General features: G+C 39.8%; 108 protein-coding genes, 6 tRNA genes, 1 other RNA gene, 7 pseudogenes and 1 riboswitch (2 of these 123 running past the window's edge). Of the genes and pseudogenes, 67 read left to right on the forward strand and 55 right to left on the reverse strand.

From position 1 onward, the window contains the following. Nucleotides 1-74 carry the 5' portion of an isovaleryl-CoA dehydrogenase gene (locus tag ACZ8ZH_RS05425; protein WP_119063208.1) on the reverse strand. The gene continues 1,099 nt to the left of window position 1, outside the view, so the window shows 74 of its 1,173 coding nt (coding positions 1-74); the start codon lies at nt 72-74; the stop codon falls past the left edge of the window. Nucleotides 75-222: 148 nt separating this feature from the next. Between ACZ8ZH_RS05425 and ACZ8ZH_RS05430 the strand changes: the two genes are divergently transcribed. The 7 genes from ACZ8ZH_RS05430 to ACZ8ZH_RS05460 all read left to right on the forward strand — a co-directional run bounded on the left by ACZ8ZH_RS05430 (nt 223) and on the right by ACZ8ZH_RS05460 (nt 7,081). Then, nucleotides 223-852 carry a TetR/AcrR family transcriptional regulator gene (locus ACZ8ZH_RS05430; RefSeq protein WP_086207833.1) on the forward strand — a complete coding sequence of 210 codons (630 nt, stop codon included), beginning with the start codon at nt 223-225 and terminating at the stop codon, nt 850-852. A gap of 101 nt (nt 853-953) precedes the next feature. Next, the gene (locus ACZ8ZH_RS05435; protein ID WP_119063020.1) at nt 954-2,642 is read left to right on the forward strand and encodes an AMP-binding protein; all 1,689 of its coding nucleotides are present in this window, start codon (nt 954-956) and stop codon (nt 2,640-2,642) included. Between the two features lie 74 nt (nt 2,643-2,716). Then, the gene (bioB, locus tag ACZ8ZH_RS05440; protein WP_119063019.1) at nt 2,717-3,709 is read left to right on the forward strand and encodes a biotin synthase BioB; all 993 of its coding nucleotides are present in this window, start codon (nt 2,717-2,719) and stop codon (nt 3,707-3,709) included. 70 nt (nt 3,710-3,779) lie between these two features. Further along, nucleotides 3,780-4,454: a class I SAM-dependent methyltransferase gene (locus ACZ8ZH_RS05445; RefSeq protein WP_119063018.1), complete on the forward strand. Its 675-nt coding sequence runs from the start codon at nt 3,780-3,782 to the stop codon at nt 4,452-4,454. Nucleotides 4,455-4,507: 53 nt separating this feature from the next. Continuing rightward, on the forward strand, nt 4,508-5,305 hold the full coding sequence (locus ACZ8ZH_RS05450; protein WP_119063017.1) for a thioesterase family protein: 798 nt from the start codon (nt 4,508-4,510) through the stop codon (nt 5,303-5,305). A gap of 89 nt (nt 5,306-5,394) precedes the next feature. Then, complete coding sequence (locus tag ACZ8ZH_RS05455; protein WP_119063016.1) at nt 5,395-6,168, forward strand: Rossmann-like and DUF2520 domain-containing protein; 774 nt, start codon at nt 5,395-5,397, stop codon at nt 6,166-6,168. A 127-nt stretch (nt 6,169-6,295) separates the two neighbouring features. After that, a complete protein-coding gene (locus tag ACZ8ZH_RS05460; RefSeq protein ID WP_119063015.1) occupies nt 6,296-7,081 on the forward strand; it encodes a fatty acid desaturase family protein in 786 nt (261 codons plus the stop codon). 376 nt (nt 7,082-7,457) lie between these two features. Here the strand turns inward: ACZ8ZH_RS05460 and ssrS are convergent. From ssrS to ACZ8ZH_RS05475, 3 genes are all read right to left on the reverse strand, one after another. Beyond that, nucleotides 7,458-7,642: non-coding RNA, 6S RNA (gene ssrS, locus ACZ8ZH_RS05465), on the reverse strand. 100 nt (nt 7,643-7,742) lie between these two features. Then, nucleotides 7,743-8,027, reverse strand: coding sequence for a cell division protein ZapA (locus tag ACZ8ZH_RS05470; protein WP_086207826.1), 285 nt, complete (start codon nt 8,025-8,027; stop codon nt 7,743-7,745). Nucleotides 8,028-8,029: 2 nt separating this feature from the next. Beyond that, a complete protein-coding gene (locus ACZ8ZH_RS05475; RefSeq protein ID WP_086207825.1) occupies nt 8,030-8,581 on the reverse strand; it encodes a hypothetical protein in 552 nt (183 codons plus the stop codon). Nucleotides 8,582-8,645: 64 nt separating this feature from the next. Between ACZ8ZH_RS05475 and ACZ8ZH_RS05480 the strand changes: the two genes are divergently transcribed. From ACZ8ZH_RS05480 to ACZ8ZH_RS05510, 7 genes are all read left to right on the forward strand, one after another. Next, the gene (locus tag ACZ8ZH_RS05480; RefSeq protein ID WP_086207824.1) at nt 8,646-9,278 is read left to right on the forward strand and encodes a UPF0149 family protein; all 633 of its coding nucleotides are present in this window, start codon (nt 8,646-8,648) and stop codon (nt 9,276-9,278) included. A gap of 80 nt (nt 9,279-9,358) precedes the next feature. After that, nucleotides 9,359-10,681, forward strand: coding sequence for a Xaa-Pro aminopeptidase (gene pepP, locus ACZ8ZH_RS05485; RefSeq protein WP_119063014.1), 1,323 nt, complete (start codon nt 9,359-9,361; stop codon nt 10,679-10,681). A 144-nt stretch (nt 10,682-10,825) separates the two neighbouring features. After that, nucleotides 10,826-11,752, forward strand: coding sequence for a phosphotransferase family protein (locus ACZ8ZH_RS05490; RefSeq protein ID WP_119063013.1), 927 nt, complete (start codon nt 10,826-10,828; stop codon nt 11,750-11,752). A gap of 128 nt (nt 11,753-11,880) precedes the next feature. Next, nucleotides 11,881-12,327 carry a hypothetical protein gene (locus tag ACZ8ZH_RS05495; RefSeq protein WP_119063012.1) on the forward strand — a complete coding sequence of 149 codons (447 nt, stop codon included), beginning with the start codon at nt 11,881-11,883 and terminating at the stop codon, nt 12,325-12,327. Nucleotides 12,328-12,718: 391 nt separating this feature from the next. After that, entirely contained in the window at nt 12,719-13,927 is a 1,209-nt protein-coding gene (ubiH, locus tag ACZ8ZH_RS05500) for a 2-octaprenyl-6-methoxyphenyl hydroxylase (protein WP_086207820.1), read from the forward strand. Then, nucleotides 13,924-15,168, forward strand: coding sequence for an FAD-dependent monooxygenase (locus tag ACZ8ZH_RS05505; RefSeq protein ID WP_119063011.1), 1,245 nt, complete (start codon nt 13,924-13,926; stop codon nt 15,166-15,168). The genes ubiH and ACZ8ZH_RS05505 overlap by 4 nt, the downstream gene beginning before the upstream one ends. A gap of 175 nt (nt 15,169-15,343) precedes the next feature. After that, a complete protein-coding gene (locus tag ACZ8ZH_RS05510; RefSeq protein ID WP_086207818.1) occupies nt 15,344-15,595 on the forward strand; it encodes a hypothetical protein in 252 nt (83 codons plus the stop codon). 123 nt (nt 15,596-15,718) lie between these two features. Here the strand turns inward: ACZ8ZH_RS05510 and ACZ8ZH_RS05515 are convergent, their stop codons facing one another. The 5 genes from ACZ8ZH_RS05515 to ACZ8ZH_RS05535 all read right to left on the reverse strand — a co-directional run bounded on the left by ACZ8ZH_RS05515 (nt 15,719) and on the right by ACZ8ZH_RS05535 (nt 20,285). Next, complete coding sequence (locus ACZ8ZH_RS05515) at nt 15,719-16,375, reverse strand: DUF2238 domain-containing protein (protein ID WP_119063010.1); 657 nt, start codon at nt 16,373-16,375, stop codon at nt 15,719-15,721. A gap of 95 nt (nt 16,376-16,470) precedes the next feature. Then, on the reverse strand, nt 16,471-17,859 hold the full coding sequence (gene purB, locus ACZ8ZH_RS05520) for an adenylosuccinate lyase (RefSeq protein WP_119063009.1): 1,389 nt from the start codon (nt 17,857-17,859) through the stop codon (nt 16,471-16,473). Between the two features lie 57 nt (nt 17,860-17,916). Next, nucleotides 17,917-18,648: a high frequency lysogenization protein HflD gene (hflD, locus tag ACZ8ZH_RS05525; RefSeq protein ID WP_086207815.1), complete on the reverse strand. Its 732-nt coding sequence runs from the start codon at nt 18,646-18,648 to the stop codon at nt 17,917-17,919. Between the two features lie 13 nt (nt 18,649-18,661). Continuing rightward, nucleotides 18,662-19,795 (reverse strand): tRNA 2-thiouridine(34) synthase MnmA, encoded by a 1,134-nt coding sequence (mnmA, locus tag ACZ8ZH_RS05530; RefSeq protein ID WP_086207814.1) that lies wholly within the window; start codon nt 19,793-19,795, stop codon nt 18,662-18,664. Between the two features lie 4 nt (nt 19,796-19,799). Further along, nucleotides 19,800-20,285, reverse strand: coding sequence for an NUDIX hydrolase (locus ACZ8ZH_RS05535; protein WP_086207813.1), 486 nt, complete (start codon nt 20,283-20,285; stop codon nt 19,800-19,802). Nucleotides 20,286-20,475: 190 nt separating this feature from the next. On the opposite strand from ACZ8ZH_RS05535, the gene ACZ8ZH_RS05540 reads away from it, so the two are divergent. Beyond that, nucleotides 20,476-21,387, forward strand: coding sequence for a LysR family transcriptional regulator (locus ACZ8ZH_RS05540; protein ID WP_119063008.1), 912 nt, complete (start codon nt 20,476-20,478; stop codon nt 21,385-21,387). 7 nt (nt 21,388-21,394) lie between these two features. On the opposite strand, the gene ACZ8ZH_RS05545 is transcribed toward ACZ8ZH_RS05540, so the two are convergent. Then, nucleotides 21,395-21,904: an SRPBCC family protein gene (locus ACZ8ZH_RS05545; protein ID WP_119063007.1), complete on the reverse strand. Its 510-nt coding sequence runs from the start codon at nt 21,902-21,904 to the stop codon at nt 21,395-21,397. Between the two features lie 288 nt (nt 21,905-22,192). Then, nucleotides 22,193-22,870 (reverse strand): hydrolase, encoded by a 678-nt coding sequence (locus ACZ8ZH_RS05550; RefSeq protein WP_119063006.1) that lies wholly within the window; start codon nt 22,868-22,870, stop codon nt 22,193-22,195. Between the two features lie 125 nt (nt 22,871-22,995). On the opposite strand from ACZ8ZH_RS05550, the gene ACZ8ZH_RS05555 reads away from it, so the two are divergent. After that, on the forward strand, nt 22,996-23,892 hold the full coding sequence (locus ACZ8ZH_RS05555; protein WP_119063005.1) for a LysR substrate-binding domain-containing protein: 897 nt from the start codon (nt 22,996-22,998) through the stop codon (nt 23,890-23,892). Between the two features lie 34 nt (nt 23,893-23,926). Here the strand turns inward: ACZ8ZH_RS05555 and ACZ8ZH_RS05560 are convergent, their stop codons facing one another. From ACZ8ZH_RS05560 to ACZ8ZH_RS05575, 4 genes are all read right to left on the reverse strand, one after another. After that, complete coding sequence (locus tag ACZ8ZH_RS05560) at nt 23,927-24,463, reverse strand: gamma carbonic anhydrase family protein (RefSeq protein WP_086207808.1); 537 nt, start codon at nt 24,461-24,463, stop codon at nt 23,927-23,929. Between the two features lie 92 nt (nt 24,464-24,555). Continuing rightward, nucleotides 24,556-25,704 (reverse strand): D-alanyl-D-alanine carboxypeptidase PBP5/6, encoded by a 1,149-nt coding sequence (gene dacC, locus ACZ8ZH_RS05565; RefSeq protein WP_086207807.1) that lies wholly within the window; start codon nt 25,702-25,704, stop codon nt 24,556-24,558. Between the two features lie 117 nt (nt 25,705-25,821). Beyond that, on the reverse strand, nt 25,822-26,208 hold the full coding sequence (locus tag ACZ8ZH_RS05570; RefSeq protein ID WP_086207806.1) for an MCR_0457 family protein: 387 nt from the start codon (nt 26,206-26,208) through the stop codon (nt 25,822-25,824). Nucleotides 26,209-26,395: 187 nt separating this feature from the next. After that, a complete protein-coding gene (locus tag ACZ8ZH_RS05575; RefSeq protein WP_119063004.1) occupies nt 26,396-26,770 on the reverse strand; it encodes an MCR_0457 family protein in 375 nt (124 codons plus the stop codon). A 778-nt stretch (nt 26,771-27,548) separates the two neighbouring features. Between ACZ8ZH_RS05575 and ACZ8ZH_RS05580 the strand changes: the two genes are divergently transcribed. Then, nucleotides 27,549-27,923 (forward strand): hypothetical protein, encoded by a 375-nt coding sequence (locus ACZ8ZH_RS05580; protein ID WP_119063003.1) that lies wholly within the window; start codon nt 27,549-27,551, stop codon nt 27,921-27,923. A 348-nt stretch (nt 27,924-28,271) separates the two neighbouring features. Here the strand turns inward: ACZ8ZH_RS05580 and ACZ8ZH_RS05585 are convergent, their stop codons facing one another. After that, nucleotides 28,272-29,426 carry a catalase family protein gene (locus tag ACZ8ZH_RS05585; protein ID WP_086207804.1) on the reverse strand — a complete coding sequence of 385 codons (1,155 nt, stop codon included), beginning with the start codon at nt 29,424-29,426 and terminating at the stop codon, nt 28,272-28,274. A gap of 246 nt (nt 29,427-29,672) precedes the next feature. On the opposite strand from ACZ8ZH_RS05585, the gene ACZ8ZH_RS05590 reads away from it, so the two are divergent. Together ACZ8ZH_RS05590 and ACZ8ZH_RS05595 are read left to right on the forward strand one after the other, a co-directional pair. Next, a complete protein-coding gene (locus tag ACZ8ZH_RS05590; protein ID WP_119063002.1) occupies nt 29,673-30,377 on the forward strand; it encodes a DUF1003 domain-containing protein in 705 nt (234 codons plus the stop codon). A 944-nt stretch (nt 30,378-31,321) separates the two neighbouring features. After that, the gene (locus tag ACZ8ZH_RS05595; protein ID WP_470247873.1) at nt 31,322-31,852 is read left to right on the forward strand and encodes a hypothetical protein; all 531 of its coding nucleotides are present in this window, start codon (nt 31,322-31,324) and stop codon (nt 31,850-31,852) included. A gap of 40 nt (nt 31,853-31,892) precedes the next feature. Here ACZ8ZH_RS05595 and ACZ8ZH_RS05600 read toward each other — a convergent pair whose 3' ends face one another. Continuing rightward, nucleotides 31,893-32,921: an IS701 family transposase gene (locus ACZ8ZH_RS05600; protein ID WP_086197162.1), complete on the reverse strand. Its 1,029-nt coding sequence runs from the start codon at nt 32,919-32,921 to the stop codon at nt 31,893-31,895. 289 nt (nt 32,922-33,210) lie between these two features. Here ACZ8ZH_RS05600 and ACZ8ZH_RS05605 point away from each other — a divergent pair. Next, nucleotides 33,211-33,611 (forward strand): annotated as a pseudogene (locus tag ACZ8ZH_RS05605) (IS5 family transposase); the annotation flags it as partial. A gap of 52 nt (nt 33,612-33,663) precedes the next feature. Here ACZ8ZH_RS05605 and ACZ8ZH_RS05610 read toward each other — a convergent pair. Further along, nucleotides 33,664-33,962 (reverse strand): annotated as a pseudogene (locus ACZ8ZH_RS05610) (Arm DNA-binding domain-containing protein); the annotation flags it as partial. Nucleotides 33,963-34,109: 147 nt separating this feature from the next. Between ACZ8ZH_RS05610 and surE the strand changes: the two are divergent. The 3 genes from surE to ACZ8ZH_RS05625 all read left to right on the forward strand — a co-directional run bounded on the left by surE (nt 34,110) and on the right by ACZ8ZH_RS05625 (nt 36,877). Then, a complete protein-coding gene (surE, locus tag ACZ8ZH_RS05615; protein WP_086207801.1) occupies nt 34,110-34,880 on the forward strand; it encodes a 5'/3'-nucleotidase SurE in 771 nt (256 codons plus the stop codon). Nucleotides 34,881-35,033: 153 nt separating this feature from the next. Next, nucleotides 35,034-35,852, forward strand: coding sequence for a peptidoglycan DD-metalloendopeptidase family protein (locus ACZ8ZH_RS05620; protein ID WP_086207800.1), 819 nt, complete (start codon nt 35,034-35,036; stop codon nt 35,850-35,852). A 95-nt stretch (nt 35,853-35,947) separates the two neighbouring features. Further along, nucleotides 35,948-36,877 (forward strand): LysR family transcriptional regulator, encoded by a 930-nt coding sequence (locus tag ACZ8ZH_RS05625; protein ID WP_086207799.1) that lies wholly within the window; start codon nt 35,948-35,950, stop codon nt 36,875-36,877. Between the two features lie 174 nt (nt 36,878-37,051). Here ACZ8ZH_RS05625 and rsmI read toward each other — a convergent pair whose 3' ends face one another. After that, nucleotides 37,052-37,894: a 16S rRNA (cytidine(1402)-2'-O)-methyltransferase gene (gene rsmI, locus ACZ8ZH_RS05630; protein ID WP_119063000.1), complete on the reverse strand. Its 843-nt coding sequence runs from the start codon at nt 37,892-37,894 to the stop codon at nt 37,052-37,054. Between the two features lie 363 nt (nt 37,895-38,257). Between rsmI and ACZ8ZH_RS05635 the strand changes: the two genes are divergently transcribed. From ACZ8ZH_RS05635 to ACZ8ZH_RS05645, 3 genes are all read left to right on the forward strand, one after another. Further along, a complete protein-coding gene (locus tag ACZ8ZH_RS05635; protein WP_086207797.1) occupies nt 38,258-38,665 on the forward strand; it encodes a YraN family protein in 408 nt (135 codons plus the stop codon). 61 nt (nt 38,666-38,726) lie between these two features. Beyond that, nucleotides 38,727-39,410 carry a BON domain-containing protein gene (locus tag ACZ8ZH_RS05640; protein WP_086207796.1) on the forward strand — a complete coding sequence of 228 codons (684 nt, stop codon included), beginning with the start codon at nt 38,727-38,729 and terminating at the stop codon, nt 39,408-39,410. Then, nucleotides 39,400-40,284 carry an alpha/beta hydrolase gene (locus ACZ8ZH_RS05645; protein ID WP_086207795.1) on the forward strand — a complete coding sequence of 295 codons (885 nt, stop codon included), beginning with the start codon at nt 39,400-39,402 and terminating at the stop codon, nt 40,282-40,284. The genes ACZ8ZH_RS05640 and ACZ8ZH_RS05645 overlap by 11 nt, the downstream gene beginning before the upstream one ends. A 35-nt stretch (nt 40,285-40,319) precedes the next feature. Here the strand turns inward: ACZ8ZH_RS05645 and nudC are convergent, their stop codons facing one another. The 3 genes and pseudogenes from nudC to dnaQ form a co-directional block, all read right to left on the reverse strand. Next, nucleotides 40,320-41,096 (reverse strand): NAD(+) diphosphatase, encoded by a 777-nt coding sequence (gene nudC / locus ACZ8ZH_RS05650; RefSeq protein ID WP_110975304.1) that lies wholly within the window; start codon nt 41,094-41,096, stop codon nt 40,320-40,322. Beyond that, the gene (locus ACZ8ZH_RS05655; protein ID WP_119062999.1) at nt 41,096-42,739 is read right to left on the reverse strand and encodes a chemotaxis protein; all 1,644 of its coding nucleotides are present in this window, start codon (nt 42,737-42,739) and stop codon (nt 41,096-41,098) included. The genes nudC and ACZ8ZH_RS05655 overlap by 1 nt, the downstream gene beginning before the upstream one ends. 126 nt (nt 42,740-42,865) lie before the next feature. Continuing rightward, nucleotides 42,866-44,286, reverse strand: a pseudogene (dnaQ, locus tag ACZ8ZH_RS05660) (DNA polymerase III subunit epsilon). A 209-nt stretch (nt 44,287-44,495) separates the two neighbouring features. Here dnaQ and ACZ8ZH_RS05665 point away from each other — a divergent pair. The 6 genes from ACZ8ZH_RS05665 to ACZ8ZH_RS05690 all read left to right on the forward strand — a co-directional run bounded on the left by ACZ8ZH_RS05665 (nt 44,496) and on the right by ACZ8ZH_RS05690 (nt 54,676). Continuing rightward, on the forward strand, nt 44,496-47,774 hold the full coding sequence (locus tag ACZ8ZH_RS05665; protein ID WP_119062997.1) for a LysM peptidoglycan-binding domain-containing protein: 3,279 nt from the start codon (nt 44,496-44,498) through the stop codon (nt 47,772-47,774). Between the two features lie 36 nt (nt 47,775-47,810). Then, complete coding sequence (locus tag ACZ8ZH_RS05670) at nt 47,811-49,652, forward strand: extracellular solute-binding protein (protein ID WP_119063207.1); 1,842 nt, start codon at nt 47,811-47,813, stop codon at nt 49,650-49,652. 21 nt (nt 49,653-49,673) lie between these two features. Next, nucleotides 49,674-50,735 carry a microcin C ABC transporter permease YejB gene (gene yejB, locus ACZ8ZH_RS05675; protein WP_470247874.1) on the forward strand — a complete coding sequence of 354 codons (1,062 nt, stop codon included), beginning with the start codon at nt 49,674-49,676 and terminating at the stop codon, nt 50,733-50,735. Continuing rightward, complete coding sequence (locus ACZ8ZH_RS05680) at nt 50,735-51,748, forward strand: ABC transporter permease (RefSeq protein ID WP_119062995.1); 1,014 nt, start codon at nt 50,735-50,737, stop codon at nt 51,746-51,748. The genes yejB and ACZ8ZH_RS05680 overlap by 1 nt, the downstream gene beginning before the upstream one ends. Continuing rightward, entirely contained in the window at nt 51,723-53,312 is a 1,590-nt protein-coding gene (locus ACZ8ZH_RS05685) for an ABC transporter ATP-binding protein (protein ID WP_119062994.1), read from the forward strand. Before ACZ8ZH_RS05680 ends, ACZ8ZH_RS05685 begins: the two co-directional genes overlap by 26 nt. A 119-nt stretch (nt 53,313-53,431) precedes the next feature. Next, nucleotides 53,432-54,676, forward strand: a complete 1,245-nt coding sequence (locus tag ACZ8ZH_RS05690; protein WP_119062993.1) for an NADH:flavin oxidoreductase/NADH oxidase family protein — start codon at nt 53,432-53,434, stop codon at nt 54,674-54,676. Between the two features lie 7 nt (nt 54,677-54,683). On the opposite strand, the gene ACZ8ZH_RS05695 is transcribed toward ACZ8ZH_RS05690, so the two are convergent. Further along, entirely contained in the window at nt 54,684-55,349 is a 666-nt protein-coding gene (locus ACZ8ZH_RS05695) for a glutathione binding-like protein (protein WP_119062992.1), read from the reverse strand. Nucleotides 55,350-55,414: 65 nt separating this feature from the next. Here ACZ8ZH_RS05695 and ACZ8ZH_RS05700 point away from each other — a divergent pair, with 65 nt between their 5' ends. Further along, nucleotides 55,415-56,023 (forward strand): YiiX family permuted papain-like enzyme, encoded by a 609-nt coding sequence (locus ACZ8ZH_RS05700; RefSeq protein ID WP_119062991.1) that lies wholly within the window; start codon nt 55,415-55,417, stop codon nt 56,021-56,023. A 77-nt stretch (nt 56,024-56,100) separates the two neighbouring features. Here ACZ8ZH_RS05700 and ACZ8ZH_RS05705 read toward each other — a convergent pair. The 10 genes from ACZ8ZH_RS05705 to pyrC form a co-directional block, all read right to left on the reverse strand. Then, a tRNA-Glu gene (locus ACZ8ZH_RS05705) sits at nt 56,101-56,176 on the reverse strand. A 47-nt stretch (nt 56,177-56,223) separates the two neighbouring features. After that, nucleotides 56,224-56,299: transfer RNA gene (locus ACZ8ZH_RS05710), tRNA-Glu, on the reverse strand. Between the two features lie 24 nt (nt 56,300-56,323). Then, nucleotides 56,324-56,399: transfer RNA gene (locus tag ACZ8ZH_RS05715), tRNA-Glu, on the reverse strand. A gap of 132 nt (nt 56,400-56,531) precedes the next feature. Next, on the reverse strand, nt 56,532-57,437 hold the full coding sequence (locus ACZ8ZH_RS05720) for an alpha/beta hydrolase (protein WP_119063206.1): 906 nt from the start codon (nt 57,435-57,437) through the stop codon (nt 56,532-56,534). 81 nt (nt 57,438-57,518) lie between these two features. Beyond that, entirely contained in the window at nt 57,519-58,931 is a 1,413-nt protein-coding gene (locus tag ACZ8ZH_RS05725; protein ID WP_086207782.1) for an amino acid permease, read from the reverse strand. A 108-nt stretch (nt 58,932-59,039) separates the two neighbouring features. After that, nucleotides 59,040-59,115: transfer RNA gene (locus ACZ8ZH_RS05730), tRNA-Glu, on the reverse strand. 179 nt (nt 59,116-59,294) lie between these two features. Beyond that, nucleotides 59,295-60,656, reverse strand: a complete 1,362-nt coding sequence (locus ACZ8ZH_RS05735) for an amino acid permease (RefSeq protein WP_228199375.1) — start codon at nt 60,654-60,656, stop codon at nt 59,295-59,297. Nucleotides 60,657-61,131: 475 nt separating this feature from the next. Continuing rightward, nucleotides 61,132-61,207, reverse strand: a tRNA-Glu gene (locus ACZ8ZH_RS05740). A gap of 20 nt (nt 61,208-61,227) precedes the next feature. Beyond that, entirely contained in the window at nt 61,228-61,887 is a 660-nt protein-coding gene (rnt, locus tag ACZ8ZH_RS05745; RefSeq protein WP_086207780.1) for a ribonuclease T, read from the reverse strand. Then, nucleotides 61,872-62,906: a dihydroorotase gene (gene pyrC / locus ACZ8ZH_RS05750; protein WP_086207779.1), complete on the reverse strand. Its 1,035-nt coding sequence runs from the start codon at nt 62,904-62,906 to the stop codon at nt 61,872-61,874. The genes rnt and pyrC overlap by 16 nt, the downstream gene beginning before the upstream one ends. Nucleotides 62,907-63,057: 151 nt before the next feature. Here pyrC and ACZ8ZH_RS05755 point away from each other — a divergent pair, with 151 nt between their 5' ends. After that, nucleotides 63,058-64,320, forward strand: a complete 1,263-nt coding sequence (locus tag ACZ8ZH_RS05755; RefSeq protein ID WP_110975316.1) for a GGDEF domain-containing protein — start codon at nt 63,058-63,060, stop codon at nt 64,318-64,320. Between the two features lie 48 nt (nt 64,321-64,368). Here ACZ8ZH_RS05755 and argG read toward each other — a convergent pair whose 3' ends face one another. Further along, nucleotides 64,369-65,712 carry an argininosuccinate synthase gene (gene argG, locus ACZ8ZH_RS05760; RefSeq protein WP_004694013.1) on the reverse strand — a complete coding sequence of 448 codons (1,344 nt, stop codon included), beginning with the start codon at nt 65,710-65,712 and terminating at the stop codon, nt 64,369-64,371. 634 nt (nt 65,713-66,346) lie between these two features. Between argG and lldP the strand changes: the two genes are divergently transcribed. The 8 genes and pseudogenes from lldP (at nt 66,347) to ACZ8ZH_RS05800 (ending at nt 76,058) form a co-directional block, all read left to right on the forward strand. Next, a complete protein-coding gene (gene lldP, locus ACZ8ZH_RS05765; RefSeq protein ID WP_171405780.1) occupies nt 66,347-68,014 on the forward strand; it encodes an L-lactate permease in 1,668 nt (555 codons plus the stop codon). Nucleotides 68,015-68,046: 32 nt separating this feature from the next. Beyond that, nucleotides 68,047-68,790, forward strand: a complete 744-nt coding sequence (lldR, locus tag ACZ8ZH_RS05770) for a transcriptional regulator LldR (protein ID WP_086207776.1) — start codon at nt 68,047-68,049, stop codon at nt 68,788-68,790. Between the two features lie 2 nt (nt 68,791-68,792). Continuing rightward, nucleotides 68,793-69,946, forward strand: a pseudogene (gene lldD, locus ACZ8ZH_RS05775) (FMN-dependent L-lactate dehydrogenase LldD). 252 nt (nt 69,947-70,198) lie between these two features. After that, on the forward strand, nt 70,199-71,893 hold the full coding sequence (gene dld, locus ACZ8ZH_RS05780) for a D-lactate dehydrogenase (protein WP_119062989.1): 1,695 nt from the start codon (nt 70,199-70,201) through the stop codon (nt 71,891-71,893). Nucleotides 71,894-72,074: 181 nt separating this feature from the next. After that, nucleotides 72,075-74,111 (forward strand): NADPH-dependent 2,4-dienoyl-CoA reductase, encoded by a 2,037-nt coding sequence (locus tag ACZ8ZH_RS05785; protein ID WP_119062988.1) that lies wholly within the window; start codon nt 72,075-72,077, stop codon nt 74,109-74,111. An 87-nt stretch (nt 74,112-74,198) separates the two neighbouring features. Next, a tRNA-Ser gene (locus ACZ8ZH_RS05790) sits at nt 74,199-74,288 on the forward strand. Between the two features lie 169 nt (nt 74,289-74,457). Beyond that, a pseudogene (locus ACZ8ZH_RS05795) lies at nt 74,458-75,683 on the forward strand (tyrosine-type recombinase/integrase). Between the two features lie 195 nt (nt 75,684-75,878). Beyond that, nucleotides 75,879-76,058, forward strand: coding sequence for a hypothetical protein (locus tag ACZ8ZH_RS05800; RefSeq protein WP_213069983.1), 180 nt, complete (start codon nt 75,879-75,881; stop codon nt 76,056-76,058). 449 nt (nt 76,059-76,507) lie between these two features. Here ACZ8ZH_RS05800 and ACZ8ZH_RS05805 read toward each other — a convergent pair whose 3' ends face one another. Further along, nucleotides 76,508-77,209: a hypothetical protein gene (locus ACZ8ZH_RS05805; RefSeq protein WP_470247875.1), complete on the reverse strand. Its 702-nt coding sequence runs from the start codon at nt 77,207-77,209 to the stop codon at nt 76,508-76,510. A 363-nt stretch (nt 77,210-77,572) separates the two neighbouring features. Continuing rightward, on the reverse strand, nt 77,573-78,286 hold the full coding sequence (locus ACZ8ZH_RS05810; RefSeq protein WP_470247876.1) for a hypothetical protein: 714 nt from the start codon (nt 78,284-78,286) through the stop codon (nt 77,573-77,575). A 312-nt stretch (nt 78,287-78,598) separates the two neighbouring features. On the opposite strand from ACZ8ZH_RS05810, the gene ACZ8ZH_RS05815 reads away from it, so the two are divergent. The 3 genes from ACZ8ZH_RS05815 (at nt 78,599) to ACZ8ZH_RS05825 (ending at nt 81,288) form a co-directional block, all read left to right on the forward strand. After that, on the forward strand, nt 78,599-78,856 hold the full coding sequence (locus ACZ8ZH_RS05815) for a helix-turn-helix transcriptional regulator (protein WP_119062984.1): 258 nt from the start codon (nt 78,599-78,601) through the stop codon (nt 78,854-78,856). 204 nt (nt 78,857-79,060) lie between these two features. Next, nucleotides 79,061-80,356 (forward strand): YagK/YfjJ domain-containing protein, encoded by a 1,296-nt coding sequence (locus ACZ8ZH_RS05820; RefSeq protein ID WP_119062983.1) that lies wholly within the window; start codon nt 79,061-79,063, stop codon nt 80,354-80,356. Further along, entirely contained in the window at nt 80,353-81,288 is a 936-nt protein-coding gene (locus tag ACZ8ZH_RS05825; RefSeq protein WP_119062982.1) for a hypothetical protein, read from the forward strand. Before ACZ8ZH_RS05820 ends, ACZ8ZH_RS05825 begins: the two co-directional genes overlap by 4 nt. 63 nt (nt 81,289-81,351) lie before the next feature. Here the strand turns inward: ACZ8ZH_RS05825 and ACZ8ZH_RS05830 are convergent. Further along, nucleotides 81,352-81,741 (reverse strand): annotated as a pseudogene (locus tag ACZ8ZH_RS05830) (hypothetical protein); the annotation flags it as partial. Between the two features lie 411 nt (nt 81,742-82,152). Between ACZ8ZH_RS05830 and ACZ8ZH_RS05835 the strand changes: the two are divergent. Further along, complete coding sequence (locus ACZ8ZH_RS05835) at nt 82,153-84,306, forward strand: TonB-dependent siderophore receptor (RefSeq protein ID WP_470247877.1); 2,154 nt, start codon at nt 82,153-82,155, stop codon at nt 84,304-84,306. A 104-nt stretch (nt 84,307-84,410) separates the two neighbouring features. On the opposite strand, the gene ACZ8ZH_RS05840 is transcribed toward ACZ8ZH_RS05835, so the two are convergent. After that, the gene (locus ACZ8ZH_RS05840) at nt 84,411-84,605 is read right to left on the reverse strand and encodes an SIP domain-containing protein (protein ID WP_470247878.1); all 195 of its coding nucleotides are present in this window, start codon (nt 84,603-84,605) and stop codon (nt 84,411-84,413) included. A gap of 20 nt (nt 84,606-84,625) precedes the next feature. Here ACZ8ZH_RS05840 and ACZ8ZH_RS05845 point away from each other — a divergent pair, with 20 nt between their 5' ends. Next, nucleotides 84,626-85,651: an IS30-like element ISAba125 family transposase gene (locus tag ACZ8ZH_RS05845; protein WP_001988464.1), complete on the forward strand. Its 1,026-nt coding sequence runs from the start codon at nt 84,626-84,628 to the stop codon at nt 85,649-85,651. Between the two features lie 87 nt (nt 85,652-85,738). On the opposite strand, the gene ACZ8ZH_RS05850 is transcribed toward ACZ8ZH_RS05845, so the two are convergent. Both ACZ8ZH_RS05850 and ACZ8ZH_RS05855 read right to left on the reverse strand, forming a co-directional pair. Next, on the reverse strand, nt 85,739-86,212 hold the full coding sequence (locus tag ACZ8ZH_RS05850; protein ID WP_470247879.1) for a siderophore-interacting protein: 474 nt from the start codon (nt 86,210-86,212) through the stop codon (nt 85,739-85,741). 245 nt (nt 86,213-86,457) lie between these two features. Continuing rightward, complete coding sequence (locus ACZ8ZH_RS05855) at nt 86,458-87,630, reverse strand: MFS transporter (RefSeq protein WP_119062979.1); 1,173 nt, start codon at nt 87,628-87,630, stop codon at nt 86,458-86,460. Between the two features lie 103 nt (nt 87,631-87,733). On the opposite strand from ACZ8ZH_RS05855, the gene ACZ8ZH_RS05860 reads away from it, so the two are divergent. Together ACZ8ZH_RS05860 and ACZ8ZH_RS05865 are read left to right on the forward strand one after the other, a co-directional pair. Further along, nucleotides 87,734-88,534 carry an AraC family transcriptional regulator gene (locus ACZ8ZH_RS05860; protein WP_119062978.1) on the forward strand — a complete coding sequence of 267 codons (801 nt, stop codon included), beginning with the start codon at nt 87,734-87,736 and terminating at the stop codon, nt 88,532-88,534. Between the two features lie 162 nt (nt 88,535-88,696). Continuing rightward, nucleotides 88,697-89,872 (forward strand): MFS transporter, encoded by a 1,176-nt coding sequence (locus tag ACZ8ZH_RS05865; protein WP_119062977.1) that lies wholly within the window; start codon nt 88,697-88,699, stop codon nt 89,870-89,872. Here ACZ8ZH_RS05865 and ACZ8ZH_RS05870 read toward each other — a convergent pair. The 7 genes from ACZ8ZH_RS05870 to ACZ8ZH_RS05900 form a co-directional block, all read right to left on the reverse strand. Next, nucleotides 89,869-90,654, reverse strand: a complete 786-nt coding sequence (locus tag ACZ8ZH_RS05870) for an AraC family transcriptional regulator (RefSeq protein WP_119062976.1) — start codon at nt 90,652-90,654, stop codon at nt 89,869-89,871. The genes ACZ8ZH_RS05865 and ACZ8ZH_RS05870 overlap by 4 nt on opposite strands. Nucleotides 90,655-90,935: 281 nt before the next feature. Beyond that, the gene (locus tag ACZ8ZH_RS05875) at nt 90,936-92,135 is read right to left on the reverse strand and encodes an MFS transporter (RefSeq protein WP_119062975.1); all 1,200 of its coding nucleotides are present in this window, start codon (nt 92,133-92,135) and stop codon (nt 90,936-90,938) included. Nucleotides 92,136-92,176: 41 nt separating this feature from the next. Continuing rightward, on the reverse strand, nt 92,177-93,202 hold the full coding sequence (locus ACZ8ZH_RS05880) for an alcohol dehydrogenase catalytic domain-containing protein (protein WP_119062974.1): 1,026 nt from the start codon (nt 93,200-93,202) through the stop codon (nt 92,177-92,179). Nucleotides 93,203-93,211: 9 nt separating this feature from the next. Continuing rightward, nucleotides 93,212-94,306: a flavin monoamine oxidase family protein gene (locus ACZ8ZH_RS05885; protein WP_119062973.1), complete on the reverse strand. Its 1,095-nt coding sequence runs from the start codon at nt 94,304-94,306 to the stop codon at nt 93,212-93,214. Next, the gene (locus ACZ8ZH_RS05890) at nt 94,306-94,986 is read right to left on the reverse strand and encodes a cupin domain-containing protein (protein WP_119062972.1); all 681 of its coding nucleotides are present in this window, start codon (nt 94,984-94,986) and stop codon (nt 94,306-94,308) included. The genes ACZ8ZH_RS05885 and ACZ8ZH_RS05890 overlap by 1 nt, the downstream gene beginning before the upstream one ends. A 68-nt stretch (nt 94,987-95,054) precedes the next feature. Beyond that, nucleotides 95,055-95,396: a carboxymuconolactone decarboxylase family protein gene (locus ACZ8ZH_RS05895; protein WP_119062971.1), complete on the reverse strand. Its 342-nt coding sequence runs from the start codon at nt 95,394-95,396 to the stop codon at nt 95,055-95,057. Nucleotides 95,397-95,439: 43 nt separating this feature from the next. Further along, a complete protein-coding gene (locus tag ACZ8ZH_RS05900) occupies nt 95,440-96,210 on the reverse strand; it encodes an SDR family NAD(P)-dependent oxidoreductase (protein ID WP_119062970.1) in 771 nt (256 codons plus the stop codon). 135 nt (nt 96,211-96,345) lie between these two features. On the opposite strand from ACZ8ZH_RS05900, the gene gcvA reads away from it, so the two are divergent. Next, the gene (gcvA, locus tag ACZ8ZH_RS05905; RefSeq protein WP_119062969.1) at nt 96,346-97,260 is read left to right on the forward strand and encodes a transcriptional regulator GcvA; all 915 of its coding nucleotides are present in this window, start codon (nt 96,346-96,348) and stop codon (nt 97,258-97,260) included. Nucleotides 97,261-97,369: 109 nt separating this feature from the next. Here the strand turns inward: gcvA and ACZ8ZH_RS05910 are convergent, their stop codons facing one another. The 4 genes from ACZ8ZH_RS05910 to ACZ8ZH_RS05925 all read right to left on the reverse strand — a co-directional run bounded on the left by ACZ8ZH_RS05910 (nt 97,370) and on the right by ACZ8ZH_RS05925 (nt 98,734). After that, on the reverse strand, nt 97,370-97,903 hold the full coding sequence (locus ACZ8ZH_RS05910) for a hypothetical protein (protein WP_119062968.1): 534 nt from the start codon (nt 97,901-97,903) through the stop codon (nt 97,370-97,372). Nucleotides 97,904-97,966: 63 nt separating this feature from the next. Beyond that, a complete protein-coding gene (locus ACZ8ZH_RS05915) occupies nt 97,967-98,272 on the reverse strand; it encodes a hypothetical protein (protein WP_119062967.1) in 306 nt (101 codons plus the stop codon). 17 nt (nt 98,273-98,289) lie between these two features. Continuing rightward, the gene (locus tag ACZ8ZH_RS05920) at nt 98,290-98,436 is read right to left on the reverse strand and encodes a hypothetical protein (protein ID WP_004984451.1); all 147 of its coding nucleotides are present in this window, start codon (nt 98,434-98,436) and stop codon (nt 98,290-98,292) included. Nucleotides 98,437-98,458: 22 nt separating this feature from the next. Further along, complete coding sequence (locus ACZ8ZH_RS05925) at nt 98,459-98,734, reverse strand: hypothetical protein (RefSeq protein WP_119062966.1); 276 nt, start codon at nt 98,732-98,734, stop codon at nt 98,459-98,461. Nucleotides 98,735-99,561: 827 nt separating this feature from the next. Here ACZ8ZH_RS05925 and ACZ8ZH_RS05930 point away from each other — a divergent pair. From ACZ8ZH_RS05930 to ACZ8ZH_RS05960, 7 genes are all read left to right on the forward strand, one after another. After that, complete coding sequence (locus ACZ8ZH_RS05930) at nt 99,562-99,879, forward strand: hypothetical protein (protein ID WP_119062965.1); 318 nt, start codon at nt 99,562-99,564, stop codon at nt 99,877-99,879. A 63-nt stretch (nt 99,880-99,942) separates the two neighbouring features. Continuing rightward, entirely contained in the window at nt 99,943-100,989 is a 1,047-nt protein-coding gene (locus ACZ8ZH_RS05935) for a DUF932 domain-containing protein (protein WP_119062964.1), read from the forward strand. Nucleotides 100,990-101,138: 149 nt separating this feature from the next. After that, a complete protein-coding gene (locus tag ACZ8ZH_RS05940) occupies nt 101,139-102,182 on the forward strand; it encodes a YqaJ viral recombinase family nuclease (RefSeq protein WP_119062963.1) in 1,044 nt (347 codons plus the stop codon). A 117-nt stretch (nt 102,183-102,299) separates the two neighbouring features. Next, nucleotides 102,300-103,232, forward strand: coding sequence for a recombination directionality factor (locus ACZ8ZH_RS05945; protein ID WP_119062962.1), 933 nt, complete (start codon nt 102,300-102,302; stop codon nt 103,230-103,232). Between the two features lie 112 nt (nt 103,233-103,344). Further along, nucleotides 103,345-104,373 carry an IS701 family transposase gene (locus ACZ8ZH_RS05950; protein ID WP_086197162.1) on the forward strand — a complete coding sequence of 343 codons (1,029 nt, stop codon included), beginning with the start codon at nt 103,345-103,347 and terminating at the stop codon, nt 104,371-104,373. A gap of 266 nt (nt 104,374-104,639) precedes the next feature. Further along, nucleotides 104,640-106,094, forward strand: a complete 1,455-nt coding sequence (locus ACZ8ZH_RS05955) for a SulP family inorganic anion transporter (RefSeq protein ID WP_119062961.1) — start codon at nt 104,640-104,642, stop codon at nt 106,092-106,094. Nucleotides 106,095-106,238: 144 nt separating this feature from the next. Then, nucleotides 106,239-106,628 (forward strand): EamA family transporter, encoded by a 390-nt coding sequence (locus ACZ8ZH_RS05960; RefSeq protein WP_416332339.1) that lies wholly within the window; start codon nt 106,239-106,241, stop codon nt 106,626-106,628. Here the strand turns inward: ACZ8ZH_RS05960 and ppa are convergent. The 3 genes from ppa to crcB are packed head-to-tail and all read right to left on the reverse strand — an operon-like array spanning nt 106,552 to nt 107,811. Beyond that, nucleotides 106,552-107,085 (reverse strand): inorganic diphosphatase, encoded by a 534-nt coding sequence (gene ppa / locus ACZ8ZH_RS05965; protein WP_213069982.1) that lies wholly within the window; start codon nt 107,083-107,085, stop codon nt 106,552-106,554. The two genes, ACZ8ZH_RS05960 and ppa, sit on opposite strands and share 77 nt — an antisense overlap. Nucleotides 107,086-107,087: 2 nt before the next feature. Beyond that, a complete protein-coding gene (locus tag ACZ8ZH_RS05970; protein ID WP_004859430.1) occupies nt 107,088-107,414 on the reverse strand; it encodes a DUF190 domain-containing protein in 327 nt (108 codons plus the stop codon). A 16-nt stretch (nt 107,415-107,430) separates the two neighbouring features. Beyond that, entirely contained in the window at nt 107,431-107,811 is a 381-nt protein-coding gene (gene crcB / locus ACZ8ZH_RS05975; protein WP_119062958.1) for a fluoride efflux transporter CrcB, read from the reverse strand. A gap of 125 nt (nt 107,812-107,936) precedes the next feature. Next, a riboswitch (Fluoride riboswitch) is annotated at nt 107,937-108,004 on the reverse strand. A 123-nt stretch (nt 108,005-108,127) separates the two neighbouring features. On the opposite strand from crcB, the gene arsC reads away from it, so the two are divergent. The 7 genes and pseudogenes from arsC (at nt 108,128) to ACZ8ZH_RS06010 (ending at nt 113,328) form a co-directional block, all read left to right on the forward strand. Then, nucleotides 108,128-108,562, forward strand: coding sequence for an arsenate reductase (glutaredoxin) (arsC, locus tag ACZ8ZH_RS05980; protein ID WP_119062957.1), 435 nt, complete (start codon nt 108,128-108,130; stop codon nt 108,560-108,562). A 56-nt stretch (nt 108,563-108,618) separates the two neighbouring features. Next, nucleotides 108,619-108,939, forward strand: a complete 321-nt coding sequence (locus tag ACZ8ZH_RS05985; protein ID WP_086209440.1) for a metalloregulator ArsR/SmtB family transcription factor — start codon at nt 108,619-108,621, stop codon at nt 108,937-108,939. Nucleotides 108,940-108,945: 6 nt separating this feature from the next. Beyond that, nucleotides 108,946-109,419: an arsenate reductase ArsC gene (locus tag ACZ8ZH_RS05990; RefSeq protein ID WP_119062956.1), complete on the forward strand. Its 474-nt coding sequence runs from the start codon at nt 108,946-108,948 to the stop codon at nt 109,417-109,419. Between the two features lie 7 nt (nt 109,420-109,426). Further along, nucleotides 109,427-110,470 (forward strand): ACR3 family arsenite efflux transporter, encoded by a 1,044-nt coding sequence (arsB, locus tag ACZ8ZH_RS05995; RefSeq protein WP_119062955.1) that lies wholly within the window; start codon nt 109,427-109,429, stop codon nt 110,468-110,470. 5 nt (nt 110,471-110,475) lie between these two features. After that, the gene (gene arsH / locus ACZ8ZH_RS06000) at nt 110,476-111,180 is read left to right on the forward strand and encodes an arsenical resistance protein ArsH (protein WP_119062954.1); all 705 of its coding nucleotides are present in this window, start codon (nt 110,476-110,478) and stop codon (nt 111,178-111,180) included. A 17-nt stretch (nt 111,181-111,197) separates the two neighbouring features. Further along, on the forward strand, nt 111,198-112,151 hold the full coding sequence (gene trxB / locus ACZ8ZH_RS06005) for a thioredoxin-disulfide reductase (protein WP_119062953.1): 954 nt from the start codon (nt 111,198-111,200) through the stop codon (nt 112,149-112,151). 101 nt (nt 112,152-112,252) lie between these two features. Next, nucleotides 112,253-113,328 (forward strand): annotated as a pseudogene (locus ACZ8ZH_RS06010) (ArsO family NAD(P)H-dependent flavin-containing monooxygenase). A gap of 32 nt (nt 113,329-113,360) precedes the next feature. Here ACZ8ZH_RS06010 and ACZ8ZH_RS06015 read toward each other — a convergent pair. Continuing rightward, nucleotides 113,361-113,672 (reverse strand): ArsR/SmtB family transcription factor, encoded by a 312-nt coding sequence (locus ACZ8ZH_RS06015; RefSeq protein ID WP_004859455.1) that lies wholly within the window; start codon nt 113,670-113,672, stop codon nt 113,361-113,363. Between the two features lie 111 nt (nt 113,673-113,783). Here ACZ8ZH_RS06015 and ACZ8ZH_RS06020 point away from each other — a divergent pair, with 111 nt between their 5' ends. The 3 genes in view from ACZ8ZH_RS06020 to ACZ8ZH_RS06030 are tightly spaced (at most 2 nt apart) and all read left to right on the forward strand, a layout consistent with a single transcriptional unit that may run on beyond the window. Beyond that, nucleotides 113,784-114,200, forward strand: coding sequence for a YeeE/YedE family protein (locus tag ACZ8ZH_RS06020; RefSeq protein ID WP_119062951.1), 417 nt, complete (start codon nt 113,784-113,786; stop codon nt 114,198-114,200). After that, nucleotides 114,201-114,617, forward strand: coding sequence for a DUF6691 family protein (locus ACZ8ZH_RS06025; RefSeq protein WP_119062950.1), 417 nt, complete (start codon nt 114,201-114,203; stop codon nt 114,615-114,617). A 2-nt stretch (nt 114,618-114,619) separates the two neighbouring features. Then, nucleotides 114,620-115,343 carry the 5' portion of an MBL fold metallo-hydrolase gene (locus ACZ8ZH_RS06030; protein ID WP_119062949.1) on the forward strand. Its footprint extends 149 nt past the window's final position, so the window shows 724 of its 873 coding nt (coding positions 1-724); it begins with the start codon at nt 114,620-114,622; its stop codon lies off the right edge, out of view.

Genomic DNA, 115,343 nt, shown 5'->3' on the forward strand with positions numbered 1-115,343 from the left:
CAAAACGCCGCAACGGAATCACGCAGTGCAATGAGTGTTTCATCTAAACCGAAAGTTAAGCTTTGGAAGGTCATTTCTTCATTCATCCTATGATTGTATTTGTTGTTCCTGATAAAGCATTTTTGTTGTGCTTGATTTTTACAATACATCGAATTTTTAAAAAAGTGAACTAAAATTCACAAATTGATTTACAATTCATTTTATCTGGTTGAGAATAGAATTATGAGTTATAAAAGATCATCGTTGATGCAAGAACGAATGGAACAAAATCGCCAAGCGATTTTGCAATCTGCTCGTGAACTTATTGCTCAAGGGGGAATTAAGGACGCACAAATTCAAGCGATTGCTGAACGTGCAGGTGTTTCCAGTGGTTTGGTATATCGTTACTTCGATAACAAAAGCCAAGTGTTAATTGAGGTTCTTTCGGAGGCTATTCAGCATGAGGTGAAAATTTTGAACCACATTGCTGAAAGTGATGAGCTGACGTCAAAACAGAAATTAGACAAAGCGGTGACCACGTTTGTGAAGCGTGCCATGAATAGCCCCCAACTTGCGTATTCACTCATGTTTGAACCAGTTGATGCTGAATTAGAACATGAGCGTTTTCGCAGTAAACAACTGATTAAACAGAGCATGAAAGAGATACTGGCCGCAGGGAAAATTAACGGCGAGTTCGGTTTTGAAGACTTAAATACCGCAGCACTTTGTGTGGTCGGTGCCATGACTTTTGTGGTGATAGAGCCTTTAAATCCATCTCGAGGTGTAATGTTTGAGCAAAACCATAAAGACTACTTTGTGAAACAAATTGCCGAATTTTGTGTCAATGCAGTTCAGGTTCAGGAGGAAAAATAGCCCAAGGAATAAAGCACAAAGGCTTGGCGTTTTCAAAGGAAGTGGTCATAGAACAAATAAGTTGAATAACAAGATGATAATGAATCAAGGAGAACGATTCGATGACACAAGAACGGTTAAGTTATGCCTATGGAACGAGCAGTCAGCCCCTATTAGGGATGACGATTGGTGAGAAATTTGATCAGGCTTGTCAGCAGTATGCGGAACAAGATGCTGTTGTCAGCCTGCATCAAAATGTCAGACTCACGTATAAGGAATTACAAACGCAGGTCAATGCATTTGCCTGTAGTTTACTGAAACTGGGCTTGAAAAAAGGTGATCGACTTGCGATTTGGTCACCGAACTGTGTGGAATGGACGATTACCCAGTTTGCTGCGTTTAAAGCGGGCATCATTTTAGTCAACTTGAACACAGCCTATAAGAGTAGTGAACTCGAATATGTGTTGAATAAAGTCTCTTGTAAGGGCTTGGTCATTGCATCTCAATTTAAAAGCACAAATTACCAAGATATTTTAATGAAAATTGCCCCTGAAATTAAAGGGGCTGAAAATAAAGTGCTCAAGGCGGAACGACTGCCACATTTGAAATATATTATTAAAATTGATGAAGAAGAACATACGGGTTTGCATCGTTTTAGCGACTTACTCTCTCCCCCCAGTAAGCGACAGCTCAATCAATTAGAGCTCGTTGCAAGCGAGTCGCAGTTTGATGAAACCATCAATATCCAGTTTACTTCGGGCACTACGGGTAACCCGAAAGGCACAATGCTGACACATAATAATATTTTAAATAATGGTTATTTTGTTGGTGAAGCCATTCACTTAAGTCCTGCCGATCGTGTTTGTATTTCTGTACCACTGTTTCACTGTTTCGGTATGGTGATGGGTAATTTGGCCTGCATTACGCATGGTTCAACCATGGTCTATCCATCGGCAGTGTTTAATCCTTTAGAAACCTTAAAAGCCATTCAGCAGGAAAAATGTACGGCTGCATACGGTGTACCGACCATGTTTATTGCCATTTTAGAGCATGAACAGTTTGATGACTTTGATCTTTCCAGTTTACGTACAGGCATTATGGCGGGCAGTCCTTGTCCACGTGAAATTATGCAACGTGTTATTGATCGGATGCACATGTCTGAAATTACCATTTGCTATGGTATGACTGAAACGGCACCAGTCAGTGCACAAAGTTCAACCTCAGATTCAGTTGAACAACGGGTCGGAACCGTAGGGCGCGTCCATCCACATCTTGAAATTAAAATTGTAGATGAACAAGGCAAAGTTGTACCACGTGGTCAGTTGGGTGAACTGTGTGTTCGTGGCTATTCGGTAATGTTGGGGTATTGGGAAGACCATGAAAAGTCTCAAGAAGTGATTGATTCAGCACGTTGGATGCATACGGGCGACATCGCAGAAATGGACGAAGCAGGCTTTGTGAAAATTAAAGGCCGAATTAAAGATGTGGTCATTCGCGGCGGAGAAAATTTATTTCCGAAAGAAATCGAGGACTTTTTATATACTCATCCTGATGTCAGCGATGTCCAAGTTATTGGTCTGCCAGATGCACGTTATGGTGAAGAGTTATGTGCTTGTATTATTTTACATGAGCATCATGACATTACTGAAGAGTCGATCCGTCAGTACTGTGCAGAACACATTTCACACAATAAAGTTCCACGTTATGTCCGGTTTTTTAATGAGTTCCCAATGACGGCTTCGGGCAAAGCGCAGAAGTTTAAATTGCAGGAATTTATGCGTAATGAACTGGATTTGAAAGAAATCGCATAAGGTTGAAGACGGACTTTCCTTTGCTGGGTTAAAGCCAAAGGAAAGTCCGAAGTGAAAAGCAAAAGGAATAGCATATGCACCTGAGAAATGATTGGACTCGCGCTGAAATACAAGCACTCTACCAACAGCCTTTTTTAGATTTGGTCTTTCAAGCACAGCAAATTCATCGTCAGTACTTTGACGCGAATGCGATTCAAGTCAGTACTTTACTGTCGATCAAAACAGGAAAATGCCCTGAAGACTGCAAATACTGTTCACAGTCTGCGCGTTATGACTCAAAGCTTGAAGCTGAAAAACGAATTGCGGTTGAAAAGGTCATTAGCGAAGCACAGCAGGCGAAAGCCTCAGGTTCTACTCGGTTTTGTATGGGCGCGGCATGGCGAAATCCACATGAGCGAGATATGCCTTATGTCTTGGATATGGTACGTGAAGTGAAAGCATTGGGTTTAGAAACCTGTATGACGCTAGGTATGTTGAATACTTCACAAGCGGAACGTTTAAAAGGTGCAGGACTCGATTATTACAACCATAACTTAGACACGTCGCGTGAGTACTATCCAAATGTGATTAGTACGCGTAGTTTTGACGACCGTCTAGATACCTTAAGTCATGTCCGAGAGGCAGGCTTAAAAGTGTGTAGTGGCGGGATTGTTGGCTTAGGTGAAGAGACCAAAGATCGAATTGGCTTATTGTTTGAATTGGCGACTTTACCGATTCATCCCGAATCTGTACCGATCAACATGTTGGTTCCCATGCAAGGTACGCCTTTGGCAGAAGTTGAAAAGTTAGATGTAACGGAGTGGATTCGCACTATTGCGGTAGCGCGCATCATTATGCCGAAAAGTTATATTCGCTTGTCTGCGGGGCGAGAATCGTTGTCCGATGCCGACCAAGCTTTGGCCTTCATGGCGGGTGCAAATTCACTGTTTTCAGGTGAAAAATTGCTGACTACGCCAAATACTGCTGAGGGGAAGGATCAACAACTCTTTCAAAAACTGGGTCTACATGCTGAAAAAGCCAAACCGCAACTTGCTGAGTTAACGGTCGATGCTATGGCTGTGGCTTAAGTGCTAGAACATGCGGTCATGAAAGTGTAGATTTAGGGCGACGATTAAAAATAGATGAGTGAAGAATAAAATGGCGAAAGACTTTCAGAGTCAAACTGTAGTGGATGGTTATGATGAACATATTCGTAAGCTCATTCCAGGGTATGAGTTGGTTCATTTGCAAATTCAAGCCATTTTAAAAACACATTTACCACAACATGCACATGTATTAATTGTGGGTTGTGGCACAGGCTATGAGCTTTCATATTTGTTGGCGCAGCATCCGACGTGGAATTTTACCGCTGTTGATCCATCTTTGACCATGATTGAAAAAGCACAGCAGTTATTGAGCGCGACCAATTGTGATTTAACGCGGGTTCGCTTTGTCCATGGTGATACCACGGCATTACATGAAAGTGCACAGTTTGATGCAGCTTTAGCCATATTGGTGGCGCATTTTATTCCGCTTGAAGCAAAGCCATTCTTCTTTGCCGATATTTTCCGTTGTCTTAAAACACAAGCGATTTTACTCAGCTATGACCTGATGAGCTCTAGTAATGACAGTGAGCTCAAGGTTTTACAAACATTATGTCAGAGCAATGGTTTGACGGTGGTGCAGAGTGAAAAAATGATTGAGCGCCTGCAACAAGATTTTTATCTGATATCTGCCAACCAGATGCGAGAGCTTCTGACTAAAGTTGGATTTCATGAAGTACGAAATTACAGTCAACTGTTGGATTATTATGGTTTTTTTGCACAAAAGTAAAAGCCAATAGCAGTGAAAAGATACATTTTAAGGATAAGAATGAAGGAATATATATGGCAGCCTATTATCAACTTTTAAATCGTGAACAGCACAGTGATGGGAGCTGTACGGCGTCTTATCTTTCCAATATTCATGCACAGGGTGCATGGAATCCGCATGAGCAGCACATGGCGCCAGCAACTGGTGTTTTGTGTGCGGAGTTAGAGCAGTTTCAACCACGCGAAGAGATGCGCATTGGACGTGTCAGTTTAGATATTTTTGGACTGATCGCTTTTGGTGAGTTTACGGTGCATACCCGTGTCATTCGTGCTGGAAAAACCATTGAACTGATCGAGGCGGAAATGCAGGCAAACGGCAAGACCTGTATTGTGGCCCGTGCTTGGAAAATGATGAAGCAAGATACCAGTGCAATTGCAGGGTTGGAAGATCAACCCATTGTACATCCTGAAACTTTGCCAGTGTGGGATGGGATGAAATGTTGGCCGGGTGGTTATATCCAGAGTATTGAGACACGTGCGGCAGAAGGCCATCGAGCAGGTAAAGGCATCGTTTGGTTGAACAATAATTTGGACATGGTGGAAGCTCAGCAAACATCAAGTTTTGTGCGCTTACTGGGGATGGTCGACACAGCCAATGGTATTGTGCCACGTCAAAATCCAGCATCTGGATGGGGTTTTCCCAATTTAGACTTGCAACTGCATTTATACCGTTTACCCCAAGGGAAATGGTTAGGTTTGGAAGCGACGCAGCAATATGGTGATGATGGTATTGGCTTAACAAGTGCTGTTTTGCATGATGAGCAAGGGCCATTTGGTCGTAGTGAACAGATTTTGACTCTGCGTAAGTTTTAGTCGCTGAGTGTCAATCTGATGAAAAGGATGAATTGCTTCATCCTTTTTTTATTGGCATGCTGTAGGCACTTTAAAATAGTGAAATCAAGATGCGGATCAGTTTAATTGGAGCAGGGCGGGTGGCTCATCATTTGGCCAAAGCCCTGATGTCTCAGCATGAAATCGTCAATATTTATAGCCGAAGCTTCGACAAAGCAGCAGTTTTGGCGCAAGTCGCACATGCAAAGGCGGTCAGTCATTTTAAGCAGTTAAATACTGATGTGGATTTGGTGATGATTGCGGTAAGTGATCAGTCTATTTCGAGTGTGATTTCGGCACTGACTGAATATTTGCCGAATGTGTTGATTGTGCATACTTCGGGAAGTACAGCGCTTTCAGTTTTGGCGATGAAACATGCACGTGCAGGGGTTTTTTATCCCTTACAGACCTTTAGCTTAGAACGTGAAATTGATTGGTCAAATACACCGTTGTTTGTAGAAGCCACCGAAAATACGGATCTTCAAAGACTACATACTCTGGCAGAAAGCCTGAGCCAACGCGTGTATAGCTATAGCTCTGCGCAGCGTCTAAGTTTGCATTTAGCGGCTGTCTTTGCTTGTAATTTTAGTAATTATTGCTATGACATGGCGAAACAAGTGGTGGATGCAGAGCAGGTCGATTTTAGTCTGCTATACCCCTTGATTTTAGAAACCGCGCAGAAAGCCACACAGAATGATCCGAAGCAGATGCAAACTGGCCCTGCGATGCGTCAGGATCAGAATATTCTACAAATGCATCAACAGATGCTTGCGCAAGCTCAACGTGCGGATCTTGCTGAAGTGTATGCCTTAATGAGTCAGCAGATCAGTCAACGTCACAGTTAACATTTAAAATAATAAACGAAAAAGCGAGTGACAAAGAACAAGCAAAGCCACTGAAAACGTGGCTTTTTTTATGCCTTAAGATTCGGTACAGTATTGCTTAAAATAAATACAAACAAATAGAGGGCATATGCGTTCACATTCATTATTAGAACAAGTGCAGTGGAAAGATCTCGTTCAGTTAGGTCGTACTGATGTGATCAGTGAGCTATTTATCTCTTTGCCGTGGTTGATTGTCTCTTTCATTTTTGCAAGTTTACAGTGGTATGTCTTGGCGCTGTTTTGCTCGTTTATGTTTTTCTTAACTGGGCTTAGACAAGTGCATAATGCCTTTCATTTTGCCTTAGGGATTAGCCGATCTGCGACTCATTGGGTCATGTTTATTTTAAGTATTATCATGCTCGGCTCGATGCATGCGGTACAAATTAATCATCTTCGACACCATCAGCATTGCATGCAGGACGAAGATATTGAAGCGAAAAGTGCAACCATGAAGTGGTGGCAAGCTTTACTTTTTGGTCCTATTTTTCCATGGATGTTGCATAAAAAAGCCTTTGAGGTTGGGACTAAAACCCAGAAAAAATGGATCTCTGCTGAGCTGGTTGCCAATGTCATGGTATTGTTTTTGGTTTTTGTGATCTTGGATATCAGTATTTTAAAATACCATGTCAGTGCCATGTTGATTGGACAATGCATGACGGCTTTTTTTGCGGTGTGGACGGTGCATCATGATACTGAAGATCATGTGTATATGGCGCGCACAGTGCGTAATGAGTTTAAACGGGTCGTGACCTACAACATGTTTTATCATGTGGAGCATCATTTATTTCCCGCAGTGCCGACACGACGTTTACATATTTTGGCAAAACGTTTGGATGAACATGATCCAACGGTTGAAATTCGGCATGTGTTCTAACATTTTAAGCATAAAAATAGGGCTCTCGGCCCTATTTTTAGAGGATCTAAAATTTATTTTCTTAAATAGAAAGTATTTTTAAAAAAATCAATAAAGTAGGTTTTAGACTAAGTAACGATAATATCAAAGCCAATGGTCAGAGAGTCACGATAAAAACTTTTTTCCTGATGCTTCTAAGAGGGAGACTATCAATAAATGTTTTTGTTAGCTTATGTCTTTGAGCCATTGTACTTTTTAACTGATTGAAACAATACTCAGCAATATAGCACAATAATTCTAGAGCCTACCATATGACTACTTTTGATGATTTATGTGAATTTACATAAACAGAATAAGAGATATGTTTTATTGTAACTTGTTGATATTGGTAAAAATAAAGTACTCCGAAGATGCCGCTGCATGTGTCGTTACCCTGAACCCGATGAGTTCAAGGTGGACGCGACGTATACTTGCTGGGTTTCCCGCTCGAAGACGGGCATACACTCTAAATATACAGAACACAATCCATAAGTTTAAGTATCGGCAGGGGAATAGACCCGCTGGCGAACACCTCAGAGTTGCATTAAGTATAACGCATCTCACGTTGATGGCAACTCATAGACCGCTACGAACTGTAAACTCGTGCACAAGTGTTGATAGTTTATGCAAAAATGAAAGCACTTTAGGTAAAATCTTTAACGTCTTCAATAATGCTCGCTAACAAACGTTCTGCATGTGCATATTCTTGTAGCGTTTTATTCATAGACAGAACTTCTTGCATTAACTCAAGCGCCACCATAATGATGATTTTACTAGGTTCTACACGTGGTGCTTTACGACGAAATTCATCATATTTATCATTTAAAAGTAGCGCTGCACGTTCAAGGTCAGCTTTCTCTTTTTCTGTTGTGACTAAACGAAAACTATGACCTAAGACACGTAATTCAACAGTAATTTGTTCACTCATGATTAAACTTCCTCGCCAGCTTCAGTAGGGTGGGCAAGTTGCTGAATTTCTTGCGCGTGATGGTCTTGCTCTGTACCTAAAATAGCTAGACGTTGGATGATGGCTTCGACTTTAGCTTTGGCATGTTCATTTTTTTGTAACAATCTTTCACGTTCTTGCTGAAGTGCTTGGATTTCTTGCTGCGCTTGACGCTGATCATTGTTCAATTTTTCTTTAATTGCACGTAATTCATTACGTTCAGCCAAGATTTCCTGAAAGCGATTTTTTAAATCCGTACAACTTTTTTCCAAACGGCTATAACGATCGGCCAAAGCAGTCGCATCAGTATTCAAGTGTTGATATTGGGTCTGAGCGCTACTTAATTGCTCAGTTAAATCATCAATTTGTTCTTGTTTCTGGGTAATTAAGCTATTTTTTTGCACAACTTGAGAACGGTGCTGTTCTTCAGCATCCAGTTTGGCTGCATTTAAAGTGCTATTTTCACTTTCAAAATGAGCAAGTCGCGTTTTTAAAACGCCAATATGCGCCTGTAGACGCTGTAATTCTTCTAACATATCGTGGTCGCACAGTGTTGCAAACAAAGGTAATATATAAGAAGTATAGAGATTGGATAAACGAATGCAAGACGATATTTCAGGTTGGTCAGAATGGCAGCCAAATTTTTCTAAAATTGAAGAGATTTCTAGCCCAAGTGAGTTACATGGTTTGCTTACAGGTATCATTTGTGTAACTCAGGCACCAAGTCGTGAGGAATGGCAACATATCTTAGCGACTTTAGAAATTCCAGAGTTAAGCGAAGAAGCTTTGGCTTTATTAGCAGATGAAGCTGAAGATGTCTCACATGCACTTTCTGAAGATGAATTGGACTATTTACCATTACTTCCCGATGACACGCATACGCTCGCAGACCGTGTACAAGCTTTGGCGGATTGGTGCGCAGGCGTAGTGCTGGGCTTCGGTTTGGCGTCAGGTCATATTCGTCCAGATGAAATGGAGCTGATTGAACATTTACAAGATGTGGCAGCAGTTGAGTTTGAAGAAACTGATGATGATGAAGAGGGTGAGGAGAGCTATCAAGAGTTATATGAGTTTGTTCGTTTAATTCCTGTGAGCTTATCTGTCGGTCGCAAAAAGATTGCAGTTGAGGAAAGTTCTTTACTTAAACACTTTCATAACAAGCAACAAGCGGATCGTTCTGTAACAGAAGCGAACAATGTTGTAGAAATGTTTACACCGCATCGCCCAAGCTAATTGGCATAAGACTTGCTGCGCGTACAAGATAAGGTGCGCGTGGCACTTTTATTCTTTGGTATAAAAAAGACAGATCAAACATGAAACTAACGCAAGTGGATTTTCAGGAACGCCGTGACCGTTTGGCTGAACAAATGGGTCCGAATAGTATTGCCATTATCGCAACTAGCCCGGTGGCGATGCGTAATCGTGATGCAGACTATAAATACCGTACCGATAGCAGCTTTTTTTATCTGACCGGTTTTGCTGAGCCCGAAGCCGTGGCGGTCATCGAAACCTTTGCCGAAGACGATGAAGATGGTTATAGCTACAGTTTGTTCTGCCGTGAACGTGACCGTGAGATGGAAATCTGGAATGGTTATCGTGCAGGTGTAGATGGTGCGGTAGAAGACTATGAAGCTGATGAAGCCTATGCGATAGATTTGTTAGATGAAGAAATCATTGAAAAACTTTTAAGCAAAGAAAAATTATTCTATCGCATTGGGCAACAACCTGAATTTGATGCGCGTGTAGCAAAATGGATCACGACTGCTAACGGTGAGTCACGTCGTGGGACTGCTGCACCTGCGCAAGTCATTCAGCTAGACCGCATTTTAGATGAAATGCGTTTGTTTAAATCAGAACAAGAAATTGCATTGATGCAAACAGCTTCTGATATTTCTGCACAAGCTCATACTCGTGCCATGCAAACTGTTAAGCCAGGCATGATGGAATATGCTCTAGAAGCTGAACTGAATTATGTATTTGGTCAAAATGGCTGCGTGCCGTCGTATAACAGCATTGTTGGTGGTGGTGAAAATGCTTGCATTCTGCACTATGTAGAGAACAATAAAGAGCTAAAAGATGGTGATTTGGTCTTAATCGACGCAGCATGTGAATATGAATACTATGCTTCAGACATTACCCGTACTTTTCCCGTCAACGGAAAGTTCAGCCCTGAGCAAAAAGCACTTTATAATGTAGTCCTCGATGCACAACTTGCTGCAATTGACGCAGTGCGTATAGGAAACTCGTATAAAGAACCACATAATGTTGCTGTGCGCATCTTAGTTCAAGGTTTGCTTGATTTGGGCATTATGCAAGGTGATATTGAAGAGATTATCCAAAAGGAAAGTTTCCGTCAGTTTTATATGCATGGCACAGGACACTGGTTGGGTATGGACGTTCACGATGTGGGTTCATATAAACAAGAAGGTGTGTGGCGTGCCTATGAAGAAGGCATGGTAGTGACGGTTGAACCGGGCTTGTACATTGCACCTGATGATGAGACTGTCGATGCGAAATGGCGTGGCATTGGTATTCGTATTGAAGATGACATCGTAGCAACCCAAAACGGTCCACTGAATTTGACTGTGAAAGTGGTGAAGTCGGTAGAAGAGATAGAAGCGTTAATGGCACGATAAATATCATTTACTGTATAAAAGCCGATCATGAGATCGGCTTTTATTTTTTATAAGGTGTTTATATTAAATAGAAACCTATAATATTTATGAATAAAAAAATTAATTATTTCATCATCATTTTACTAACAACAGACATTCGGCAGTATGAAAGATTTATATGATTTAAAGCATAGGATTCAGGCAAAGACGTTACATTTGGTTACACAGAGAAATGGATCTTCCGTGTATCAAGGACAATCCTCTCAAGGAAAAGTCTTTATTAAAATAGCAAATAATCAAACGGCTAATGAACGTTACTATGAAATCTTAGAAGCGCTCAAGGAGTTTCCATTAACACCAAAGGTATTTAATAAATTTGAATGGGGGAATTGTTCTGTCATTGTTATGAGTGCTCTTGAAGGTACACAAGTCGATCAAGTATTGAAGAATTGTACCCGGGCACAGAAAGTCTCTTTGCTTAGGAATACAGGACGAGCTTTGGGTGAACTTCATCGTGGAATTTCACAGACTCGCTTATTGAATATGGGGTTCTGGCAAGATCGAGATGGCTTATTGACACATTCAATGCTGTGGAGTCAACATTTGGAATTGATGATCTCCAAATGGATGTCGCGTATCAATCCATTGTCATCCGATCATCACGAATTTTGTGATCAATTGAATGAGTTACAAAAGTACGGTAAAGCTATATGTGAGCCAACACAGCTTAATTTACTGCATTGTGACTATATTGGTCGAAATATCCTTGCAGACAGTGAAAATCGGATTTCGGGTATTATAGACTTTGACGCTGCCCGTATTGGAGATGCGGTCTACGATTTAGCGAAAATTGTTTGGGTGGATATAGATTTCTCTGATCTGGAATTGCGAAATGCTTTTTTAGAAGGTTGGGAATATACATATAAACAGACAGTGCCAAAAATGAAATTTCTATTCTATGTGGGTATTCAATGTCTTGCAGCAATCGCTTGGACAGATAAAAATCCGTCTTTTGACGGAACTAATACTATTTTCCGTGCTTCCGCAATTCGGACGCTTAGGATTGTGTTAACGGAGCTAGATGCACTTTAACTAGGTTCTAGCACTCTCGTTTCGTATAACGCTATTTTGTTAAATGGGATCTTTTAAGCTATCAAAACTAGCCATTAGGATTTAATATCTAAATCAATAAATGCATATTCGATATAGAATTTAGGCTTATGAAAATAAAAGGTTTTCTTTTAAATCAGAATCCAATTTTTTTTGAGGGGAATCCATATATTTTTAAAAATTCTCCTACAATAAGAATAGAAAAACTTTGGAGTATGTGTAATAGAAATTTTAGTGAAGTTGTTAACAAAAACTATCCTAAAGTAATTCAATCTGTTTTTTCTAAATATAAAGTCAAAGAACAGACACATTCACTTAATTCTACTGGAAGAATATTAGAGTTTGATATTTCATGCTCTATGTATGATTGCTTGGCATATGAAGAAACTAAAGGGTTCTTCGATGAGTGCGATTGCCCACCTCCAGAATTTTGGATTGCTTACATTGACGGTAAATTATTTTCTTATATTCCAAAAGAATACTTACATATAGCAAATTTAGGTGTAGGTATATCTATGAGTGGAAGCTTGCAATGGATCCAAACATTAGTAGATTAAACTTTATTCTTTTATAAGATTTCCTAAAATTAACATAATACGCCTTATACGCAATTCTTAAAATTATATTTTAAATTCAAATACTTACTTTCTTTTAAAGAGCTCAATCTGAATTGGTTGGGCTTTTTAGTGGTTATTTACGTTACACGCTTATTATGAGGTCAAAGCTCCACATTTCTTATAAGTCTGTTTAAACAGTGAGCAGAACAAGTTTTGATGGAAATCAAAAAGACTGTCTTTTCTAAATCATGGCAGAGCACTTTACGCTGAAAGTACGCAAAAACATCCATTTCATTATAAAAAAGAAAATCTTTGATGTAATATAAATCCATTAAAACTTATAGGTATTTGAAGTTTTTGACTTTAGGTACGCCATAAAAAGGATAGAAGCATGCAACAAGAAGTCATCATAGTTGGTGGTGGTATGGTCGGACTCAGTCTGGCGTTGATGTTAGCCAAACAAAACATTGCGGTGAAGCTTTTAGAAGCGATCAAATACCCAAATTATGATGATGTAAACCTTGTGCCATACCATTCTAGCTTTGATGCAAGAAACAGCGCACTTTCACGTCGTACAGTCCAAATTTACCAAGAACTGGGCTTATGGAGTGCGTTACAAGAACATGCAACGCCTATTTTAGAAGTAAATATCACCGAACAAGGCAGCTTTGGTAAGGCGCGTCTTAAAGCAGAACAAGAAAAAGTCGAAAGCTTCGGGCAAGTCATCGAAAACGCATGGCTCGGTCGTGTGCTACTGACAGAAGTTCAAAAACAGCCACTTATTGAGTTGATTGATGGTGTACAAGTCACTCAACTAACGCAAGATGCTGATTTGGCGTACATTGAAGCAAACCGTGGAGAAGATGAACTTTCAATGCAAGCAAAACTCATTATTGCTGCAGATGGACGTGATTCATTCTGCCGTAAAGCTTTAGGAATAGGCGCTTCAGAACATGACTATGACCAAGTTGCTATTGTGACTACCGTACAAACCTCAAAACCGCACAACCATGTGGGTTTCGAGCGCTTTAGTAGTTTAGGGCCATTGGCATTGTTACCGCTTCCGGGTGAATACCGTCGTTCTGTGGTGTGGCCTGTGCAAAAGGGTACTGAAGGGGAATGGTTGGGCGATGAAAATGACCAACACTTTTTAAATGCCTTACAAGAAACCTATGGCGATCGTGCAGGTAAATTCCAAAAAACAGGTAAGCGTTTTAGTTTTCCATTATCACAAGTACTAGCAGAAAAGCAGGCCGCAGGACGGGTGGTGTTAATGGGCAATGCCGCGCATACCATTCACCCCGTTGCAGGGCAAGGTTTTAACCTATGTATGCGTGATGCGCACGTCTTGGTCCGTTATTTAACGGAACAAAGTGCGCAAGATGCAGACTTGGGTGATGCAACGATGTTGCAATCCTATGAAGCTTCACGTTTGACTGACCAACAGCGTGTAATTAAGTTCTGCGACTCTGTAGTGCGTGGTTTTAGCAACAGCAACCCGATCTTAAAATTTATTCGAAACACGGGGCTGGTCGCATTTGATACAATTCCAGGCATTAAACCGCTAGTAGCTAACTATGCCATGGGGCTAAAAGCATGAGCCAAGTTCAAGCTGATATTTTAGATGTGGTGATCATAGGCGGTGGTTTAGTTGGTGGACTGACAGCCTTACTTTTAGCACAGGGTGGTGTGCAAGCGACAGTACTGGATGCTGCGCCTATTTTAGATGAACAAAAAACGCTAAGCATTGCTAACCCACGTGTTTTGGCACTCAGTCAAGCAACGATACATTTGCTTAAAACCATTGATGTTTGGGATAAAATTGCCCGCCAGATGCCCTATAGCGGCATGCAGGTGTGGAATAAAAATGGCTATGGTGAAATTAACTTTGGTCATGCGTCCCAGCAGGAACCACAAGGCGAACAAGCTCTCGGTTCTATGGTTGAGCCAAGTTTGCTCAATTTAGCGATTCAACAGCAGATGCTTACTATACTCAATGATTACCGCACCCAAGTTAAAGTTGCCCGTGTCGAAGAAGGTGTTGGGTTATGGTATATCCATTTAGCCGATGGCACGGTGCTAAAAACCAAACTGGTGATTGGCGCAGATGGTGCAAACTCTTTTGTACGAGAGCAAGCATTTATTGATATTGATGTACTCGACTACAAACAAGCGGGTTTGAGTTGCGCCATTCGGACGGCACAGCCACATCAATATGTTGCACGTCAGATTTTCTTAGAAACTGGCCCTTTGGCATTTTTACCGATGGCGAGTTTAAAACCAGAGCAAGCAAGACATTGGCAGTCGATCGTATGGACTTTACCTGATGATTATGCAGATGAATATGCTGCACTTTCAGATGCTGAATTTACCGAGCTGTTAACGCGAGAAAGTCACCACATGTTAGGCGAAGTGTTGGAAGCGACACCGCGTGCTACTTTCCCACTCAAAGCACGTGCTGCACAACAATATGTTAAAGCGGGTTTGGCTTTAATTGGTGATGCGGCTCATGTAATTCATCCGTTGGCGGGACAGGGGGTGAATATCGGTTGTCTTGATGCAGCTGTACTATGTGATGCATTACTACATGATCTAGCACGTGGCGTATGGGCAAATGAGCAAACATTGAAGCGTTATGAACACCGCCGTAAAGGACAAAATGATGCCATGATGCATAGCATGTCTGCGATTGGTTGGATGGAAACTACACAACTCTTTCCCGTAGTGTGGGCACGAAACTTTGGTTTGAAACAGGTTGAAAAACTGCCTGTATTAAAAGATGCTTTTATGACACAGGCCAATGGTTTAGGGTTGCTCAAAGAGACGCGTTATGCTGTCTAAGACGGGAAGTGTTATTTTTTAGCCAGTCGTAAAATAAGATTACGATTTTGATTAAAAAAGATACGATTTTCTGTTGAATAAGACTATGCGAAAGGCTGAGAGCTTGTTAAATTTCAACATAATTGAAAACCAGTAATACATTGGAACCTTAAAGGTCATTTGTGGGGAGATTAAGATGACTGATTCAAATGATTATGATGATGTAGAAGACTCAGCGGTTGATGAGGACGAAGCACAAGCCGCTGAAAAGGGCGCATCAGATTCTTCTGAAAATGCAGCAAGTGATGGTGATGTTGCCGAAGCTGAGACACTCACTGTGACTGCGAAATTGAAACAGCGCCAAGCGCTAGAAGATGAAGTGGCTGCTTTTCTCGCACGTGGTGGTCGTATCACAGAAGTGCCAGCAGATGAGTCTGCAAAAGATTGATGTTTATAAAACACCACCAACGTGGTGTTTTTTTATGGTCTGCTTAAAGTTTCGTGCATCAATTACAATACGTGCAATCAATTTTGTACAGTCGTCAGTTGCCTCTATTCGACTAACTGTTGATTAGCTTTTATATAAGTAAATGATGCCTGTGATGATTGAGCCAACGGTTGCTAATAGCATATCTTTGTGAGCATCCCACATGTCACCTTGCTGGCCATTATAATTTTCAGCATCTTCAGGTGATAAGCCCATCGCAATCAGCCATTCAATCCATTCATAAATCAGACTGCTTGCCATCACAAACTGAATCACCAAAAGGAATAGTGTCAGTTTTGAAAGTTGCGGTAACCAGACTTGAAATACACGATAGAAAAATGGGTAGAGCAGTAGACCGTATGCTAAATGTACAAAGCGATCATACATATTACGTGTCCAACCTAAACTCTGGTTGAGGTCAAGGTTTAAGTATTGGATCGACCATTCATTATAGGGTACATAAGAATACAGATAATGTGCGCCAAGTATATGAATCAGCAAAAAAACAATATACAGCACAAAACTCATCAAGCTGAGTCCGAGTTTATACAGACAAATGATCAGTGCAATTAGCATGAACACAGTTCCGACCTGATGCAAGATATAAGAGCTGAGTTCAAGCGGGTGGATTGAAGCCAAAGCCACTGCTAAACAAAGCAGGATGAGACAGATCCAATGTGGCCTTTCCAGTTGATCGTTGATGGGATTTTCTGTGGTTGATGTTTTCAGTATGGTTGTCATCTTTTTATTTTTTCAATGAGATGTGTGCAATATGCTTGTTTGTATTATAAATAAAAAAGCGAAGCCTAAGCTTCGCTTTTTTTAATTTCTAAAAGTTAGATTTTAGAAATTAAGTCCGCAACTTGTTTTGCTTGTTCAGCTGCATTACCTGTATAGGTTGCAGGCGTCATTTCCGCTAAACGTGCACGGTCAGCAGCAGGAACAGCTTCAAGTTCATTACCATTAACGAAGTCAACCATCATGTCACGCGTCATCGCTTGACCACGTGTTAATGCTTTTAATTTTTCGTATGGCTTTTCAACGTTGTAACGACGCATAACGGTTTGAATTGGTTCAGCTAGAACTTCTTGTGCATTGTTCAAGTCTTCGTCAATACGTGCAGCATTCAGTTCAAGTTTACCAATGCCTTTTGAACATGCTTCAAAAGCAATCAAGCTTTGTGCAAAACCAACACCCATGTTACGCAGTACAGTTGAGTCCGTTAGGTCACGCTGCCAGCGAGAAATTGGAAGTTTTTCACCTAAGTGAGCCAATACTGCATTGGCTAAGCCTAAGTTACCTTCTGAGTTTTCAAAGTCAATTGGGTTCACTTTGTGTGGCATTGTTGAAGAACCCACTTCACCGTCTTTCAGTTTTTGCTTGAAGAAACCTAAAGAGATGTAGCCCCAAACGTCACGGTTAAAGTCGATCAAAATCGTATTGAAACGACGTAAAGCATCAAACAGTTCCGCCATGTAGTCATGTGGTTCGATTTGAGTGGTGTATGGGTTAAAGCTTAGACCTAAAGACTCAACGAATGCTTGTGAGTGCGCAGGCCAGTTAATGTCTGGGTAAGCAGAAAGGTGAGCGTTATAGTTACCTACCGCACCGTTAATTTTGCCTAAAAGTTCAACTTGTTTGAATTGTTTGATTTGGCGTGCAAGACGATATGCTACGTTCGCCATTTCTTTACCCAAAGTGGTTGGACTTGCAGTCTGACCATGTGTACGAGACAACATAGGTTGGTCAGCATGTTTTTCAGACAATGCCACGATTGAGTCAATGATTTGCTGCATAGAGGCAACCAATACATCACGACCACTTTTCAGCATTAGTGCATGAGACAAGTTGTTGATGTCTTCAGATGTACATGCAAAGTGAATGAATTCACCTGCATTTTTAAGTTCTTCGATGCCTTCAATTTTTTCTTTCAGGAAGTATTCAACCGCTTTTACATCGTGATTTGTAGTGCGTTCGATGTCTTTGATACGATTTGCATCGCTTTCAGAAAAATCAGCAACAATTGCATCAAGTGCAGTATTGGTTGCAGCGCTAAATGCAGGGACTTCAGTGATTTCTGGACGGTTTGCAAGCGCTTGTAACCAACGCACTTCAACAGTCACACGAGCATGGATTAAACCAAACTCAGAGAGGAAAGGACGAAGCGCATCACATTTGCTAGCGTAGCGTCCATCTAATGGAGAAAGTGCGGTTAAAGCGTTCATAGCGATTCCTTAAACTTTGGAATTAAACGTAAAACTAAAAAGCCCGTCGATCATGTGTTAAATCACCTGATACTGTAAACGAGCGAGATCTTGAATATCTTTAAGCAATTTGCGTTTGCTAAACACCATGCCCCATGAACTTCCACCGAGCTGACGCCATAAATGTGCCAATTGTAAGCCTGTAAAGAGGGAAGCACGAATGCGGTTGGTATGTGATGAATCTTTAAATGCTTCTGCATTGCCTCGCACCATAATGCGTGGGTTAATTTGTCCTGCAGTGTCTACGTAGGTTTGTGCGAGGTTGGCAATGATGCTTGGGTGCAAATAGTTATTATCGAAAAAAGAAAGCTGTCTTAAAATTTTTTGTTGGGACTGTTCAATAATTTCAACGAATTTGGGGTTGCTATACACTTTCTTTTCTAATTGTAAGAGTGCCATGGCATAGGTCATGGGAAGTTTAGCAGTGGATAATTTAGGAATTCGAGTTTTGGGTGAGGTATTAAAGGGTTGGGTAATGCTACTTTCTAAGGTTTTCAGTCCTAAGGAGATGTCCGCTAATTGATGAAAGAAGTCTAAGGTTTGTCCGCTTTGGTTGCCCTTTGGTCGGATATTTAAACTGGCTTTAATCAACTGCTCTAAATAGAAGTTACCGCTTTCCCCAATACTTTGCTGACCGCTCAAGGCGGTCATATGCGTTAGTTGCGCAGACTGAAACACAGCCGCCAACGCCAACGCTCGGTTTTGGCGTTCGTTCAAAGTTTGAGGCTGTTGAAACGGTAACTCAGCCATGTCTTAAAATCCTTTAAATAAAATCAGGTTTAGGAGCATTGGTATGATGAATCACGCCACCGCCTAAACAAACTTCACCTGAGTAGAATACGACACTCTGACCCGGAGTCACGGCACGTTGCGGTTCATCGAACTCAACGCGTACGCCACCTGGGGTAGTCGGATCATTAAAGATCACACAATCTTGGTCATCTTGGCGATAGCGCGTCCGAGAGGTACAACGGAAACCTGTCTCAGGAATCTGCATTTCACCTGCGACCCAGTCAATCGCTTCACTCCAAAGTGTAGTACTTTGCATGAGTGGATGTTCATGACCTTGACCAATCACCAAACGGTTGTTTTCAATATCTTTATGTAGAACGAACCATGCACCTTCAGCGACACCTTTCAAACCACCAATACCAATACCACCGCGTTGACCGAGCGTATAGTACATTAAGCCGTGATGTTCACCAACCTCTTTGCCATCATCTAAGACGATTTTTCCAGCTTGTGCAGGTAGGTATTGTTTTAAGAAGTCATTAAAACGACGTTCACCAATAAAACAGATGCCCGTTGAGTCTTTTTTCTTCGCCGTGACTAAGTCATATTGTTCCGCAATTTTACGTACTTCTGGCTTTTCAATTTCACCCACTGGGAACAAGGTCTTATTAATTTCACGACCATGCACAGCATGTAAGAAATAGGTTTGGTCTTTATTTTTATCTAAACCACGTAGTAAAGGTGCATATTCCTCACCTTTAGAGTTGGTCATAGTTTCGCCGCGACGTGCATAGTGACCAGTTGCAATAAAGTCCGCGCCTAGTTGCATGGCATGATCTAAGAACGCACGGAATTTGATTTCTTTATTACATAAAATATCTGGGTTTGGGGTACGGCCCGCAGCATATTCCGCTAAGAAATGCTCAAATACACGATCCCAATATTCCATAGCAAAATTGGCGGTGTGTAACTTAATCCCTAGTTTGTCACAGACTGCTTGAGCATCGGCTAAGTCTTCCATCGCTGTGCAGTATTCTGTGCCGTCGTCTTCTTCCCAGTTCTTCATGAAAAGACCCTCAACTTGATAACCTTGTTGAAGAAGAAGAGCAGCAGAAACAGATGAATCTACACCACCCGACATACCGACGATGACACGTTGTTGCATAGGACTAGGCATCCAAACTTGAAATAAGAGGAGAATTTTGGTGCTCATAAACGAGCGATAAAGGATATTTTTGACCCGCGAGTGCGTCTTGAACTGCTTTAATCACCAATGGACTACGCGCACGAGCCGTTTCGAGCAGTTCATCCAAAGTCATCCATACTGCACCGACGATACCTGTATCGAGTTCGGCTGTTGGATTATGATGAAGTGACTGCGCTAAAAAGCAGAAACGGTAATAGGTACGATCTGGAAACATGGGCGGTGTATAGGTATAAATGCCCAATAACGCATCTATAGACACTTCATGTCCAGTTTCTTCCATTGTTTCACGAATGGCAGCTTCGATGAGGGTTTCACCTGATTCAACATGACCTGCGGGTTGGTTAAATACTGTATGTGTCACACCAGCGCTGTGTTCTTCAACAAACAGAAATTTTCCGTCTTTTTCAACAACGGTTGCGACGGTCACGTGAGCTGTCCAAGCGGTCATGTAAAAGCACCATGGGGAGAAAAGGGTATTCTACAAAATTTAGGCCGTGGTGGCTATGTTGAATGTTTTTTTCTTGAAAGATGAATATGCTCAATATGATGATTAGCTAATTTTTAAACACTTTTACTCTGTGTAGCTAATAAGACTTTCTAGCTTATAATGAAAATAATAAATTTAAGGCTCTCATATCATGAAGCATGATATCAAAAATTTGGATCTCAACTTACTGAAGACCTTTGATGCACTTTTTGATGAGCGTAGTGTAACGGGTGCGGCCAAAAAGCTGTACCTCACTCAGCCTGCTGTGAGTGGAATGTTACAGCGATTGCGTGACTATTTTGAAGACCCATTATTTACGCGTTCTCAACGGGGAATAAACCCAACTTTAAGGGCATTAGAACTTGCGCCAGTCGTTAAAAATATTTTAAGTGATATCCATACTTTACTTAAACCCAGTATTTTTGCGCCCAAAGAGGCTGAGCTTACGCTACGTATTGCAGCTACAGATTATGCATTAAAGACAATCTTGGTACCTTATATTGCTGAGCTGAGACGTTCTGCACCTAAAGTTCAAATTGCAGTGGTTTCTGTACACAATGATGAGATATTTACCCAATTAGAACGTGGTGTTATTGATTTTGCATTAATTACACCAGAACATGCACATTTAGATTTACATACTTACGATTTATTTGAAGAACACTATGTTTGTCTCATGAGTGCTCAACATCAAATGGCACAAAATAAACAATTGAGTATTGATGATCTCTGTTCTACAGACCATGCTTTGATTTCTCATGATGGTGGACAATTTGTTGGGGTGACTGACTTACAGCTTAAAGGACTAAAAAAAAGACGACAGGTAATGTTGTCGGTGAATAGTTTTTTGATCTTGCCTGAGATTTTGAGTACGACAGACTTAATCGCTGTTGTGCCGTCACGTTTAACTCAGAATTTGCAAGGTTTTAAAGTTTTTAAACCTCCTTTAGATATCCCTCACTTTACTAAAACACTGGCTTGGCATGAACGTAACCACCGTGATGCCGCCCAGCAGTGGTTACGGCTCTTATTAATTCAGACAGCGAAGGGAAGTCTGTGCTGAGAGCTCTCTAAATTTTAGATTTTGCTATTTTAACTAGACCGTCTAACCAGTCTTGGTGTCCATTTAACATCGGGTTCGGTTTAGTGTGTGCTAATTCTTGAGCTGGTCGACCTATTTGGGTTTCTTGAGTCAAAATACGGACGCGGTCATGAGGAAGGTCTTCAATCAACCAAGCATGGTGGACATCCAAGCGATCACTAGAATCTGGTTCACCTGCCCAGCCATGCCATGCGATTCTAGCGGGTTGATGATCTTTAGGCGGGGCATACTCAACGACCTGAGCATTGACTGGAAAGCCAAAAGTTTTAAAGAAAAAGACTAAGTTGAGCTCTAAGCATTTTGCACCATTCAAATCAATATCTGAGGCGTTTCCATAATATGAAGGCCATAGATGCGCATTGACTAAAAAAGGCCAAATATCTTGAACGGATAAGTTTGAAACAATCACTTCATTCGAAACAAAGTTATCGGTATGTCCAGGGAGGTAATTTTCAGGCCAGTGGATTGCGTTAAGCATGTTAAATCCTGTTGTTTTCTAGGATTCAAATGATCTACTGCTCTTTTATATAATACTAATTGTATTCTTTAATTTTAATTATACGTTTTTTTTATATCTAAACGGTACTCATTTTTAATGCGATTTTTTATTTTAAGATTTTGATAAATATATCGTTTATTTAAAAAATGAGTGACTTGGACTGATTTAAACTTCAGTTCAGCAAAATAGGCACCTATAATGAGATGCCTATTTATTTTCAATTTAGCTTTAAACGGTTAATGGCGATTCAGCCTTGATTATTTTAGATTAGCGATTGGAATCTAGAACTTCGTTATTTTGAACGACTTCTTGCGCTTTCACATAGCTTTCCATCAACAGTGCATAAGCAGGAAAGATCTGAGTGTAGACTTGAGCCCATTCCTGAGCATCTTCACGATTCCATGTTTTTTGGATTTCAGAAGCAACTGCCGCAGTATCCATCGGTACAACACCTGCTTGAACCACACGTGCAAGAGTAATTTCCTCTGCCATTTTGGTGTATGTCCCTGAAGCATCAATCACTGCGAAAACTTTGTAACCTTCAGCAACTGCACTAATCGCAGGAAAAGCCATACATACACTAGTAATGGTTCCTGCAATAATTAACGTCTTTTTCCCTGTCGCTTTGACTGCATCGACAAAGTCTGGGTTATCCCATGCATTAATTTCACCTTTACGTGCTACATATTGTGCATGTGGGGCATTTTGGTGTATTTCTGGAATTAAGGGACCATTTGGACCTTGAGGAACAGAAGCTGTTGTAATGACTGGAATATTGGCGAGTGATGCAATTTTTGCCAAAGCCGCCGCGCGTTGACGCAATTCAGGCATCGGCATATCACCTACAGTTTGAAATAAACCACTTTGATGGTCAATTAAAAGCATCGCTGAATCTGTTGGATCAATCACAGGACGTTGGTCATTGAAGTTTGCTGGAGTAGACATTTTTATTACCTTTTGTATGGATTAACTGGTGATTGCTATGTTAATTTCATGACAAAGGTGAAAAAATACCTAATATGGGAAACATTGTCATACTAAAAGAACAATTAGATGTTCAGGGATTGTAGATGAAAGATTTTAATGACCTGTATTATTTTGCTAAAGTGATTGAGTATGGTGGTTTTTCTGCAGCCAGCAACGAGTTAATGATCACGAAATCCTTGCTGAGTCGCAGAATTGCAGAGTTGGAAGAGCGTTTAGGGGTAAAGCTACTCAACCGAACCACACGCAGTGTGTCCGTGACGGAAGTTGGAAAAGTCTATTATCAGCACTGCCAAGCCATGATTATTGAGGCTGAAGCGGCCGATGCAGCTATTGAAATGCTCAGTTTAGAACCTGTAGGCACAGTGAAAATCTCATGTCCTGTGAATTTATTGCATTTGAATGTCAGCACTATGCTGAATGATTTTTTAAAGAAATATCCCAAAGTGCGTTTGCATGTTGAAGCCACCAATCGAAAAGTAGATTTGATGAATGAGCGTTACGATCTAGCAATACGTATCCGCCCCTTACCACTAGAAGATAGTGGCCTCGTTGTACGTAACTTGTCTTTGTCTCGGCAGTTTATTGTGGCGAGTCCACAATTGGCCTATCAGCAGTTTTCCATTCAACATCCTAAAGAGTTAAATCAATGGCCTGTGTTGATGATGGAGTCATTTGTACCTGAATATCATTGGAAGTTATTCGATGAAAATGAAGAACCATACGTGCTGAAGTGTGAACCGAGACTGACCACTACCGATCTCAATGCATTGCATGTAGCGACTTTACAAGGTCTTGGGATTGCCAAGTTGCCAGAACTAATTATTCATCAGGATTTAAAAGAAGGGCGTTTAGTCAAAGTAATTCCAAACTGGGAGCCAAAACCAGAGTTGATTCACTTAGCCTATACCTCTAGACGTGGTTTGTTACCATCAGTGAAAGCCTTAATTGACTTTTTGGTGACAGCATTTGAAAAATATTAAGAAATGAAAAGTGCGATGCAACTCGCACATAGGTCTATGACTCTAAATAATGCCCTGAAACTTTCACATAGTTTTGTGCTGAATAGGGTAAAAATGCTAATTCTTTTTCCGTAAGTGGGCGTACCTTTTTAGCTGGGCTTCCGACATATAAATAGCCACTTTCCAGCACTTTTCCAGGAGGCACTAGTGTGCCTGCACCAATCATGACATCGTCAGGAATAACGACATCATCCAAAACAATGCTGTTGATGCCAATCAGTACGCGATTGCCAATAGTACAACCATGTAAAGTGACATGATGTCCAATAGTCACATCATCACCAATGATCAAAGGAGAACCGTTAGGTTTGTCTACTTTTTTATGACTAACATGCAGCATCGCATGGTCTTGTACATTTGAGTTTTTACCAATTCGGATTGAATTGACATCGCCTCGAATCACAGCAAAAGGCCAGACTGAAACATTGTCAGCCAAAATGACATCGCCAATCACTACGGACATTTCATCAATATAGCAATTGTTACCCAGTTGCGGTGTGGTGTTCAAATAGGGGCGAATATTTTTAGCCATATTGGTGTTCTGCTTTTATGTAGGTGCTCATTATAAAATAAAAAAGCACCCAGACCGAGGTGTGGATGCTTTAACTTAAGTCTAAATATGACTTAGAATAAGTTTGAGAAGAATTGTTTGATGTGATCTAACATACGCGCAAAGAAGCCTGCTTCTTCAACATCTTTTAATGCAACCAGTGGCTTTTCAGCAATCACTTTACCATCAAGGCTTGCAACGTATTTACCAACCACTTGACCCTTTTTCAACGGTGCAGTGAGTTTCGGTTGAACTACAATCTGCGTTTTAATAGAGTTGGCTTGACCTTTAGGCATGGTCACGTTGAACGTTTCAGCTAGGCCCACAGGGACTTCACTGTCTTTACCAAACCACACTTTCGATTTGGCTAAAACTTGGTTCGCTGCTTGTACGTTTTTAGTTTCAAAGTTCGCATAACCCCACGCTAAAATTTCACGTGTTTGTGTTGCGCGTTCTTGCATGCTTGGCGCACCAAAAATCACCGAAATTAAACGCATAGGCCCGCGTTTTGCTGATGTGGTCAAACAATAACCCGCTTCATCAGTATGGCCGGTTTTCAAACCATCGACACTTGGGTCGGTATAAAGCAAGGCATTTCGGTTACCTTGTTTAATGCCGTTAAAGCTAAACTCTTTTTCAGAATAGATAGGATAGTATTTTGAGCTATCATGAATGATGTGCTGTGCAAGCGTTGCCATGTCTTTAGCGGTTGAGTAGTGACCTTCAGCTGGCATACCAGTTGAATTCATAAAGCTAGTATTGCTCATACCGATACGTTTTGCTTCAGAATTCATCATATGTACGAAAGTACCTTCGTTACCAGCAATGTGCTCAGCCATCGCTTTAGATGCATCATTTCCCGATTGAATGATAATGCCTCGTAGCATCTCTAATGCAGTTGCAGTACCGTTCAAAGGAACATACATACATGATTCTGAACTGCTGCCACGACACCATGCAGATTCGTTCATGCGAACTTTTTCATTTTCAGTCAGTTCACCTGCCAGCAATTTCTGTTCAATAATGAAGCTGGTCATCATTTTTGTCATTGAGGCAGGTGCTAATTTTTCGTTTTCATTTTTTGATGCGAGGATTTGCCCAGTCTCATAGTCCATCAGCACGTATGATTTATTATTTAGTTCTGGTGGTGAGGATAAGACAGTTGCTGCAAAGGAAATGCTTGGTACGAGTAATGCCGCAGCAAGGGCGCTTTTTTGAATCATTCTAAGGGGTTCCGATTTCTTTAGTATAAGCACGAGAGCCTTGCATTTTAGGACAAAGTTCTGCCGACTTCTATGGGAGAAATCGGCTTATTTTAAAGATATTGTAACCAATTGGTATTATTTGCTGTAAGTACTCAATTCTGTACAAATTTCTTGATTCTTTGCTTTGCCTGCTTTTTTTGCATCGGCTTGCGCTTCAGCTAAAATTGGCTTGAATTTTTTTTCTTTACTGAGTTTTTTCAGATATGCAGTAGGGTTTTCTTGTTGTGGAAGATACTCTTTTGCTAAAGAGTTATAGCCATTTTCAAACTGCTTTTGGTCAGAAACTAGATCTGGGCAAACTTCTGAGAGTACATAAATTGCAGCTAATTCTTGTTGAGTCACTTGTTGTAGTGGGGTGACTTCAATATTTTCATCTTTAGTGGCTGCTTGCGCGGAACTGATGACCATTAAAGTAGAACTGCACACCGCTAAAATCACTTTTTTCATCATATTCAAATTCATTTGAAACCTTAAGACCATACTTGTTAGTGCCATAATATGATGAGCTTAAACAAATTTTAAGTAAATGTAAGCGAATAAATGTATAGAAGCTGTTGAGGTAAATTTACAGTGTTGACATTTTTGATGTTAAAAAAGGTGAATATTTTGATTTATTCACCTTTTTTATTTTGCACGGCTGGCTACTCAATTAACCTTCAAAGTTTACGACATCATCACATACAGATTTTTGTTCTGCTTTGTCTGAACTGTTTGCATCTGCACGTGCCGCTTTGAGGATAGATTGGTATTCGCTATCTGACTGTAATTTTGCGTATGTCATCGACTTGTCAGAATAATCTTGCAAATATGTTTGAATCAGCGCTTGGATGTTACTTTCAATTTTAGGAGCTTGACCCACCAAAGCAGGGCAAAATTCAGTCATGACTTGCGCTGCTGCAATATCTTCTTTCACAATGGTATTGGCTTCTTCTGTACTTAATCCTTCAACAGCAAAAGCAGATTGAGAGATTATGATAGCCATGCCTAATCCGAAGAAATTACGTAATGTTAAGGTTTTAATCATTTTTAAAATCACATATTTATGGTGGATACGGAGCAACCAATATATATATTTTCAGTTAGAATTCAATGAAAAGTTCTGACCGGTCATTTTTTAATAGAGATTTCTGTTGTGAATATTTGGATTTTCAATATATTCGCTTTTTACATGGTATTTCTTATATTTCTTCTTTTTTATGACTACGAAGCTTTATCATCTAACTTGAGTGTTGTTTGTAGTCGGTATTGGGAGGGTGAAGTTGTACGCGTTGGTGGCTTCAGACTTAAAAAATTGAATATTTAAAAATATTGCGAAATAGAGGTGGTGATTCCATTTACTTTGAAAAATTGATTTTTTCAAATATGTGTGTGTTTTAAAATAGCATAATACTTCAATCGATTTTCTTTTAAAGCTTGGTGAGCCTTTGTTTGTTGTCAGCTTGATGGATTTGATATATTAAGAACAATAAAGCTAATTTAAGCAGAAAAAACACAGAACTAATGCAATACATAATACATATTTCAGGTGTGGTGAACTATGTGAGTCTGAGTTCTAGTTTAAGTTAGTCTGTGAAATTTATTAATTAAGATAAAAGTAAATTAAAAATATGAGTGTCTAAATATATATTTTAATAATATATGGGTTGTTATGAAATTAGTTAAAGCTATTTTTTTAATTTAGATGTAATGTGTAGTAATAGTAAAGTGCATAAATTTTTGGATATTTCAATTTTTTAATAATTGTTAAAATAGTTGGTCTATGTTTAATTATATATTTATTTTATTGGAGGAGTGGGGAGAGGATGAAGGATTATATGATATGTATAATATATCCAATTTTAATAATTGTTATTATACACCCATTTTTTATTGATTATTTTTTTGAAAAAAAAGCACGAGAATTATCATTAGATGATAAAGAAATTCTTGTAGGGTGCTTATCCTTAGAGAATAAATACCATCATAGACGTAGTAGTGATTCTTGGAAGTATGATGTCAATATTGATGGTAAGATTTATAATACATTGGATATAAGAATTAGTGGTTTTCCATATTATTCCAAACAATTTAGTTTTGAAGAAAAAATAGATCAAAATGTTTCTTGTTATAGGGTTAAATATGTGAAAGTAGGTTATTTATTTTTTGAAAGGATATATATATATGATTTGGTTGACTGATAAGAGTGGGATAATAAGATTTTCACCAAAAACTACAGCTGCTGCTTTCTTATGTATTTGAATTTCTATATCTTCTTGCCAGTGGGTTAAAATTCAATGTATTGCCTTTCATTATCAGGTGCTCTATGTCTTTTTCTTTAGACTTTAGCAATTTTATTTTGGTATCTGAAAGCATTGAGTTGCTCGTTAGATTAAAGAAGTTACTCGCTACAATACCCGTTTATTTGGCAGATTAGTGCGAACTAATGTTGAATAAAATGTATTAATATTTAATTTAAATATTTGGTTTTAAATGATTGTTTGTGCGAGAGGTTTGGCAGGCCATTGAGTTTAACCATAGGACATTCCTTATTTATCTCCGACATTGTTAGCGTTTGTTTGTTTAGCTGAATTCATCTCATGTCTGACGCGACTAATCTGGTCATATATGACTTTGCGCATTCGGTTTATCGCACCCAGTGGTTTATGTTCAGCTAATGCATGCCATGGTGTAAAGGATAGATTTTCACAAAACTTATTTTGCTCAGGGGTATCAAAAACTTGCTGAGGAATACGAATAGTGGCCACCTTATAGAAAGGAGCTTGGTCTTCTTTCCATTCCGTCATCGAGTCTTCAACAGACATTGAGCTGGATGTCCGAGGTTGTACTAGAAATTCCATGCAGGCATCATGGTTTTGTACCGTCGTCCGAAGAGCCTCTCTTAAAAAGTCCTTTTGAGGAGTAACAGGAATAGGGCTAACAACGGTTGAACATGCGCGAGCAGAGTACTTTACCGCTTGACGATGCGCGCCAACTCCTAACTGATAGGGCACCATAGACCAGTATCTAGTTTGTAGTGGATTTGAAATTTTATTTCTAGTGTTTAACGCAATCCAAGTTCCTTTCGCTCCTAATGCAAAAGGGGCATGCAATTTTTTTAGAAATTGATCGCTATTGATATCTTGCATAAATGACAGATAACGAGCAGGGTCATTTACAAAGAATACAGGGTGATTGATCATGATGAAATCTTGCGTAGGCGCAAGTTCATCTAAAAGGTTTTTCTTTGGTACGGCTAAAAGTTTGATCGCCATGCCGCGTGCGTCTTTTTTTATATCCGTTTGTTTTGCATTACTCGATCCATTCGAAAAACGAATCCATGCTTGATAAGTTTTACCCGGAATAAAAACACCATGGGCCATGTTTGGAGGCAATGTCTCATTTATCTTAAATTCTGCGCGTACGCAACCATGTGCTTTAGGGTGCGCATCACGTAGCGCAATCTCTGTGGCATATTGTTTTCGGATCGTCATTTCAATGATGTTCGCGATTTCTTTAGCAGTGGCGGCCTCATTCGGGTAAAGACTTTCACTTAGACCATGATCTATATCTGGGTACATAAAATCTTTAGGAGAACTCAACACTACAGAGGGTGTATTCGCATCTACATTAGCAGCGATGCCTGTGAGTAATATGGTATGAAAAAGTAGACCTAAGCGCATAGGTCTTGTGAAGTTAGGCATTGATTGTCTCCTTGCTCTAAAGCTGGATTTTTTTAATTTTTAGCCTGATGATATGAACTTGTTTAGCCTTATTTAAGACACAGAATAATGATGATATCTGTGGCATTTTTTTATTCATGGCTACTGTCTAGAAAAATGTTAATGAAGGGCTACTCCGAGAAATGGTGAAAATTTGACATTAGTTTGAAATTTGTTCGATGATGTTTATCTCCCCAAAAACTATAATGATTATTAAAGCGAGTGATCATGAGTGAAAAAAATGAAAGTCGTGAGTGTCTAGTCTGTGGGGAAAAATTCCTCATTAAAAATATCATTCCTATGGGGACAATACGAAAATCCATCATCGAAGAAATTGCACATGACTTCCCCGAATGGTCACCGCAAAGTTATATTTGCCAAGCAGATTTAGCCAAATATCGAATTCAGTATGTTCATTCACTGTTAAAATCTGAGAAAGGAGAGGTCACAGATCTTGAGCGTGAAGTCATTAAAAGTCTGCAACACCATGAGGTGATCACTCAAAATGTAGAAGATCAGCTCAATCAAAATTGGAGTTTAGGGGAAAGATGGGCAGATAGAATTGCTAGTTTTGGTGGCAGTTGGGCTTTTCTCATGTGCTTTGCGCTTTTCCTTGCGATCTGGATTATTATCAATACAGTCGTGATGGTTTCACATCCTGCGGATCCATATCCCTTTATTTTATTAAATTTAATTTTATCTTGTATCGCAGCTGTTCAGGCTCCCGTTATTATGATGAGCCAAAATAGACAAGAAGCCAAAGACAGGTTGCGTTCGCAAAACGATTATAAAATAAATTTAAAGGCGGAGTTAGAAATTCAACATTTAAATGAAAAAATAGATCATCTATTGATGCATCAGTGGAATAGATTAGCTCAAATACAAGAAATACAACTGGATTTATTATCTGAAATGAGTAAAAAACATGAATAATTTGATGAACAAATGCTGAACATAATTATCGGTTAGATTATCTTTTCTTTGGCTTGTTTTCTATGCTTAAGCCTGAAGCAGCTAGCTTATTTTATCTTGCTGCTTTCTTCCTTTTGTAAAGTAATAACTGAATATTCATTCAGACTCGTTGTTCCTGCTTTTCAGATGGCTTTATCTCAATGTATAGTGCAGTCTGCACCTAAGATGCGATACGTTTTTCTTTTGGCTTTGAAGGCATTAAATTCTTTAGCTAATGTTTTCATATTATCTGTAAATCTACTGATTTTAATTGCTGACTAAAAATGGCTAAGTTTAAGATAAACTTAGGTGTATACATTTAAATAACTGTGATGAATTTCATAGATTTTATTTAAATGTTAAAAATTTGCAAAAAGTATTAAATATCAAATATTTAGATTAAGTATTTTGTTACATTTTTAAGCATCTGATTTAAATTTTAGGTAAAAACATATTTAAAGTGCCATAAAATAATAGCTTAATACTTGTGAATAAAAATAATGTATATACATTTTACAATAGAAAATTAGGATCGTATTGTGCGTGCTGGACCCATTCATATTTTTTTAGATCAATAGCGCGGAAATTTGAATGGAATAATACTGAGGAAACTTTATTTTTAGTTCATGGTTCCCCTTTTTTTGTTGTCAGTTTGATGGGGAGGGTATATTATAAAAATAAGCTATTTCAAGCAGATAAAACTCCAAAACGAATTAATTAACTAGAGCAGATTTTAGGTGTAGTGAATTATGAGAATCAGAGGTTTTTATTATTTTTGAAGGGGTTATATTAATTATAAAGTATTGAGTTAAATTATATTTAAAATGGGTTTGTTTGATGTATTTGGTGAGGTGGATAAATGAAATATTAATATTTTAATATGTTTTTATTGTGGTTTTTATATTATGTCGATAAGCGAGTGTAGTGTGGGTAAGGTAGGTTTTGATTTAAAGGCTTCATTTTTACTTAGTGGAGCTATGGTATTGTTATCTGAGTTTTTTCTTGTTTTTTTTGATAAATATATAGTGCTGAGTAATTTGGAATTGATATTAAGATTTTTTCCATTTCATATTGATGTTTCATTGTTAAATATTGTGGAGGTTAGAGCTTGGATTTACATATTTTTAATGTATTTTTTTTCTTTTCCTGCTCTATTTTTAATAGTGTCGTATTTGCTTTATGACCATAAAATGCTAAATCACCCAATTCCTAAGAGGTTTTTAGTTTCAATATTGAATATGTGTCTATCACCTGTAGCAATTGTTTTACCTTTCATTGTTATGTTAGAAGGTGCGGATAGCATAGGTCGTGGAGGAGCATTTTATAAATTATTCACGAATTCTATGTTGGGTTTATGGATACTAGGTGCATTAATGTTTTACGGGATTACTTATATCTTTTGGAACTTAGTCATAGGTATGCCAAAAATGTGGGTTTCGCCAAAGAAAAAAAAGTAATTTTAATAAAAGAAGGATAAAAAGTAGGACTTACGCACTATTACTTATAGATTCTCTGTGGTAGCAGATGATTTTTATCGAGAATAAAGTCATCAATGAAGTTTTTGATAATTGGTCTAAATAATTTCTTCTGCCAACGATATATATTTTCAAAGATCCGCTCAAACTGGTTCTTTTGTATCTCAACGTAGGCCATCAAGGCTGAAAAAATATGATTCAAAATCAGTTTAGATCGTCTTACTTGAAACTTTTCAATATGACAAACCTGTTTAATCACCCGGTGATATTGCTCTATTTTCCAATGACTTGAATGTAATTCATGAAAACCTTCAAAGGACAATAAATCATCTTCATCTTGATGCACAATATAAAACCTCTGCTGTTCTTTTAACTGAGTCTTAAATAATTGTACAAAGCCAAAATCTTTGAGCCAGATCACTTGACCCTGATGGAAATCTGGCAATAAGCGCAGTTGAAACCATTGTCCTTTTTCTGGGGAAACCTTACGGTTACAGTCGATACCAAACATAAATCGAATACCATATTTTCTTATGGTTTTTAGATTTCCAGTCGATGAATACCAACTATCACCTGTAATAAATTGAATCTTTGCACCCCAACTGAGTACTTCACTTAACATATCCATAAAGTAATCATTCTTGGTTTTACTTTCAGATTTGTCATAAATTCGGAAATTAATTGGAATATTTTGACCATTTCGATCTGTCGCATACAAGGTAATGAGATTAATACCCTTGACGGATCGGTGGTGTTTGCCTGACCAAAAATAGCTAACCAAGTCCATATGTTGACTATATGGTTTATCTAAAACAGTATCATCAATACTGACTATAAGTTTATTATTATCAATATGTTGAATTGATTCTTGATATAGGTCGTGAGGTGTGTAGTCTTCACGCTCTAGAAAGCGATTTACACTATCATGCGAGATATTATAAGTCTCGGCAAGTTGTGTGCAGCTAATAGAGTTCGGTTCTGTCATGAGAAAGCCCATATAAATGGGTAATGTACAAGTTGCTGTAGAAGCATGTTTAATTCGTCTGATCACAGATACTTTATAAAGTATTTTAATACTTTTTTGAATCCGTCAATGCGTAAGTCCTAAAAAGTTATGACAACAGCTATTTTTACATATAAAGAAGCAGAACAATATATAGCGGTTCTTTTGATTTCAATCACAATTTACTTCAAGCTTATATGTTTGCTTACGAGAAGAAACATCAAGAAGAGCTTGCGAGAGGTATCACGCCGATTAATGCTCAAAGTTCTGCTATGGAGTCCGGTTTAAGGGGCTTTGTTGCACAAACCTATCGTTATCAGTGATTCACGGGTACTCTGATTTACTTGGTCAAATACCACTTGATGAGCGAATAGATTCTGTCTATACCGATGGAGCCTATGACACTAAATGCTGCAGACGAGTGATCTCAGATCGTCAAGCGCAAGCAGTGATTCCGCCAAGAAAAAATGCAAAACCATGGAAAGACAAAAAAGTATAATCTTTAGAAAGAAAAGAATTATTGAAAACAGTAAACGTCTAGGAAGAATGATTTGGAAAAAGTGGTCTGGATATCATCTGCGTAGTTTGCTCGAAACCAAGATGCATTGTATCGAATTATTAGGCGATAAACTCAGCGCTAAGAATTTTGACAGTCAAGTCAATGAGATTCATGCACGTGTGGCAGTCTTAAATAAATTTACAGAATTAAGCCGACCTCATACCCAAGTTGTTATTTAAACTTGAGTCGCTTAGGGGTATTTATTTTTTAAATCTTTGTGCAATAAAGCTTTTTAAAAGTATTAGATGTGGCTAGAACTGCATCAATCTTCTTTTTCTTTTTTTCATCAACAGGGTTTATATCGTTTTTTAACAAGACCCTAGATTCATCTTTCTTTTTACGTGCTTCTTCAAGTGATACGAGAAGGTATTCACCGAAACTTATAGTACCTTTTTGCCATTCAAAGTGTATTTGAAGCGCCATAACTTCTTGCCAGTAGGTCTAACTTCAATGTATAACCTTTCTGCATCAAGTACTCTATATATTTTTTCTTTAGGTTTTAGCGATTTTATTTTGGTATCTGAAAGCATTGAGTTACCTGTTAGGTTGAATAAATTACCTGCTACAGTACCCGTTTATTTAACAGATTAATGCGAACCTATATCGACTAAAATTAAAGATAAATAAATGGTTTTTTTAAGGTTTTTTCAGACAAGTATAGATTTAAGAAGATTGCAGTGAATATTTTAATAGCTAATGACGATGGTGTTTTTGCCCCTGGTATTCAAGCATTGGCACGTGCTTTACGTCCTTTAGGTCGAGTTGTAATTGTAGCCCCAGAAAGTGAACGCAGCGGTTTTTCTAGCGCTTTGACCTTGGATCGCCCGTTACGCCCAATTGAAATTGCACCTGACATGTGGGCAGTCAATGGTACACCTGCAGACTGTGTGTATTTGTCTATGAATGGTTTGTTTGATTTTGAATTTGACCTTGTTGTAAGTGGGATTAACAGTGGGGCAAATTTGGGGGATGATGTGCTGTACTCGGGAACAGTGGGTGCAGCTTTTGAAGGTCGCCTCATGAAGCAACCGGCGATTGCAGTATCATTGGCTGGGCCAGAAGTACGTTCTTACAACAGCCCAGAAGATTATCAATATGCAGCACAATGGGTACATGACTTTGTTCAACAAGGTTTGCCTACGCTACCACCACGACATATTTTAAACATTAATATCCCGGATGTAGCAGAGTTACAGGGAGCGAAAATTACCTATCAAGGACGTCGTAGTCAGTCGAAACCAATTACCAGCCATGTTGACCCACGTGGGCGCCAAGTCTATTGGATTGGATTATCTGGTGAAGCGGTAGTAGAGCCTAAACAGGGGTATGATGCTGTAGAGTCTGACTTTTTTGCAGTGGCACATGGTTTTGTGAGTATTACCCCTATTCAAATGGATGCCACCAATTATGACGTTTTACATGCATTACAAGTCCAAATGAACCCATAAATAGCCATACAGCTGGGTAATACAAGGCGTATGCTCAACTGTTTGTTATAACTTTGTGAAAATACGCGCACAGATACTATTTCTACATGCTTTTTTGCTAATCTTAGCGCAAATTAAATTTATTATTTTTGTATTTTTTAGAGAGTAAGATAAATGTCTGTGTTGTCTCAAATCCGTTTCATTGCAGTACCCGCAGCCATGTTGAAGACAGTTGTTTTATCAACTGCTGTTGTTTCGACTGTTATTTTAAGTGGTTGTGCGTCTAAGCCACAGGTCAACAATGCAACACGTTTTGCGAAAGCACCAGACTATTATACGGTTCGTTCGGGTGATACTTTGAGTGGTATTGCGATGCGTTATGGGCTGAGTTATTTGTCAGTTGCAGAGATGAATGATATTGCTGCACCGTACCGAATTTATGTGGGGCAATCACTACGCTTAAAAGGCTCAGGGAACCCGCGTACCACAACAACACAACCAATGACCCAAGTTGCTCCAATTCAACGTCAAAATGTTGGTCTCCCGAGTCAAAATACAGCCACCACAACCAGCACGACTCCTGCTAAAGTACCTACTGCACCTGTTGCGAGCTCGCAAACCTCGACTTTACGTTGGGTTAAACCGAGTAATGGTGCTGTATTGCAAGGTTACAATTTAGCCAATAATGTGAAAGGTATTCGCTATGCTGGTAACCAAGGCGATCCAATCTATGCAGCAGCAGATGGGCAGGTGGTATATGCGGCAGACGGTTTAAAAGAATATGGGAACTTAATTTTGATTAAGCATATTGATGGCTATATCACAGCCTATGCACATAATAGTGCAATGAATGTGAAGAGCGGTCAAAATGTGACAGCTGGCCAAAAAATTGCTGAAATGGGATCAACAGGCACAAATCGTACCATGTTGGAGTTCCAAGTACGCCTAGATGGCAAGCCAATCAATCCGACTATAGTTTTACCATTAAATTAAAAAATCTGGATGCAAAGCAAAAAATTCACCGTATAATACAATGAGTTGTTTTTATCGAAAAGATGAAAACTTCTCATGAATCCAGAGAGAATTTTATGTTAGATCAACTACGGGCAATGGGTGTTTTTGCTTGTGTTGTAGAAAAAAGTTCCTTTAGTGGTGCTGCGCGTGAGCTAGGCATCACTACAAGTGCTGTAAGCCAGCAAATTCGTTCTTTAGAGCAAGAGATGGAAGTTGTTCTTCTACATCGCTCAACTCGAAAGTTGAATTTAACTGAAGCAGGTCAGGCTTTTTTCCACAGCTGTCAAGAAATGCTCGCCGCTGCTGAACGTGGCAAAATACGTATCAATGAATTGCGCGATGATCTAGTCGGTGAGCTACGAATAGCGACTACGCCAGAGTTGGGTGCAAATCATGTGATTCCTGCTTTGTCACATTGGATGTCTGCACATCGTGGATTATCTGTTCATATAGAAGCAGATAATCATTATGTGGACTTGCTTGCAGGGCGTATTGATATTGCTTTAAGAATGGGGCCAATAGTTGACGATCAGAGTTTTCATGTTGTGCCTTTGGCTCGTGTTGAACAAATCTTGGTCGCATCGCCGAGTTATTTGAACCAGTCGGCGCCAATTTCACGACCTGAAGATTTAAAAAATCACGATCTTATTCCGATTACCATCATGAAAAATAATCATGATTTTGATTTTAAAAATGTGGTTACAGGTGAGATGGTCGAGCTTGAGATGAAATCGAGAGTAGCCAGTAACAATATTTTGGTGACAAAAACGCTGTGCCAGCATGGTCACGGGGTCGCTCGGATTTTATATTTGGATGTACAAAAAGAATTGGTGAACGGTTCTTTAGTAGAAGTTATTCCAGAATGGAAGCTACCAAATTTTACTTTATATGCTATCACTTCAAAGCATGAACAACAGCCGATGAAGATCCATCGTTGTTTGGATGCCTTGAAACAATACTTTTGCCAACTACCTGGCGGTCGTATCTACCAAGAAGCAAGCTAATTCTATAGAGACAATACTCAAGTATGAGGCAAGCTCTACATATTCTTACTTATAAATTTTTACTGATATAAAAACATAATTTGGGGTTAAGCGGTTCACATGGATCCGCTTAACATTTAGAGCAGTAGAACGAGGCAAAAAACCTAAATTCTGCTGCTCTTTATTTTTGTATTTTTAAGCGTCGCCTTGAGTGAGTTCTAAAGCACGTTGGTAGGCAATTTTCTTTTTAATCCCTGTTAAGTCCGCAGCCAATTGAGATGCAGCTTTTACAGATAAATCTTGTAAGAGGCGTGTTAACAGCTGATCAAGCTTTTCTTGTTCCATATCTTTTTCTGCAGTTGCACCGCCTACAACCAGAACAATTTCACCTTTTTGTTGATGATGGTCGTTGGCAATGAACGCCACCAGTTCACCTAAAGTCATTTTCTTGACGGTTTCAAAGGTTTTGGTAATTTCACGTGCAAAACCAACAGGGCGATCTGCTCCAAACACCTTCGCCATATCTGTGACACTGTCTAAAATGCGATGTGGTGCTTCATAAAAAATTAGCGTTTGTGTCTCGTCTTTGAGTTTTTCTAGGTTTGCTAGTCGCTGAGTTTGTTTAGAGGATAAAAATCCCTCGAAGCTAAAACGGTCACTGGGTAAGCCTACTGAACTTAAAGCAGCAATTGCGGCACAAGCACCAGGGACAGGAATGACGCGGATATTATGCTCTTGTGCAGCACGAACCAATTTAAAACCGGGATCACTAATCAGTGGCGTACCTGCATCACTGATCAGTGCCATGTCTTCGCCCTTTAGCAAGCGCTGAATTAACAAGTCGATTTTATTACTTTCGTTATGATCATGACATGCAGTAAGAGGGGTTTGAATATTGAAGTGCTTAAGAAGTTGAGCTGAGGTTCGTGTATCTTCAGCAGCAATCACTTTGACTGACTTTAATACATCAATTGCACGATAAGTCATGTCATCTAAGTGCCCGATAGGGGTTGCGACTACAAATAACTGGCCACTCATGGGTTTTCTCCGCACTGCAAAATAATAAAAGGACTTCGCTTGAAAGTCTAAAAGTGCAATATATCTTTTCAAACATACTGCAATACATCATTCTACCCGAATTGCTCGCTATGGCGTGAATTAGAATCTATGAGGCATCTATTTTCCAGCTACAATTTAAGACTTCGCTTGAAATTTGGCTATTAAGAAATAAGGAAAAGTAGAAGTCATCAAGAGAAGTGGTGGTGAGACATCTCAGATAAGAGCTTTTATGTCTAAGCGGATAGGAAGATAATGGAAGTCATCAAGCTGTATATAATTTAAGCTATGATTTTTAGATCATACTGCCATTCATAGAAAATAATAACGGGGAAATAGAACAGAATGAAACTGGGACAGTGGGCAGAGCAGCAAGCTTTGGTCTTATTAGAACAACAGGGTTATGCTTATGTGGTAGGCAATTATCATTCAAGATTTGGTGAAATTGATTTAATTGTACAGAAGGAGCAAGAGTTGGTCTTTGTTGAGGTTAAAGCGCGATCAAGAACGCGATTTGCGCAAGCCGTTGAAACAATTTCCCAGTCAAAACAGCGTAAAATAGCCAAAACGGCCATGTTATTTTTACAAGATCATCCACATTTCCAGCATTATTATTGTCGCTTTGATGTGATTTGTTTTGATTTTTTTAAAGAAATTGCAAAAACCATACAGCAAGATTTTTCAAAATTCACTTATGATCAGCAATGGATAGAAAATGCTTTTACTTTTGATCAAGACTTTATTAATCTTTGAACAAAATCAGAGCTGAAATGCTGCATTAAAAATAGTTTGAAAAATTGAGGAGTCTTGCTGAGTGTTCAATCGTATTGCAATGACCGTATTATGTGTCGCAAGTTTATCTGGATGTGCAAGTTTCATTTCGGGTGGAACAGGGACAGCTGCTGTAGGAACAGAAAGTGGTGCGCGTTCATTAGGACAAGTTTTCATCGACTCTTCAATTGAGCGTACTGCAAAAATTAATTTATATAAATTGGATAGCCGTTTTAAACAGTCACGTGTCAATATTGAAAGTTTTCACGGCAATGTACTATTAACAGGACAAGTTCCTGATCAGCATTTACGTCAACTCGCAGAAGATAATGTCCGTGCGATGTCGGATGTAAAAACGGTACATAATTATATTACTGTTGGAGACCAGATCAGTTACGGTACGATCATGCAAGATACATCTGTGACGGCTAATACCCGTGGTTTGATTATGAAAGCAGCGGTGGTTTCTGATGCAAAAGTACGGATTCACACAGAAGATGGTGTGTTGTATGTGATGGGGCGTTTAAATACTGCTGAAATTGCGGACTTAAACCAAGTATTACAACAAGTGGGTAACGTCACTAAAATTATTACCTTAGTTGATAACATTGAACAACAATCACAAACGAGCAATGCATTTGCATCACCTATGATGAATGCTGTACCTACAGAACAAACACCTGTAGCGATAGACCCAGACCAAGTTGAGCCAAGTAATGTTCAATAAACTTCAGCCTTTTATTAAAGGACTGAATCGTTCGGTAGAGTATGCAAGATTACTGTACCGTGATTTTCGTATTTATGATGTCGGTAGCTATGCCCTAAACCGTTTAACGCCGCGTAAAGGCTATTTCGTTCAAGAAAATGTAGCTTATGGTTTGCGTGCGCGACATCGTTTGGATTTGTTCCGCACACAAACGCCACGTGAGCATCGTCCACTAATTGTTTTTGTGCATGGTGGTGCGTGGATGCATGGTGATAAGAAAGACTATCGCTTCATTGGTGAGGCTTTTGCCAAAGAAGGTTTTGATGTGGCAGTGATTAATTATCATTTGGCACCTGAGCATATCTTTCCGACCTCAATTGATGACTTGAGTTTGGCTTTAAACTTTTTAAATGTGCATCAACAAAAGTATCAGATTTCGACTGAAAAAGTTGTATTGATGGGGCATTCCGCAGGTGCATTTAATGTGATGTCGGCGCTTTATCATCCTAAGCCTTATGAGATCCAGTGCCGAAGTCAAATTACCGCCATTATTGGTTTGGCAGGGCCTTATCATTTTGACTATAAAGGCGATCCAATTTGTGCAGATGCTTTTGATCAAAACAAGCCTTATCAAGAAGTCATGCCGTATTATTTTGTTGAGTCGAATACGGTGAAACATTATCTGCTGGTTGCAGAAAATGATGACATTGTTGGCTTAAGCAATGCTGTTGACTTGGATCGTAGATTGAAAGAAAAGGGTAATTACAGTCAACTTTGGACCGTACCACGTATGGGACATATCTCGATGATTGGTTCAGTCTCAAGTTTATTTAGTCGTTACTTTAGTACCAAGCAAAAAATCATGCAGGCGTTAGAGGATGCACTTAAGCATTAATTGGATCGTAACTTATCATGGAACAGTGAGTGAGCTTATAGCCACTCACGTGTGTCATCGGCTACAATAGTCCCTTGAGTCGCATGCATAATCATCGCATGCGCGATACTGCCTTTAAAAGGAATTTCAGGGAGTTGATCAAACTTAAAGAATTGTGCATCACTGATTTCTTCTTCTTGTAAACATAGTTCACCCGAGGCATATTCAGCTTTAAATGCAACCATTAAATTACTCGGGAAAGGCCAAGGTTGACTTGCCAAGTATTGAATATTTTGCACTTGAATCCCGACTTCTTCCAAGGTTTCGCGACGTACCGCTTCTTCTAAAGTTTCACCGACCTCAACAAAACCTGCAATCAAACCATACATGTTGCTGCGTGTGTTACGTGCATTTTTAGCCAATAGGATTTCATTTTCCCCCCGAGTGATGACTGTAATCACGCACGGTTGTACACGTGGGTACTGATGATAACCACAGGCAGGGCAAATCATGGCGTACTCGGTCGCATGTGCTTGAGTGGCATGACCACAGTGGCTACAGTACTTATGATTACGGCGCCATTCTAGTAGTTGGATTGCGCGGCTGGCTTGCTCAAATTGCTCAGTACTCCAAAGTGGAAGTAACTGACGAATTGGAATTAACTGTAAACCTTCGGGAATAGGCTCATTTTCTAATAAATCTCGGGCAATCACCTGATCACCCGAGTGAAAACTTAAATCACTTGCTAACTTTTCTACACGGGGCAATTGGAAGTTATGGTCAACCAATAATTGTTGTTGATGAAAAATATATGCAAGTGATAATTCTGACATTAGGCAACAGTCTTTAAGTTTTGGCTACTGGCTAATGCTACATCAAACATGCTGTGTAATACAGGTTGTTTACTCTTTAAATTCTCAATCAGCATATCGGCACTTGCGAGTGCATCAAGCACATGATTCACTTGCGCTGCCGTCAGAGCCGTTTCTGCATCTAGCTGTTGTTGAACAAATGCTGCTGCAATATTCAGTGCTGTTTGACCATGTTCTGCACCCAAGAACAACATTGCACCAGCTACTTCACGTAACTGGGCAGAGGTATTCTCAAGCACGATTAAGTTTTGTTCTTGTTGGTATTGCGTCAATGCTTGACTGCTTAAATCAATGGATACTTTTGCTTCTGTGAGCAAAGCTGCATGTGCTTCGTCTAAACGGTCTAGCGAGATATTCATGTTATTCACACGAAGCTGCAAGCGGCTTGATGTATGGTGACGCTCTAGTACGCCAATCGAGTTCATTGCTGACAGAATGACATTCATGAGTTGTTGTGCAAAGTTTTCATCTTTAAGCATATCAGTTTGACTGAGAGATGCTGCCTGACGGTTTAAGTCATTATGTGCTTCGTTTAAATTTAACACTTTGAAAATATTGGCAAGATCGACCAGCTTCGCTTGAAGCTCTTGAGTCTTTTCTGGCGTCATGTTTTGGTAGTTGTACTCAATATCATTACGGATTTGTGACATTTCAGCGGTGACCAAATCACTAATCGTATGCATTGTTTCAAAATCAGGGCCATATAAGTGGCGGCTGAAAACTTGTAGTTGAGTATCAGTCAGTAGGTCATCGCCAATGTTGAGTTGACTCCGAATTTGCTGAGATACTTCATCTTCTTGGCTAATACAAAGGCTGAGAATATTAGCAAGATCTGTTAAGTCTGCTTTGAAGCTTTCAGGGGCTGCAAAGAATTGCGCCATATTACGTTCAATACTGACTAGGGTGCGTAAGCGGGGTTCATTGATGATGAGCTGATCAATTTGATTGAGTGCAACATAGACCAAGTTCCAATACTGTTTACTTGGTGTTTGTTCAGATAGCCCCGCTAAATAGGTTCCAACCAATTTTATAGCTTGTAAGTCCAACTCACTCTCTTCTTGCTTCAGCATTTTGCTTAGAGAAAGCTTATACAAGCGGTGAACGTATTGTGATTTTTCAAGACTTGGTGCTTGGGGTAAATGAAAATCAGGAGTGATGCAATCTAATAGCGACTCGATATGTTGACCTTCTTGGGTCAAAGGTTTACCTAAAGCCCGTTCCAGTCGGTTTAATGTATCGAGTAAAAACTGTGGGATTTTGACTTCTCTTAAGCAGATGAATTCAATGTAGCGCTTTAGCATCGTTGTGCCTTCACTCAGCGCAATGACATCTTGAGTATTAATTTGTGCAGGATTCCCCATGATCTTGCGCATTAACTCAGCAGAGTATTCAGCAATTTTTGCCAAGCTTGGCATATCAATCAATGCAAGGACTTGAGCACACTGCTCAAATTGGTTTAATGCATCGTCAATTCCAAATGGTAAAGTCTGATCTTCTGCTAAGGTGCTCACAGCTGATTCAACCAGTTTAATGGAATTATCCACTTCATTTTTTATTATCAGCAGCGCTGTTGGATCAAAATGAATAGAGGTTTGGTAAGACATTGATCTGCACCTATCCTAGTGTTTTATCGTGTTTATATGCTGCCAAATAGAGGCATAGCAACTTGTTTATCACTATAGCCTAACTGAAAAATCTTGTAATACAAAAGTTAACAAAAACTTTAGATTTTATTTGGCAAAAAGGCAAGGTGTACCATGTTTTTCTTGGTATTGTTTGACCCAAGTCTCATGTGCTTCTAGTTCCTCGGTCGAGGGTAAAATCACTGGGAGTTCAATTTCAAGTGTTTGACGTGTTGCTTGGCTATTTTGTTGTTCGCTATGTGATAGGGCGTCCATATCAAAAGAAACCTGACCACCCGTCATAGCTAAGTAAACATCAGCAAGGATTTCAGCATCGAGTAAGGCGCCGTGGAAGGTACGGTCACGCTGTGGAATTTCGTAACGGCGAACTAAGGCATCGAGTGAGTTTTTCTGTCCCGGATGCTTAGACTTTGCCATCGCGAGAGTATCTGTCACCGCACATACTTCAGAAAGCGCAACAAAACCTGCACGCTTGAACTCTGTATCTAAGAAGTTCATATCGAAAGTCGCGTTATGTGCAATGATCTCAGCACCTTTTAAATATGCAAACAAAGTATCTGCAATATCTTGGTACAGCGGTTTGTCTTTAAGAAAGTCATCTGAAATACCGTGGACATTTTCAGAGTCGCCCACAGGTTTTTGCGGATTGATATAAATATGAATTGAACTACCCGTAAGTTTGCGGTTGACCATTTCAATGGCACCGACTTCAATAATACGGTCGCCATCTTGATAATAAAAACCTGTGGTTTCGGTATCGAGAATGAGTTGTCTTGAACCAAAGACTTCAACCTTACGCGGGGTAATCACAATTTGTGGATGTTGTTTGAGTTGTGTTAAATCGACACTTGCCGTAATTTCAGGCGTTTGATCAGTAGAAGGCTTCGTTGTCTCAAATTCTGGTTCAGCCACTGTACTTGGTTCTTGTACTGGAACGTCTATTTCACTTTCGGCTAAATCTTCGCTGTCATCGGCTTCTTCGTCATCGAAACCCAAACCAAAAGGATCGTTTAACAACCAGTCGGGTTCAACTTTTTTTTATCTACAGAGGGTTCTGTTGTTGCAGTTTTAGACTGACGAAGTTGAGCCTGTGTTTGATCGGCACCGAGGTTTGCCAATTGATCTGCCATTTCATTGCCTTCGTGACCTGCATGACCTTTAACCCAATGCCAGTCGATATCACGCCCTTGACAGGCTGCATCGAGTTTTTGCCATAAGTCTGGATTTTTAACATCTTTCCAATTTTTCTTTTTCCAACCCGTAATCCACTCGGTAATGCCGCGTTTTACGTAGGTTGAATCTGTCCAAACAATCAACTTTGCGTCTGTTGGGCAAAAAAGGATACCCTCAATAGCGGCAGTGAGTTCCATGCGGTTATTGGTGGTATTATCTTCACCACCACACAGTTTATGTTCTTCAGTTTCTGTAATAATGTAGGCACCCCATCCCCCAAGACCTGGGTTTCCACGACAAGCACCATCGACATACAGGGTAATTGTTTGTGACATACACAACTTCCGTAAACTGAAAATTAAAACTAAGCGGGCACCATTGTATAACGCAAATGCACTAGAGAAGTGTATAAGATGCAGCTTTTTTAATTTCTTGTAACATTTATACTGATTTCGAGTTAAATTAACGCCTTGTGTCTGTGGCCTGCTTTACTACAATGGCAGATCTAAAAAATAAATTTTATACGAGTTGTTTGGATTCTCTTATGTATAAGTCAGCTGCCTTTTTTGGCCAACCGATGTTACCGACATTATTTAAAATTACAGTCCTCGGTTCAGCACTTGCGACACTCGGTTTGGTAGGCTGTTCCTCGACGCAAAGTGCAACTCAGGCATCGAAGTCCAAACAACTGGGTTCAGGTTATTTAGATGCAAACAGTTTAGATTCTTTAGAAGACCTCCTTTCTGCGACCGATATGCGCGCGGTGGAAGGGGATCGACTTTTGGTGTTAAAGCACGGTGACGTGTGGAAACGGATGACTGTGGGTTTTAAGATGAACAGTGATCACTGGAATCCACGTATTGATGCACAGCGCGGTTGGTTTATTTCACGTCAACCGTATTTGGATCGCTTAAGTGCGCGTGCTTCACGTTATTTGTATCATACTGTTAAAGAAGCTGAGCGTCGTGGTTTACCAACAGAGCTTGCTCTGCTACCTGTGATTGAAAGCTCGTATGATCCTGCTGCAACCAGTAGTGCAGCGGCTGCCGGCTTATGGCAATTTATTCCAAGTACTGGCCGTATTTATGGCTTAAAACAAAGTAGCCAGTACGATGGCCGACGTGATGTGGTTGAGTCAACGCGTGCTGCGTATGAATTCTTAGGAAGTTTATATAACCAGTTTGGTTCATGGGAACTTGCGCTAGCAGCTTATAATGCAGGTCCGGGCCGTATTCAACAAGCGATTAACCGCAATAAAGCGGCGGGTTTACCAACGGATTATTGGTCGTTAAAACTGCCTGAAGAAACCATGAACTATGTACCACGTTTCTTGGCAGTTGCGCAGATCATTAAAAATCCAAATGCCTATAACATTAATTTGCCGCCGATTGCGAACCGTCCGCACTTTAGAGAAGTCACTGTGGGCGCGGTGAGTTTAAATGAAGTTGCGTCGATTACAGGTTTAAGCCGAGCCGAATTATATCAGTTAAATCCAGGACACCGTGGAGAGTGGATTGATAGTTCAAGTCCAATGCGAATTTTAATTCCTGCAGATTTGAGCCCTTCGGTTGATGCGCGTTTGAAGAAGTTACAAGGTGGCTCAGGCGGTTTATGGGCATCTGCCAATACTAAATTGCCTGAAAATAATCAAACAATCCAACCGAGCAAAGTTGAACCACCAACTTTAAACAGCAAAACTATTTCTCCATCGAAAAATACTCCTCCAGTTTTGGCGACAACAACAACCAAAACTGAGCCGAAGTTAACGACATCCACTGTAACGTCATCTAGTGCCGCAAGTGTAAGTACCCCCGTACGCGGTTCTACGCCTAAAGGTTCGAGTGCACTAGCAGCCTTTGCTGCCAATAGCGATATTCCAAGTGCACCACGTATTCCTGTTGCTGTAACGCCTGTGACACCTGTAAAACCAGTATCAGTTGAACCCCCGATTTCTGCTGCGGAGCGTGAGCAGTTAACTGCAGCTATTCAGGCTGAAGGTCAAACTAAAACTGTTGATGAAGTCCTAAAACCTGTTGCGACTAAAGCAGAACAAGCTGAAGTGGTTGCTGAAATTCAAGCTTTAGCACCACAAGGGACAGAAATTGTCGATCCTTTAGATGGCAAAATTAAACTGACTGCAATTCAAACGAGTCAGTCTGTGGCTGAGCTACAAGGTAAAGAGTTGACTAAAGGCTTTGCATATCCAAAATCGGTGGCAGACAATACCAGTCTTGATTCGGACGAAGTGAAACGTAATCAAGGTAAAAACTTTGTTAAGACTGACTCTGAAATTGTAATTGTTCCGCCAAAAGGCAAACGTTCAACTTATACCGTACAACCGGGTGATACTTTAGCCGTAATTGCAGCTAAAAATGGGGTGAATTGGCGTGATGTAGCGAAATGGAACCAAATGGATGCCAATGCTACACTATATGTCGGAACCTCTATCTATTTATATGACGCAAAACCTCTGGTTGAAAAAGTCGAACCGCGTTCTGCTATAAAAACCGATTCTAAGCCTGATAGTTATACCGTTCGTGCCAATGATACTTTAACGGGTATTGCAGATGAATTTGGTTTAAGCCTCAAGCAGTTGGCTGACTATAATGGTTTAAGTGTGAGCAGTGGCGTGCGTGTGGGACAAAAGCTTTCCTTAAAAGAAACAGCACAATCACGCGCAAAAGCTAACGATGAGAAAGCGACTAGCCAAACTAAAGTAGCAACTCAGTCTTATACGGTGAAACGTGGCGAATATTTGAAACTGATTGCAGACCGTTATGCGCTATCAAATCAAGAATTGGCAGATTTAACACCAGGTTTAAATGCGGGCAGCAACTTGTTGGTGGGACAAAAAATTAATGTGCCTCTCAATGATGTTAAAAGCTTAGCGGCAAATAATACAAAAGCCTCTTCTGTTAAAATTGATAATGCTAAAGCTGCACCACAGTTCAAAGTTGAAAGTTATAAAGTGCAACGTGGCGATACACTTTATAGCATTGCCTCACAGTCGAAAATGAGCCTGTCTGAGCTTGCGGATTTAAACAACATTTCAAGCAATAGTGGTTTACAAGTCGGTCAAACAATCAAAATCCCTGCGGGTTCAACTGTGCCAGATACTTATACGGTTCAGTCTGGGGATTCGTTAACTGTGATTGCTTCGAAATATAATTTGGGTATGGACTATATTGCTGATCTCAATAATATGAGTCGTACAGCGGGCTTACGTGCGGGTCAAAAACTCAAATTAACGGGTGAAGTATCTGCTGTTGAAATGCCGAAAACAGTCGAAAAACAAACGACTGCAAGTAATAACTCAACTGATATTCACGTGGTGAAATCGGGAGAAACCCTAAATAGTATTGCGCGTAAATATCACTTACAGCTTAACTATTTGGCTGAACTGAATAACTTAAGCCGTACGACCAATGTTCGTGTCGGTCAGCGTTTAAAAATAGACGGTGATGTTGATCCGGCGCCAATCAAAACAGAAACAGTGACAGCAAAACTACAAGCAAATTCAGGTCGAGCAACTGAAAGCTATAAAGTGAAGTCAGGTGAATCGTTAAACTCAATTGCAAGTCGTGTTGGGATGTCGGTGTCAGAGCTTGCTGCTTTAAATAACCTCAGTGTACGTGCGGGCTTACAAGTTGGCCAAAGCATTCAAATCCCGAAACTGATTACGCAGTACACAGTGAAACGTGGTGATACCTTAATTGGACTGGCAAGCCGTTACGGGATGGACACTTCGCAATTGGCTGAGCTCAATGACATTAAGCCGAATACGCAGTTGCGCATTGGCGATGTAATTAAGGTGCCGAACTAATATTGAGTTGAAATGCAATTTCAGAGTAATCATCCGATGATGGTTAGAACAACGCTCTTGCTGTTCAGCCTTGTAACGATACCTTTAAAGGCATGGTCTGCAGTCCAGACCATGCCTTTTATTGCACCTTATGGTATGCCGAAATACAGCCAACTAGATCATCTGCCTTATGCCAATGTGCAGGCACCGAAGGGTGGTGAATTAACTCGTGCAGTCATTGGGAGTTTTGATAACTTAAACAGCATGAATGGTCGCGGTACTGCGGTTGAGGGAACCAATTATTTATTTGACTCACTCATGAGTAGTTCGTTAGATGAGCCTGCAGTGATGTATCCATTGCTGGCAGAAAAGGTTAGCTATGACCCGAAAAATTTTAACACCATCATTTTTCATTTAAACCCAAAAGCACGGTTTAGTGATGGTAGTCCTGTTACTGCAACTGATGTAAAGTTCAGTTTTGATCTTTTTCAAACCAAGTCCAATTTTGGCTTGCAGATGTATTTGTCGGATTTAGCCAAGACCGAAGTGTTGTCCAAATACAGTATCAAGATGCATTTTAAAACACGAAATAATGTGGAAATGCCTTTGATCGTGGCCAGAATGCCAATTTATTCCAAAAAGGACTGGCAAGGCAAAGACTTTAGTCAAACTTCAGTCAAGCCGATTTTAGGCTCAGGCCCTTATGTTTTAGAGAAAATCAATGCAGGGCAGCGCGTTGTTTATAAACGTAATCCAAAGTATTGGGCCAAAGATTTAAAGGTCAATCAAGGGCGTTATAATTTTAACCATGTGGCTTATGTGTATTATCGCAGCAAAGATATTGCTTTTACTGCGTTTAAGGCGGGTTTATATACTTTGCATGAGGAAGAGTCCGCACGCCAATGGGTGACGGCCTATAACTTTCCCGCAGTGAAACAAGGTCTCGTTAAAAAGTATCGCTTTAAGCATTTCAATCCGATACCGACGCAAAGTTTTGTGTTTAATACCCGTCGTCAGCCTTTTCAAGATATTTATTTTCGCCAAGCTTTAACTTATGCCTACGACTTTGAGTGGCAAAACAAAGCGATGTTCTATGGGCAATATCAACGTCTGCAAAGTTATTTTTCTAATAGCGAACTAGAGGCGAAGGGTCTGCCTTCGGCTGCTGAAATCAAAATTTTAAAACCTTATTTGGCGAAATTGCATCCTGTGCAGCGAGACGGCGTTTTAAAAAATTGGCATTATTCAGCTTCAGATGGATCGGGCTATAATCGAAATAATTTGCTTATCGCACGACAGATTTTATTAAAAAATGGCTATAGATATAATGCCAAAGGGCAATTGTTGGATCGGAAAAATAAGCCGATCCAGTTTGAGTTTCTGATTCAGCCAAGTGATGCTGTGCGTGAAATTGCGCCTTTTGTTCGCCATCTAAAGCGACTAGGAATACAGCTGAACATTCGACAGGTTGATACACCTCAGTATTATGAGCGGATGCGTACTCAAGATTTTGATATGACCCTACAAACGATGCCGCAGTCTTTAACACCGGGCAAAGAACAGGTACAGCTGTGGGGTAGTACTTCAGCCCATCAGGTGGGAAATTATAATTATTCAGGCATTCAAAATCCGGTGATTGATCAGATGATTCAACAGTTGATTCAAGCACCTGATCGTAAGCAAGTGGTGGTACAAACGCGTATTTTAGATCGCTTGCTGCGTGCAGGTTATTATCAGATACCAACCTATGGTAAGGCTGATCAATGGTATGCCTATTGGAATATGTATCAAAAACCGGTACGGAGCCCGCAGTTGAATGTCGGGTTAGATTATTGGTGGAGTGATGCTAAACAGGCAAAAAAGGTGAGCCAGTATTTAGGTCAGGCAACCAAGCCATAAGCTGGCATAGGGGTTTTTGAGATGCGTATCTATATATTCAAAAGGCTGTTGCTGATTGTTCCGACCTTATTTTTGATTTTGCTGATCAATTTTGCTGTGATCCAAATTGCGCCTGGAGGGCCTGTTGAGCAAGCCATTCAGCAAGCGGAAGTCATGCAAACTTTGGGTAATCTGGGCGGTGCAGGTGCAGGTTCAAATGTCTATCAAGGCGCACAAGGACTTAGTGATGAAATGCTCGCAAAGATCAAAGCACATTATGGTTTTGATCAGCCCATGCATGTACGCTTTTTTGAAATGGTGAAAAATTATGCGCAACTGGACTTCGGCACCAGCTTTTTTAAAGACCAGCCCGTTACAGCACTGATTAAGGATAAATTAACCGTATCCGTGTCCTTGGGGCTTTGGAGTGCCTTGCTAATCTATCTGATTTCCATTCCTTTGGGCATCAAAAAAGCTCGATTGCACGGTACGGTGTTTGATCAGTCTACATCGCTACTGCTGGCCGTGGCTTATGCGGTTCCTGCATTTATTTTTGCAATTCTTCTGATTGTATTTTTTGCAGGCGGTTCTTATTTTCAATGGTTCCCCTTACAAGGTTTAGTTTCGGAAAATTTTGCGGACTTGTCACTATGGGGCAAAATTAAAGATTATTTTTGGCACATGGCTTTACCGCTGTTAGCCATGGTGATTGGTGGTTTTGCCACGGTGACTTATCTCACCAAGTATTCGTTTATGGAAGAGCTCAGCAAGCCCTACGTGCTGACGGCGCGTTCTAAAGGTCTGACCGAGTCTCAAGTGTTGTATGGTCATGTGTTTCGCAATGCTATATTGATTGTGGTAGCAGGTTTACCTGAAGCTTTAATCGCTTACTTTTTTGTAGGTAATTTATTTATCGAGATCATTTTTAATCTGGATGGTTTAGGTTTATTGGGCTTTGAGGCGATTGTGCAACGCGACTATCCTGTGATCTTTGGCACCTTGTTCATTTTTACTTTGTTGGGCTTGCTGCTGCGTCTGATTGGCGATGTGTTGTATCAGTTGATTGATCCGCGAATACATTTTGATTCGCAAGGGAGAGGCTGATGCCACCCATTTTACAGGCAGGTTTCAAACGATTTAAGCAAAATAAGCTCGGGCTCAGTTGTTGTATTTTATTTATCTGTGTTTTTGTCCTTTCTTTAGCTGCAGAGCTGATCGCGAATGATAAACCGTTGTTGGTGAAGTATGATCATGCTTTGTATTTCCCTGTATTGAAACACTATCCTGAAACGACTTTTGGCGGTGTTTTCGAAACTGAAACTGAATATAAAGATCCAGTGGTACAACAGCTGATTCAAGCAAAAGGTTGGGCCATGTGGCCGTTGATTCAATATTCATATCAAACTCCCAATGTAGATTTGACAGTCCCAGTACCATCACCACCCACGATGCAAAATTGGCTCGGGACAGATGACCAAGGTCGTGATGTTCTGACGCGTGTATTGTATGGTTTACGTGTCTCATTGCTGTTTGGTTTTATTTTGACTTTCAGTTCAGCTGTATTGGGCATTGTGATTGGGGCAATACAAGGTTATTACGGTGGTTGGGTGGATTTAATTGGGCAGCGCATTTTAGAAGTCTGGGGTGGTTTGCCCATGCTGTTCATGGTGATGATTCTAGTCAGTATGTTCAGCCCCAATATCTACTGGCTGTTTTTCATCATGCTGTTATTCAGTTGGACGATTTTGGTTCCACTGGTACGTGCTGAGTTTTTAAGAGCTCGTCAGCTGGATTATGTTCGTGCAGCACGGAGTTTAGGTGTCACCAACCGAGCTATTATCTTTCGGCATATTTTACCCAATGCCATCAGCTCTAGCCTGTCACAACTGCCTTTTATCTTAACTGCCAATATTACTGCGCTAACAGCGCTGGATTTCTTGGGGTATGGTCTACCACCTGATGCGGCATCACTGGGCGAGCTTTTGTTACAAGGCAAGAATAATTTAAATGCACCATGGTTGGCACTGTCAGGCTTTTTTAGCTTAGCTAGCGTACTTGCGTTGCTAATGTATATCGGGGAGGCTTTGCGTGATGCATTTGACCCTAGACGCCAATAGAACAGCCTCCATACTTGAAGTGAATGCACTGAGCATTCAAAGTGCAGAAAGGGTGTTAGTCGATCAGCTCAGTTTTGAACTGCGTGCTGGGCAGACTTTAGCGCTGGTTGGAGAGAGCGGTTCAGGAAAATCAATCAGCGCTTTAGCCTTGATGGGTTTATTGCCGAAAACATTGCAAGTACAAGGCTCAGTACTGTTAGATGGAAAAAATCTCTTAGCGCTGAACGATGCACAATTTAGGCCGATTCGTGGGCAAAAAATCGCAATGGTTTTTCAAGAGCCGATGACCGCCTTGAATTCTTTACATCGGGTGGAAAAGATCATTGCTGAGACTCTATGGTTACAGGGCTGGTCGAAAACGCAAGCTCGGCAGCGTGTAATTGCCTTGCTAGAGGATGTGGGTATTCCAAATCCTGAAAGTGTGTTGCAATGTTTTCCTTATGAGCTGTCTGGTGGACAGCGCCAACGGGTCATGATTGCCATGGCACTGGTGCAAGAGCCTGATATTTTGATTGCTGATGAACCCACCACAGCACTAGATGTCATGCTACAAGTTCAAATTTTAGACTTGCTCAAGTCTTTACAACAGCGTCATAACATGGCCATGATTTTGATTAGCCATGACCTCAACTTGGTGAAACACTATGCTGATGATGTTGTGGTCATCCATCAGGGCAAGGTCATCGAGCAGGGGAAGGTTGCGCAAATTTTTGAGCAGTCGCAGTCTACTTATACTCAAAACTTAATCAATCATTCTTTTGGTCAAGCCATTCACGTACAAGATGCTGTGCCTTTACTGAGTTTAAAGCAACTCGAGGTCAAATTTCCGATTAAAAAAGGCTGGTTGAATCGAGCGACGCAGTATCGTGCTGCGATTGAAGCTTTAGACTTAAGCTTGGCTCAAGGACATTCTTTGGGCGTAGTGGGGGAAAGTGGTGCCGGCAAAAGTTCTTTGGCACTAGCTGTAGCAAGGTTGATTGAAAGTCGAGGACAGATCCAGTTTGGAGGACATGATTTAAACCAACTTTCGCAAAAAGCATTACGTCCACTTCGCGGTGATTTTCAAATCGTGTTTCAAGACCCGTTTGCAAGTTTGAATCCGCGCATGAGTGTTGAGCAAATTATCATGGAAGGTCTGACCTTAAAACCTTTGTCCTTGTTTGAGAGGACACAGCGTGTTGAGAATGTCTTATCTCAGGTGGAGTTACCAGTCACATTTAAAAGCTATTATCCACATGAGCTATCTGGCGGACAGAGGCAGCGTGTGGCTTTGGCGAGAGCCTTGGTGCTTCAGCCTAAACTATTGATTTTAGATGAGCCAACCTCGGCTTTAGACCGAAGTACGCAACGTTCGATCGTGGCTTTATTACGCCGTCTACAACAGGAGCAGGGCATCAGCTATTTGTTTATTAGTCATGACTTACAAGTAGTACGAGCACTTTGCCAACACGTTTTGGTTTTACGACATGCCAAAGTAGTAGAGTTACAAGCCACGGAACAGCTTTTTGAGCAACCGCAGTCTGACTATACGCGCCGACTGATTCAAGCCAGTCAGTATCAGTAAAATTATTTTAGTAAATAAAAGGTTGGGAAATTTGACAAAATGAATTGTCAAATTCTCTTGACTGTAGCCAAAAAACACATAGAGTAAAAACACTAAAAAATATTAAAGGATGAATTTTCATGAGCCAGCTTGCAAGCGCAATCGACATTGGGCAGGTCCATTTTAAAAATAAGATGATTAAAGGGGCGATGAGTGAAGCACTGGCTAATCATGCAGGTCAGCCGAATCATTTGCACTTGGGCTTGTATGAGGCTTGGGCAAAGGGCGGCCTAGGCTGTGCCATTACAGGTAATGTGATGGTGGACTTCCGAGCTAAAAATGAGCCGGGTGTGGTGGTGATTGAAACCGAACGTGACTTAGAATCATTAAAACAATGGGCTGCGATTGGTAAAAAACATGGCATGGTGCAATTGGTGCAGTTGTCACATCCGGGACGTCAATGTCCAAAGGGTTTAAATAAGGAGACGGTTGCACCTTCAGCAGTTCCGTTTAGCCCTGCTTTAGCAATGAGCTTTGGAACGCCGCGAGCACTTCGCGAAGATGAAATCCTCGATATTATCCAGCGCTTTGCAACTTCAGCCGCAATCTGTGAAAAAGCAGGCTTTGAAGGTGTGCAATTACATGGTGCGCATGGTTATCTGATTAGTCAGTTTTTATCGCCATTGACCAATAAACGCCAAGATCAATGGGGTGGCTCTGCTGAAAACCGCATGCGTTTTTTATTGGAAATTTATAAAGCGGTACGTGCAGCGACTTCGGATCAGTTTATTATTTCGGTCAAACTTAATTCAGCAGATTTTCAGCGTGGTGGAATCTCGGAAGAAGATGTCATTGCGACATTTAAAGCCATTGATGCAGTTGGGATCGATTTGATTGAGATTTCGGGTGGTAGCTATGAAGCACCCGCGATGGCAGGGGTGAAGCAAGAAAAACGCAAAGCGTCGACCATTGCACGTGAGGCTTACTTTTTAGAATTTGCTGAAAAAATTCGTGAGCAAGTTCAGTGTAAATTGATGGTGACAGGTGGTTTTCGCACTGTGGTTGGTATGAATGCAGCCTTAGAAAGTGGTGCGTGTGATTTTATTGGGATGGCACGCCCGTTTGCGGTAGAACCCGATGTGACCAACCGTTTAATTGCAGGGCAAGATGTGCGTTATGCAGTCGATAAGATTAAAACGGGTATTTCGATGATTGATAAAATGGCGATTATGGAAGTGATCTGGTACGCCGCGCAATTTAAGGATATCGCAGAAGGCAAACAACCAAATCCGAAACTGTCACCGCTCAAAGTGTTTTTTAATTATTTAAAAGGTAATGTGAAAGCCGTGATTAAAGGGCAAGTTAACTCTAGAAAGTCTGCTTAAGTAGCACTTACTGCGTGATAGACCAATAGTGTTCAAAATAAGAAGCAGACCATTGCCCATGTGCCATTGCAGCGCTGAAGGCAGGTCTGCTTTGTATTTGGATTAAATAGTGTTGAATGGCCTGATACTGAGCAAACTGCGGTGTGGCATAACTGGCTGCATAGAGTGGAAACCACATTAGTATATCCGCATAACTAAACACATCGCCTGCAAAGTATGCATACGCGCTTAAGTGGATCTCAATTTGTTTAAGCTGTCGATGTAGCTCAGGATTTAAATAAGCACGATTGAACGCGCTTTGAAAGGCTAAGCTCACAAAGCGCACTATAAAAGGTGTTTGTTGTTTAATGTGTTGGAAAACCTGTTTCAATGCCAAGTTGGGCATGAGACTGGCATCGCTACAATGGCTATAAAAACAGAAGTTCCAATACTGTGCATGGTCATGGGGAATAATCAACTTCTGCTGTAGTTGACATAAATATTCTACGATTGCACTGCTTTCAGTTAATCGTACTGTCTGAGCATCATGTGGAATGTCGAGCGTTGGAAATTTCAGATTGGTTTGTTTAGCTTGTGTTGTATCATAAAATTTGAGTTCGTAAGACAGCTCAAGTTCCTCAAGTAGCCAAAGAATACGGTGTGAACGTGAGTTTTGAAGATGATGTAAGATCATAAATATTTTATAGTTTTAAAAATGATAGGTCGTATCTATAAAAAGAAGAATAAAGGAAATCTAGGATGAAAAATAGCAATGTTGTGCTTTTAAGTGCTGTTTTACTTTGGGCAAATTCTCAACCGCTATGGGCGAATAGGTCCTATCAAACCGGTGATATTATTTTTCACGTCTCGAAGTCTCAACAAAGTTTAGGGATACAAAAAGCGACCAAGTCTCGTTATAGCCATATGGGTTTAATTGTGAATAAAGATGGAAAAGCATGGGTTTTAGAGGCAGTTCAGCCTGTGAAATATACGGCACTTCAGCAGTGGATTGATCGCGGGGTTGAGCGGCATTATGTGGTGAAGCGCTTTAAATCAAATTTGACTGTTCAGCAAAAGCAGAAGCTAATCAAGAACGCAGAACAATACTTAGGCCAGCCTTATGATCTTTATTTTGAGTGGGACAATCGTGAGTTATATTGCTCAGAAATAGTCTGGAAGGCCTATGATAATGCTTTAGGTATTGAGTTGGCTCCATTATCTAAACTCAAGCAATTTGATTTAAGTTCGCCTGAAGTCAAGCAACTCATGCAACAGCGATATGGGCAAAACATTCCCTCGAATGAAACTGTGATTGCGCCACAGGCTATTTTTGCCTCGACAGCTTTAGTTGAAGTTGATCGTAAGTAGACAGGCAATAAAAAAGCCCAAGTCATCATGCTTGGGCTTTTTTATGAGATGACTTTAGAAAAAATCAATCTCTAATATGGCGTCCCTACGGGGATTCGAACCCCGGTTACCGCCGTGAAAGGGCGATGTCCTAGGCCTCTAGACGATAGGGACAGTACAGAAGTGATGTTTTAAAACCGATTACTTTTGATCTTAAGTAATGGCGTCCCTACGGGGATTCGAACCCCGGTTACCGCCGTGAAAGGGCGATGTCCTAGGCCTCTAGACGATAGGGACTGAATAAAACTTTACTTCTGAAATTGGCGTCCCTACGGGGATTCGAACCCCGGTTACCGCCGTGAAAGGGCGATGTCCTAGGCCTCTAGACGATAGGGACGTTTCAGAGGTGGGCGTATATTAGGGTGAAAACAGAGGGGTGTCAAACGCTTTTCTCTAAATAATTCCAGTTTTAAGTGTTGAGTGCATAAAATTAAAACAATAGAGATGAAATGATCAAAAACTATATGATTTAAGTCGATTTTTTAAGCAGATCGGTGAGGCTATTTATAAACTCAGGATGTTGTAAATAACCCTCAATCAGATGAGGGTGAGCAAGATCGGTGGTGATTTGTTGATTAATAATGGCGGGATTAAATGCAAATGGTTTTTGATAGAGAGGAAATGCGCTTAGAAAATCAATGTCTGAATAAAAATTGATCCAGTCGCCGTATAAAGCCACAGGTCGTTGAATGGGTTGTTGTAAATGACACTGTATGACCCGAAAAGCAAGGGGTGAAGCTAAACTAATAAACGCTTGAATGTGGAGTTCAGGGTGTTGAATTAAATAATTATAGGCAATCACGCTGCCTAGAGAGTGGGCAATCACAATCTTGGGTTTTGTACCGTGTAACTGCTCATGCAGACGTGTATGCACTGTGTGGATGAAGTGTGGATTGGATAAATATAGATAAGCTTCAATTAAAAAGCGATGAATAAAGCTGCTATGTAGCTTTGGAAAGTGATTCATTAGGCTTCCTAAATCACGAAATGCAATATCCTTACTCAATAGGCTGATGTACTTAATTTTATGATTGAATGAGAGTTCATCAGAAATGGTGAGCTGAGGGTTTTGAGAAATTTCAGTCTGATGTTCGATATTGAGTGTAGCGGTGTGTGTTAGGTGAATAGGATGTAAAAAAGAAAAAGGAGACCAGTGTTGCGGTATGAGGGTGCTGGCATTGAGGGTGTTTTCTAAATGCTGACGTGTTAGAAGGTCTCCGTAAAAGGCCAGCCGACTGTGTCGCTGAATATAAAGAAAGTAATCTGCTTCTCCGCACTGTTCTAAGGCTTGTTTTAATATGATAAGCCAATGTTGAAGCAGGGTACGCGCAGTCTTATGCTGCTGATTCATCCCATGAATCCATACAATATTCATCGTGTATGCACCGATGATGTACTTGATAAAAACAGTATAAAAAAAAAGAGCGACCTCAGTCGCTCTTTTTAACATAAATGCTTAAGATTTATTGTGATAGAACTTATAGTAACTTGCATAGCAGACTGCAATAAACAGTAAACAACCAAAGAAGCTAATACGCATGCTTGGATCAAACACCATACTGACGCAGGTGATAAAGCAGAAGATAAAGCCAAGGATTGGCACAATAGGGAACAAGGGGGCTGCAAAACCTAATTCTTCTTTTTTACGCCCTTGTTTATACCACTGACGACGGAAGTTAAATTGGCTTAAACAGATACTCATCCAAACTACGACCATGGTAAAGGCTGCAATACCAAGTAGATTGGTAAAAATTGTTTCAGGTGCAAACTGTTCAGACAGTAAACCAGGCATTCCGCCAATCATCGTGACAATGACTGCAACATAAGGAATACCGCGAGTATTTAATTTTGAAAATACTGCTGGTAATTGTTTCTGATAAGACAATGACCACATCATACGTGATGCAGCAAACAACCCTGAGTTTGCAGCAGATAGCAGTGCTGTGATAATCACAAAACGAATGATATCTTCGGCATACGGAATGCCAATGTGTTGGAATACCGTTACAAATGGACTACTGCTCACGCCTTCAGCCGCTAAACCTGCTTCTTGATGCGGAAGGAGTGAAGTCACGACCAAGATGGTACCCACAAAGAAAATCAATAAGCGGAAAATCGCAGTATTGATGGCTTTGGGTACATTCTTGGCAGGATCTTTGGTTTCACCTGCAGCAACACCAATCAGCTCTGTACCAGAAAATGCAAAGTTTACAATCAGCATGGTAGTAAAGATTGGAAATAAGCCCTCAGGGAACCAACCTTGCGCTGTTAAGTTACTAAATAAAGGCGCAGCTTCATAACCTCTGTAGCCAATGACTCCAAAAATTGCCATTAAACCTAATAAGATAAAAGCAACAACCGTGATAACTTTTACCAAAGCCAGCCAGAACTCAGATTCAGCGAACCATTTGGTTGAAATCATATTCAGTGTAAATACGAAAGCACCAAAAATTAGGGTCCACATCCACATTGAGCTATCTGGATACCATTCCTGCATAAGAAGGGCAGCCGCTGTAAACTCTGTGCCTAATGTGACTGACCACGTGAGCCAATACAACCAAGTGATGGTATACCCTGTACCTGGGCCTATATAGCGTTTGGCATAAGCACCAAATGAGCCAGACTCAGGCATATGAACGGCAAGTTCCCCTAAACACAGCATGACCATATAGGCAATGATCCCACCGAGAAAATAAGAAATAATGGCACCTACAGGCCCCGTTTGTGCAATGACTTCACCCGACCCTAAAAATAGACCTGTTCCGATTGCGCCACCTAGCGAAATCATGACCAGATGTCGAGTACTCATAGCGCGCTTTAAAGGCGCAGAATTGCCCTGATGCGAAGCATCATTCGGAGATGAGTGCATAAGCGTTGAATTAGTTGGGGAATGAAGCGGGCTATTGTAGTGAAAAACTGCAAATCTGCAATGAAATAATAATAATTATGAATAAGTGTTGATCAGAAGATCAAGATATGGCGTCCCTACGGGGATTCGAACCCCGGTTACCGCCGTGAAAGGGCGATGTCCTAGGCCTCTAGACGATAGGGACGTTGTGAGGTGATGCGTATATTAAGGATTAAAGGCTTATTTGTCAAAAGGGTTTTAGTTATATGTTTACCAAGAGTTCAAACATTAGACAAAACAAGCAATTAAATTTAATAGTCCAATTTGTATCGAATTAAAACTGAGCTCAAGGTGTGGACTTGAGCTCACTGTTAGTGAAGAGGCTTAGTTTTTATTATGATAGAGCCAATAGTAACTGGCATAGCAAGCTGCCATGAAAAGTAGGCAGCCAATAAAACCTGAAAGCATTTCAGGGTCTGCTGCCATACTTAAACCTGTCGCAGTACAGCAGATAAAACCTAAAATCGGAACCAATGGATACCAAGGGGTACGGAATTTTAGCTCCGATAAAGCATGACCTTGCTTTAACCATTGGCGACGGAAGTTAAACTGACTCCAGCAAATACTCATCCAGACAATCACCATAGTGAATGCAGCAACACCCATCAAGTTTTTAAAAATGACATCTGCACCAAACTGCTCAGAGAGTAAGCCCGGCAAGCCACCAATCATAGTGACCCAAATGGCAATATAAGGCACCCCAGATTTACTTACTTTAGCAAAAAGCTTGGGTAGTTGGTTTTGTGAGGATAAGGCCCACATCATGCGTGAGGCTGCATATAAGCCGGAGTTCGCAGTTGATAATAAGGCGGTGATGATGACAAAACGGATAAAGTCTTCAGCATAGGGGATACCCATTTGGGTGAATACAGTTACAAATGGGCTACTGCTTAAGCCACTATGTCCACCCACTTGCAAACCTGTGTTGCTATAGCTGAGCAGCGAGCTGATAACAACGATGGTGCCAACAAAGAAAATAATCAGGCGCCAAACCGCGGCATGAATGGCTTTAGGTACATTTTTTTCTGGGTTTTCAGTTTCACCTGCGGCAATGCCAATCATTTCTGTGCCATTAAAAGCAAAGTTTACAATTAATAAGGTGGTAAACAAAGGAATAAGGCCATTCGGTAGCCAGCCTTGTGCGGTTAAGTTGCTAAATAAAGGTGCAGATTCATATCCTTGAAAAGGGATGACACCGAAAATACAGGCAAAGCCTAAAAGAATGAAAATAAGTACAGTTGCGACTTTGATCATGGATAGCCAAAACTCAGACTCTGCAAAAGCTCGGGTTGAGCTAAGGTTTGAAATCAGTACGCCACTGGCAAAGATTAATGTCCATAACCAGATCGAGGTTTGTGGGAACCATTCCTGTACCAAAATGGCTGCTGCAGTAAATTCGGTGCCGAGTGTTGCCGACCAACCGAGCCAATACATCCACGACACCATATAACCTGTGCCAGGGCCAATATAACGTGTTGCAAAGGCACCAAATGAACCAGAAACAGGTAAATGTACTGCAAGCTCCCCGAGGCAAAGCATGACCATATATGCAATTAAACCACCAATAATATAAGCCAGCACAGCACCGAGAGGGCCTGCTTGAGAAATTACTTCACCTGAGCCCATAAATAGGCCTGTGCCAATGGCACCACCTAGCGATAGCATGATCAGGTGACGCGTGCTCATGGCACGTTTCAATGAGGTATTTTGCGGTGAATTCGTTGAGGGTTGTGAAGGCGGTGTTGCAGATTGCATAGTAAATGAAACAATGGGCTTAAAGTGATATTCTAGTTTTGAATAAGATGAAAATTCACATAAATTGGAATTTTCGGATGAAGTATCTAGATTAATTTAAAAAACAAATATTTGAGTTGTATATCTTAGTGATCGGGTGTTGGGTATGAGCTTTTGCTTTCGGTGTTTGAATGCACTTCTTGTGACGAGTTGATTGGTTGGGGCGAGTGGGTATCTTGATTGACATACCAAAGGTAAAAAAAGGATGGCGATAAGATCAATAAACAGATCAAAGCTTTTTTCAGCATAGTCATAAAGCACTTAAAAATGATTTACAGTATAGCGAGTAAGTTATTGAAATAAGAATATTATACATGCAAGAAAATTTGTAAGATGAAAATATAGGATTATAAGAATATAAATAAGATGGCGTCCCTACGGGGATTCGAACCCCGGTTACCGCCGTGAAAGGGCGATGTCCTAGGCCTCTAGACGATAGGGACGTTGCGAGGATGGCGGTATCTTATTGATCCGCCACCAGAGTGTCAAGTAGGTGTGGTGCGAGTTTGTTCAAAATATAACAGAACAGTTCAGCGGTCTTTTGAGTGTCGTATAAAGCTGAGTGGGCTTCTCTACCATCGAACTCAATTCCTGCTTGAATACATGATTTTGCAAGAACCGTTTGACCAAACATCACAGCACTTAAGGTGACGGTATCAAAGACCGAAAAGCTATGAAAGGGATTCTGATTTTTGGTCCCTGTACGATTAATAGCAGCCTGTACAAAACCTAAATCAAAGTGGGCGTTATGACCGACCAAGACCGCATGTGTACAGTTCTGTTGGCGACGAACTTCATTGACGGCTTTAAAAATACGTTTTAATGCTGTTTTTTCATCTTCAGCCATAGCCATACGCATGGGATTAAAGGGATCAATTCCAATAAAGTCCAATGAGCGACGGTCTAAGTTTGCACCTTCAAATGGGTTGATATGCGCATGATGTGCAGGTCCTGGGACAAATTGACCTTCTTCATTATAAATAATCGGAATTGCAGCGATTTCCAATAAGGCATCGGTCTGTGCATTAAAACCTGCTGTCTCGACATCGACAACAACAGGTAGAAAACCACGGAAACGCTGACCAATTATTGGCAATGTTTCATTTGTCACACTTTTCTCCATTGAATGGTTTTACCCGCATACAGCGGAATAATCTGTTCACCATCCAAATAGTCTAAACTTTCAGGGATGACTTGGTCTTCTTTTACTAGTGTAATTGTTGAAGTATTGCGCGGTAGACCGTAGAAATCGGCACCAAAGTGGCTTGCGAAACCTTCAAGGCGTTCAATTTTGCTTACTTGATCGAATGCTTGTGCATAAAGTTCAATCGCAGTTGGTGCACTATAACAGCCTGCACAACCACATGCGTTTTCTTTAGCATTTTTAGAGTGTGGCGCACTGTCTGTACCTAAGAAAAACTTAGGGTTGCCACTGGTTGCCACTTCAAGCAATGTTTGTTGATGGGTTTGACGCTTTAAAATGGGTAAGCAGTAGAAGTGCGGCTTCACACCACCGACCAACATATCATTGCGATTAAACAATAAATGCTGTGGGGTAATCGTTGCTGCTACATTACGATCTTGTTCTAAAACAAAGTTGGCTGCTTCACTGGTGGTGATGTGCTCTAAAACCAATTTCAGTTTTGGGAATTGTTTGAGTAATGGAGAGAGTACTTCATCTAAGAAGCGCTTTTCACGGTCGAAAATATCGACATGATTATGCGTAACTTCACCATGTAACAATAAGGGAACTTGATGCTCTTCGAGTTGCTCAATGACGGCATAGACTTTACGAATATCGCTCACGCCATTGTCAGAGTTGGTGGTAGCACCAGCAGGGTAGAGTTTGATTGCATTTACAAACTCAGAGTTTTTAATCTTCTTTACTTCTTCAGGAGAAGTTGTATCAGTAAAATACAATACCATACGTGGGTCGAAAGTATTACCTTCTGGTACGTGCGCCATGATGCGTTCGCGATACGCATTCGCTTCCTCGACAGTTTTGACAGGAGGCACTGTATTTGGCATACAAATAGCGCGGGAAAACTGCTTGGCTAAATCGGGAACAGTACGTTGTAATGCAAGACCATCACGAAGGTGAGCGTGCCAATCATCTGGCTGGAGAATCGTAATCGTATTCAAGGCGATTTCTGTCAGAGAAATAAAACAGATGATAATGCATATACGTTAAAAATGGTAACGACAAATAAAGACATATTGTCTGATTATTATGATTAATCTTTGTAAATTTGTGTTATTTTTAATCGACTACAAGAATTAAATCTGGTCTGGTATGGAATATAAATATAACCTCGCCAAACTTCAGTACGATAAAGAAAAAATGGAAGGGCTGATTGCACGGCATAATCGTCGTGTTGGGCAGGTTTTCCCGCAGAAATTAGAGCAGGAGTTTTGGCGTTTAAACTTAGAACGCGCACGCCGCAATATTAATGACTTTTTTTGGTCAGGTGTTTTGGTCTATTTTATTTTTGCGGTTTTAATTATTCCTGGTGACTATTGGATTATTGAACAGTCACACTTCAAAGAAGATTTTATTCATTGCCTATTAGGGCTACTGAACGGTGCAGCCTGTCTTTTATTTCTTTATGTTTTTTCACATTTTGTAAAGCTTAAGCCTTTTTTTGCTTATGCTGCTTTGTTTGTCGTGTTTTGGGCAGTGGTCTCGACGACTTGGCTCACCATGTCTGTACATACTGAAGCTTTGCGCCACCAAGCAATGATGATCATTTGTATGATCTATGTATTGGGGTATTTGTTGACTGGGGTAAAACCTTTATATGTTTTTATGACAGGTATCGTAGCTGCTGGTGTTTCTTTTTTAGTTCTTATTTCGACTTTGGTCAAGTTTGATGCAATTGTGATGAGTCGCGTTATGTTTGGGAGTTGTTTACTAGGCTTTGCCATCGGGCGCATGATTTATGCTCGTGAACGTATCATTTTTCTAAATATTCGGCGTGCGAAAATTAGTGAAAAAATCCATCGGATTCATACTTCTGAGCTTCTACATTTGAGTCAAAATGATGAGTTGACGAAAATTTCAAATCGTCGGAATTTTGATGAAATGATGGATACTTATTATGAACAATCCCGTCAGGATGAAACACCTTTATCTATTTTGTTTATTGATGTTGATTTTTTCAAAAAATATAATGATTTTTATGGGCATCAAAAAGGTGATGATGTCATTTCATCCATTGCTAAATCCATTAAAAATGCAATTCGGCATATGGATTTTGTTGCGCGTTATGGTGGCGAAGAGTTTGTCGTGTTATTACCAGAAACCGATGCACATGGCGCTTATGCGGTGGCTTCGAATATTTACCGAGCGATTGAGCGTTTGGAAATCCCGCATGAAATGTCTGAAGTATCTGCATTTGTGACTATTAGCTTAGGAATTACGGTCTTTAAAGGTGAAATGGATTTGAGCAAAGTAGAGTTACTCAGGATTGCTGACCAAGCCTTATACCGTGCCAAGCAATTAGGGCGGAATCAGATTTATTATCAGCCTTTAACCACATCGAGTTGTACTGAATAAAGCATAAAAAAACCGCTCTTATGAGCGGTTTTTTGACATGAAATCAACTTATTTGTTCTTGTCTTTCAGCTGTGGAACAGCAGAACCCGTACCTACAGCTAGCAAACCAGTATTGGTATAAATACCAAGTTTCGCACGAGTATCGGTAATGTCCAAGTTACGCATCGTTAACTGCCCAATACGGTCCATTGGCGTAAACATTGAATCACCTTTCTCCATCGTCAAACGTTCAGCTTCATAAGTGAGGTTTTCAGATTCAGTGTTCATAATCGTGTAGTCATTACCACGACGAAGTTCTAAAGTCACAGTACCTGTGATCGCTTTCGCAACCCAACGCTGTGCAGTTTCACGAAGCATTAATGCTTGAGAGTCGAACCAACGACCTTGATAAAGCAAACGACCTAAGCGTAAACCGTTAATACGGTATTGTTCGATCGTATCTTCGTTATGAATACCCGTAACCAAACGCTCATAAGCAATATGTAGAAGTGCCATACCAGGTGCTTCATAAATACCGCGAGATTTCGCTTCAATAATACGGTTTTCAATTTGGTCAGACATACCTAGACCATGACGACCACCAATACGGTTGGCTTCAAGAATGAACTCAACAGGATCTTCGATACGTTGGCCGTTGATTGCAACAGGGAAGCCTTCTTCAAAAGTAATAGATACTTCCTCAGCTTTAACTTCTACGTCGTCTTTCCAGAAAGCAACGCCCATGATTGGGTCAACAATTTTGATCCCTGCATTGAGGTATTCAAGATCTTTTGCTTCGTGTGTTGCACCCAGCATGTTTGAGTCTGTTGAGTATGCTTTTTCTTTCGACATTTTGTAGTCAAAGCCGTTGTCGATCAAAAATTGCGACATTTCAGCACGACCACCTAACTCATCAATAAACGTTTGGTCTAACCAAGGTTTATAGATTTTAAGTGCTGGGTTGGTTAAGAGACCATAACGGTAGAAACGTTCAATATCGTTGCCTTTATACGTTGAACCGTCACCCCAAATGTTGACGTCATCTTCTTTCATTGCGGTAACAAGCATAGTACCTGTAACTGCACGACCTAAAGGCGTGGTATTGAAGTAGGGAACACCGCCAGTGCTGATGTGGAATGCACCACATTGAATCGCAGCAATACCTTCAAGCGCAAGCTGTAAACGGCAATCAACTAAGCGAGCTTTTACTGCGCCATACGCTTCCGCTTTTTTTGGAATCGCATCGTAGTCGTCTTCATCAGGCTGACCTAAGTTTGCTGTATAAGCATAAGGTTCTGCGCCTTTTTGTTTCATCCACAAAAGTGCAGCTGAAGTATCTAGACCACCAGAGAAGGCAATACCAACTTTTTTGCCAACTGGGACATTCTGCAAGATAGTTGCATTATCAGTCATTGTTAATCCTAACGATATAAATATAGGCACCGAGAATGGGTGGCCTGAAAGAATATATATTTTCGCGATTGTAGCACTTTTCCAAATGATTTTTCTGAAAAAAACATAGGCCTTTAAAAAAAATCAAGTTTATAGACATGCTATTACTATTAAAAAATTATCAAGAAGGTCAGTGTTTGTATCTTGCCTATTTAGTTTTAACCGAGACTACGTTTTTAGTTTAAAAACGTTTCAAAAAGTACCTAAATCTAAAGAATAATTAAATTGGTATAACCAATTTTGGATTAATGCATCGAATTTTGAATGTTTAGTAGGATTTAAACTTGCTAATGATTTTTAATACTTAGACTAAAGTCTAAATATATAATTTTTCATAAGATATATTGAATATAAATAATTACTTAAGTTTGTTTGAAATGTGATCAATATGTTTTTGATATAAAAATATGTATTTTATTGGTCATACCAATAAAAGTTTTTTATTGAAGTTTTGCTTCATTCTGGATCAAAATATAGGACGTATAAGTCATTATTGGTTTATCAACCTTTTCTTTTGTTAAAATTGGTATTACCAATATTAATGAAATTACCAATAATATGCTCAAAATTAAATCTTAGTAAGCATTTCAAGGAGATGACAATGCTTCAATGGCAGCAAATGTATGACCCGATGGGGAATATTTGGATATCCAGTCTAATTGCGCTGATTCCAATTATCTTTTTCTTCTTGGCGCTCGCAGTATTTCGTTTAAAAGGTAGTGTGGCAGGTACGATCACTGTTGTACTTGCGCTTCTTGTCTCTTTATTTGCCTATAAGATGCCAGTATTGATGGCATTGGCATCTATGGTTTATGGTTTCTTCTACGGTTTATGGCCAATTGCTTGGATTATTATTGGTGCTGTTTTCCTGTATAAAATCTCAGTGAAGACAGGTCAGTTTGACATCATTCGTTCATCTATTCTCTCAATTACCGAAGATCAGCGTTTACAAATGCTGTTGGTCGGCTTTGCTTTCGGTACCTTCTTAGAGGGTGCGGCAGGCTTTGGTGCTCCTGTGGCGATTACCGCGGCGTTGCTGGTTGGCCTAGGTTTTAAACCTTTATATGCAGCAGGTCTTTGCCTAATTGTAAACACAGCACCTGTGGCATTTGGTGCGATGGGTATTCCTATTATCGTTGCGGGACAGGTATCTGGTGTCGATACCATGGAAATCAGCCAAATGGTAGGCCGTCAGTTACCATTTATGGTGCCAATCGTATTGTTCTGGATTATGGCGATTATGGACGGCTGGCGTGGTGTTAAAGAAACATGGCCAGCAGTTGTGGTGGGGGCAGGTAGCTTTGCAATCGCACAATACTTAACTTCTAACTTTGTTGGGCCAGAACTACCAGATATTACGGCTGCAATTGCATCCTTGGTTTCATTAACAATTTTGTTTAAATACTGGCAGCCAAAGCATATTTTTCGTTTTGCAGATCAAGACGCAAATATGAATGAAGATGTTGCAGCACAAAAACAGAAAAAATATAGCATCGGTCAAATTGCCAAAGCATGGTCTCCATTTGCCATTTTAACTGTAATGGTGACAATCTGGAGTGTGAAACCATTTAAGGATTTATTTGCCAAAGACGGTACATTGCATGATCTTGTGATTTCCATCAAGGTGCCATTTTTGCATCAAATGATTCAAAAAATGCCGCCTGTAGTGACAGAAATAAAAGACTATGACGCAATCTATAAGTTCGATTGGATCTCGGCAACAGGTACTGCGATCTTTATTGCAGCATTAATTACGATTGCCTTTTTGAAGATGAAGCCTAAGGATGCAGTTGTAACTTTTGGTGAAACCTTGAATGAGTTGAAAATTCCAATTTATTCAATTGGTATGGTGTTGTCTTTTGCCTTTGTTGCGAACTACTCGGGTATGTCTTCGACTTTAGCTTTAGCGCTTGCACACACAGGTTCAGCATTTACTTTCTTTTCACCATTCTTGGGCTGGTTGGGTGTATTCCTTACAGGTTCGGATACTTCTGCGAACGCACTGTTTTCAGCGCTTCAAGCCACTACGGCTCAGCAAATTGGGGTGCCTGAAGTATTGTTAGTTGCAGCTAATACCAGTGGTGGTGTAACTGGCAAAATGATTTCACCTCAATCAATTGCGATTGCATGTGCTGCGGTCGGCTTAGTTGGTAAAGAGTCTGATTTATTCCGTTTTACTGTAAAACACAGTATAACGTTCACATTTATGATGGGTATTATGATTACCCTACAAGCTTATGTGTTCCCATGGATGATTCCATAGCACAAATTGTGTATCAACGTTAAGGAAAGCAGATGAGAGTCTCCGATAAAGCTGTACAAAGCCTGCGTGTATTGATTGAACAAAGCAATATGCAAGTTGGAGACCGTCTGCCTGCTGAAAGAAAACTGTGTGAACAACTTCAAGTCTCGCGTTCCTCTTTAAGAGAAGCGATTTCTCAACTGTCCAGCATGGGTATGTTGGTCAGTAAAGTGGGAGCGGGAACTTTTTTAAAACAATTACCAGCTACCTGGTCAAGTTATCAAATTGTACAACCGATCAGTAATTTGATGAGTGAAGATCCAGCCTATCGCTTTGATGTGCAAGAGGCGCGCATTATTTTAGAAGGTGGGACGACTTGGTATGCAGCTCAACGCGCAACCCAAGAAGATTTGGTGAATATCCGACATTATTATGATCAGATTAACCATTTTCAGGCACTGGGTGATGATGATGCAGCGGCTCGTGCTGATGCGAAATTTCATTTAGCGATTGCTGAAGCATCTCATAATTTGGTTCTTATTCAGATGATGCGTGGTCTGTTCGATTTGTTGCAGTTCAACGTCGCTTTGGGACGCCGAAAAGTCTATAGCGAAGCACACCGTTTTGATCAATTGCATGATCAGCACTTTCAAGTCATGAGTGCAATTGAACGTCGTGATCCAGAAGCTGCACGCAAAGCAGTCTGTGGACACATTGAGTTTGTAGTACAACAGGTGCGCATGATTGATGAAGAAGAAGCTCGTCGTCAGCGCGCTAGTCGATTAAACAGGATATAAGCATGATTATTTCTTCTGCCAATGACTACCGTGAAGCGGCACGACGTCGTTTACCGCCATTTTTATTCCATTACATTGATGGTGGTGCGTATGCAGAATATACCCTGAAGCGTAACGTAGAAGATTTATCGAAAATTGCTTTGCGCCAGCGTGTACTGAACGACATGTCACAGTTAAGTTTAGAAACCAAACTGTTTGATGAAACGTTGTCGATGCCAGTTGCATTATCGCCTGTGGGTTTAACAGGGATGTATGCGCGTCGTGGTGAAGTTCAAGCTGCGGTTGCTGCGGATAAAAGGGCATTCCATTTACGCTGTCTACCGTTTCAGTATGTCCAATTGAGGAAGTTGCGCCTGCGATTCAGCGTCCAATGTGGTTCCAACTTTATGTACTGCGTGATCGTGGTTTCATGAAAAATGCCTTGGAACGTGCTAAAGCGGCAGGCTGTTCAACCTTGGTATTTACCGTGGATATGCCTGTTCCGGGCGCGCGTTACCGTGATGCCCACTCAGGTATGAGTGGCCCAAATGCAGCAATGCGTCGTTATATGCAGTCGTGTTTCCATCCACACTGGGCGTGGAATGTCGGCATGATGGGACGTCCGCATGACTTGGGCAATATTTCTAAATACTTAGGCAAACCTACAGGTCTAGAAGATTATATTGGTTGGTTAGGTTCAAACTTTGATCCGTCTATTTCATGGAAAGACCTTGAGTGGATTCGTGAGTTTTGGGATGGGCCAATGGTTATTAAAGGCATTCTGGATCCTGAAGACGCCAAAGATGCCGTGCGCTTCGGTGCAGATGGGATTGTGGTTTCAAACCATGGTGGTCGTCAGCTTGATGGCGTTTTATCTTCTGCACGTGCACTGCCGCCGATTGCAGATGCAGTCAAGGGTGATATTAAAATCCTCGCGGATTCAGGTATTCGTAATGGTCTAGATGTTGTGCGTATGCTGGCGTTGGGTGCAGACACGTGTATGCTTGGTCGCGCCTTTGTTTATGCACTTGGTGCAGCAGGCGGTGAAGGTGTTTCAAATCTTTTAGAATTGATTGATAAAGAAATGCGTGTTGCTATGACTTTAACTGGTGCAAAAACCATTGCGGATATTACGTCTGACTGTTTAGTGAAGTTAGAACGAGAGTTGGCTGAGTAATTCATTATATCAGTAGAAGCGTTCTCACACAGTAAACGTGCATTCAATAGGTATTTACATCAATACCGTGATTATTGCTATTTATATAATCCCTCTCAACCTCCCTTTAAAAGGGAGGAGTTATACCGATTAGAATTTATGTTGCAGGTATAAATAATTTTTCTTTTACTTTAAATGCCTAAGGTAAAGAAAAAGTCCCTCTTTGGAAAAGGGGGATTTAGGGGGGGATTGTAATCATTGGAAATAACAAATATGAACCCTCGATCTCCACAACACGTTATTGAAAATTTAATAAATATCGTTGGTAAACAACACGTTTTAACTGACGATAAAGACACACGTTTATACCGCCAAGGTCGTCGTTACGGTGCAGGTAAGGTACTGGCTGTTGTTGCACCAGGGTCATTACTTGAACAGTGGCAAGTACTACAAGCGGCTGTTGATGCAGATTGTATTGTGATTATGCAAGCGGCCAATACAGGTTTGACTGGTGGCTCAACGCCTTTTGGCGATGATTATGACCGTCCAGTGGTTCTAATCAGCACACGTCGTTTGGTCGGCATTCAAGTCATTAATGACGGTCAGCAAGTGATTTGTCTACCTGGTGCAACACTGGATCGACTTGAAAAAGAGTTGGTGCCATTTAATCGAGAGCCACATTCAGTGATTGGTTCATCGTGTATTGGGGCTTCAGTTTTAGGTGGTGTCTGTAATAACTCAGGCGGTGCTTTGGTGCGCCGTGGTCCTGCTTATACTGAGCTGGCTCTGTATGCTCGTGTCAATGATGGTGGTCAGTTAGAATTAGTGAATCATTTAGGGGTGAGCCTAGGCGAAACACCTGAAGAAATTCTAAGCAGGCTTGAAACGAAAAATTATCAAATCGGCGATATTATCAATAACTCAGGCTGCTGCGCATCGGACCATCGTTATGGACATGATGTTAAACAAGTTGATGAAAATACGCCTGCACGCTTTAATGCCGATCCGTCTCGTTTATATGAAGCATCGGGTTCGGCAGGTAAAGTATGTGTCTTTGCCGTACGTTTAGATACCTTTGAAAAAATTCCAAGTCAGGTGTTCTACGTGGGAACCAACTCACATGATGATTTGACTGAAATCCGCCGTTTTTTACTAAAAGATTTGCCGCGATTGCCGATTGCAGGGGAATACATCCACCGCGTGGCTTATGACATCGGGGCAGAGTACGGTAAAGACACCTTTATGTTCATTGAAAAACTGGGTACAGCCAAAGTACCCGCTGCATTTGCAATGAAAGATAAGGTTGATGCGTACTTAGAAAAATTTGGTATGAAGGGGCTGTCAGATAAAGTCCTGCAATTGATCACCAAATTTTTGCCCAATCATTTACCGAAACGGATGAATGCATTCCGTGATTTGTATGAACACCATTTGGTTATTCGGATTGAAAATCAAGATGTTGAGCAAGTTAAAAGCTTTTTAAAACATTATTTCCAAGATAAAACTTCAAGTGATTTTTTCCACTGTACTGAGGAAGAAGGACGTAAAGCATTTTTACATCGCTTTGCCGTTGCAGGTGCGGCAATTCGCTATCGAGATACACACCGTTCAGAAGTTGAAGATATTGTAGCTTTGGACATCGCATTGCGTCGTAATGATCGAGAGTGGGTGGAAACCTTACCTAAAGAGATTGATGATCTGATTGTTCATAAACTCTATTATGGTCATTTTTTATGTCATGTGTTTCATCAGGACTATATTGTGAAAAAAGGCGTAGATCCTTTGGCGATGGAACACCAAATGTGGCATTTACTGGATGCACGAGGTGCTGAATACCCAGCCGAGCATAATGTTGGACATTTATATGTAGCAAAACCTGCACTGCGAACACATTATGAAAAGCTGGATCCAACCAATAGTTTTAACGTAGGTATTGGCCAAACCAGTAAGTTGAAAGCTTGGAAATAAGGCTTTTAAGCAATAAAAAAACCAGTGATGGCAACATCACTGGTTTTTTTATTGCTTTTTTGTGAATCCAGTTGAATTGACCGTAGTTACTCAGAAAATTTTCTAAATTGTCATCCCAAAATTTTGAAAAACAGCTAAAGTAGTATGCAACAAGTTGCAAAGCCAAAGATAAGGATTCATGATGACAACCAATAGCTATGCACATATTTTAAAACCCTTACATTTGGGTTTTACCACAATTAAGAACCGTGTGGTGATGGGCTCCATGCATACGGGTTTGGAAGATCGTTTTTATAATTATCCAAAATTGGCAGCATACTTCGGTGAGCGTGCTAAAGGTGGTGTTGGCCTGATCATTACAGGCGGGATTTCTCCAAACCGTCAAGGCTGGCTTCTTCCAGCGGGCGGTACGATGAATACGCTGGGGGATATTGCTCCGCATCGTTTAGTGACACATGCTGTACATAAGCATGGTGCAAAAATTTTAATGCAAATTTTGCATGCTGGACGTTATGGCTACCAACCTTTTGTGGTTTCTGCCAGCCCAATTAAATCACCGATTTCGCCTTTTAAACCGCGTCAAATGTCTGAAAAACAAATCTTGAATACCATTGATGACTACGTTAACTGCGCTAGTCTTGCCAAAAAGGCAGGCTATGACGGTGTGGAAATTATGGGTTCAGAAGGTTATTTACTGAATCAATTCTTAAGCCGTCATGTGAACCAACGTGAAGATCGTTGGGGTGGACCGATTGAAAACCGTATGCGTTTTGCGGTCGAAATCGTTAAAGGGATACGTGCACAAGTCGGGGAGAAATTTATTATTTGCTTCCGTTTGTCATTGCTGGATTTAGTACATGACGGCAATACCATGCAAGAAGTGGTTACGATTGCACAAGCACTAGAAAAAGCAGGCATTACCTTGTTGAATACAGGGATTGGCTGGCATGAAGCTCGTATTCCAACCATCGTGACTTCTGTGCCACGTGCAGCTTTTGTTGATTATACAGCGGAAGTGAAAAAGCATGTGGCTGTGCCAGTGATTGCTTCAAATCGTATTAATATGCCAGACACGGCAGAAGAGATTTTGGCATCGGGCAAAGCTGATATGGTGCAAATGGCGCGTCCGTTATTGGCCGATGCTTTTTGGGTGAATAAAACAGCGACCAATCGTGTCGATGAAATCAATACGTGTATCGCCTGTAACCAAGCGTGTTTAGATCATACATTTAAAAATCAGCGTGCAACCTGTTTAGTCAACCCGCGTGCGGCATTTGAAACTGAGTTGGTTTATGTGAAAGCGAAGCAATCTAAACGAGTTGCGGTTGTTGGCGGTGGTGTCGCAGGTATGTCGGCCGCGATAGTTGCAGCCAGTCGCGGACATGCAGTGACATTGTTTGAAGCAAGTCATGAGGTGGGCGGACAGTTTAACTTGGCAAAAGTTGTACCCGGTAAAGAAGAGTTTCATGAAACCATTCGTTATTTCAAAGTACAGATTGAAAAAACGGGAGTCGATTTACGTCTAAACACCAAGGTGAATCGTGAGCAGCTTGAGCGTGAAGGCTTTGAAGAAATTATCATTGCAACTGGTGTTGTGCCACGTGCATTACGTATCGAAGGGAGCGATTCACCGCAAGTCCTATCTTATGCAGAAGTCTTACGCGGTGCGCCAGTTGGTCGAAAAGTTGCGGTGATTGGTGCAGGGGGGATTGGTTTTGATGTGTCTGAGTATTTATTAAAACCTGAGCACCAACCTCAGCCACAACCACTTGCAGATTGGCAACGTGAATGGGGGGTAGATCCAAATCCGAATTATGTCTCTGAAGGAGGCACGCAGATCGCAGAAGTTCATCCACCTGTTCGTGAGATTTATTTATTACAACGTAAAACCTCTGCACTTGGTGCAGGCTTGGGCAAAACTTCGGGCTGGGTACACCGCGCACAGTTGAAAAAGCATGCGGTACGCATGTTACGTGGTGTTCAGTATAAAGCAGTGACTGATGAGGGGCTTTGGGTGGAGATGGCAGGGCAAGATCAATTGTTACGTGTTGATACTATTGTTGTATGTGCGGGGCAGGAGTCAGTGAAAGATCTGATGCCAAGTGCTGAGCAGAATACGCTTGCGAATTATCACATTATTGGTGGTGCTAAACTTGCCGCTGAGTTAGACGCAAAGCGTGCGATTCGTGAGGGTGCAGAAATCGCTGCGAAATTATAAGCTTTTGATTAAACAATATGCAGTTGTTTGCTTTTATTATAAGTTTTACTTGTCATCAAAACAAAAGCTCCGTATTATGGCGCACATGGAAGCGTGGCAGAGCGGTTTAATGCACCGGTCTTGAAAACCGACGAGGGTGTGAGTCCTCCGTGAGTTCGAATCTCACCGCTTCCGCCACATTAAAGTTTCTGACACTGTTTAACACTATATAAATATTTGATTTATAAGGTTAAAGTTAGAAACAAACTGTATAACAGCCTATGACACAGTACGTCAATGAGCAGTTATAAAGTAGTAAAAAATGCAGTAAGATAATTTCTTACTGCATTTTTTTTGTTTATACGCTATGACTGCTCGTGGAATTAATAAACTGACCGCTTTACAGGTGAAAAAAGCAAAAGCAAACCCAGATAAAATGTATAAGCTTCCAGATGGGGGAATCTTTATCTGCGTATTGATACGAGCGGCAGCAAATACTGGATATTCAACTATACCCGTCCTTATCTGGCTAAACGTAATGATTTATCGTTAGGCACCTATCCAGAAGTGACCTTGGAAGAAGCGCGTACAGTACGTGATGAATATAAGAAATTGATCAAGCGGGGCATTGATCCAGCCACAGTGCGTTTAGAAACCAAGAATCAGAAACAGAAAGAAGCAGAACACACTTTTCGTGTGGTCAGTGCAGAGTGGCTTAAAAAACGAGAATTAGAGGGCAAGCAGGATGAAGAAGCGTTGCGCCGGTTAAATCATGATGCTTATCCTTATATCGGCGATATGAGCTTTCCACAGCTGACGTTAGAGGTATTAGAAGCCAAAGTATTCCAACGCATCATTGATCGGGGAGCCTTATCCGTTGCTAAACGTTTAAAATCAGATTTAAATCAAATTTTTAAATCAGCACGAAAAAAGAAACTGATCCAATATAACCCGATTGAAGATATTGAATTGCCTACTCCCCAAGGTGGAAACTTTGCAGCGGTGACTGAAGAACAAGATTTAGCGCCGATGCTGAATAAAATTTGGAACTATTCTAGATTGCATGCACGCTGCTTAATCACAACACAAGTTGCATTAAAGCTTTCAGTTTTGACCTTTCAAAGACCCGGAGAAATTCGCAAGCTTAAAAAGTCTTACTACTATCCAGAAGAACGATGCTTAAAATTCATCGCCAGTAAAACCAAACAACAGCATGTGGTTCCGTTATCAGATCAGGCATTTGAATTAGTGCAGTCGATTATTGATCTGTATCCACATAGTGAATATCTATTTGTTGGACGTGATTCCAAAACCTATCTCTCAGACAACACGATTAATACTGCATTAAAACGGTTGGGGTATGCAGGAAAGCAAACGGCTCATGGCTTAAGAGCAACAGCCCGTACCATGCTGGATGAGATTCTGGAACAGCGAGTGGACTTTATCGAGCATCAATTGGCACACAAGGTCAAAGACAACAATGGTACAGCGTATAATCGAACCAAGTTCTTAAATAACCGTCGAGAGATGATGCAGGAGTGGGCTGATTACTTAGAGTCTTTACTTGATCAAAATGACAAATTACTTGTATAGCTGCTGAATATTTTTAATTGAAAGACATAACTTGTCGTTTATCTTTTGTCTAAGCTTAACAATGGTGATCAAAAAAAGTATTGTAAGGTTTACAGTGATATTTTTTTTATTTTTAGTTACTGCGTGTTTTTGGTAATAAAAATGAAAGTAACTTATTATCAACGGTGATAAATGTATTAGTGGGATTAGATCGAAATGTCACGACCAGAAATACCAAACTTAAGAACTTGGCCTCGTAATTTAAGTACATCTCAATATGGTGGTTTATCGACCTCCCAATACGGAGGAATGTCTACGTCTCAGTATGGTGGCATGTCAACATCACAGTATGGTGGCATGTCAACATCACAGTATGGTGGAATGTCTACGTCTTAATATGGCGGCATGTCAACATCCCAGTATGGAGGAATGTCTACGTCTCAGTATGGAGGTTTATCGACATCCCAATTGGAGGGTTGTCAACCTCGCAGTATGGAGGACTGTCAACATCACAGTAAGGAGGATTGTCTACATCTCAAGGCGGGGGAATGTCTACATCTTCAAATAATGTATATCGTAGTAACATACAGCCTTGGCCTATATTCATATTGGAATTAGAGGCTAGAGGTTATCTTGCTCAGGCTCAACTAATTCGAAGACATATTCCATCTTTTTTATATCCTGAAAACTTTTTTTGAAATACTTAGTAATATTCTAGAGTTGTCTTCTCTTGTCGTTATTTTTAAACAGCTATCAAACTAGCCTGTTAATTCAGACTAGTTTGACTTACGAGAATTTACATATCTATTCAAGATAGTATGCACTGGCATTCGACTTAAACCTACTTATCGCCGCATCATAATTGGCCCATACATTCCAGTATTAATCAAAGCTTCCCATATTTTTTTCATAGCTTGTCCAGTTTCCTGATTTACAAACAGGGATGACCGTTTTCCATGTGGGTTGCCAAGAAAATGCGAGCGCATGGATTCCCATGTTTCAGCGACTTCAGCATGTCTCCAATGAGGCAACTCATTTTCAAGAAGCAGTGGAATTGCCGTTGATAATGGAATTGTTCCATCCTCTGCGAGAGGTTTATACCAATTGCATTTAACTAAAATTGGGTTTGCATCTGGATGGTAAAACTTTACGTTTAATCTTTCAGCAGTGATGTGGGCAGCAGGATTGAATTTTAAATTTTCGACTGAATCAATTACACGTTGACCATCATGGTAAGGACAGGTGATAAAACCGTGTGCAAAGTAAACCGTATGATCTAACCCATCATATCCTCCATCCATACTGGGTGTGGTAACTGAATCAGCATTATCTTTTTTGCTGATTAGGGGATGCCATGTTGGATAGCTATCCACAACTGGACCTAAATCAATAAAATAATCTAATAAGGCACATCTGCTTTCTGAGCGTTCTTGTTCGCTTAACATTGTTAATTTTGCTAGAAGATAATTTTCAGCCCATTCTTTTCCATCTTTTATTGATTCATCTGCTCTAAAAGCCATCTCATTTTCTCTCAGTGTTTTACGCATAATATTTTAAATTAATGCGTAAAACAATTATTTTATGCATAAATTATTGGGGCTTGAATTGCCAATTTTTAATGGAAATTTGAAGTAAAAAATTGAAAATAAAAATAGCAAATGTTAGGAATTGGCAAAATACAAATATCCAATAGGGGCAGTTTTATGGTGGGATTTGTGCTAAAAAAAGCGATTGCGATACGCACGTGAATTTAATCATAGATTGAGTGTTTACTAAGGCTATAGCTATCTTAACGCCTACTGGAACCTCAGCAATATTGACATATCTTCCACATAATAGGGGTGGCATTATTATTTTACAGGCATGTGAATATTGTAAGTGCTTAACAATTATCCATTGGAAATTTCACATTAAGAATTCTTATTTTTATTGCAAATAATAACCTCATCAAGCAGCTCTTTATTTCGTCTCAAGTTATTCATGAGTATTTCATCGAGATAAATGGTATTAAAAGGGCTTTGCTTTTTGAGTACATGAGGTGATGTGCAGAGCTCAAGACGGTGCCATAATTTTGCGTTTTCATGCTTTAAATTATTTAAACGTTTTTTGTAGTCATGACGCTTATAGTACTTAAAATCTTCAGCATCATCTGGTTGCTTCAACACCTCTTCGCAATCGCTGATATCAGTTTCATTTAAAGCAATTTTATCTTTGAGTTGCTGTTGGTCATGCTTAAGGAATTTAGTTTTTAGCTCTGGAAAAATCTCACGTATTGCAGCATTTACACTTGGCCATTTTCCATGCTGTGCAACTTTTTCCCGCAGTAATGCATAAAAAATATCGCGTTTAGGATATAGGCTTTTTTCATACCTAATCCGCATACCTCGAATACCTTTGATTTTATTTCTGATTTTGGAGTTCAAAATGAGAGTAGTATCGACAATGAGAGCTTCATAATTTTGCATAAATTTTTTAAAGATTTCAGTGTTTTCCTTGGTTGAGCGTGTTGCAAAGTTCTGCTTGATGTCATTTAGTTCAATAAGAATATCCCGAAAATGATGACCATTCAGATTTATAGGATCATCAGTAATTTTTCGATCTAAAAGCATATCTTCAAAGATCATTTTTTTTGTTCAATTGTATAAGCTGATTTAAAAGCTTTAAATCCTGCTATTGGAGCACCACAGAGATAGTAGTGGAATATTTCTTCCTCCATTTCATTCAGATCGACAAAAGTAATAGTTTTAGCCATTTTTATATTTAAATTAATTCATATAGTTAAGCAACCATTATAGTCTGTATCTGAATACCTGGCTAGCATTACTGACGATGAGCATTTGTTTTAGCTACCATGAAATCCATCAGGGCGACTGACCATATTCATTTTTGAATATGGTTCAGACGTATTTTTAATGTTGCTATCGAAGGCTAAGAAAATGGTCGAACATCGTTATCGTGTGAAAGATTTAGTAAATTACCCAGAACGGCCAGCGAAGGATTATGTAGACCGCGGTGGGCGTAGGCGTAGAGTTTCTTTTAAACCAGCCACTAAAGGTCTGCTCAATATTGCGGAATCAACATTTTGGAAAATGATCCGTCGAGGTGATTTTCCTGAGCCAACTTATCTGACAGCAAGCATGCCGACATGGGCAGAAAGCCAAATTAATTTATGGATTAATTCGAAAAAAAGTTGACCAGACTAGCGCGATATCTTTACAGCACGAACTGATTCTATTAACCCCTAAACACCGTATTGCCTTGATTTTGAATTCACGGGATTACGGTGTTTTTTACGCCTGATCATTTGTGGTACTTATATTATTTATATATCTAATATTATATTTAATTATTAATTAACAAATGGTTAGGTGTGATTCATTACAGCAGAGTAAATTATCATGACAGAATCAACCTATGTTATGAATGACAGTCAAACACACGCAATCGAATACATACCACCAATACAAGATATTTATTCAGCTCAAAATCCACAACCGAATGTGTTGTATCGTTCTATGCAAGAAATAACACATGATCCTGATCAACACTTTCAGTTACTGGAAAGTGAGTATGAGCCATATTTTAAAGTGGATGATATGCAACACTCAGACTCATTGGTATTGGGACATCAACTTGAGTTTAGTGAGGAATTGCAGGCTTATATCTTTCGTAGAAATCCTGAATTGGAGAAAATATTTACAAGAATAAAATTTGTTAGCTTGATTGTTGAAAAGGAATTCATAAGAGCTTGTCGTCCTTTAGGTAAGAACAACCCATTGAAAATAATGAGAAATAGATATGAATATGCTGATAAGGAGTTACAGGAATTACTCAAACAGTTATTTAGACAGGGTTTTGAATCACTTGATCAATATGACTGTGAACACAATCGAGTCGTACTACAAGCATTTAATCAAGTTTTAAAGCCTATATATCATGCAGACTTTGAATTCGTATCTCTAAATGATTCAATTACGATAACACATCTGGATGGTACGACTAGAACTCGTTTATGCGCTGAGTGGCTAGATCAATTTATTGAATGCACTTATTTGCTTACTCAGGAAAAAGAGTTTAAGTATCAGCAAAAGAAACGAATGGATCGTGCTAGAAATCAATTTAAATCAGCTAAAAAGTGTGTAGATTTGGCACTTGAGCAGCGTTCCAGAGTACTGATCATTCGTCTTGATCTCAGATTTGCTAAAACACAGAACCCAAGTATTGATCAAGTTAAAAAGGACTTGCGTACATTTTTACGTCATGCAGGTCGTACTGAGAATCTGAATATCTTGGGGTATATTTGGAAGCTTGAATTTGGGGAAAGAAGAGGTTTCCACTATCACTTTATATTTATCTTAGACAGTCGAGATCATTCTCAGGAAATTAAACTTGCACAGCAGATTGGTCAGATTTGGGAAAAGGTCATCGGTGTTGAGGGAACATTCCATAATTGCCATTTCAAAGCTGTGAATAATCAATATGATAAGTTAGCCATAGGACGGCTGCATCGTCATGAGCAACAAAAATACCAGTATTTATTAGAGCTCTTACGCTATTTCGCAAAGAAAGATCAATTTATTCTGCATAAAAATATCGGTAAAGAGCGTACTTTAGGTACGAGTATTGATAGAGATACTAAAAAGGCAATGGGACGTCATAAGAGAACTGAGCAGCAAGTAGGAGGTGGCAAATGAGTTACTTTCCAATTACACCTCCACAACCCATACAGCAACCTATTGCACAGCTTCCATGGGTATTAGATACCTCTTGGAATCATACATTTAGCCAAACTATGAAAAGTTCAGCTCAAATTGAAAATGGCAAGCTCTTGGTACGTGATAAACGTGCATCAGAGCGGTTTGACCCACAGTATTTCGCATTTATGCATTTTCTGTCATGGGTGCACAATAACCGAGTTTTGTTAAATGACTTTCAGTTAAATCCGTATTGGAATGCACTAATAGAATTAGTCGGGCATTTTCGATACCAAGATATAAATTATATATTGGCAAACGCTGACATTCTTCATGGACAAATTAAAACCAAATTTCTGAAACAATGTATTGCATTAAAGCATTTGGATTTTATCGCGCCAGTGAATGAAAATGTAAAATACCAAAAAGAGGTCTTTAAACGCTGTTTGGATAAGCATAAGCAGATGAACTGTTTATTTTTGGATTTACCTTGTGTTTTTACCACGCCATTATATCTGGATGATGAAGCTAAATTACCTAAGATTGCTCGTAAGTGGTTAGAACGCTTGCATCAATCCGTAGAATTGGCAGAAAAGTTATATGATGTGCAATGGCGTATTGTGAAGTCACTGAATGGTATTTACGCTATCCATGCCTTGCTTTATGTCATTGGTGATGAAGCACAATATTCAGATTTTATTTTACAAGAATGGAAAGGAACGTGCTTGGCAAAGGAATATGAGCTTATACAAAGTTTTCCATATCAAGCTTATGAAAAACATTGTTATTTTGCTAACAGTGATTTACGTAGCTTTTGGCGCTCACAGATTGAGCGTTTCAATGAACCATTTAAAATTTATCGGTATGTAAGTGAACATATTTCATATTTGTGGCAAACCTACACAGGAAATATACCTGTTAAGAGTAAGTAGCAAATACATAAGGCGTTCGATACAGAACGCCTTTTTTATACTTGCATGGAGTCCTGTCATTAATTAAAAATTATAGGTATAGGTCAATCCGCTGTTGGTGGTGAGGGTCACCTCACGCACATTTTCAGCAGCGCAACCGAGATAGACTTGGGCCACTGAGCCATAGCGCATATTTTGATAATCATAAAAGCCTTTGGTTCTACAATTACCGCGATTGATTGATACGTTGGTCAGGCTGGTTGGATCATCATTTAGTGACATGATATTGAGCTTATCTACATAGCCTGTCATGGAGTATTGCGATTGATCACGACGTACACGGACTTCGAATTCTTCTTGTAAGGGTGGCTCCTGTGACAGTTCTTGTGCTTGCTCAGCATCAGTCCCATTTTCTAAAAATGATTTATCGGTAAAGGGCACATGCTCAGTGCTATCAGTATTACCAGTTTCAGATTTGTGCTTTTATGCTCCATATTCCGTCATCTAAAAAGTTTCGTGCCATACTCTCAACATCAATATGCTTTGGTCTTCCATTGATAGTGAAATAATTTAGAGCTGTTCAATTTAATGTGCAAAGATAAATTTTGCGTAAAACCTGTAACCATACGTAAAGATAAAAAGGAAGTAAAAACTAGATTACCAAACAATACTAAGTAGTTTGATCATAATAAGCATGTAAATAAGCTTAACAATATGAAAGTAAATATAATATTTGGAATGTATATGCATGCCTTGGTTTTCTACTCATGGAGGAAATCTAATTATTTTGTCAGATTAACCAAATTCATTGACAGATTGTAAAAATATAGTAATTCAATCTTTTGCTAAAGTTCGGTTGTTAAAATATTGTCAATGAGAATAATTATGATTATGTTTCGCATGATCAATGGTGTTGTTATTGGAAGTCTAGTGACTACTCAGATATATGCACAAAATCAGTCAGAAAATGAAGTTGCTGTTTTATCTACCATTAGTTTAACTGCCACTTCGAATGATTCTAGTGAGCAGACTCAATCCTATACTGTTGAAAAATCGAAATCTGCATCTCGGTTGTCACTTTCTTTAAAAGAAACGCCACAATCTGTAAATGTGATTACGCATCAAAGGATTAAAGATCAACAATTAAATTCAGCTCAAGAGGTATTGGAAAATACAACGGATATTTCGACTTATACCTATGATACAACCAGAAACTCTTTCTATTCGCGGGGATTCCAAATTGATAGTTTTCAATACGATGGTATCCCAACTTCCTATGTGAATGGTGCCAGTTATTTGGATACTGCTTTCTATGATCGATTTGAAATCGTAAGAGGCGCAACCGGTTTAACTTCAGGGAGTGGTAATCCTGCTGCATCAGTGAATTTAATTAGAAAAAAACCACAAAAGGAATTCTCAACAAATTTAAATTTAAGTGCTGGATCTTGGGATAACTATAGAGCAGTTGCAGATGTTTCGTTACCTATTACATCAGATGGAACAATCAGATCACGCATTGTAGGAACATATACGGACAAAAAATCTTTTTTAGATCATCTTGAAGATCAACGTAAAGGTATTTATGCAACAGTTGAGTCAGATCTGAGTGATCAAACTACTTTATCTCTTGGAATTGAATATCAGGATATTACCCCGAATGGCGTATTATGGGGAGGTTTGCCATTATTCTATTCTGATGGTTCAAAAACAAATTTTGACCGTTCAAAATCAAGTGCCGCAAAATGGTCACATTGGGATTATGCTTTCACAAATACATTTTTAACTTTAGATCATAAATTTGAAAATGATTGGTCCATGAAATTGAATTATACACATGGTGATGAACGTGCAAATTATGAGTTATTCAGTCCATTTGGAAGTTTAGACCGAACCACAGACGCAACTTCCGGTTCGAATGCGATTGCAGGATTTGCGCATAATACCAACGATAATATAGATATAAGTACAACAGGCCTATTTCAATTATTTGGAAGGGAACATGAGTTAGTTGTTGGTGGAACATGGTCACAACGTAAGGAAAGAAGTCGCGGGACGGGTTGGTTATCGTCTAAAATCTCCATGAGCAATATTGAAAATTTCACTAATTATAATGGCGATTATATTAGACCAGATTTTAATGCTGCAAAATTCGATAGTTTAAGTTCAGCCGACATTAAACAATCCAGCTTATATGCAACTGGCAGATTTCAAATCACTGATGATCTGAAGTTAATCGCTGGTGGCAGAGTGAACAATTATCAGCAGGAAGGGGTTAGTGGAATAACTCCAATTAATTTTTCTAAAAATGGAAAATTTACTCCTTACTTAGGACTAACCTACAATATTAACGATACTTATACTACGTACATAAGTTATAGCGAAATTTTTAAACCTCAAAACTATTATGATAAAAATGGAAACCTCCTTAAGCCAACTCAGGGAAGTACTCAAGAGGTTGGTATCAAAGCCAGTTATTTTGATGATAAATTGAATCTAGCTGTATCCGCCTATAAAAATAGTCTTGATCATGTTGCTGAGCGTGATGGTTCTAATTACACACCTACAGGTGCGAGTGCATATAACTCAGTTGATGGAACAGAGAGTAAAGGTATAGATATTGATATTCAGGGTGAAATTCGACCTAACTGGAATATTTATACAGGAATCTCAAGCTTTGCTGCTGAAAATCAAAATGGAGGGCGATTAAACAGCTATCTTCCGCGTACAACAGCTAGACTATTTACATCATACCGTCTGCCGGGTCAATATGATGCAATAACAGTGGGTGGAGGCATAAATTGGCAAAGTCGGATTTATACCACAGCAACTAATCCTGTGTATGGAAGTGTAGAAGTAGGACAAAAAAGTTATGCCTTAGTCTCGATAATGGGCCGTTATGATATTAATCCAAATACTAATGTTGCATTAAATATTAAAAATATTTTTGATGAAAAATATTATCAGATGATTGGTTTTTATAATCAATATAATTATGGTGAACCCCGTTCTGCAATCTTAAGTTTTAATTATAAGTTTTAGTTAAATAAAATAATATTGTGTGGGTTAACTCTAACTTAATTTTATGACATTAAGTTAGAGTTTTATTGAATTAAGATAATTATAAATTTTGAATAAATTCCCTGTTAATCTCTGTAATCCAATTCTCCTGATTTCCAGTAACCTTTTGTTGTTACTTGATTAGGATTTAAGCTTAACTGGTTTATCCAGTATGTTTTCCATGTTTTAGCCCACGATGCTTCACCGGCAATCCATACTTGTAAAGATGAGTCTAACTCAATATCTTGGCAGAGTAAAACTTGAAGTGCGACATAAACCACCTAATTAATTTAAAGGGTTTATGGAGTATATAAAATTGTCATACCATCATCTTAACTTTGAAGATCGTACTGCATTAATGCTTGAGTCAAGAAAAGAAGGCTTTTCAGCCAGAAAATTTGCTGAACTTATTAAAAGACATCCTAGTACGATCTATCGTGAGCTTAAAAGAAATAGCATCAATGACGTTTATCAAGCTCAATATGCTTCTGATAACACTTTTGCTAGACGTAGACGTGGTCACAGAAAACTCAAAATCGATTCAATCCTCTGGAAATTTATTGTTGAAGCGATCCGTTGTTTATGGTCTCCTCAGCAAATAGCAAAGCGTTTAAAGACATTTCCTGATTTGGATCAAACAATGAATGTAAGCCATACAACGATTTATTCAACGATACGAGCATTACCCAAGGGTGAGTTGAAAAAAGACTTATTATCCTGTCTACGTCATGAAAATAAAAAGCGAAAAGCTAACGGTGAACCTAAAAAAGATTCTATATTACAGGATATTAAAACTATTCATGAGCGCCCAGCCGAAGTTCAAGAAAGAAAAATACCGGGTCATTGGGAAGCTGATTTAATTAAAGGTAAAGACAATAAAAGTTCGATAGCAACACTTATTGAACGAAATACACGGCTCTGTATCTTGGCAACATTACCTGATGCAAAGGCAGAATCAGTGCGCAAGGCTTTAACTGAAGCTCTGAAATATTTACCTGCAGAACTGCGTAAAACGTTGACCTATGACCGTGGACGTGAGATGTCAGAACATAAAATACTCGAAGAAGATTTAGGCATAGATGTATATTTCTGTGACCCACATTCACCCTGGCAAAAAGGCACATGCGAAAATATGAATGGTTTAATTAGGCAATATTTACCTAAAGGGATTGATTTAAATCAGGCAGATCAGCATTATTTAAATCAAGTTGCCATGTCACTGAATACTCGTCCTAGAAAGGCGTTAGATTGGCTTACACCATTAGAGAAATTTGCTCAGCTTGTTGATTATCATATGGCTTTTGAAACTGTCGCACCTCATGTTTGAATTCGCCCTTCTATGGAATGATTTTCACATTGAGGATATTCTTGCAACCAGTATGTATTTACTGAAGCATTGGATACGATCAATGCTTCAGTAGAATTTATCAGGTACTATAAATAATGCTTTGACCAAGATCCCGACTGGTAAGGACTCTATAATACTTAATCCAGCAGGTAGTGCGGTAGTATCGACTGCAAGCCATAATTGACGGGTTGAAGGAAGTAGCTTAAAACCACCGCTTCTAGGTCCTGCAATTTGAAGCTCTGTGCCCACTTTTACATCTCTTGCCCAAGAAGAAACGGTTAGGGGATCATCACCATGAATAACAAAATCAATAGTAAGTGTTTGATTGATTAAGTCAACAGATCGTAATGTGTATGCTCTACCAGGAATTCCTTGCGGAAATAGTTTTACCCATGCTCCAGGCTCCAAGATATCAGGATGATTAAAAAGCGATTTTAGATCATTTCCAGCAATTATAAGGCGACGCATTTCAAAACTTATATTTTCTACTGCTAGGACTTTACAGCTAAGTTTTGTCCGATTTGATATTGATATATTCATACTGAGTTCCTAAGATTAAAAGTTGAGATTTAATAAAATTTAACAGCAGATTAATAATTTAAAATCGAAGATTTTAATATTTAAAAATCAGATCAATAAGATTGTTTCTTTATATTGTATGATTTATCTTAAATTAAAGTTTATTTGTGGTGACATTAATTAAGGTAAATCTGACATAATATTTTTAATTTTAAAATCATAGGTATTAATAATACCTATGGGGCGGTAAAATAGATTGTAAATATTTAAATGTTTTTCTGACGGCCTGCTAATATACCGAATCCAGCCATGAGTATTGCCAATATCACACCTGTATAAAGAATGAAAATCCAATTTCCTGTAATTTCATGTACTTTTCCGGCCAATATAGGACCTAGAGCACCCAATAAGAAGTTAATACATTGGGCCATACCTGAAAGGTTTGCAGCTTGATGAGGATTTGAACTACGCAGACTGATCATCATTAGTGAAAGAATTAAGGCTCCTCCAGTACCAAGCCCAAACATAAATGCCCATACAAGTGCTGCGGCAGGTAAAAAACAAAAACCTAAAAGAGCCAAACATTGTATTAAGCCTAGAATACTGGCTACCATCCGCTGATCTTTCATTTTGCTCACAATTATTCCAAGCAGTAAACCAGGAACTAGAGATGCAAACTGAAGTAATCCATGTAAGGATCCGGCTTTTATGGTTGAAACACCAACATTGGTCAGTATAGATGGTAGCCAAGTAATCATGGTATAGAACAATATGGAGTTAATTGTCATATATAGTGTTACTTGCCATGCTAAAGCTGACTTCCATACTGTATTTGGTTGATAATTGACATTCTGCGATACTTTCTCATCTGTTGTTTTAATAAAAAGAGACCAGATGATTAAAGCAATCAATGGAAAAATGACACTACTACCTAGTGCTATTTTCCAGTTAAAAATAGTCATGAGAGGTACGGCCAGCGTAGATGTAATCGCAGCAGACAGTCCGATAGCCAGTCCACATTTTCCTGTAATACTTGGAATTCGCTTTGGAAAGTCACGTTTTACTAAACTGGGCATTAATACATTGCCAAATGCAATACCAATCCCAAGTAAAATTGTCCCAATATAAAGAGTTGATATTGAACCTTCAGAACGTAAAAGAACACCAAGCACAACAATCAATAATGAACCTAATAAACAGCGTTTTAGACCGATTTTTTGGGAAAGTTTGCCAGCAAAAGGAGCAATAACCCCAAAGGCAATTAAAGGGAGAGCTGTGAGAAGCGCTGCCATAGTCGCAGATAATCCCAAAGTTGATTTGAGCGCTTCAAGTATAGGACCTACACCGGTAATTGGTGCTCTTAAGGTCGTGGCTACTAAGATTAGCCCAATAAGTAACAACGCTGATGAAGGGAGAGATTTATCATTGGATTCAAACATATTAACAGTCTACATTCGTAATAATGTTTAAATAATAGACTTGTATATGAATGACGAATATAGATAATATGACAGTTAATACCTAAATACTGCCAATTTAAATATGATGAATCCTCATAATACCAAACAATGGGATTTTGATGAACTTAAAGATTTAGGCCCTGTAATTGCTATGCATGTTCAGACTGGTAAGGAAGTTGATGAAATTCCTTTCCATCAGCATGTGCATGGACAATTGGTGATGAGTTTAAAAGGTGCAATTACTTGTGAAACTCCAAATGCGGTATGGGTTGTTCCTCCTAAATGTGGTGTTTGGATTCCTAGTCAATTACCGCATAGTATCCGAACAACAACCAATACACAGGCATTTTATCTATTTATTCGCCCTAGCTTTGGAAGCTTGCCTGATTCATGTTGTACCATATCTTTAACACCACTTGTGATAGCACTTATCCTGCATATGGCATCTGTTTCATCGATTTATAATATGGATAGCCCAAACGGAAGAAAAGCTGCTGTATTAGTTGATGAATTATCAATGATGCCGATGGAGGGGTTTTATCTTCCAACATCAGATGAGTCTCATATACATCGATTAACAAAATTGTTGAGTAATGATCCTGGAGATCGTCGTACATTGTCTGAATGGGCCAAGTATTTGGCTGTTAGTGAAAGAACTTTAATGCGTATCTTTCATAAAGAAACAGGTCTCAGTTTTGGACAATGGAGACAGCAACTACATTTGATTATAGCAATGCGTCAGTTAGCAGCAGGGGAATCCGTACAAGTTGTGGCCAATTATCTGGGATATGATTCAGTCAATGCATTTATTACGATGTTTAAAAAACTTGTTGGTATGCCTCCAGCAAGATATTTTTCTCAACTTACTCAAGACGTAGATTAAACCTTCAAGATTTATTAGATTCAATTCAAATTTTTTAAATCTGAATAATTGATAACGTCAAAACATTTGTCAGATTTGCGATATATTTAGTCATAATATACAAAAAATACATTTTTTAGATTGATTACAATACTAACATCAACTTCTAAATGAGAATGAGAATTGATAATTATTGCTAAATCAAACATTGAAAGTTCATCAACCTTAATTGATAAAGGAAAACTGTCTACAAAATTGGTCTTTTTTGTCGCTGGTTTTGGGTTATCAAGTTGGGCACCTTTAGTTCCTTTTGCAAAAGAAAGATTACATGCAGATGCGGCGACATTAGGCACAATCCTACTCTTTCTTGGGTTGGGTGCTGCTATAGGTATGCCTATTGCTGGAATGTTATCCAGTAAATTAGGCAGTCGTATCGTTTTACTTTTGGGAGCATGCGGGCTTATTTTAACTTTACCTTTGCTTGCAGTGATCTCACATTCAATCATTTTAATGCTTGTACTTTTTATTTTTGGTTTTTCGATTGGTGCAATTGATGTTTCAGCGAATATTCACGGAACTGAAGTACAAGATTTAGCGAAAAAGCCGCTGATGTCCAGTTTCCATGGTTTTTATAGCATTGGTGGTTTGGTTGGCGTGAGTTGTGCGACTTTTTTGATTGCAATGCATGTGTCTATCATTGTAGTGACAATACTATGTTCTGTGATTATTGCATTGTGTATTTTAGCTGCATTTCCTAAATTGTTAAAAACTCGTCCTCAACAGACTCAGAAACTATTGGTATTTCCAAAAGGGCAGGTCATTATTATTGGTCTGTTGTGTCTGACAATATTTTTGGCTGAAGGTGCGCTTTTAGATTGGGGTGCAATTTTATTATCTCAGGTAAAAAATGTGCAAGTTGAAATTGCAGGCATTGGTTATGTGTGCTTTGCATTAGCCCTTACAGTCAGTCGTTTTTTTGGAGATAACCTTGTTGCACGATTTGGTGAAAAACAGATACTGTTTACTGGAATGATTCTTACTGGATTGGGTATTGTATTAATTGCTTTTACAGAATCAATGATATTTGTTTTAGCCAGTATTATTCTGGCAGGTCTTGCCGCGGGTAACGTAGTGCCTGTTTTATTTTCTTTGGCAGGAAAGCAGCGAGTCATGGAAGTAACTCATGCAATCTCGGCAATCAGCACTCTGGGGTATCTAGGTGTATTGTTAGGACCAGCAATGATAGGATATGTGGCCCATTTTGTAGGCCTTAATACATCATTTTATGTGTTGGGTATTTTAACGTTGTTGAGTATTTGCCTGATTCCATTTACTTTGTCGGAAAATAAAAGTACTTAACTTTCTACAGATGAAAAATACTGTTTTGGAGTACAGCCAAACATCTTTTTAAAAGCGGTAATGTAACTGGAAGAATGATCATAACCCACCAGATTGGCGATATTTGAAACAGTTACATTCTCTGCAAGATATTCAAGGGATGTCACCAAACGGAATCTATTTCTCCATTCACTAAATGACATCTCAGTATCTTGAACAAATAGACGTTCAATTGTTCTTTCACTTGCATGAACTGAATTTGCTAAATCACTTAATTTCATGGTGTTTGATGGATTATCTCTAAATATTTGAACTATTTTTTTTAATTTGGGATTTTGAGGTTCAGGAATATTTACTGGAGGTTGATCCATATTTTTTAGCTGATCAAGTAATACCTGACTTAACCTATTCTCGGCAGAATTTGTAGGATAATACCATTCAAATGTAATACATTTTTTAACTAACTCTTTAATTAATGGAGTAATATTTAATACCACACAACTCGTTTTTGAAAGTTGAAAGTCTGTGTCAGGCTTAATATAAAGAATATGAATTTCAGCTGAATATCTTGATCGGAATCCGTGAGCAGTCTCCCGATCAATCCAGATCGCTCTCATTGGGGGTAATATCCAATAACCTTGATCTGTGAGAACCTGAATTGAACCTTTGATTGAATAAATTAATTGATGCCGAGAATGTTTATGCATGGGAATTTCGGTGTCTGTTTCCCATTTTTCAGATACACCAATAATAAAAGAACTCGATTCTTCGATTGCTTTAATGAGAGGAGAGGAGTGATGCATAACAATCTTTCCAATGGGTGTCTGAAAAAATAATTTTTAACTAAATAGATGGTATCTATTAACGTTATCATTAAGCTTATAAAATTTGAAAAAGAATATTAGTGACTAAAATAAGACATAAATATATTACTAAACCACAATGGGATATGTAAATTAATGTTTAAAAAACAATTTGATAAGAGTTAATTTGGAGGATTTTGTTTTTCCAAATTTTAGGTTTAGCACGACTAGATGTTGATGAGTGTACTTTAAGAATTTCATGTAAATTAACTGTTGATTTTTTATTTCACAGAAAAATTCCTTTTTTCATGGTTTTTCTTATTAAGCCATATTAAGACTAATATTGTGATAATCAACCAAGGAATAAGAGCTAGATTCATCGCCTTCCAGCCAAAGATATCGAGCACAGCACCAGCACTAAAAGAACAAATTAGCCCAACCACAAAAACGGTCATATCATTGATAGCTTGAGCCTTGGCCTTCTCCTCTAAAGTGTATGTCCCTGTTAACAGAGAAGTGCTGCCAATAAATAAGAAATTCCAGCCTATACCTAATAGAATTAATGAGGTTGCAAAAGAGAAGAAGTGGAAGCCTGATAAAGCCATCGCGATATAGCAAAGAAACAGTATTACTCCCATCAACATAATTTTTAGCGTACCAAAGCGAGCGATTAAGTTACCTGTAATAAACGAAGGCAAGAACATGCCTAAAACATGCAGCTGAATGACAGTGGTAATTGCACTAAGTTCATGATGGGAGTGACGCATGGCAATTGGAGTTGCCGTCATCCCTAAAATCATGATTCCATACCCAGTAATGGAGCCGAATAAAGCGACTAAATAAGTAGGCTGCGATACGATCTGATACCACGGTCTACCCGCACTAAAATCCGTTTTTACTTCAATTTGATCAGGAATTTTCAGGCCAGATAAAATTCCGATTGCCAATAGTGATACCACTGTAATAATGAGGAATGAACCTACATATTCCAAATGATTAAACATTGGACCACCAAAACGTGCGAGTGTAGGGCCCATGATTGCAGCGACGACACCACCAGCCATGACGAAAGAAATGGCACGAGAACGGAAAGCATCATCTGCAACTTCGCTGGCTGCAAAGCGATAAAACTGAGCAAAAGATTGATAAGAACCAACACAAAAAGTCCCTACAGCGAGTAGTACTAGTGAACTATACATAATTCCTAGAGCTGCAATAATCCCTCCGATTACCCCTAATAATGCTCCACAAATAAACCCCTTTCTTCTGCCAACATGAGCCATAAGTATAGATGCAGGGAACATCATAGTTGCAGTACCGAGAAACATCGCTGCAATTGGTAAAGTAGCAAGCAGAGGCGTATTGGCAATGTTGGCGCCAGCTAAACCACCTATCGTCATAACCATCACGGATACAGTTTGAAAAAGAGACTGAGAACTCGCCAAGATAAGAACTTGGCGATGCATATTATTTTGAAGCATAGGAAACCTTTTTAAATGAGGCTTTTATCGTAAAAGTTGAGCTAAATATCTTGAGTCATTGTGAGCACAATACGGAATTGAGCATTTCCAGTTTTCATTCTTTGGTAGGCTTGTTGAGCCTGATGTAATGGAAAGACTTCTGTTTTGGCACGAACATCTGCAAGCACGCTAAAATCCAGTGTTTTACCCACCTCAAAAGGTGTACCCGTAATACTGCCTTGCACAGTTCGTTCCCCACCAACAAGTAAGGGAGATGAAATTACAAGAGGTTCTTTCCCAACGCCAACCACAATCAATTTCCCTTGCGTTGCTAGACCTGAAAAAAGCCCTGAAGAAATTTCACCATTCGTAATGGTGGTCAGAATGGCTTGAGCTTTTCCTAATTCTTTAAGACGATCCACAGCATTTTCTAATTGGGTATCAATATAAATATGTGCCCCTAAAGTATGAGTCAGTTCAGCGATATCTTGTCCACGACCAATAGCAACCACTCTAAATCCCATTCTTCGTGCGTACTGAATTGCAAGATGTCCTAAGCCACCTATACCAAGTATTGCAACCGTATCCCCCGCTTGGGTACCTGATTTCTTTAGGGCATTAAAAGTTGCAATACCTGCACAAAGTAAAGGGGCTGCTTCTACCGAACTCAGTTCATCAGGAATTGCAACAAGACCTGTTTCTTTTGTAATCATCATTTCTGCATAGCCGCCATCATGGGTGCTGCCCATGATGGGTTGGTGATTACATAAGTTAAATAGACCCTGACGGCATTCAGGGCATTGATTACAATGCCCACCTAAACGTCCTACACCAACACGTTGACCAATTTTCCAATAGTCGGAATCTGGGTCTCCAATCGCCACAATACGTCCAACAACTTCATGACCAGGAATACGAGGAAATGCTTCTGGATTTTGGTTTTCAATGGTCATGGCATCTGCCCCACAGATTCCACAGGCATCTACAGCAATTAAAACTTCGCCTTTGTTGGGTTTTGGAATGGGACGTTCAACCCACTCTAAATGTCCAGTTCGGCTAACTTGAATCGCATGGAAAGTTGTTTGCATGACTATTTCTCACTGTACTGATGAAGTTGAATGTAATAGTTGGTCGACTCCAAATTTGGCCGCTTCTATTGCACCAGCCAAATAGCCTGAATAGGATTTAGACCATTCACTTGAGATACCAAGTAGTCGATTCTGCCAAATAGATTGATTTGGTGTATTTTCAGGTGCCATAGCATGAAATAGCGCTGGGCTTTTCCAATCCATTTCGATAGCGGTGTTTTCATCTCCTGACCAATCTTTTAGATATTCAGCTTGAGGTTGTGCAGCAGAAGAACCGAATAAACGCACCAACTGGGCACGACAATGAGCTAATAAGGCTTTTTCTCCCATTTGCTTTCTAACAGCATAAGGAAGGCTTAAAAAACCAAACAATGCCGCATGTTGATCGGGCGTCGAAGCATCATGTACTTCACCTAATGGACCTGCATGGCTTCTAGCTTGACCAGAAAGCCCTTGTGCTTTCCAGAATGCTTCAGGGTAAATCGCTGCATATTTGGCATGAGGTGCCATCCATGTTGCGGTATTCATCCATTGCTTCATCGTTGATGCTGGTAGTGAAGGTTCAAATTTCATTTGATCAATGGCTAAGCGTGGCGGCATGGCTAACAAGATCTGTTCACAACTTACATGCATCTCTACGCCTGATTGATTCATGACAGTGAGTTCTACACCCTGATGTTCTTGATAACGAATTTCAGTGACACGCTTTCCTAGTCGAATTCGATCTGTAGCAATACGATTGCTGAGACTATGAATTAAATTTTCCATACCACCGACAAGGCGAATGGCAGAGGTATCCAATGCGGTATTAGAAATGCGTAGGGTAGATTGATCACGTTGTCTTTCAAAAACTAGATCACCAGCATTTGATTGCTCAAAATATGGCAGTTCCAATGTCTCGATCAGATGCATGAGTTCTGGATTAAGCTCAGGCCAAATCCACGTTGCACCAAGATCAATCTGATCTTGAGTATGTACACGCCCACCAAGACGCTCTCGTGCTTCAAATAAGAGATAATCCCGAATACCTGCTTGTTCTAATAAATAGGCAGCGTATAAGCCACTCAATCCACCACCGATAATTGCAAATTTGGTCTTGATCATTACTTAGCTTTCCATACATTTTGCGCATGAATGAGATGACCTTCTTTAACATAAAGCGTTACACCTGATTCACCCACTTGAAAATTGGCATGCTGTTTCGGAGGCAAACGGATCCACGTACCTGTAGGAAAAACCTCAGTACCCTGACTCAATTCTCCTGTGAGAATAAATAGCTCTATGCCTTGGTCAGACAAATTACTAAACATCTGATGAGCTTCCAGTTTCTCTAAATACGTGGTCTCAAATTCAGACTGATAAAGAGGACATCGCATTTTATTACCTAGCGTTATCCAATTCTCAGGATCGTGGGTATTGATGCGAGTTTCTTCGTGCTCTTGTTCTGTCATTTGCATGAGTTTGACGAATATCAAAGTGCCATTTTTACTTGAAGCTTGATGAATAGAATTATGAGGATTCCGTAGATACCAACCTTCTGGATAGTTATCCTGATTGTTTTCAGTAAAAACTCCTGAAAGAACCAAGATTTCTTCACCCAAGGTATGTTGATGTGCAGGAAAAACGGACTCAGGTGCATATTTAACTAAACTGGTTGCACGAGCATGTTCTGCCCCTATGCGGTCAAGCATGGCTCGATCTACTTCACCACGTGGAGATTTCACCCAGTGATAGTCTTCGGGTTTAATGATCGCAATTTGTGAAAAGTCGGCATGTATACGCATGGAGAGTTCCTCAAAATCAAAAAACCGATGTATTTTCTAAAAAATACATCGGTCAATTTAGAAAATCATTAAGTGTTCGGCAGCATATCAACTGCTTCTAAAACCCGTGCAGAATAAGTCAATGCAGCGCCTGCATTAAGATTAATCGCAACTGACAGTGCTTCAGCAATTTCCTCACGGCTCACACCAAGGTCAACCGCTTTTTTAGAATGTACTGCAATACAACCATCACAACGGGTGGTCACTGCTACAGCTAAAGCAATCAGTTCATGTGTTTTTGCATCAAGTTTCCCAATCTTTGCTGTTCCCACATCCATAGCTGTAAAGCCACGCATAGTGTCAGGAGCTAAAGCAGCATAATCTGCTACATGTTCAAGTAAAGATGTACGATATTCATTCCAGTTTTGCATGTCATTTCTCTAAATTAATTCAATACTTGGCAGGTGGACACGCTTAGTGTCCAGCCATAACACCACCATCAACAGGTAAAATTGTGCCCGTTACCCAAGATGCATTTGAAGAAGCGAGGAATAGAATAGCTTCAGCGACATCAGCAGGTTGACCATTACGACCTAATGGATGGAACGAATTGAAAGATGGAAGCGCTTCTTTTACCTGATCATCTGTCATAAACGTGTTGTAAACAGGTGTTTCAACGACAGCAGGAGCAACGGTATTAATGCGGATATTTGACTCTGCAAGTTCAATTGCTAAGTTATGTGTTAATGCATGTACACCAGCATTTGCAGCAGAGTATGCTGAAGAAGGTGTTGCTTTAACCGCTTGTAATGCCCATAAAGAACCTGTTTGTACAATGGCACCGCCACCACGTTGCTGCATTGCTTTAGCAGCAGCTTGCGCCATGAAGAACTTACCTTTTAAGATCGTGTCTAAGAACCAGTCATATTCTGATTCTGTTACTTCCAAAAATGGTTTTGGCGCGAACACACCAGCGTTATTGATTAAAATATCAACACCGCCAAATTCTTTCGCTGTAAACTCTACAAGTTGTTGCGCTGTTGCTGGTGCTGCGATGTCAGCAGCGAAATAACGAATATGCTCACCTGATGCATCAATTTGTTGAGCAGCGGCTTTCAATTTTTCTTCGTTACGGCCAGTAATCACCACGTTTGCACCTTCGCGAACAAGGCGAGTAGCAACTTCTTTACCAATACCTGAACCACCACCAGTAACGATTGCTACTTTTAAAGAAAATCTGTTCATGATTAATTTACTCTTTTTCAACCTGATTAATGTCAACACTCGGTGTTAACTGCTTATGGGTTCATTTTAGGAGTAGAAAGATAAGCAGACAAATGAGATAATCTTGTCGATATTGAAAGAAAAACTATCTCGTAAATGAATGCACCTATTTTTTTAAATGCATTGAAAGCTTTTGAGGCCAGTGCAAGACATCAAAGTTTTTCAGCAGCTGCGAAAGAATTGAATGTTACCCCCGCAGCTGTAGGTCAATTGGTTCGGGGATTAGAGGATTATTTAGGTGTGAGTCTTTTCCATCGCCAACAAAGTGGGAAAAATCGGTTGATTCCTACAGAATTAGCCGAATCAGTTTTACCGGATATACGTGCTGGTTTTGATAAATTAAGCTTAGGCCTAGAAAAGCTCAAAAAAGGGAGCTCTTCAGGTATTTTAACTGTTACGGTAAGTCCAGCTTTTGCTGCCAAGTGGTTATTGCCTAGAATTGATAAATTTCAAGAATGTTATCCAGATACCGATGTGCGTTTAGATACCAATTTAAAAGCAGTAGATTTTATTGAGAATGGAATAGATATTGGTGTTAGATATGGTCAAGGTGTTTGGGCTGGACTCGTTGCAGAAAAATTAATGGATGAAGAAGTTTTTCCTGTTTGTTCGCCCAAATTTTATCAAGAGCATGAACAACAATTGCGGGACCCATTGAATTTGTTAGAACTTCCATTGATTCATGATCTATCCATGGATCAGCATTCTGATTTTGCAACTTGGGATAAATGGCTACATTTTAATAAAATTACAGAAGAAAATACCAAACGAGGGCTTAAAATCAATAACTCTGCTTCGGTTTTACAAGCTGCAATTGATGGTCGAGGCATTGCACTAGCACGGAGTGTCATGGCACATGACGACTTAAAGGCAGGACGCTTAATTCAAATCTATCCCGAATTAAAATGTTCTTCTGTACTGGCTTACTATGTTGTGTATCGTGAGGAATGCCAGTCACTTACAAAGTTAATTGCTTTTCGAGATTGGCTTAAACAGGAAGCAAATAATTAACTTTTTTAAAGTTCCTGCATATTACTTTGTTAATTAAAAGAAGAAGGGAATAAAAAGTTATTCCCTTAGACAATATGACAAAACAATTTGGCATCATTATTAATAGTGACTAAAAATTATAGGTATAGGTCAATCCGCTGTTGGTAGTGATGGTCACCTCACGCACATTTTCAGCAGCACAACCGAGATACACCTGTGCCACTGAGCCATAGCGCATATTTTGATAATCATAAAAGCCTTTTGTTCTACAATTACCACGATTGATTGATACGTTGGTCAGGGTGGTTGGATCATCATTTAGTGACATGATATTGAGTTTATCAACATAACCTGTCCCGGAATATTGCGAATGATCACGACGGACACGTACTTCAAACTGTTCTTGGATCGGTTGTTCCTGTGACAGTTCAGTCATTTGCTCAGCATCAGCCCCATTTTCTAAAAATGATTTATCAACGACAAAATCATCTTCGGACTGATTGCTCGTCTCAGGCATATCAGACGTGCTATTTGTGGTAGAGGCTGTATTTTGATTTGGTGTTGCTTTTGGTTCTGCTACGGCTTGAGGTTCTTTGGCTGGACTACATGCTGTTAAGCCCAGTATTAATACACTGGATAAAAGAATCGGGTGGATCAGTTTCATGGCTGAATTCCTAAAAAATTACTTATTTCATCTATGAATAAAGTCGTTATTTGTTCTGTGTGTTTATTTACATTTGCCTTTATGAACTGATTGCACCAAACGTGGTTTGATTTTGTCTGCATCTAGACGTAGGCAAATGGCTTTTTTACTTTTGATTGAACTGGAAATCAGATCTTCACCCTGAATCGGATTAGCACCACCTGCGTTATAAACTTGATAGCGTTTGCCAGTGGTGGTTTTAAAACTAAAGGCATCACCTGATTCACTAAAGCCTTCGATCTTTTTGACGATAACGGTTACTTGATTGGATTGTGCAAACAGCGAGGTACAGAGCAGACTGAGGCCACAGGCCAAGATGAGTTTTTTCATTTTGTTATTCCTATGGCTTAGTTCTTAAAAATCGTGACAGGCCAAACCACGGCTTTACCGAGGTTGTAGGCATAGCTGTAATGCGCGGTACTGCTGCAATTCTTGAAATATACTGAGCAAATCAGTGCGATCAGCACATAGCCGATAATTAAATAGTTTTTCATGTGTTTCCCCAGATGCTTGAATTTATGACTGACATTGCTGAACAGCGTTTGCCATCACTACATTGAAATCTTCAGGTGGCTGCATGGTTTCCCGAACCGTGACATCCGCCATTTGTTGCATAAATTCAGGTGAGTAATGCGCTTCGACTTTGTCGTAAATACAGCCACAGGTAGATCGGTCTAAACCACCTGCCTGACAGCCTGCTTTAAAGTCACGTTTGACTTTGCTGTCACAGGCAGTCAGCAGGGTGCTACTGAAGGCAATGGTGATTACCCCGAACCAAGTTTGATATTTCATTTCTGTTCCAAATCATTGTTATCTATTGTTCTAAAGTCATACGGATGGGTTTATTTATGCCAGCCTGCCAGATAAATCAGCAGCCAGAGTCCGCCAAGCACAAAAACAAAGGGGCCTAGCATCGCCACCACGACGACAATTAAAATGAGCTGCGCAATCAATTTCATAATGTTGTTCCAGCACAAAGCAGCCCCTGAATGAAAAACTCAGTGGTTGAACAGTGCGGTGAAATGAATCAGTGCACAGGGCAAGACAATAAAGTTGGAATTGGAATGAAATGCCGAAGTCGGCAAGTAGGTATAAATGAAGCTAGTGCAGGGGAAGCACAGAAATTGAATAGCGTCATAGATGACTCCTGTATGTATAGAAGTTCTACCGAATCACTGTCAATTGATTATGGTGGCAGAACGAAAAGGGGTTGACAGACTGGACATACAGAACCAGCACGCGCGAACGCGTCCCCCTCCCGTTCTACCGCAAAGGGGGACGAGAAGGTTTTACGCACGTAGAGAATACTCAGAAGAATAAACCCTGATGCGCTGTATGAAACGGTCTGTCAAAACCGACTGGCAATGTAGGCCAGCCCTTGCATCATAATCGCTGATAAAAATCAGGTCAATTGATCGCTGTATCCAGTCGTTAAAATTCATTTAAAAAAGCATCGATTAAAATCACATTCTAAAAAAATACAGATACATATCATTTAGATGATAAGCATATGGCTTCTTTAAATCAGCCCTATGCCATAACCCGATTCACGTTTTGCCTGCTTTCCCCCAAAGCAGGCTTTTTTTATTTCACTCATTTTTATTACAGGAATTAGTCAGATGAGTTTGCCATGTCCTTATTGTCAGTCCCGAGACACGGTACTGCTGGAATCTCCACAACATTTAGTCAGCAACAGCAATTCACCTTCAGCGCAAAACAATGTGATGTCACCGCTGGCATTGGCAACTTTAGGTATCAGTGTTTCTAAAAGTTTAAACCTCCCCCCAATTGCAGGCGCTCTAGTCGGGGTGCTGATCGGTGGTATTTGGATGCTAGTGACCGAGGATGAAGTCCAAAGCAACTCCCATCCTTTTTATACCCGACATTATTACTGCAATGACTGTGATCGCGATTTTAGTCCAAGCATCCGTAACTAATTTTTAAATGAATTTATCCAATGACCTTTTACAGCAATTCAAATTTTTACAGGAATTAAAATCATGGCACATCAAATTGAACAAATGGCTTATTTCGGTGAAACTCCTTGGCATGGTTTAGGTAATCAACTTACGCAAAATCAACCGATTGAAGTCTGGGCACAGCAGGCAGGGATGGATTGGCGCATTGAATCCTCTGATGTCCGCTATATGGCTAAAAATGACCGTGGGCAAAGCATCATCATGCCGTATGAAGAACAACGGGTGTTATATCGCTCTGATACTCATGCTCCTTTATCGGTAGTCAGTCAGCGTTATCAGGAAGTGCAACCGAAACAGATTTTAGAATTCTATCGTGATCTGACGGAACAATCTGGTTTTGAATTAGAAACCGCAGGGGTGCTGAAAGGTGGGAAGAAATTCTGGGCTTTAGCGCGTACAGGACAAACTTCAGCTTTAAAGGGCAAAGATGTCAGTAATGGCTACATTCTCTTAGCCACTGCTTGTGATGGCACTTTAGCCACCACCGCGCAATTCACTTCAATTCGTGTGGTGTGTAACAACACTTTAGCAATTGCCCTCAAAGGACAGAACTCAAGTTCAGGTGTAGTCAAAGTGCCGCACAGCACTAAATTCGATGCCGAGAAGATTAAACAGCAATTGGGTATTTCAGTACGTGCATGGGACGAGCATATGTATGAAATGAAACAACTCAGTCAACGTAAAGTCACACAGACTGAAGCAGCAGCGTATTTCGATGCGGTGTTTAATAATACTAGCCTGAGTCCAATCGAGCAGGATGAAGGCATTATTCAGTTCTATCGGAATGTAGCCACCCAAGCCAATTCAGCCACCAAAGCTGAAAACAAAACTGAACCGAATGGACGAGCCATGTCAAAAGTCATGACCATGTTTAATGGGCAGGGTCGTGGGGCAGAACTCAGTTCAGCCAAAGACACCGCGTATGGCTTGCTTTGCAGTATTACTGAGTTCGCCGATCACGAGCGTCGGGCCATGAGTCAGGATCATCGTTTGGATTCTGCATGGTTTGGTGCTGGAGCAGGGCTTAAGCAACGTGGATTGGAACAAGCTTTACGCATGTTGGCCTAATTTCAAATCATTAATTGATTAGCCTAAGCAGGCTCATCGCATTACTTAAACGCTCAACCTAAAAAATTATTTAACTCTTTTTATTCAAAGCTGTGTCTACGGACACGGCTTTTTTTATGCCCAAAATTCAACAATGACAGGAAATTACTATGAACTCAGCCGTAATTCATCCAAACAACGCAACACTAAATATCCATGCTAACCGTCCGAAACTGTTTACTGCAAAACGTTTTGTAGAGACTAAAAATATGACTCAAGCCGAATGGCTAGAAGTCCGTAGAAAAGGTATTGGCAGCAGTGACTGTGCTGCAGCCTGTGGACTTAATCCGTATATGTCGATGTTGGAACTGTGGATGATCAAGACAGGAAGGATTCAACAATCCATCGAAGATGAATGCGAAGGCCATGCACCTTTATATTGGGGCAAGCAGTTAGAGCCACTTGTCGCTGAATATTACAGCATGCATACCAACTATAAAGTGCGTCGGGTTAATGCGGTATTACAACACCCTGATCCAGACAAACATTTTATGTTAGCCAACTTGGATTACTCCGTGGTGGGGGATGCAGATGTACAAATTCTGGAATGTAAAACGGCAGGGGAATATGGTGCCAAGCTGTGGCGAGATGGTGTGCCTTTATATGTCTTGTGTCAGGTACAACATCAGTTGGCAGTGACAGGCAAACAAGCAGCGCATATTTGTGTCTTACTCTGTGGACACGAAACTCGTATTTTTAAAGTCACGCGTTCTGAATCGGTAATTCAGCATATCGTTAATGCGGAACGTTACTTCTGGGAGTGTGTGGAAAAGGATACACCACCTGAAGCGGATGCCAGTGAATCCGCAGCTAAAGCTTTGCAACTGCTGTATCCAGAACATGTACCACTGAGTACGACAGACTTATCTGAAGATGAGCAAGCCAATCAACAGTTTGAGCAGTTGATTCAAGCTCGAAACCAAATTGAAAAGCATCAGGAGCAGTTCGATCTACTCAAACACCAACTCCAAGCTAAGATGCAAGAGGCTGAACGTGCAACATTCACTAATGGTTCAGTGACGTGGAAAAAGGCTAAAGATTCGGTCAGCTTGGATAGTAAGGCTTTACTTAAATCACATCCTGAGTATTTAAATCAGTTTCCACAAGCCAAGCAAGGGACACGGCGTTTTCAGATTTATACCAATGCTGGATAAGTCCATTTTTATTCATACAAGCATCAAGTGACATACCAACAAGCAAGCTCATATCAGCCCATGCCTACAGCATGGGCCTTTTTATGTCTATTTAATTTAAACAGAAAGGAAATCAATATGATCAAAGGTTTAGCAATTACCCCGCCAATACTCGGGCGGATCAGTATCGGTAAGATGGTCGAGAAAAATGGTAAGCGCATCCCTGAAAAGGATGACCAATTCACCATTACCAGCCAAATCCAAAATAAGGACAGTGGTTGGATAAAACATCCACTGGATGAACAACTTCGTGCTAAAGCCCCCAATCAAAAACTCCGCTCAATTCCAGTCCGTATGATCTTCAATGATCCTGAACTCAATCTACGAGCGGAATACAGTTTATTTGATCGTCAGACAGGACGTCCCGTTTGTGTGGGGAATGGTGAAACCTGCCAACGACTGACTAATCAAGGGGTAGAACAACACCCATGTCCATCCCCTGATTTGTGTCCATTGGCACAAGGAGGTAACTGTAAACCTTATGGGCGTCTGCATGTCAATTTAGATGAGTCCGATGAACTTGGCACATTCATCTTTAGAACCACAGGTTTTAATAGTATTCGTACCTTAGCTGCTCGGTTGAGTTATTACCACGCTGCATCGAATGGATTGCTGTCCTGTTTGCCATTGCAATTGACCTTGAGAGGAAAGAGCACAACACAGAGCTATCGTACACCAGTGTATTACGTGGATCTAACTTTACGTGAGGGCATTCATTTGCAAGAGGCAATTCAAACCGCTAAGGAGATTGACCAGAAAAGTAAGCTGTGTAGTTTTAATCAACATGCCTTAGATCAGGCCGCTTTACAGGGTTATGGGAGTGCGCGGTTTGAAGTAAATGTAGAAGAAGGACTAAATTTGGTAGAGGAGTTTTATACAGATGAGCTTGTTGAGTCTGAACAAGTACAGGCTGGGCCCAAAGGCAAAACAAAGCCTAAACTCCATCAGGGGGGTGGCTTTGTACAGGATATTCAGCAAGGCTTGCAAAGTAGTGTGAGAACGGTAAATTGAATAAAAGGTATCTTCGGATGCCTTTTAATAAAATCTAGATCTTAATTTTTTTGTTATAGGACTTACGCATTGACGGATTCAAAAAAGTATTAAAATACTTTATAAAGTATCTGTGATCAGACGAATTAAACATGCTTCTACAGCAACTTGTACATTACCCATTTATATGGGCTTTCTCATGACAGAACCGAACTCTATTAGCTGCACACAACTTGCCGAGACTTATAATATCTCGCATGATAGTGTAAATCGCTTTCTAGAGCGTGAAGACTACACACCTCACGACCTATATCAAGAATCAATTCAACATATTGATAATAATAAACTTATAGTCAGTATTGATGATACTGTTTTAGATAAACCATATAGTCAACATATGGACTTGGTTAGCTATTTTTGGTCAGGCAAACACCACCGATCCGTCAAGGGTATTAATCTCATTACCTTGTATGCGACAGATCGAAATGGTCAAAATATTCCAATTAATTTCCGAATTTATGACAAATCTGAAAGTAAAACCAAGAATGATTACTTTATGGATATGTTAAGTGAAGTACTCAGTTGGGGTGCAAAGATTCAATTTATTACAGGTGATAGTTGGTATTCATCGACTGGAAATCTAAAAACCATAAGAAAATATGGTATTCGATTTATGTTTGGTATCGACTGTAACCGTAAGGTTTCCCCAGAAAAAGGACAATGGTTTCAACTGCGCTTATTGCCAGATTTCCATCAGGGTCAAGTGATCTGGCTCAAAGATTTTGGCTTTGTACAATTATTTAAGACTCAGTTAAAAGAACAGCAGAGGTTTTATATTGTGCATCAAGATGAAGATGATTTATTGTCCTTTGAAGGTTTTCATGAATTACATTCAAGTCATTGGAAAATAGAGCAATATCACCGGGTGATTAAACAGGTTTGTCATATTGAAAAGTTTCAAGTAAGACGATCTAAACTGATTTTGAATCATATTTTTTCAGCCTTGATGGCCTACGTTGAGATACAAAAGAACCAGTTTGAGCGGATCTTTGAAAATATATATCGTTGGCAGAAGAAATTATTTAGACCAATTATCAAAAACTTCATTGATGACTTTATTCTCGATAAAAATCATCTGCTACCACAGAGAATCTATAAGTAATAGTGCGTAAGTCCTATGTTATTAATCTTAATAATTAGTTTTTTTAAAAGGTTGGTTGATTTCCCATCCTCAACCTCTTGTGCTACCCTAAGTGCTCTAAAAACCTAAACACTCTTTTTCTATATGACACTTACGCCACCTTAAGTTTATTTACCCCTTTAATCAGTAAATAACTCATCACTGTCTAGTGATGTGGTGTAGTCGCTTGTGTGTTGTATATATCACATCACTAGCCTATCTAAAAAATTAAAAAACAGGCTATGTTTATGTTATCTAATGTACGAGAACAATGGTTCTCTAACATCCGTGGGGATGTACTTGCAGGACTTGTTGTCGGTCTTGCACTTATCCCTGAAGCTATCGCTTTTTCAATTATTGCTGGTGTCGATCCGAAAGTAGGTCTATACGCATCCTTCTGTATTGCTGTCGTGATTTCTTTTGTTGGTGGCCGTCCCGCCATGATTTCAGCAGCTACTGGAGCGATGGCGCTGCTCATGGCCACATTAGTCAAGGAGCATGGGCTAGAATATCTACTTGCTGCAACAATTTTGACTGGGGTTATTCAGATACTGGCAGGGTATTTAAAACTCGCTAAGTTAATGCGGTTCGTATCCAAATCTGTCGTTATTGGCTTTGTAAATGCTTTAGCCATTTTAATTTTTATGGCTCAGTTACCTGAGCTAACTAATGTGACTTGGCATGTTTATGCATTGGTTGCTTTAGGACTAGCGATTATTTATCTATTTCCTTTAATACCAAAATTAGGAAAGCTATTACCTTCTCCGCTGGTCTGCATCATTGTGATTACCTTATTAGCAATAGCCCTAGGAATTGATATACGGACTGTTGGAGATATGGGGGCATTACCTGACACGCTTCCAATGTTCTTGATCCCGAATATTCCTCTAAATTTTGCAACATTGATTATCATTTTGCCGTATTCAGTTGCACTGGCAGCCGTAGGTTTGCTTGAGTCTATGATGACAGCAACGATTGTCGATGAAATGACAGATACGCCAAGTGATAAGCATCAGGAATGTAAAGGACAAGGTATTGCAAATATTGCCTCTGGCTTCATGGGTGGTATGGCAGGTTGTGCCATGATTGGTCAATCTATGATTAACGTGAAGTCAGGTGGTTTAACACGATTGTCGACGTTCTCTGCGGGTATTTTTCTTCTCATTCTGGTTGTGTTTATCAGTGATTGGCTCAAAGTTATTCCAATGGCAGCTTTAGTTGCTGTCATGATCATGGTTTCTATCAGTACTTTTGAATGGAGTTCAGTCACCCAATTAAAAGACAATCCTAAAAGTAGTAATGTCGTGATGATTGCAACCGTTATCGTTGTTGTCGCAACTCACAATCTAGCATTAGGCGTTTTAACAGGTGTTCTGTTATCGGCATTGTTCTTAGCGAATAAGTTAGAAAATGATATCCAAGTCATTGCTTCATTTGAAGGTGACACTCGTTTATATGATTTACACGGTCAAATATTTTTTAGTTCTTCTGAGAAATTCATGCAGGGTTTTGACTTTAAAGAAGATGTGAAAGATGTGGTGATTGACTTAACACATTCCCATATTTGGGATGTTACCTCAGTCGCTATGCTTGACTCTGTGGTCAATAAATTCCAAAAAAATGGTGTGAATGTAACGGTGCGTGGGTTGAACGAAGCCAGTTCGATTATGATCGATAAATATGGAACACACGCAAGAATATAACTTAATAATTTAATTAAGGTTTTAAAAAGCAGGTATTTAAGGTTCAGGTATCTGCTTTTTTCTAACCCTTATAATTTATCTTGATAAGAATGTTTAGAACAAATATTTGTCAAACTTACTATCAGATTTAAGCTTTCTATCCTTGTGGACATTTGCAGTTTTTCTGTTTCGACCCATGAGTTCCAGGCTGCAAGCTATATAAATTTGTTTTGGTGGGGTTTATCAGGTGTGACAACTGCTTTATCGTGGGTGTATTACTATAGAGCATTAAAATTAGGAGATGTCTCGACCATTGCACTTATTGATAAAGGTAGTGCGGTTGTCGCAATTTTATTGGCTTGGCTGATTTTAAAAGAGGTGATCACAGTCAGAATGATCATAGGTGCAGCATGTATTGTTTTAGGATTATTCATTATTTCAAAAAATAGGGAGCTATTGATTGCTCCCTATTTAATAGTCAATGATGATCAGGATAGGCTTGTATTGAGCTTAAAATTTCTTCTCGTGCTTTTTCAACATTTCCCCAACCCTTAAGCTTTACCCACTTGCCTTCTTCTAAGTCTTTATAATGCTGAAAGAAATGATGGATCCGATTTAAAGTAAGTTGATCTACATCATTAATATCTAGAATATGGTCATAAAGCTTTGATAGTTTAGTGTGAGGAACTGCAATAATTTTTGCATCGATGCCATGTTCATCTTCCATATACATTACACCCACAGGTTTACTTCTGATTACTGCACCAATTGCTACTGGATAAGGTGAGATAACCAATACATCTAAAGGATCACCATCCTCACTCAATGTTCTAGGGATATAACCGTAGTTTGCAGGATAAAACATAGCTGTTGTTAAAAAACGGTCAATGAAAATAGAATCAAATTCCTTATTCATTTCATATTTAACTGGGTCAATATTTTGAGGAATTTCAATAATACTGTAGAAATCATCTGGTGGATTAATCCCAACAGGAACATCTTTGTAGCTCATCATTATTTTCCTTTTTGATTACCGACAGTACCGAACTGTACGGGAGTTTTTACGTAAAAAATTCTGACATCTTCTTGATTTAGATGTGTAAACAATTGTTCTGATTCTACTTCGCTCAGAGCAAGTTGAACTTGCACAGGCTGGTCAACTAATTCAAAAAAGTGAGCTGAATGTAATCGTCCTGTATGGTCAATACCTTCTGATCCTTGAATGACTGTAGCACCCTTAAATCCTAACTCTCTTGTTAGTTCTAAGAGCCATTCATGGATAGGGGTATTTTTATGCCTTTGGTTTATCTCGGTATAAAATGTGACTAAATATCCGTTCATTAAGTCCTACTCCTGACTAATGTATAGTCGTTAGTTGATAGGTAAATATGCCAAGCAAAGTAAATAGCAATGAACCTAAAACATGGACAGTAATTGTCAAAATGGCATATTCAAATTTGCCACTTTGAAGTAAAGAAACAACTTCCATTGAAAATGTTGAGAACGTAGTTAAAGCACCACAAAAACCAGTGACGAGGAATAACTTGTAATTAGGATTCAAAGAGCTACTGGCAAAAAAAGTGATTGCAAAGCCAATAACAAATGCGCCAATAAGATTCACTAGGACTGTGCCTAAAGGAATATTTGGAAAATAGTGATTAAATTGAAGACTAATTCCCCAACGTATCCAAGCACCTAAAACAGCACCAAGTCCTATTGAAAATAATGAGATGTACATACTTTTTCCCTGCTCGTTAAACAGAGAAAGTTAAAAAATAAAGGGGAGTAGATTTAAGAATTTGATACGGCATAGCGCAGCTCCATTGAAAAAAGCAGAGCGCACAACTACGCACCCTGCATAAGGGTAACGTAGGTATCATCAGCCGTTAGTGGCGGTTTGTAGAAGGAAGATAGCCATTTCCTTTAATTTAATTTAATCTTAATACAAATTAATTAAAATGCAATTCTAGATTTTATAAAAACAAAATATGGAATTGCATATATATGTTTATTCGTATATAAGTATATTCAAAGATGCCATTGAGTTTGAGCAAATGACTGCTACTCCAAAAGTGAAGATCTATCACAACCCTGAATGCGGTACATCACGTAATACATTGGCGTTAATCCGTAATGCCAATATTGAACCTGAAGTGATTGAGTACCTTGAAACACCTCCCTCTAAAAATGAATTGATTCAAATGATTGCGGATGCGGGTTTAACGGTGAGAGATGCGATCCGTAAAAATGTTGCTCCATATACAGATTTAGGAATTGATCAAGAGGATTGGAGTGAAGATCAATTGCTTCACTTTATGCTTCAGCATCCAATTTTGATTAACCGTCCATTTGTGGTGACTGAATTAGGAACTCGTTTAAGTCGTCCGTCAGAACTGGTTTTAGAAATTCTGCCACTCCCACAAAAAGGTATTTTTACTAAAGAAGACGGTGAACAAGTACTGGATGCAAATGGGCAGCGATTGAAATAAAATTTCATGGATATATGTGAATATTGATATATCCATATGTTTGAGTGAGTAAAAATATGGATCAAATCAATTTCTTTAAATGTTTGGCTGATGAAACGCGATTCAACATCGTCATGTTGGTTCTTGGAAATAATGAACAGTGTGTTTGCGACTTGACTGAAAAGCTAGAGTTGAGCCAACCCAAGATTTCACGGCATTTAGCCTTACTGCGCTCTTCTGGTCTTTTACAAGATCGACGCCAAGGGCAATGGGTCTATTACAGTCTCAATCCCAATTTACCCATTTGGTGCGTAGACGTACTTAACACCCTTAAAAATGCTGATTTACAGCCAAAAGCTGCTCCATCATTTCAACAAATCAATAGTTATTGCGAGTAGAACAAGATGAAATTCCTTTTTTTGTGTACTGGAAATAGTTGCCGTAGCATCCTGTCAGAAGTGCTGTTTAATAGTCGTGCCCCAGAGGGTTGGAAAGCATACAGTGCAGGTAGTAAGCCATCAGGGCAAGTACATCCATTGACCATTGAAACATTAGAAAACCTAGGTCTTTCAACAGATGGTTTGTGGAGTAAAACCATTGATGAATGTGAACAATATCAACCTGACGTGGTGATTACGGTTTGTGATTCGGCAGCGCAAGAAGCGTGTCCACTGTATTTAGGCGGAGCAATCAAGGCACATTGGGGCTTGGCTGATCCTTCGCATTTAGACTTGCCGAAAGAAGAGAAGCTCAAAGCATTCCAAGTGACTGTAGACCATATCAATCGTCGTTTAGATGCATTGTTGGCACTGGATACAGCGCATATGTCTCGTCCTGAATTGATTGCTGCAATCAATCACATCTCATATATTGAATGAGAACATCATGGCTCAACAAAGACTGTCATTTTTAGATCGTAACCTCACGCTATGGATTTTCATTGCGATGGGGTTGGGAATTGCGATCGGTGTGTTCTTTCCACAAGCCTCAGTGGCATTGGATAAAATGAGTGTGGATTCCGTCAATATTCCAATTGCGATTGGTTTGATTTTGATGATGTATCCACCTTTGGCAAAAGTGAACTATGCCACTTTGCCACAGGTATTCAAAGATAAGAAAACGCTAACTTTATCCTTAGTGCAGAACTGGCTTATCGCGCCTGTTTTGATGTTTGCTTTAGCGATCATCTTTCTGCATAGCTATCCTGAATACATGACAGGCTTGATCTTGATTGGTTTAGCACGCTGTATTGCGATGGTCTTGGTTTGGAATGGTTTAGCCTGTGGGGATAACCAATATGTTGCGGCATTGGTGGCCTTTAACAGTATCTTCCAGATTTTATTCTTCAGTACCTATGCTTGGTTGTTCTTGACCTTCTTGCCACCCTATTTCGGTATTGCAGGACAGGTGATCAATGTGGATTTCTGGACCATTACCCATGCGGTACTGGTATATTTAGGAATTCCATTTTTCCTTGGCTTTATGACCCGATTCATTCTGGTTCGAGTTAAAGGTTTGGCTTGGTATCAAAATACCTTTTTACCCAAGATTAGCCCGCTGAGTTTGCTGGCTTTATTGTTCACGATTGTGGCGATGTTTAGCCTCAAAGGGAATGATGTGGTGAGCTTGCCGTTGGATGTTTTACGTATTGCGATTCCATTGACGATTTACTTTATTGTGATGTTTTTCATTAGCTTCTTTATGAGTAAGTGGATGGGGAACGACTATCCTAAAACCACAGCTATTTCATTTACTGCTGCGGGGAATAACTTTGAATTGGCGCTGGCCGTAGCGATAGCGACCTTTGGTTTAGCTTCACCAGTCGCATTTACCACGGTGATCGGCCCATTGGTTGAAGTACCCGTGTTGATTGCTTTAGTCAGTGTGTCTTTGTGGCTTAGAAAAAAGTTTTTTAAAGCAGAGGTGTAATTTCTATGATTCTCCCAAATGTAGATATGAATCTTTTGGATCAACCAACTTTAGAAAAGGTACAAGCTAAAGAGTTGGATCATCCACCCCGTATTTTGCTGCTCTATGGCTCTAACCGAGAGCGTTCATACAGCCGATTGGCGGTGATGGAAGCTGGTCGTATCTTGGAGCACTTTGGTGCAGAAGTTAAAATCTTTCATCCTAAGGGCTTGCCCTTACCTGAAGATGCGGATATGGAACATCCAAAAGCCAAAGAACTACATGAACTTTTGGTATGGTCGGAAGGCATGGTGTGGTGTTCACCTGAACGTCATGGTTCAATGAGTTCAATCTTTAAATCGCAGATTGATTGGATTCCATTGGCTGGTGGTGCGATTCGAGCAACACAAGGCAAGACTTTGGCCTTGATGCAGGTGAGTGGCGGTTCGCAGTCTTTTAATAGTGTTAATCAAATGCGTATTCTAGGCCGTTGGATGCGCATGATCACCATTCCAAACCAATCCTCTATTCCTAAAGCTTTTTTAGAGTTTGAAGAGGATGGACGTATGAAGCCTTCAGCTTTTTATGATCGAATTGTTGATGTCATGGAGGAGCTGTATAAATTCACGCTACTGACGCGTGGGCAAAGTCAGTACCTCACAGACCGTTATTCAGAGCGTAAAGAATCTGCTGAAGAGTTATCTAAACGTGTCAATCAACGTAGCTTATAAAGTTTAGGTGATTAGAAATGCAAAAACGACATTCTAAATTAGTGATCTTAGGTTCAGGGCCTGCGGGTTATAGTGCTGCTGTGTATGCAGCACGTGCAAACTTAAAACCTACATTGATTGCAGGTATACAACTTGGTGGTCAATTAACAACGACCACTGAGGTAGATAACTGGCCGGGCGACCCAGAAGGTTTAACTGGTCCTGTACTTATGGAACGAATGCAAGCCCATGCTGAACGCTTTGGCACAGAGATTGTGTATGACCACATCAATGAAGTTGATTTAAGTGTCCGTCCATTTGTGCTTAAAGGCGACATGGAAGAATTCACTTGTGATGCCCTGATTATTGCCACAGGTGCGACAGCACAATACTTGGGTCTTGAATCTGAAGCTAAATTCATGGGTCAAGGTGTCAGTGCATGTGCAACTTGTGATGGTTTCTTCTACAAAAACCAAAAGGTTATGGTTGTCGGTGGTGGTAATACTGCGGTTGAAGAAGCACTTTATCTTTCTAATATTGCTGAACATGTCACCTTAGTTCACCGTAGAGACAGTTTACGTTCAGAAAAAATTCTACAAGATCATCTTTTTGCCAAAGAAAAAGAAGGCAAAATTAGTATTCTTTGGAACAATCAAGTTGATGAAGTCTTAGGTGATAATACTGGTGTTACTTCAGTTCGCTTGAAGTCAACTTTGGATGGAAGCACACAAGACGTTGAAGTTCAGGGCTTATTTGTTGCTATTGGTCACAAACCGAATACAGGTATGTTTGACGGCCAACTCAACCTACGTGATGGCTACATTCAAGTACAAAGTGGTACTTCAGGCAATGCAACAGCAACTTCTGTGGCAGGGGTATTTGCTGCGGGTGACGTTGCTGACAGCATTTATCGCCAAGCAATTACTTCAGCAGGCTCAGGCTGTATGGCAGCTTTGGATGCCGAAAAGTATCTTGATCAATTGAGCAATTGAAAGGCTCATTTAAACGCTTGAAAATTGTATGAAATACGCCCAGTCTGTTGAGCAGACTGGGCGCTATTTTGATGATGACAATAAAGAATGGGAGAGAAGCTTTGACTCAATTACAAGCAGAAGTCGATGTGGTCATTATTGGTGGTGGTCAGGCAGCCCTTGCTACAGCTTATTTCCTCAAACGTAAGAAAATTCCATTTATTATTCTGGATGACCAAGTTCAGGCAGGTGGTGCATGGCTCCATGCTTGGCAGTCGCTACGTCTTTTTCTCCTAATACGTGGAGTTCGCTGTCGGGTTGGATGATGCCAACAACTGAACAAACCTACCCAACGCGAAATGAAGTGATTGACTACTTGTCGGCATACGAGCAACGCTATCAATTTCCGATTATTCGACCAGTTCATGTCGATCATATCGAACAAAAAGATGGCTACTTAGATGTGTATGCAGGTGATCAATATTGGCGAGCAAAAGCGGTGGTCAGTGCTACAGGGACATGGAGTCAGCCTTATATTCCACACTACGAAGGACATGAGCGATTTGAAGGGTTACAAACGCATTCAGCACATTACGTAAATCCAGCGCCTTTTATCAATAAAAAAGTAATCGTGGTTGGGGGCGGCAACTCTGGCGCACAAATTCTTGCTGAAGTCTCAAAAGTTGCAGATACCACTTGGATCACAGTAACACCACCTCAATTTTTATCGGATGATGTTGATGGGCGTGTTTTATTTCTTCGGGCAACTGAACGTTTAAAAGCTCAACAGGAAGGTCGTGTGATTGATCAACCCGTTGGTGGTCTGGGTGATATTGTCATGATAGACAGTGTCAAAGAGGCCCGCGAACGTGGCGTACTACATAGTCGAGAGCCTTTTACCTCATTTAAGGAGCATTCCGTTGTTTGGGCTGATGGTACAAGACAAGCAGTAGATGCTGTGATTTGGTGTACAGGGTTCAAAGCTTCATTGAATCACTTAAGAAGTCTTGATGTGGTAGAGCCTGATCAGACAGTTGCTGTGAATGATGGGCGCTCAGTAAAAGTAAATAACCTTTGGTTGGTTGGCTATGGGGAATGGACAGGTATGGCATCCGCTACACTCATTGGGGTTTCTAGAACAGCAAGAGCAACGGTAGATCAAATAGCTGATTACTTGGCTGAATCAAAGTTAAATTAATATAATATTTTTATTATTCAACTTAGGTACTCTTAAGATCTACAGTATAAGTCATACAAGGTTTGCATGATTTTTAACACACGTATATCCCTTAATTCATAAAAAATCTGTTTACCTTCTCGTCGTGTCGATACGAGCTTATTTTTTCTTAATACCGTAAGTTGTTGAGATAAGGTCGGTTGACTCACATTAGTGCGTATTTCAATTTGCTGCACATTCAATTCATCTTCTACCAAAACACATAAAATTTTAAGACGGTCAGGATTCGATAATACCTTTAGGCAGTCAGTCACAAGATCGACTTTTGAAAGATCTATTTTCATTTGTAATTCATTGGTTTTCATAAGCGTATCCTAAAAATCATCTTATTATTATACAAAAAAATAAAGTATCACTTGTATATTATTTAATTATATAATATTAATTAGGATATTGTTTGTCGTGATTTGAATTGTATGTCTGACTATTTGATTTCCTTTATCGGTGGATTATTGCTAGGTGCCGCTGTAGTTGGCTACCTATATGTACATGGTCGTATTGCTGGAATTAGTGGATTAGTTGCACAAATTCTAAACCCTCAAACGATATTTAAGACACCTGCTATTTGGTTTATGTCAGGTTTGGTCATTATCCCCTTCATTTATGGGCGATTTATTCAGCCAGAAATTGAATTGAATGCCAGTCCGTTGATGATGATCATTGCTGGGCTATTGGTGGGTTTTGGGACACGCTTAGGTTCAGGCTGTACCAGCGGTCATGGCATTTGTGGGATCAGTCGCTTATCTAAACGTTCTATTCTAGCCACCATGAGTTTTATGTTCGCTGGATTTGTTACGGTTTACATGATTCGCCATGTCACAGGAGCTTTCTAAATGAAGAATTTTCTTGCTTTCATTTTCGGCGGTTTATTTTCTATAGGTTTGATCCTTTCAGGGATGTCCAATCCAGAAAAAGTTCTAAACTTCTTAGATTTGTTCGGTGATTGGGATGCGAGTCTGGCTTTCGTAATGATTGGAGCGATTATGGTTGCAATTATTCCTTTTCAAAAAGCAGTACGAAGTAAAGCACCCAAAACCGTATTTAATGAACCAATTGAATTACCAGGCAATCATAAAATTGATCCTAAATTGATCTGGGGCAGTCTTTTATTTGGTATTGGTTGGGGGATTGCTGGGATATGTCCTGCACCCAGTTTTACCTTGATTGGTCTTGGGCATTATCAGGTTCTGTATTTTATTGTCGCGATGCTTGCAGGCGTCTTGCTTCACCGTAAGTGGACAGGAGCTTAATCATGTCAAATTCCCCTGTTGTAAAAGATTTTTTTCATGAAGATACGAACACTTACAGTTACGTGGTGAGTGATCCAGCTACCCAGTCATGTGCAATTATTGACAGTGTGCTGGACTATGATGCTGCATCAGCCACAACTTTTACCACACATGCCGATCAGATCATTAACTATGTCAAAGCCCAGGGTTTAACAGTCGGGTGGATTTTAGAAACCCATGTTCATGCCGATCATTTAACTGCTGCACAATATCTCAAAACCCAATTAGGCGGAAAAATCGCCATGAGTCAGAGAATTGCTGCGGTACAAGAGACCTTTGCTGCGATTTATCATTTGGATATCAAACAGTGGAATACCCAACAATTATTTGATTATTTGTTTGATGATCATGAGCAATTTCTAATTGGTTCAATCGAAGCATATAACATCCCTACTCCTGGACATACGCCAGCCTGCTTGAGTTATGTCATCGGTGATGCCGTGTTTGTGGGTGATACCTTGTTTATGCCGGATTATGGTACGGCACGCTGTGATTTCCCAAGGGGAAGCGCATCAATTCTTTTTGATTCAGTACAAAGCTTATATCAATTGCCTGAGAAAACACGTGTATTTCTCTGCCATGATTATTTGCCAGAAAAGCGTGATACCTATATGTGTGAAACGGATATTCAGACTCAAAAAAATCAGAATATCCATATTCACGATGGCACGACCAAAGATGATTTTG

This window comes from Acinetobacter sp. SW-226 (assembly GCF_055632855.1).

Bases quoted from the DNA above. Each gene is read 5' to 3' on its own strand.
- ACZ8ZH_RS05430 (WP_086207833.1), top strand. From the start codon at position 223: ATGAGTTATAAAAGATCATCGTTGATGCAAGAACGAATGGAACAAAAT.
- ACZ8ZH_RS05435 (WP_119063020.1), top strand. From the start codon at position 954: ATGACACAAGAACGGTTAAGTTATGCCTATGGAACGAGCAGTCAGCCC.
- bioB (WP_119063019.1), top strand. From the start codon at position 2,717: ATGCACCTGAGAAATGATTGGACTCGCGCTGAAATACAAGCACTCTAC.
- ACZ8ZH_RS05445 (WP_119063018.1), top strand. From the start codon at position 3,780: ATGGCGAAAGACTTTCAGAGTCAAACTGTAGTGGATGGTTATGATGAA.
- ACZ8ZH_RS05450 (WP_119063017.1), top strand. From the start codon at position 4,508: ATGGCAGCCTATTATCAACTTTTAAATCGTGAACAGCACAGTGATGGG.
- ACZ8ZH_RS05455 (WP_119063016.1), top strand. From the start codon at position 5,395: ATGCGGATCAGTTTAATTGGAGCAGGGCGGGTGGCTCATCATTTGGCC.
- ACZ8ZH_RS05460 (WP_119063015.1), top strand. From the start codon at position 6,296: ATGCGTTCACATTCATTATTAGAACAAGTGCAGTGGAAAGATCTCGTT.
- ACZ8ZH_RS05470 (WP_086207826.1), bottom strand. From the start codon at position 8,027: ATGAGTGAACAAATTACTGTTGAATTACGTGTCTTAGGTCATAGTTTT.
- ACZ8ZH_RS05475 (WP_086207825.1), bottom strand. From the start codon at position 8,581: ATGTTAGAAGAATTACAGCGTCTACAGGCGCATATTGGCGTTTTAAAA.
- ACZ8ZH_RS05480 (WP_086207824.1), top strand. From the start codon at position 8,646: ATGCAAGACGATATTTCAGGTTGGTCAGAATGGCAGCCAAATTTTTCT.
- pepP (WP_119063014.1), top strand. From the start codon at position 9,359: ATGAAACTAACGCAAGTGGATTTTCAGGAACGCCGTGACCGTTTGGCT.
- ACZ8ZH_RS05490 (WP_119063013.1), top strand. From the start codon at position 10,826: ATGAAAGATTTATATGATTTAAAGCATAGGATTCAGGCAAAGACGTTA.
- ACZ8ZH_RS05495 (WP_119063012.1), top strand. From the start codon at position 11,881: ATGAAAATAAAAGGTTTTCTTTTAAATCAGAATCCAATTTTTTTTGAG.
- ubiH (WP_086207820.1), top strand. From the start codon at position 12,719: ATGCAACAAGAAGTCATCATAGTTGGTGGTGGTATGGTCGGACTCAGT.
- ACZ8ZH_RS05505 (WP_119063011.1), top strand. From the start codon at position 13,924: ATGAGCCAAGTTCAAGCTGATATTTTAGATGTGGTGATCATAGGCGGT.
- ACZ8ZH_RS05510 (WP_086207818.1), top strand. From the start codon at position 15,344: ATGACTGATTCAAATGATTATGATGATGTAGAAGACTCAGCGGTTGAT.
- ACZ8ZH_RS05515 (WP_119063010.1), bottom strand. From the start codon at position 16,375: ATGACAACCATACTGAAAACATCAACCACAGAAAATCCCATCAACGAT.
- purB (WP_119063009.1), bottom strand. From the start codon at position 17,859: ATGAACGCTTTAACCGCACTTTCTCCATTAGATGGACGCTACGCTAGC.
- hflD (WP_086207815.1), bottom strand. From the start codon at position 18,648: ATGGCTGAGTTACCGTTTCAACAGCCTCAAACTTTGAACGAACGCCAA.
- mnmA (WP_086207814.1), bottom strand. From the start codon at position 19,795: ATGCAACAACGTGTCATCGTCGGTATGTCGGGTGGTGTAGATTCATCT.
- ACZ8ZH_RS05535 (WP_086207813.1), bottom strand. From the start codon at position 20,285: ATGACCGCTTGGACAGCTCACGTGACCGTCGCAACCGTTGTTGAAAAA.
- ACZ8ZH_RS05540 (WP_119063008.1), top strand. From the start codon at position 20,476: ATGAAGCATGATATCAAAAATTTGGATCTCAACTTACTGAAGACCTTT.
- ACZ8ZH_RS05545 (WP_119063007.1), bottom strand. From the start codon at position 21,904: ATGCTTAACGCAATCCACTGGCCTGAAAATTACCTCCCTGGACATACC.
- ACZ8ZH_RS05550 (WP_119063006.1), bottom strand. From the start codon at position 22,870: ATGTCTACTCCAGCAAACTTCAATGACCAACGTCCTGTGATTGATCCA.
- ACZ8ZH_RS05555 (WP_119063005.1), top strand. From the start codon at position 22,996: ATGAAAGATTTTAATGACCTGTATTATTTTGCTAAAGTGATTGAGTAT.
- ACZ8ZH_RS05560 (WP_086207808.1), bottom strand. From the start codon at position 24,463: ATGGCTAAAAATATTCGCCCCTATTTGAACACCACACCGCAACTGGGT.
- dacC (WP_086207807.1), bottom strand. From the start codon at position 25,704: ATGATTCAAAAAAGCGCCCTTGCTGCGGCATTACTCGTACCAAGCATT.
- ACZ8ZH_RS05570 (WP_086207806.1), bottom strand. From the start codon at position 26,208: ATGAATTTGAATATGATGAAAAAAGTGATTTTAGCGGTGTGCAGTTCT.
- ACZ8ZH_RS05575 (WP_119063004.1), bottom strand. From the start codon at position 26,770: ATGATTAAAACCTTAACATTACGTAATTTCTTCGGATTAGGCATGGCT.
- ACZ8ZH_RS05580 (WP_119063003.1), top strand. From the start codon at position 27,549: ATGAAGGATTATATGATATGTATAATATATCCAATTTTAATAATTGTT.
- ACZ8ZH_RS05585 (WP_086207804.1), bottom strand. From the start codon at position 29,426: ATGCCTAACTTCACAAGACCTATGCGCTTAGGTCTACTTTTTCATACC.
- ACZ8ZH_RS05590 (WP_119063002.1), top strand. From the start codon at position 29,673: ATGAGTGAAAAAAATGAAAGTCGTGAGTGTCTAGTCTGTGGGGAAAAA.
- ACZ8ZH_RS05620 (WP_086207800.1), top strand. From the start codon at position 35,034: ATGTCTGTGTTGTCTCAAATCCGTTTCATTGCAGTACCCGCAGCCATG.
- ACZ8ZH_RS05625 (WP_086207799.1), top strand. From the start codon at position 35,948: ATGTTAGATCAACTACGGGCAATGGGTGTTTTTGCTTGTGTTGTAGAA.
- rsmI (WP_119063000.1), bottom strand. From the start codon at position 37,894: ATGAGTGGCCAGTTATTTGTAGTCGCAACCCCTATCGGGCACTTAGAT.
- ACZ8ZH_RS05635 (WP_086207797.1), top strand. From the start codon at position 38,258: ATGAAACTGGGACAGTGGGCAGAGCAGCAAGCTTTGGTCTTATTAGAA.
- ACZ8ZH_RS05645 (WP_086207795.1), top strand. From the start codon at position 39,400: ATGTTCAATAAACTTCAGCCTTTTATTAAAGGACTGAATCGTTCGGTA.
- nudC (WP_110975304.1), bottom strand. From the start codon at position 41,096: ATGTCAGAATTATCACTTGCATATATTTTTCATCAACAACAATTATTG.
- ACZ8ZH_RS05655 (WP_119062999.1), bottom strand. From the start codon at position 42,739: ATGTCTTACCAAACCTCTATTCATTTTGATCCAACAGCGCTGCTGATA.
- ACZ8ZH_RS05665 (WP_119062997.1), top strand. From the start codon at position 44,496: ATGTATAAGTCAGCTGCCTTTTTTGGCCAACCGATGTTACCGACATTA.
- ACZ8ZH_RS05670 (WP_119063207.1), top strand. From the start codon at position 47,811: ATGATGGTTAGAACAACGCTCTTGCTGTTCAGCCTTGTAACGATACCT.
- yejB (WP_470247874.1), top strand. From the start codon at position 49,674: ATGCGTATCTATATATTCAAAAGGCTGTTGCTGATTGTTCCGACCTTA.
- ACZ8ZH_RS05680 (WP_119062995.1), top strand. From the start codon at position 50,735: ATGCCACCCATTTTACAGGCAGGTTTCAAACGATTTAAGCAAAATAAG.
- ACZ8ZH_RS05685 (WP_119062994.1), top strand. From the start codon at position 51,723: ATGCATTTGACCCTAGACGCCAATAGAACAGCCTCCATACTTGAAGTG.
- ACZ8ZH_RS05690 (WP_119062993.1), top strand. From the start codon at position 53,432: ATGAGCCAGCTTGCAAGCGCAATCGACATTGGGCAGGTCCATTTTAAA.
- ACZ8ZH_RS05695 (WP_119062992.1), bottom strand. From the start codon at position 55,349: ATGATCTTACATCATCTTCAAAACTCACGTTCACACCGTATTCTTTGG.
- ACZ8ZH_RS05700 (WP_119062991.1), top strand. From the start codon at position 55,415: ATGAAAAATAGCAATGTTGTGCTTTTAAGTGCTGTTTTACTTTGGGCA.
- ACZ8ZH_RS05720 (WP_119063206.1), bottom strand. From the start codon at position 57,437: ATGAATATTGTATGGATTCATGGGATGAATCAGCAGCATAAGACTGCG.
- ACZ8ZH_RS05725 (WP_086207782.1), bottom strand. From the start codon at position 58,931: ATGCACTCATCTCCGAATGATGCTTCGCATCAGGGCAATTCTGCGCCT.
- ACZ8ZH_RS05735 (WP_228199375.1), bottom strand. From the start codon at position 60,656: ATGAGCACGCGTCACCTGATCATGCTATCGCTAGGTGGTGCCATTGGC.
- rnt (WP_086207780.1), bottom strand. From the start codon at position 61,887: ATGGAGAAAAGTGTGACAAATGAAACATTGCCAATAATTGGTCAGCGT.
- ACZ8ZH_RS05755 (WP_110975316.1), top strand. From the start codon at position 63,058: ATGGAATATAAATATAACCTCGCCAAACTTCAGTACGATAAAGAAAAA.
- argG (WP_004694013.1), bottom strand. From the start codon at position 65,712: ATGACTGATAATGCAACTATCTTGCAGAATGTCCCAGTTGGCAAAAAA.
- lldP (WP_171405780.1), top strand. From the start codon at position 66,347: ATGACAATGCTTCAATGGCAGCAAATGTATGACCCGATGGGGAATATT.
- lldR (WP_086207776.1), top strand. From the start codon at position 68,047: ATGAGAGTCTCCGATAAAGCTGTACAAAGCCTGCGTGTATTGATTGAA.
- dld (WP_119062989.1), top strand. From the start codon at position 70,199: ATGAACCCTCGATCTCCACAACACGTTATTGAAAATTTAATAAATATC.
- ACZ8ZH_RS05785 (WP_119062988.1), top strand. From the start codon at position 72,075: ATGACAACCAATAGCTATGCACATATTTTAAAACCCTTACATTTGGGT.
- ACZ8ZH_RS05800 (WP_213069983.1), top strand. From the start codon at position 75,879: ATGTCACGACCAGAAATACCAAACTTAAGAACTTGGCCTCGTAATTTA.
- ACZ8ZH_RS05805 (WP_470247875.1), bottom strand. From the start codon at position 77,209: ATGCGTAAAACACTGAGAGAAAATGAGATGGCTTTTAGAGCAGATGAA.
- ACZ8ZH_RS05810 (WP_470247876.1), bottom strand. From the start codon at position 78,286: ATGATCTTTGAAGATATGCTTTTAGATCGAAAAATTACTGATGATCCT.
- ACZ8ZH_RS05815 (WP_119062984.1), top strand. From the start codon at position 78,599: ATGGTCGAACATCGTTATCGTGTGAAAGATTTAGTAAATTACCCAGAA.
- ACZ8ZH_RS05820 (WP_119062983.1), top strand. From the start codon at position 79,061: ATGACAGAATCAACCTATGTTATGAATGACAGTCAAACACACGCAATC.
- ACZ8ZH_RS05825 (WP_119062982.1), top strand. From the start codon at position 80,353: ATGAGTTACTTTCCAATTACACCTCCACAACCCATACAGCAACCTATT.
- ACZ8ZH_RS05835 (WP_470247877.1), top strand. From the start codon at position 82,153: ATGATTATGTTTCGCATGATCAATGGTGTTGTTATTGGAAGTCTAGTG.
- ACZ8ZH_RS05845 (WP_001988464.1), top strand. From the start codon at position 84,626: ATGGAGTATATAAAATTGTCATACCATCATCTTAACTTTGAAGATCGT.
- ACZ8ZH_RS05850 (WP_470247879.1), bottom strand. From the start codon at position 86,212: ATGAATATATCAATATCAAATCGGACAAAACTTAGCTGTAAAGTCCTA.
- ACZ8ZH_RS05855 (WP_119062979.1), bottom strand. From the start codon at position 87,630: ATGTTTGAATCCAATGATAAATCTCTCCCTTCATCAGCGTTGTTACTT.
- ACZ8ZH_RS05860 (WP_119062978.1), top strand. From the start codon at position 87,734: ATGATGAATCCTCATAATACCAAACAATGGGATTTTGATGAACTTAAA.
- ACZ8ZH_RS05870 (WP_119062976.1), bottom strand. From the start codon at position 90,654: ATGCATCACTCCTCTCCTCTCATTAAAGCAATCGAAGAATCGAGTTCT.
- ACZ8ZH_RS05875 (WP_119062975.1), bottom strand. From the start codon at position 92,135: ATGCTTCAAAATAATATGCATCGCCAAGTTCTTATCTTGGCGAGTTCT.
- ACZ8ZH_RS05880 (WP_119062974.1), bottom strand. From the start codon at position 93,202: ATGCAAACAACTTTCCATGCGATTCAAGTTAGCCGAACTGGACATTTA.
- ACZ8ZH_RS05885 (WP_119062973.1), bottom strand. From the start codon at position 94,306: ATGATCAAGACCAAATTTGCAATTATCGGTGGTGGATTGAGTGGCTTA.
- ACZ8ZH_RS05890 (WP_119062972.1), bottom strand. From the start codon at position 94,986: ATGCGTATACATGCCGACTTTTCACAAATTGCGATCATTAAACCCGAA.
- ACZ8ZH_RS05895 (WP_119062971.1), bottom strand. From the start codon at position 95,396: ATGCAAAACTGGAATGAATATCGTACATCTTTACTTGAACATGTAGCA.
- ACZ8ZH_RS05900 (WP_119062970.1), bottom strand. From the start codon at position 96,210: ATGAACAGATTTTCTTTAAAAGTAGCAATCGTTACTGGTGGTGGTTCA.
- gcvA (WP_119062969.1), top strand. From the start codon at position 96,346: ATGAATGCACCTATTTTTTTAAATGCATTGAAAGCTTTTGAGGCCAGT.
- ACZ8ZH_RS05910 (WP_119062968.1), bottom strand. From the start codon at position 97,903: ATGAAACTGATCCACCCGATTCTTTTATCCAGTGTATTAATACTGGGC.
- ACZ8ZH_RS05915 (WP_119062967.1), bottom strand. From the start codon at position 98,272: ATGAAAAAACTCATCTTGGCCTGTGGCCTCAGTCTGCTCTGTACCTCG.
- ACZ8ZH_RS05920 (WP_004984451.1), bottom strand. From the start codon at position 98,436: ATGAAAAACTATTTAATTATCGGCTATGTGCTGATCGCACTGATTTGC.
- ACZ8ZH_RS05925 (WP_119062966.1), bottom strand. From the start codon at position 98,734: ATGAAATATCAAACTTGGTTCGGGGTAATCACCATTGCCTTCAGTAGC.
- ACZ8ZH_RS05930 (WP_119062965.1), top strand. From the start codon at position 99,562: ATGAGTTTGCCATGTCCTTATTGTCAGTCCCGAGACACGGTACTGCTG.
- ACZ8ZH_RS05935 (WP_119062964.1), top strand. From the start codon at position 99,943: ATGGCACATCAAATTGAACAAATGGCTTATTTCGGTGAAACTCCTTGG.
- ACZ8ZH_RS05940 (WP_119062963.1), top strand. From the start codon at position 101,139: ATGAACTCAGCCGTAATTCATCCAAACAACGCAACACTAAATATCCAT.
- ACZ8ZH_RS05945 (WP_119062962.1), top strand. From the start codon at position 102,300: ATGATCAAAGGTTTAGCAATTACCCCGCCAATACTCGGGCGGATCAGT.
- ACZ8ZH_RS05955 (WP_119062961.1), top strand. From the start codon at position 104,640: ATGTTATCTAATGTACGAGAACAATGGTTCTCTAACATCCGTGGGGAT.
- ppa (WP_213069982.1), bottom strand. From the start codon at position 107,085: ATGAGCTACAAAGATGTTCCTGTTGGGATTAATCCACCAGATGATTTC.
- ACZ8ZH_RS05970 (WP_004859430.1), bottom strand. From the start codon at position 107,414: ATGAACGGATATTTAGTCACATTTTATACCGAGATAAACCAAAGGCAT.
- crcB (WP_119062958.1), bottom strand. From the start codon at position 107,811: ATGTACATCTCATTATTTTCAATAGGACTTGGTGCTGTTTTAGGTGCT.
- arsC (WP_119062957.1), top strand. From the start codon at position 108,128: ATGACTGCTACTCCAAAAGTGAAGATCTATCACAACCCTGAATGCGGT.
- ACZ8ZH_RS05985 (WP_086209440.1), top strand. From the start codon at position 108,619: ATGGATCAAATCAATTTCTTTAAATGTTTGGCTGATGAAACGCGATTC.
- ACZ8ZH_RS05990 (WP_119062956.1), top strand. From the start codon at position 108,946: ATGAAATTCCTTTTTTTGTGTACTGGAAATAGTTGCCGTAGCATCCTG.
- arsB (WP_119062955.1), top strand. From the start codon at position 109,427: ATGGCTCAACAAAGACTGTCATTTTTAGATCGTAACCTCACGCTATGG.
- arsH (WP_119062954.1), top strand. From the start codon at position 110,476: ATGATTCTCCCAAATGTAGATATGAATCTTTTGGATCAACCAACTTTA.
- trxB (WP_119062953.1), top strand. From the start codon at position 111,198: ATGCAAAAACGACATTCTAAATTAGTGATCTTAGGTTCAGGGCCTGCG.
- ACZ8ZH_RS06015 (WP_004859455.1), bottom strand. From the start codon at position 113,672: ATGAAAACCAATGAATTACAAATGAAAATAGATCTTTCAAAAGTCGAT.
- ACZ8ZH_RS06020 (WP_119062951.1), top strand. From the start codon at position 113,784: ATGTCTGACTATTTGATTTCCTTTATCGGTGGATTATTGCTAGGTGCC.
- ACZ8ZH_RS06025 (WP_119062950.1), top strand. From the start codon at position 114,201: ATGAAGAATTTTCTTGCTTTCATTTTCGGCGGTTTATTTTCTATAGGT.